A 100,153-nucleotide genomic window follows, 5' to 3' on the forward strand; every position below is an offset into this window, starting at 1 on the left:
GTTCAACGAGGCCGGGGTGCTCGGCGCCTCCGACGTCCACATCGCGCTGCGGCTCGCCCAGATGGCAGGGGAGGGGTCGGAGCACGCGGTGCTGGCGACGGCGCTGGCGGTGCGGGCCGTCCGGTCCGGGTCGGTGTGCCTGGAGGTCGACGGCCTTCGCGACATCGGTCTGGATGCCGTGGTCGCCGCCGACGGCTCCGAGATCGATCTCGACGCGTTGCCCTGGCCCGACCCGTCGATGCTGGTCGCGGCGCTACGCGCCAGCCCCCTCGTCGTCGGTGGTGCGGCAGGACCGCTGCGGCCGTTGCGGCTCGTCGACACCGCCGACGGTCCGCTGCTGTACCTGGAGAAGTACCACCGGCAGGAGGAAACGGTTCGCCGCATCCTCGACTCCCGCGCAGGAGACCACCCCGACGTCGACGAGGACCGCCTCCGGGCGGTGCTCGCCGAGTTGTTCCCGGCCCGCGAGCCGGACCGGCAACGCGTGGCGGTCGCGGTCGCGGCGACGCATCGGACGGCGGTGATCGCCGGTGGGCCGGGCACCGGCAAGACACACACCGTCGCCAGGGTTCTCGCCGCGCTCCGCCGCCTCCACGGCGACGGCCTGCGTATCGGGCTCGCGGCTCCGACGGGGAAAGCGGCTGCGCGGCTGCAGGAATCGGTGCGGGATCAGGATGCGTCGCTCGGTCTGCCGCAGACCCTCGCCGCGTCGACGGTGCATCGGCTCCTCGGGTGGGGACACAACGGACCGCGCTACAACGCCACCAACCACCTGCCGTACGACGTCGTGGTCGTCGACGAGACGTCGATGGTGTCGCTGACCCTGATGTGTCAGCTGCTCGAAGCGTTGCGCCCGCAGGCCCGTCTCATCCTGGTCGGCGACCCGAACCAGCTGGCGTCGGTCGATGCGGGCGCCGTGCTCGCCGACGTCGTCGACAGGCCGGTGACGGTCGCGGCGAATCCGGTGCTCGACCGGGTTGCCGGATCGGACCTCGACGGGTGGAGCGCGGAGGAGCGGGACCGGTTGCGGGGCGGCATCGTTCGCCTCACCCGCGGCTGGCGTTTCGACCGGGACATCGGAGCGCTCGCCGACGCCGTCCGCGACGCCGACGAGGACCGCGTCGTCGACCTGCTGCGTGCCGGCGGCGACCAGATCGAGTTCCTGGCACCCGCGGACCTCGACGGGCTGCGCCGCCAGATCGTGGAGACGGCCGTGGCGGTGGCTGCCGCCGCCGAGGCAGGCGACGTGGCCGCGGCGTTGGAGCTGTCGGAGCGGCACCGGTTGCTGTGCGCTCACCGCGACGGACCGTACGGCGTCTCGTGGTGGGAGCGGGCATCGCTGGAATGGATCGGTGAGGCCGTCGGGCACCGTCTCGATCCGGACGCCGTCACCGCGGGTCGCCCGCTGCTCGTCACCGCCAACGACTACGACGCGAAGATCTACAACGGCGACACCGGCGTCGTCGTGCGCCGCGGCGACGGCGAACTCGTCGCGGCGTTCGCGCGGGGCGCGGAACCGTTGCTGCTGCATCCGAGCAGGCTGTCGTCCACGCAGTCCGTGTACGCGATGACGATCCATCGCAGTCAGGGCAGCCAGTACGGCACCGTGTCCGTCGTCCTGCCGGACGAGCGCTCGTCGCTGCTGACCCGCGAACTCCTGTACACGGCGATCACCCGCGCCAAGGACAAGGTGCGGATCATCGGCACGGAGAACGCGGTCCGGGAAGGGGTGCGCCGGAAGGTGCGGCGAGCGAGCGGTCTACGGCGAGGCTGAGATGCGGCGAGGCCCCGGCGGACAGTTCGTCCGCCGGGGCCTCGTGCAGGTCTCCGACCCTCTTACCGGCGCCCCTGACGTTCCATTGCCGGGTGCATCCGAGACTGGTGTGTGTCAGTCCTGCGGGATCCCGACGGGGATGGTCTCGCCGAGGTCACCCGCGTCGCCGTGTCCGCAGGTGCAGTCGTCGCCGCAGCCCCCGCCACCGCACACGCCGGCGTAGGTGACGTCGTCGGCGTCGCAGTCGAGGGTGCCGCCGAACCGGGCGGCGAAGTCGTCGTCGAGGGTGTGCGTGAGGTCGTGGAACTCGTCGACCACGTTCAGCAGGTGCTGCGGTGCGAACGGGTCCGCATCCAGGAACGTCGAGGCCAGCAGGTGCTCGCCGTCGAGGACGAAGCGCAGCAGCGGCCACTCGTGAGCCAGCTCGACGAGCTGCTCGGCCGCCTTCGCGCGATCGGTGAGACCGTCGAGGAGCGACGCCCACACGTGCAGCTGCGGCGCGTCCTCCGCGACCGTGACGAACAGGCCGAACCCGTGGACAGGAACGACCACGTCGCCGTCCTCGTCGGTCTCCGGGGCGTCGCCGAGGAACTCTGTGAGGGCCCGAACCGTCAGCGCGAGCAGCTGGTCGTGGTCCTCGGTGGCGATCGCGAAAGCGCCGTCGAGCTGCAGCGGCTGGTCGTTCAGGTCGGTCATCGTTCCTCTTTTGCTGGTCAAACGTGTGTGGTGAACCCGGTCGGGGCGCCGTCCACCGTAGCGCGAACCGGTGAACAGGCGGTTGCCGAGTGACGGACGGAACGGGCAGTTCGCCGGCGGCGGGTCGGCGTGGTGGGCGGTGCCCGCGGCGGAGTGCCCCTCCGCCTGGATCGTCTCGGCCTTGCCGATGTGATCAGCCGTCGCAGTTCTGAAGGTTCAGCTGCGGTGTCACGCGGTCGAGTTCGCGTTCATCGCCGTTGCGCCGGCAGCCGGCGAGCGGCTGGAACTCACAGCAGCGTCCGACAGGCTTCATCCACGATGATCCGGCTGCTCGATCTGGTTGCCGAAGAGGTCGAGTTGGTTCGGACGACGTTGCGCACCGAGCGTGACGACACGCAGTGCCGCGCGCAGCGATGTGACGGTGCGTTCCCAGCCCGTCGACTCATGTGCGCACGCATCCGCCTCGTCGAAGTCACCCGCGTCGTGAGCCTCGTCGGCCCGCGTCTGCCAGGCAACGACCTGCTCCTCGCTGATGTGTAGGTACTCGAGGATGGTGTCGCGGTCGAAGTCGCACACCGTCGCGACCTCCTCGCCGTCGAGGGCATGCGCGCCGTCGGGATCGAGGTGGAGAAGCGTGAGGAGTCCCGCGGGCAGCTCGGCGTCCTGGTCGTCGGAATCGGGCTCGTCCAGACCGGCCCGTTGCGCGCCGAATCGTTCGACGAATTCGTCGTCGACCGTTTCGAGGAATGCGGCCATGCAGTTGAGCTGGTCACTGAGCTGCATCGCCGAGAACGGCGCGGTCGGCAGATCGATCGCGGCATTGACCTGATCGCCGATCAGGATCAGGCGAACGAACGCATAGTCGGAATTCAGCTCGGTGAGCAGTTCCGCGGCTCGAGTGCGCCCGGTGACCGCGGTCAGCAGCGGAACCAGAATGCGCAGCTGCGGCCTCTCCGGATGGGGAAGCACGAAGCCGAGCTGTCCGCCGATCGTGATGACGAAGTCCCCGGCCTCGTCCATGACGGCAGGAGTCCCGTGCTTCCATTCCAGCGCGGCGGAAATCGCGTCCTGAAGTTCGCGATGATCGGCGGGATACTCGACAGGCGGCGGCACGGAGTCCGCGTCGGTGGCAATGCTGTCCGAATGACGTACGAATTCCACCGGGCCCGCTGAATCGCGAGCCTGAATGAAACAGGGATGGTGAATACTGCCGACTTCGCGCAGGAACGACACAGCCAGGAAGGCTGCGCGATCCGCGAAGCGCATCGGAACGTCGATTCGGACGCCGTTCGCCCTGTCGGACGGCCCCCATCCTTGCGCGCTCAACAGATCGAGAAGAGCGGCGTCGGAGGAAAGACCAAGAGATCGAGCGACGCACACGAGGTAACCATCCGAAACTTGGAACTCCACCGTCACCGACAGAGCCGTGAAGTTCGCCGATGCAGCTCCGATGATCAGGTAGTCGGGGCCGCTCATCGCCGCCAACAGGTTGGCGAGGGTGCCGCGAAACTCCCGCCACGAACCCTCGACCGCCGCGTCGAAGGTGCCGGACTGAACCATGATTCCCCCGTTCCTCGTGTGCGGCCAACGGTACGGGGAGGCACCGACAAGCCCCGGTCTGTCGGGATCGGACAGGGGCATCACTCAGTTGAGGCGGCCCGTCACTCTGAAGCAGGGGACAGCCGGCACGCTCGACGGCGTCCGCCTGTGCAGAGGGAACGTCGTGAGCTGCGGGCAGTCGACGTCCTGCAATTCCGATGGAACCGGCGGGGGGCGGCGTGCGTCCAACCGGATGTGGCAGTTCGTGGTGGAGACAGGATGAGGTGGGTGGCGGGCATCGCGTGTGCGGTCGCGCTTGTCGCCGGGTGCGGCACGGGGACGGTCGACGGCGAGGCGCTCACTGACTCGGGGAACGGAGAACCGACGTTCTCACCGTGTGACGACATTCCCGACGAGGCGGTGGCCGGGTTGGGGATGGATCCGGCCAGCGAGTCGAGGGACATCCTCGGTGTCAAAACCCCCGGGTGGAATGGATGTGTTTGGACGACCGACGGTAATAGCTACTTCTTGAGGGTCGAGGCGACGGTCCACCCGATGTCGGAGGTTCGGGGCAGTTCTCTGTTCGAGGAGTTCGAAGATATCGACGTGGGCGGCCGTCCGGGTGTTCAGTTTCGAAGGGCGGCCGACAAGCGTCGAACGGACTGCTATGTCGCTGTGGAGTCGGATGGGGGCGTGGTCTTGACTTCGGTGAAAGAGGGGCGAATCGTCCCCGAGGACCCATGTGCGACCGCACGGGACGCAACACTGGGATTGTCGTCGTGGATTCCGGAGTAGTGGGAGTGCCGGACGAAGTAGTCCAGGACGCGGGCAATTCCGTGTTGCAGTGGGGCAGTCTCGGGCAGGCCGCGGCTGCCGGTCAGCTCCAACTCGGGGATGGCGTAGCGGAGCGGTGCGCGCAGCACTGCTCCCAATTCATCGACAAGTTGGTTCAACTGAAGGAACAAGCGACGACGCTGTCCGTTCGTGGCAGCCTCGGCACTCTTCCAAGTGGTATTGCCGTCGCCGAGAAGTTGAGTTTGCTGGCGGAGGGCGGCGAGTACTCACTCGTTCAGGCCCTGACCGATCACATTGCCGTGGTTACGGAGATGCAGGCGATGTTCCAGCAGATCGGTGCGAACTACGTCGCGACGGAAGAAGCCACTACCGCGGCCGTGGGAAACATCGATCCGCAGGTCTGACCGGCGCGGTTCCGTATCCGCGGCCGTCGGGGGCGCGGATACGGGACCCTTCGACCCACCAATGTTGGTCATGAGAGGTGCGGCCGGCGGCACCGATATGCTGACTCGGCTTCGGTGGGGGAGAGCATCGATCCAGGGGGACAGTGGTGGTGACGAGTACTGACGGCTGCGCGATGTTGCGTGCCGAGATCGACGCGTTTCGTCAGGGGTTCGGGCATCCGGCCGCGCTGACCGCCGCACTACGGGACGCGCTCCTGTTGCTTCCGGTCACCGACGACGACCGGATTCTCACCAGCACTGTCCGCGGCATCGACTGGCTGTGCGTGTTCACCGACGAGGAGCAGTACGCCACGTACCTCGCTGCGCGGGGCGAGACGGTGCCCGCGCGATTCCGGACGTTGTTCGGCCACCGCATCCTCGACGAGATCCTCCCTGGGTTGGCACGACCTACCGGCGTCGTGGTCGACCCCGCCGGCGAGGCACCGATGGCATTTCCGCCGGACGTCGAGCAGGTGGAGGCGTGAGTGACCTCGAGGTCGATCCGCAGGTCCTCGTCCAGGCCGCGGCCGGAATCAACGCGATCACCGACTCCTTGGCCGAACTCGGCATCGGTGAAACCGCCTCGATGGGACGTGGGTTCTCGTTGCTGTCACTGTCGCCACTGGAAGCCGGCGGACACGACGTGCAGGCGTCGTTCGAGGAGTTCGTCGAACGCTGGTCCTGGGGTGTCCGTCACCTGGTGCAGGCGGCGAACTCGATCGCCCGCACTCTCGACCTGAACGCCGGTCGGTACCACGACATGGAGCAGACGGCCGAGACGATGTTCAAGACGGCGTGGACCGACATCTTCGGCAACCCGCACCTGAGCAGCGAGGAGATCGCCGACCGGGACTGGGGCGAGACGTTGGCGGACAACCCGATCAACAACGTCGTGAACGCCGACTACAGCGCCGATTCGTTCGCTGACGCGTACCAGTCGATTCAGGGGAATGCGGCGACCGCGGCCGACGCCGTGACAGGCGATGGGGGAGAACCGCAGTGAGCTGGCTCAGTGACCGGTGGGAGGACGCCAAGGGAGTCGTCGACGAGGTCGGCGACTTCGTCACGGACACAGCTGAATCCGGTGCCGAAATGGTCGGGCAGGTGATCGATGCCGGAATCGACGGCGCGGCGCGGACCGCCCGCAACCTCGGCGCGGACACCATCGCGGACACACTGACCGATCTCGGTGACCGCGTCGCCGACATCACCGGTGGCGCGATCGACGAACTCGAACTCGGTCAGACCGGCGACCCGCGAGACCTCGTGCGCGGCGACGCGGCAGCGATCAACGAGGCCACCACTGTCCTCAACGAACTGGCGTCCAGCATCGCCGGGGTTGGTGATTCCCTCGCGACGATCGACGCTGCCGGCTGGACCGGCAGTGCCGCAGACGCTTTCAACGCTGTCTACGACCAGCAGCCGAGACTGTGGGGCGACGCAGCCGAGGCAATGACAGCGGCTGCGAACAGCCTCACGACGTGGGGCCATGCAGTCGAGGCGGCTCAACGGCGAGCCGCGGACGCGATCGCGTTGTGGAAGGAAGCCGAGCTGGCCGAGGCCGCGGCCGGTGACGACGCCACCGACACCTGGAGCGAAGCCAAGGTCGCGGCCACAGAGATCCTCCGCGGAGCCCGCGCCGAACGCGACGGCATCGCCGGCCAGATCGTGTCCCAGCTGTCTGGGGCCACCGAGATGGCACCGACCGAGCCGCCCTTCACCGACCGCATGTTCGCCAACGCGACCGACCTGTACGGGATGGAGGAGATGGCTCGCATCAACTTCACTTCAGGGCTGGTCACCTCGGTCACCGGGATCGTCGGGTTCGTCCGCCAGGTCAACCCCACCGATAGTTACAACCTGAGTCACCCGGCCGAGTACGCGGAGTCGATGTCGGAGCTGGCGAGCGGGCTGGTCATCGCCGCGTCAGATCCGGGAGCTGTCGTCGAGGCGATGCTGACGGACTTCCGAGAGAATCCGTTCGAGGCGATGGGAAGCCTCACCGGGGATGCACTCCTCACCCTGGCGACCGGTGGTGCCGGGAGTGCCGGATTCGTTGCTCGCACGACGGAGGACATCGTCGACGTCGCCGATGGGCTCGGCGACGCCGCGCGACTCGCCGACCGCCTGCCGGACGGGCATCACCCCGACGTTCCCGACTCGCCCGCTCCGACCACACACGATGCGCCCGTACCCGAGCCGGCTGACGTACCCAACTCGACCGCCGACCACGACACTTCCCCGACATCGGCCGACGCCGGGTCGCCGGACACCGACGTCCGGCACGATCCAGCGCCCACCCCAAGCCAACTCGCCGACGCGGACGGCGGCGCGCATCAGAGCGCGACGGACAGCGGAGTCGAGGCGGACCGCACCGGGCACCAGAACACCGAGGGCGGTGACCCAGTCGACGTTGCGACCGGCGAATTCCTGCTTCCGGAAACCGATCTCGCGTTGCCCGGCGTGCTGCCACTGAGGCTCGGTCGTCGACACAGATCCAACTACCGGTTCGGACGCTGGTTCGGCCCGAGCTGGTCGGCGACACTCGACCTGCGCGTCGTCGTCGAGGAAGCCGGTGTCACGTTCCTCGCCGAGGACGGCGTCATGCTCACCTACCCGCATCCGAAGGTTGACGCGGAGGTGGTGCCGACGTCCGGGCAGCGTTGGCCGCTCACCCGCACCGACACCGGTGGCTACCGCGTCCACGACCCGGACCGCCGGATCACCTGGCACTTCGCGCCGAAGGTCGAACTCGGCGGGGTGGATGTCGCGCTCGGCAACATGTCGATCAGTGCGATCACCGACCGCCATCGCAACCGCATCGTGTTCCACCACGACTCCAACGGTGCGCCGCGGGAGATCGTGCATTCCGGCGGCTACCGGGTGCTCGTGACGGCAGCTGAGGGACGGGTGACGTCGCTGTCCGTCGTCGACGGCGACGAAGCGGTGCAGGTACGCCGCTTCGGCTACACCCACGGTGACCTCACCTCGGTGACGACCGGCGAGGGTGGCGTCACCCGATTCGAGTACGACACCGACGGCCGGATGCTCGCGTGGGTCGACGACAACGGCACCCGCATGGACAACACCTACGACGCGGACGGTCGAGTCGTGCTCCAGCGGGGCACCGCGGGAATCATGAACTGCCGCTTCGACTACACCGACCTGCCCACCGGGCGTATCACCGTAGTCACCGATTCCTCCGGCTCGACCACCACCCACGGCTTCGACTCGGATCTGCGGTTGCGTGATCTGATCGACCCGGTCGGTGGCCACACTCACACCGACTACAACAGCCGACGCGAGCCGCTGCGGGTCCGCACCCCGGACGGCGCCGTCACCGGCTACTCGTACACGCCCGACGGGGACGTCGCCCGCATCACCCGGCCCGACGGCGCAACCGTCGCAGTCGACTACGCGGCACCGAAACAACCTGCCGCTGTGCATCACCCGGACGGCGCGGCGACCCGTCAGTATTGGGACGAGCGCGGCCGACTGGTCGCCGTCACGGACCCTATCGGTGCGCGGACGTCGTACGGGCATCACGACACCGGCGCGATCGCCCGCGTCACCGACCCTACCGGCGCGACCACCCTCGTCGACTGCGACGCGGCGGGGCTGCCGATCGCCGTGACCGATCCGTCCGGCGCCGTGACTCGGATCGACCGGGACGGATTCGGCCGGCCCGTCCGCGTCACTGACCCGACCGGCGCCGTCACCACCCGACGGTGGTCACCCAGCGGCCGGCTGATCGAGGCCACGGATGCCGACGGTGCGACCGAGACGTGGAGCCACGACGGCGAGGGGAATCTCCTCACCCACACGGATGCGGTCGGTGGCGTCACCGCGTACACGTACGGTTCCTTCGACCTGCTTTCGGCACGCACCGACCCGGACGGCACGACCACCACGTACACGTGGGACACCGAGCGGCGCCTCACCGCCGTGACCAACCCGCTCGGCGACACCTGGACCTACCGATACGACTCGGCCGGTCGACTGGTGTCCGAAACCGACTACACCGGAGCGACCACCACCTACACCCGCGACGCGATGGGCAGGCCCGCGACCGTGACGGCCGCGGCCGGCGTCACCCGCGCCCACAGCTACGACCTCCTCGGTCGACTGACCGAGGTGCGCGCCGATACGGGCGAGTTCCGCCGATTCGCCCACGACGTCGCCGGCCGAATCACCGTCGCCGAGTCGGGACTCCTCGATGACGTCGCGCACACAGTCGAACTGGACTACACCGCAGCAGGTCTCGCATCGAGCGAGACGGTGGACGGACGCCGATCGGGGTTCGAATATGACCTCGCCGGCCGACGCACTCGCCGGTCGAGCGCGTCGGGCGGCGACACGACGTGGCGGTGGGATCCGGCGGGACGGCTGTCGACACTCATCACCGACGGCCGCACGGTCGCGTTCACCCATGACCCGCGTGGCATGGCCTCGGGATGGCAGCTCGGCGAGATCGCGGTGGCGCAGTCCCGCACGCCGTCCGGGCGTCTGGCGGCGCGGACCGTGACCGCGCATCCCGTGAAGTCGCTGAACTTCGGGTTCGACTCCGGAGCGGGTGCCGTGACCAGCGTGCTCCGTGAGGACGCGTACGAGTACCGCGCGGACGGCTACCTCACCCGTCACTCCACGGTCGCGAACGACGGGCACCTGAACACCGAGTACGCGCTGGACCCGGCCGGACGGATCACGACCGTTACCCGAGGTGACGGGCAGGGCGAGCGCTACGGCTACGACGCGCTCGGCAACATCACCCAGGTCGATGACGGCCGCCGTGAGTACAGCGGAAACCTGATCACCAGCGACGGACGCACCCGCTACCACCACGACGCCGCAGGCAGGCTCGTGCGCAAGGTCGTGACCCGGATCTCCCGCAAACCCGATGTGTGGCACTACCGGTACGACGCGTTCGACCAGCTGGTCGAGGTAGTCACGCCCGACGGACAGCGCTGGGCATACACCTACGACGCTTACGGTCGCCGGACCACCAAGTCGAAGGTGGCGGACAACGGGCGCGTCACCGAACGGACCCGTTTCACGTGGGACGGCGCACGCCTCGTCGAACAGGACGCCGCGGGCGACGTCACGCGGTGGACGTACCAACCTGGTGGGTTCACCCCGTTGACGCAGTCGCGGGTCGACGCCGAGTTCTTCGCGATCGTCACCGACCTCGTCGGCTCACCGGTCGAACTGGTCGATCCCGACGCCGGCACCGTGAGGGGCTCGGCGTCCGCCGACCTGTGGGGCCGCGCCACCTGGCAGGGGGAGTCGACACCGCTCCGCTTCCCCGGCCAGTACTGCGACGACGAGACCGGCCTGCACTACAACCTGCACCGCTACTACGACCCCGCGCTCGGACGGTACACCTCGCAGGACCCGCTCGGGCTGGCACCGGCGGCGAATCCGAGTGCATACCCCCACAATCCGACGGAGTGGATCGACCCACTGGGGTTGACGCCGGAGGCGTGCGGGCTCCCGGCATCAAGCGCGTCGACACTTGACCGGTTGAACGAAGAACTGTTCGAGAAGCAACTGTATGGAACGGTTCTCGACGATGGGCGACTGCACCCCGACAAGCTGGAATCTCCGATATCAATCATCCCGGGACAAAGCATCAACAATCCGGAGTTCAAGCGCTTGGTGGAAATGAGGGGGGAGGATGTTCGTGAGTGGGCAAAGTATCGCACCGAATCGATACCATGGCAGCACGGTAAAGCCGAGGTTCATTTCTACATGAACGAGCGAACCAAGGAAGTAATGTACGAACTGGACTACAAGTCAAGGATTTCGTGGTCGAAATGATAGTCAGATTGAAGGACGTCGACGGCAGCTCAGGCATCGGTGTCGGTGCTGGATACCCATCGTTGAACAACGGGACATGTCCTGTTCTGCAGATCCTTCTTCTCTCGCAGTCTGAGGTGAAGTACCGGATAGTCGACAGATTTGGTCGAATTTCGTTCTGGCCCGCTGACATGTTCGACATCGTCGACAACACGATTCCGGAGAACTGGGGGGTGTCTCCGGATGGGGGGAACGGTGTGACGATCGGGTACGAACGTCTTGTACGCGTGGGGTTTTGGGAGGACTACTACGATGGGGTACCGGAGGCGGTGGAGATCGTCGACGAGTTGCTGAAGGACCCGAGCTTCCCTGATCCCGACTCGCTTCGGTGATCGTTCTCTGGCTCTTCCCGACTCAGAGTGCGTTGATCCGTTCCTGAAGCTGGCAGGAGTGGATCAGCGACCGCAAGATGTAGTGGTTGAGGTTGCGGAGCCCGAGGGCGATGCCGCGTAGGTGCTCGAGGCGGCCGTTGATCGCCTCCACCGGGCCGTTCGACACCCCGACATCGAAGTAGGCGAGGATCTCGCGGCGGCGTCGCCACAGACTCCGGCCGACGGATGCGGCGTGATGTCGACGGGCCGTTCGAGGAGCTTGCCCTTGTGGAACATGGCGCCGGCCCGCACCACCGCGACCAGGTAACGCATGAGGAGTTGAACTGATGCTGTCGAGCTATGACGATGCCGCGCGGGCGTTGAATGCGTCGCTTCCGGGTGAGGTCCTTCGGGTCGAAGCGTCTCCCGGATTCTTCACGCTGTTCAGTAGCGACTGGCACGTCATCGTCTTTTGTCGCTGGTGGTTGTCCTACCCTGATGCGCGCGTCGTCGACGGTGACTCCTCCGTCGAATCCTCTGCCGCCGAGGTGATCGGCTCGATGGCAGGGCGAATCGCAGCGACGTTCGGGTACGCACCAGACCACCCCGAGGTTGCGTTGCTCGCGTTCGCGGACGGAACTGTTCTCGCAATGGAGACCGATTCCGACTACGAGCCTTGGTCTCTGTACACCCCGCAGGGTTCGTTCACCGCAGCGCTGAGCGACTTCCGTTGAACGGCTTCGGATCCGACGGAGTAGATGGAGGCGTTCGAGGAGCAGGAGGCGGGACATCGTCACCTGTTCGGATGGTCAGGGGGATCGATCGGTGGATAGCGTGTGGGGATCAGGGTTCGGCGCCCTCGACCGGCGTGCGGCGCAGCTCGTCGCGGCCAGCGTCGCAGGCAATGTGGCCGAGTTGTCCGCGTTCAGCGAGTGGCTCGGTGAGCTGAGCGCCGACGACTTGGTGCGCTTCGACCAGCGGGCGCGACGCCGGTGGACCTCGCCGGACCAGCGGGTTCAGATGGAGCGCTGCTGGACCACGGACGTCCTCGCCGCGCACCCGACTGCTGCGATCGCCGCGAGCGTGCTTGCACACGGGCATGTTCGGGAGCGTGCGGTGATCGTCCTCGCGGCCCAGGAAGACGTGTCGGCTGCCCGGACGCTTGCCGTGCGCGCCTGTGACCACGTCGACCCGATCCGGCGTGCGGCGTCCGCCGCGGTGATGTGCCGGCTCGATCTCGATCTGATGCAGGTGATCGTGCCGGTGCTGTTCACGTTGCACAGGTGGAATCGGGGTTGGCGCACGCAGGTGTTCGCTGACTACCTGGCGGCGGTCGAGGAGGTCCACGGCATCGACACCGTGTGGACTCACCTGATGGCCAACAGCGATGTACGTCTGCGGCGCTACGCCCACGAGCACGCACTCGAACTCGGAGTGCTCGGCGTCGAACAGGGCGTTGCCAGGTATGCGAGCGAGCGCGACGTCCTTGTCCAGCGGACGCTCGGCAAGGTGGTCCTGCGGTCGGCCGATCCGGAGGTGGTCGCTCGTCTTCTCCTGCAGGGCAATTCGGCTGCCGACCGTGCTGCCGCCCTAGCCCGCTTCGACGCGGACGTTCTCGCTCGCGAGGACCTCCGCCGACTCCTCGTCGACCGCTCCGCCCTGGTCCGGTTGTGGGCGCGCCGCAGATGGTCGGAGGTCGGCGAGGATCCGGTTACGACATACCGGCAGATCGTCGCCGATGTGGCGCAACCGGCGCGGGCGCGGGCGCTCGCACATCTCGGTCTCTCCGAAGGTGGGCACACGCCGGACGTCGCCAAATGCCGCTCCCTCGCCCGTGATCGTGCGGCGTCGCTGCGGGCGATGGGACTTCGTCTGATGATCGGTCGCGCTGAGTCGGTCGACGTGTCTTGGCTGCTCGATCGCGTCAGTTCCGGCCCGCGTGGCGAGTCACGATGGGCACGTGCCGTTCTCGCTGCCCAGCCGGGACTCTGGACGGTGACCGATGCGGAGCCCATGTGGTCGGCGTACACCCCCGAGACCCGGTGCCGAGCGTGGAAGCTGTGCCGCGCGAGGGGAGGGTGGGAGGCCGTCATCGCAGATCTACGCGCATGCGGGGACACCGACCCACTGCTGCACGGTGCGGGTCGAGCGATCCGCGCCGCGATGGCTCACCATCGGCAGCCGACAGACGACCGACGTGCACGGGTAGCCGAGTTCCTGCCGCAGAGCGGCTTGCCGGATTCCCCGCAGCGGGATGTCGCCGCCCGTGCCGGGCTGTCGTTCGACTGGGCAGTACCGCGGGCGTCGTGATCGATGAGCGAAGGACGTTTGGGGATTCGGTCCGGCCGTGTCCGAGTCGCGGGGAGATGTTGTGACGTATCGGCAGTTCGTCCTGCCGGACCTCGACGAGCTGGCTACCTACGACAGATTGTGCGTCACACCTGTCGACGGTGAGACGGGTGTGGTCGCGATCCGGGCGAACGTGGAGAGTGGGGAGCAGCTCGAACTCGTTCTCGACTCGCTGGGGCGATCGGCCCGGCTCGTCGTGTGGCCCGACGGTGTTCGAGCAGTCGACGTCTATCGGGAGGCCGCGACCTCACTCGCACTCCGGGAGACTCCCGCGGATGTCGTCCTGACCGTCAACTTCGATGTGGGCGAGCAGGCTCGCTGGAGGTGTCGGTCGGCCGGCACGTTCGTGTCAAGGATGTGCTCCTGTTTCGTTGAACGATCTATTGACAGGGAGAAACGTGGGAGACGTGCTGTGCGACTTCGTCGAGGTCGAGCGCGATGGGTGCACGCGGCGGATGCTGCTCGACGGGGTGATCGAAGCCGCTGCATACAGGGTCGTGCGTCACGTGACCCTCGACGTCTTCAACGTGATGATCGACGGAGGATCCGGTGTGGTCGTGATTGGCGACGAACTCGATGTCTCTCGGTCCGAGCAGATCTCGGTCGAAACCTTCGAGACAGCGATCGGTGGGTGGTGACAATGCTGCAGTTCAACGCCGCAGGCCAGTTGTGTCATTGCGGGCGACCGTCGACGCCTGGGCGGAGGCGAACTCGGTGACGGCACACGTCGAGCAACTGTCCCTGTCGGTTTCGGAGTCGGGTGCCACTGATCCCAGGTCGGTGACAGTGGACCTGGACGGACGGACACTGCTCGGATCGTTGACGTTGTGGGAGTCCGGATCGGCGGAATTGCACATGGGGTCGGTTCGTGACGGTCGGGTGACCAGCGAGTCGCTTGGGTGGGCGGACCCCGCCGACGTCGGCCGCCTGTGTGATCGACTGCTCGCCACCGTTCGGCGGTCGGACCGGTGAGGGTGACCATCGCGTCGCCTGCGCTGCGGGCAGGTGACCGGGTCGTGGTCTCGTCGTCGACCAGGGTCGAGTGGCCCGCGGTCTGGCAGGGGGAGTCCGGTGTCGATGCCGGTGCGTCCGTCGACGTCGAGGTCGAGGTTCCTGATCCGGTCGTGGACTGGGATGTCGTAGAAGCCGGCCACGCCATGGCGGGAATCTCGACCGTCCGGGGCCGCGTGACCGTGCGCGGAGTCGTCGCGGCAACCTCGGACAACGGTGTCGTCGTTCTCGATCTGTCACCGGGTGTCACCATGGTCGAACTGGCGGACGAGAGTCGGACGCCTGAGGTAGGTGCGTTCATCGAATTTTCGCCGAGTGCGATTGCACTGTTTCCGACCGGAACATAGATGCCCGCGAACTCGACGGCTGTTGATCGCGAAATGGGGTTCGTGTGACGACACTCGAAAGCTGCTTCTACGAACCCGGACTCGGGTGTGACGGCGCGGGGCTCGAATGGAGTCCGTTCCGGCACGACGATGTACTTACTGCAGGAGTGCGTGGTTGTCGACGTTCGGTGCAATGTCATCGACTCGATAGTCGGAATCATCGTCGATCGACGCACGGGGTTGGACGAGATCGGTGGTGACACCGGACTGATGGTGCTCGAAGGGGTGAGCCGGCTCGACTGGACCGTATCCGCGCCGGTCGGCCGGCCGTACTCACGGTCGATCATGAGCCACCGGATGGTGGTCGACGGTGACCGGTTTGCCGTGAGGTTTCACGTGCAGAAGGCCGTCCTAGACATCGACTTCCGTCGCGGGTACTACCACGAAGGCGACGTCATCGACCTCGACCAGGCGCAACCAGACCTGACCGAGTGGCGCAGTCCGTATCCGAAGACGGAAGTCAAGAATGGGGATCGAGGTTCCGGATCGTGGGTACGGATGCGATCGGCGTCGCGTAACGGCAGGTCCCGAGGACATCGGCTGTTCGAAACACGTGGAGAGGGATCGAAGAGATGAAGTTCGCGGACACCTACGTGTCGCGGGAGCATCGGTTCTCCATCGGCGTCGAGGAGGACTCCGGGCGGAAGTTCGTCTCCATTCCCGTGAGCTCCCGTGCCGTCGACTACGAGTACTACGAGATCGGTGAGGTCGAGTACGGGAGGTTCGTGCGGAACCCGCTCGACGCCCTCGACTTCGTCACCGAGTGCAGGCGCCGTATCAACGACGACCGTCTCATCATCAAGCCCGGATGGAATCGGGGGACACCGGTGTGACGCCGCAGGAAGCCCACCCGCGACCGCTGATCACTGGGACTGACGACGTCGGTTCCCTGTCCGTCAACAGGGCTGCGTGTTCCGAAGTTCCACTGCTACAGCAGTCGTCGGCGAATCTGCGTGCGCTCGACGTGCTCGGTATCGAGACACGGGTGGGCAGCGGATCGCACGCGGCGGGGATGGCAGAAGTCGCCGCGGCCGCGTTGGCGGCGCTGTCGGCTGCGGGCTCGTTGCGCCTGTCCCTGGTCGCGGTGTCCTGGCCTGGTACGCCACCCAACCGACTGGCGGCCACGATGGCTCAGCGGAACCGGCTGTGGCGGCAGTGGGAGAGCGATGCCGTCGTACTTCCGCGCGGCCGTCGCCACGACTTCCCGATGGGGCGCGACGACGGCAAGGTGCAGTTTGCCGGCTGGATCGACTGCGAACTGGAAGAGCTGGGCGCGGCCGTCGAGGTGACGCGCACTCGTCCCGCGCTGTGCGTGCTGCATCCCGAATCCGATGCCTGGTGTGGACGTATCGGCGACGCGCTCCGCGGGCTGGAGGAGTGTGCGTCCGACCGGGGTGACCTGCTGCGCGCGTTCATTCCGGCCGCCGAGGACGGTGCGATTCTGCTGCGCGGCTTCGGGGAGTTCGACGACCACGTCGCCGGTATCGACCTGTATGCAGGCACTGGGACTATCGATGCGGTGGCAAGGTTGCTGATGTCGGCGTCGGTGGAGGAGTGAGGGGAAGTCGTGGAATCTGTTGACAGGACGGAACCCGCTGTGCCGGGAGTGGATGGGAAGATCCGATGGACCGATGTGCGTGTCGTCCAAGGGAAAGTCGGCGGACTGGCACTCGAACCGGCTGCTGCGCGTGTCGCGGGGCGAGTGGTGGCCGAGCACGCGGGTCCGCTCATCGAGTTCCGGCGCGGTTCGCGCGACGCGGTCACGACCATCTTCCGGCGCCGACTGCGGCACAGCGCTGAGCGTGGCCACCACGTACCCGGTCTGGTTGAGTTCGCCGCGCGCCTCGAAGTGGCCGGTGGCGATCGGGTATGGATGGCGTACTTGTCGAGTGGTGACAACACGGTCTCCATCTGGTTCGACGATGCCGAGGAAGTGCTCGGATGCCTGGTTCATGGGCCCTTGGCCACCGAGTAGCGCGAACCGCGCCGCGGCGCGCAGTTCAGGGGCGACCGTGTACCGTCGCGAGTCTTCATGAGTAAGGGGGCACGCGTTGAGCTGGGTGGATCTCCTCACCGACGCCAGGGGGCTGGGGCCGTGTTCGGTGGTATCGATCCGCCGCTCGGAACGGTCGAGCTGAGCGAGGTGCGACTGGACCGACGCGCGGCGTCCCTGCTTCTGCGGTTCGACCTTGCCAACTATCCGGAGAATCCGCCGGCGAAATGGGTTGCGCAGGAGTCGAACACCATTCAGCTCGAGCTCGAGTTCTCCACACTGCGCAGCGTGACGATCGACGGGTGGGGCACGGAGATGGAGGCCCATCTCGAGGTGGTCCGGAATGCCGAAGGGCTGATCGAGCTGACGTGCGGGGAGGCCCCCCGGATCAAGGCGACCGCCGAGTGGCTGCGGATCTCGAAGATGTCGGCCTATCACCGCCGGACCACGCCGTGGCCGTGCGGATGAGCGAAGCGGTGGGACACGGGCGTCATCACCAGCAATGGATGGACTGGGGGAGAACATGATCGTGAAGCTGAAGGATCTGGACCTGATTCCCACGAGCCGTGCCGGTGCGCGGTACCCGAAACTGAAGGATGACATCTGCCCGGTCCTGCAGATGCTCGTCCTGCCGCCTGGTTCAGTCGACTATCGGATCGTCGATCGGAACGGTGGGATATCCGTATGGCCCGCCGAGATCTTCGACATCGTCGACAACCGCACCCCCGACTCCTGGGGCGTCACCTCTGACGCAGGCAACTGCGTCACCATCGGATTCACGGCGGTCGCCCATGTCGGGTTCTGGGAGTATTACTACGACGGTGCTCCGGGAATCGAGGAGGTTGTCGATCAGGTGCTGAAGGGCTTGAGATGAGTGGCGGGCCGCAGCTCGTGACAGGGGACTCGGTGGTGTCCTCCGTCGGGCCTGGCTGCACGTGGGGGTCGACGTCGACGTGCCCGCCCTGGTCGATTTCGCCGAAGCGCGCGGAGGTCGGGTCGTCGTCCTCGACGGCTCTGCACTCGCGGCTGCCGAGGACGTATTCGATTGCTACGCTGCGACCTTCGAGTTCCCCGGGTACTTCGGTCGGAACTGGAACGCCTTCGACGAATGCCTCACAACCCCGTCCGGTCGCCCGACTGCGATCCATCTGACGGTGATCACCGGAGCCGAGGACCTTCTCGTCGACGCTCCCCACGAACTCGAGGTGTTCGTTCGCCTGCTCGACGAGGCCGGACGGTCCTGGTCGCGAATGCTTGGACTCGGTCCCGAGTGGGGCGCCGGCGTGGTCGCGTTCAACACCGTGCTCGTGTGCACGAGTAGCGACGGTGCCGAGCAACTGCTGAATGCGCGGTCGTCGGAGAACCCGGGACCCACCTCGTAGCCGGCTCGGTCGGTCATTGCCGTCAGCTTCCCGCGTGTAGTGGACGCCCACATCTCGAACGTACGCAAGGTGCGGCTTCGACCATCTCATCGCGAGCCGCCTCGGGTGGTTCTCGACCAGGCAGGATTTGGCTTCGTTCGATTCGGTGGAACCTGCGGGGTCCCTGGTGCGTCCAACCAATCGTGGCGGTACATCGTGTGAGCGGAATCAGATTGGCGGCGGGTGTCGTGTGTGCGGCGGCGCTGGTTGCGGGGTGCGGCAATGCGACGGTCGAGGGTGAGGCGCAGTCGGCGCCTGAAGCCACCGATCCGGTGTTCTCGCCGTGTGACGACATACCCGACGAGGCCGTGGCGGCTCTGGGGATGGATCCGGCGAGCGAGTCGCGGGACATTCTCGGCGTCAGCACCCCGGGATGGAAGGGATGTGTCTGGAGGCACGACAGTCGCAGTCACTTCCTGAGGATCGAGGCGACGGTCCACCCGCTATCGGAGGTACGGGAAAATCCCGTGTTCGGGGAATTCGAGGATGTCGAGGTCGGCGACCGCGAGGGGGTTCAGTTTCGGATGGTCGCGGACAAGGGTCGAACGGGTTGCTATGTCGCTGTGGAGTCGGACGGGGGTGCGGTGTTGATTGCTGTGAGAGAGGGCCGGACGGTACCCGATGATCCGTGCGGGATTGCCCGTGCCGCGACGCTCGGGCTGTTGTCATGGATTCCGGAGTAGTGGGAATGTCGGACGAAGTAATTCCCAACCCGAGCGATTCGGTCTTGCGGTGGGCAAGTCTCGGTCAGGCTGCTGCGGCGGGTGAGCTGCAACTCGCGGATGGTGTGGCGGAGCGGTGTGCGCAGCACTGTGACCGCTTCATCGAGAAGCTCGAGATCCTCAAGGAGCAAGCAATGACGCTGACGGTTCGGGGTAGTTTCGGCACGCTTCCGAGTGGGATCGCGGTCGCGGAGAAGCTGAGTTTGTTGGCGGTCGGTGGCGAGTACTCGATGGTTCAGGCGCTGAGCGATCACATCGCCGTCGTCACGGAGATGAAGGCAATGTTCATGCAGATCGGTGCGAGCTATGCGGCGACGGAGGACGCGAATGCGGCGTCCTTCGGCAGTATCGAATCCGAACTCTGACCACAGCTGATTGCCCGAGTGGAACCCCAGTGGTGGTCGGCGCGTCCAATCAGCGTCAATCGACCCCGCGCTCGACCTCAAGTCACTCGTTCTAAGGTCGTCGTCGAACATGCCCGCAATATGTCGGACCTCCCCTTCGACATAAACCTCTGGTATCATCTCGCCGCCACCGAGACGAAAGTCGCGGTCGAAATCAACAGGCTCGAGGCGTTCGTAGACGCCAAGTCGCCACGAATAACCATGATGCGTGAAGTGCGCGGATCGCTGTCGCGGCTGATGACGTTCGTCATTGCGAATGGGCTCGCGCCGCGTGAGATTGCCGCAGGGGACGAAAAGCGCGCGGGCGTGGCCAATGCGGAAACGGTATCGGCCGCGCCGAACTGAGCCAGTGGATTGTTCCCGATCTGTAGCGGGGCTGGTTGCTCGGCGGAGGGCAGCGACACGGCTGCCCTCCGATTGCACTCGGCGGCGCACGGTGAGCTGACACGGGACGAAGCCGCCATACCGGGCTCCCATCCACGCGAAAGAGTCCGAATCGCGATGGGTACCTGAATCCCGTGACGCTGATTCTTCGAATGGAGACACCCGCCGTCGGACCGCCAGGGAGAGGCGGATGTCATCAACTGATCATGGCGTGATTGCAGCCTGTACCGCGATTCTCCGGTACGCGGCCTCCAACTGATTGACTCGGGCACGCCCTGCCGCCGTGTCGAGTGCGCCGCGTCGCTTCTCGTCGTTAATCCTGGCGCGCAGCTTGGCGAGTTTGTGCGTGACCGTTGGGGTACGGGTGTTTCTGATTTTGCTGTGGTTGGCGTTCGCCGCCTCCTTGGGTGAAGTGCGCTGTGAGGAAGCTCCCTTGGTCTTCTTGCCCGCGGACTTCGGCTCTGGTCTTGGCCGCTTGGCTTTGGTTGGTCGCTTCCAGGCCGCGTTCAGTTCCCGCCGAGCAGCAGCCGCCGACTCGCGATGGTGTGCCTCGTCGGTCGACTCGGAGTCGAGTGAAGCTCCCAGTGGACGCAATCCGTGTGCCCCCAGGAAGCGCGCAGCGTCCGCAATCTTGTCCTCCAGTCGCTTGCAGCGGCCACATCGCGCAGGCGCGCCATTCTGAGGCTTCTTGGCTGATCCGCCACACCATCCGCACGCAGTCCCGGCCTTCTTTCCTTTTGCCCTCTGCACGAGACTTTTTCCGGTCTTGGGGTTAGCTTTGGGGCCGGATTCCTTATTGCCCTCTGGGTCCCACACGCCCGCGCTCTTGACGTCGCGTCCGCCAGTGCGGGGCGTGCGCGCCTTCGACTCTGGGTTGCCGCTGTGCAGGTAGACACCGGTGCGCCTCAATTGGGCCACGGTCTGTTCTCCAGTCCTATTCCGACGGGCTCCCCAACAGTTCGGACTTCTTCCCACTCCACGTCACCACGAGCGCATCCCGTGCCCGGCTCGCGGCGACGTACAACAGCGACCGCTCTCGCAACATCGCCTCGTCCCGCTCCTCTTCGGGGACGGAACGGAGGGTGGCGGCGGACGGGACGTGGGCGTGGTCGACGCCGGCGAGAATGACGCGGGAGAACTCCATGCCCTTAGACCGGTGCATGGTGAGCACCTGCACGTGGCCGGGGGCGGCGGGGTTGCTGTCGAGTGCGCGTGCGTCGATGCCGCGTTCGCCGAGTGCCCGCACGAACTGGCTGCGATCGGCCTGGCCTCGGGTGAGGACGGCGACCGTGGACGGGTCGACGGCGGGCTCGTCGGAGCCCTCCTCCGGCGTGATCCACGACCGCACGAGGTCGGCAACCTTGTCGAGTTCGTCAGCGGCATCAGTGCATTCGACCAGCTGCGGGTTGGGGCCCAACCGAACGGACCGGTACTCGGCTGTCGATTCTTCGCCCTGTTCCAGGTCCTTGTACTCGGCGCCGGACAGGATGCTGACCGCGAAGTGCAGGTTCTGGGCTGTGGTGCGGTAGTTGAGGGTCAGGCGTCGTGCCCGTCCGACGATCTTGATCCCGAACCGCGACAGCACCACCGGCTGACCGTAGATCCGCTGATGCGAGTCCTCCGCGATGAAGAGGTCGTTCGCGCCCTCCGCGACGAGGTTCCGCAACAGCGCCCAGTGGGTGGCGTGCAGATCCTGCGCTTCGTCGACGAGCACGTGATCCGCGAAGTGGCCCTTGCTCTTCTCGGCCCGCAGTCTCAGCTGCTCGGCGGCGAGGGCAAGCACCTCGGGGAAGCTGAGGCTGCCGTCCATTCGGGCCTGTCGGCGGTATGCCTCCACCAGCTTCCACACGGCGATCCGCTGAGGCCGGCTGAGCCGTACACCCCGACCGGGGCGGGCGACCTTCGCGTACTGCTCGAGCGTGGTCACCTTGTTCGCGAGAACGACGGCGACGTATTCGTTTTCCAGGAAACCCGGCGTGGCGAGCTTGGCGTCGAGGCCGCTGCTCACCGACTGGGCCACGTCGCGCCACGTCTTGTCGATGTTGGTCCGGAGGTGGGTGAGTTCCGCGCCGCGGTACCCGAGCACGTTCTCGGCGGCGTCGGCGATGTCCCCGGACTGGTTCAGGACGGCGTTACCGAGGGCGTCGATCCCTCCGACGTAGATGCCCGGCTCGCCGAGTCGGTCCGCGATAGCCACATTGGGGTCGAGCGTCAGCAGCGCGGCCTTGAGGTCGGTGGCGAGGGTCTTGTTGTACGTGGTGAGCACGATCCGTGCAGTCGGGTCGGCCTGGGCGAGACGACGTGCTCGATGGATCGCGACGACGGTCTTGCCCGTGCCGGCGCCACCCGACAGCCGGAACGCTCCATTGTGGTTCTGCTCGACGTACTTCCGCTGCTCGGGGTGCAGGAAGGTGCGCCATGCGGCGAAGTCGCCGCCTTCGATGACGCGGCGCAGCTCCTCGTTGTCTTCGACGAACGTGAACTGCATCTTCGATGCCGGCTGCTCGAGCGCCTTGAGGATCTGCTCGTCCTCGTCGAGTGCGTCGTCGACGGGGATGTCGGAGAAGCCGTGCTTCTCCCGGATCGTGTCGATGTGCAGGCCGGTCGCAAGGTCGAGGAGGGCACTGCCCTGCCAGCCGACGGCGTTGGCCGCGATGTCGAGGAGCGTGTCCTCGTCGGTGGCGTTGTAGGCACGCTCCGCGAGGTCAGGATCGAGACCGAGCCGGCCGGTGAGGTCGGCGAGGCTGAAACGCTCCGCGAGGTACGACTTCGTCTGCGCCTTGATCGCACGATCGAGTTCTCCCCGCGGGTCGGGGACGACAGTGCGCTTCTTGCGGTCGTTCTCGCCGTCGAGCTCTCCGATGATGCCCTCGAGGACACCGTTGATCGGGTTCACCCGCAACCGGGAACGTTCGGCGAGCTTGTTGGCCTCGTCGTGCGGCCAGGTGCCCATGTAGATGAAGGTCGGGTCGTCGCCGAGCTTGTCGTCGATCTTGAACAGAATCGCTCGGAAGTGAAGGTCCACCCTTCCCGTGCGGACGCGGGGGTCGACGGCAGCGTTGAGCGGCTCGATATGGAGGCCAGGGGAGGTGTGGTCGGCGGAGAGCTTCTCGATGAACGCCCACACCTTGTTCTTGATCGAGCCGTCGAGCTTCGGCATCGCCTTGCTGTTCGACGCGATGACCAGATTCGCCACCTAGATCACTCCGTTCTTCATCGCTGCCGCGATCCGTGCTGCATCGGGCGGGCAGAGCGTCCAGCCCGCTTCGGACATCATGGTTGCCGTGCTGTCGTCGGGGTTGAGAATCACTCCGACCCGGGCGTCGACCCACGCGAAGTCGACGACCTCGCCGTCGTTGAATTCGTGGCCGGCGGTCGGCACAGGCATGTCGGTTGCGGCGAGGGCGATCACCAGCTGCTTCTCGACGTCGGAGACGGTGGCGTCGAACAGTTCCTGCCACCGTGGGGCGAGCGTAGTTGCGGCAGCGGTGCCGGACTGATCGGCGCTGCCTGTGCTGACTACAGGGTCCGACGTCAGTGCGTTCAGCCACCGCACGACAGTGCCTGAGGCGATCAGTCGATGGAACTGGGGCATCATGCCCTCGACCTGGAACATCATGCTCAGGGCGGCGAGAACGTCATCGGCCGTCGCCTTCTCGATGAAGGAATCGGTCTCCAGGTCGGGCAGGTTCTTGCCCGGAAGTGCCGCCTGCGGATTCGCGACAGTGAACTTCGCGAACGCGGTGGTGAACTCGGCGCGGAGATCACGGGTGTCATCGGCCGTGACGGCAGAGGATGAGAATTCCTCCATGCTGGGCATGAACTTCGTCAGCTCCGCATACGGGCCGGGTTCGTCGATGGGGACCTCGGGCTCGAGGGAGTCGGTGTTGCGGAGCGTGAAGACCAAGTCTTCGGTGTCCACGTCGAGGTGGTTGAACAGCTTCCGGAGGACCGCCAGCTTCGATCTGGTGGAGGTCGAGGTCACGACCGTCAGGCCCGGAACCGCAAGGGATTCACCGGCGGAGACTTCGTGCGAATCCTCAACCACGGAGAAGTCGTTCGATTCTCCGGCGTAGGCGAAGACCTCCTCGCGTCGTTCGTCGACGAGTAGACGGATCACGTCTACGAAGGCGTCCTTCCAGCTTGCGACCGTCTTGCGTGTGTCGCCGTACTCGAACGATACGATCACGCGGTTGGTGAAGGACTCGTCGTCGCCCATCGGTACCGCCGGCAGCGGCGGCGCATACGGCTCGAAATCCGTGGCCGGCAACGGCCAGTACTTCAGTGCCACGGCGGTCAGTTCCCGGGTTCGCTCCTCGAGCTGCGACACCGTCCACACCTCGGATGCCTTCAGCAGGGCGTTGAGTCGATAGGGCGAGGCGTCGAACCCGTTGTCGCGCTTCTTCTTGTCCGCGAACGCGGAGTTGGAATAGCTGGAGTTGTAGCCGGTCACGGTCAGATTGCCGATGCGGTTGCACCAGGTGGCGTGGATCTCTTCGGCGTCGGGGCCCAGGTCCTTCCGCCATGCCGCCGTCAGCGTCTGCGGCATGATGTGCTCGATGCTGATCGACTGGGTTTCCAGCGCCTTGGCGATATCGTGGGTGTCGTTGGACCAGTTGTTTTCTAGGCATTCGAACAGGTAGCTGCGGTTCTCGCCCTTGACGTTGTACAGGTTGCGGGTCGCGAAAGACTCCTTGAACTCATCGTCGTTCGGGAACCGACCGGTCGCGGCCCGTCGTCGCAGCGAATACCCCAGCACGTCTGAGAACCGGTCTCCTGCGCCACGGAGACGGTGAATTTCGGAGTACAGGGTGGCGAAGATCTTGTTGAGTCCGTGAGTCGGAATACCGCTGATGAAACGCCGGAACATGTAGGTATCGAGAATCTCGACGACTTTGGTGAAGTCCTGGGCTGTGACCGTGCCGGACTTCACCTCGCCGAGCAGGGGCATCGTAAGCGGCAGCGTCACATCGTGCTTCACCATGTTGAAGCGACGCAGTCGCTTGTCCGCAGCGGCGATGCCGGTGCTGGCGCTGTTGAGCTCGTGGCTGTACTCGGCGTAGTCGCGCATCTCGGAGAGGATTTCGCGGGTGCTGGCCTTGGCGTTCTTCTGATAGTCGCGGAACGCCTCGTACACCGCGTCCTGCCGGGGCGTCTTGCCGGTCTTGGAGACCAGGTAGAAGCGGATGAACCAGTCGGTGCGGTACTCAACGGCCTTCTCGATGCGGTTCCAGTAATTCTCGTACAGGTCCTCTTGCTCGTGGCTCGGCTGGTGCATCAGCACCACGTTGCGGATCTTGTCGGCTTCGCTGAGCTCCAAGCCGGTCGAGTTGATGCTCTCGAAGATCCGCTGGGGATCGTCCTGCTGCTCCAGGTCCAGCGCCATCACCTGCAGGCGGAAGATGGCGTCCCAGATTTGGTCACCGTCGAGTTCGCCGCCGCCGATCCGCTCGCGGAAGTACCGGTAGTTGGCAGTGATGGTGGACGCCTCGATCGGAGTGTCTCCGCGCAGGAGGCGGCTGTAGGCGTCATTGTCGTTCTTGACCGGTTTGAGCTTGAATTTGATCGCGTCGTTCCTGGACTTGAGGACGAGATAGCTGTCGCGGATATCGGACGCCAGGTTCGGATCTTGGGAGGAAACGGTGCCGTCGTCGAGTGCGTGGACGAGCGCCAGCATCAGCAGGCTGGTGGTGGTCAGCCGCTGTTGGCCGTCGATCACGACGTAGGTGAAGGATGTCTCCGGGTTTCCCACGATCGCGCCAAAGAAGTGCGTTTTGCGGTCCTCGCGGATGATGTCGACCAGATCGTCGAAAAGCCTGGCGCAGTGCTTGAGCTTCCAGTCGTAGTTGCGCTGGTACACGGGGATCAGCAGGTGCTTGCTGTTTCCGTCGAAGAGTTCGGTGATCCGACTGATGCTGCCCTTCACTGCCTACCTCTTCTCCGAGACCCGTAATGCTTACCTGTAGTCACTGTGGCCGGGTGCTGCATCTATGCTGTTCCGTTCTGCAGCGCTGCCGCGATCTGTTCGGCGTCCGGTGGGCACAGTGTCCACCCGGCCTCCGACATCGTATTTGCTGCGTCGTCGTCCGGGTCGAGAAGCACTCCGATGAGAACGTCGCCCCACGCGAAGTCCACGACCTCGCCGCCATCGGTCTCGTAGCCCACAGTCGGGACGGGAAGGTCGGCTGCGGCGAGCGCGATCACCAGCTGCTTCTCCGCGTCGGACACCGTGGAGTCGAACACCGCCTGCCACTCCGGCGCGAGCTCGGCGTCCGGCTTTGCGGTCGGGCCTCCGACGCCGGCTTCGATCAGGCTTCGCGTTGTCACCAGATGGTTGCTGCTGAGCCCGAGCCAGTTGGACAGCCGCAGCCAGTCCTTCCACGCGCGTCCGTCGTGGATCTCCAACGTTTCGTCGCGGTCGTCGACGACGAGTACGGCGTTGATGGTGCGCGTGCTGTCGGCACGCATCGCGGCGGTGACGGCGAGCGGTCCGTCGGTGTGGAACCAGCACATGTCGGTGCCCTGACCGAACGAGGCAGCGGTTCCGTCGAGCAGCCGGACGGTGTTGTCCGCGATCGACGAACCGTCACCCTTGCTGCGATTGTCGCCGCGCACCAACGCCATCGGCAGCCATTTGCCGACCGCTTCCCATGCCTCGCGGTCCGGGTCGGTGATGAACGCGAGCAGTATGGTGACCGGGTCGGCAGCGAGCTGCTTCACGATCGCCGGACGGAGATTTCCGGCCTTCATGGTGTTCGACGCGGCCTGCTCGGTGAGCCAGGCAGGCTGCGCCGATTCACCGTCCTTGAACCGCTGTAGGTCCTCGTGCCCGAACGACCACACCATGTGCCCGCTGTCGCGGAGGATCGCGCGCTTGGACGCGTCGTCGGCGACGCGGTTGCAGCCGGGGACTGCGTGGTACTTCCGACCGTCGGCGAAGATCGCGATCCGCGGGACCTCGGAGTCGTTGGTGGCAAGTTCGAAGTCCGGCTTCGAGTTCGCCATGTGCACCTGCGGGGTGAGCTTCCAGGTGCGGATCTTCCTACCGGGCAGGGTGATCGTCGCGGACGGTCCGTAGGTGCCGGGTGTCTCCTTCACCGTCGCGCCCATCGCGCGGAGCCGTTCCACGAACGCGACGTAGAACTCCTTCTCCAGCGGCGACTCGTCGCCGCCGATCGGCCCAATCGGAGCGTCCTCGGTGACCTCATCCAGCCACCAGTCCCGATCAGGTTCGGCATCCCCGTCCACACCGAGTAAATGGTCGAGCACCCGAGCAGCGGTCTTGCGGGACACCTTGTCCAGCTCGTGCGGCGGTGCGAACGGCAGCAGGCACTTGTGGCACGCGAGCCGATCGTGTTCGGCGCAGTCGCAGTCGCGCACCACGGCGCGGGCGGCGTCGAGCACTGCCCACACTTTCGCCGGGTCGGCGAACTCGGCGAGGTAGCCGGTGCCGCCGGGGACGGTGTCGTGGATCAGCAGCGCCCGCTGGGTGGGGGCGTGCAGGGCGTCGGTGATGGTGGCGACGTCGAGGTGTTCGGGGGAGCCGCCGATCACCTGCCGCAGCCCCAAAAGGATCGCGGCGGACAGGCTGGGGTGCGCGAACTGGTCGTACTCCAGCGCGCGCGGCAGGTGCAGTAGCACGCCCTGGGTGCGGAGCGTGCGTGCGAGTGCGATCTCGCGGACGTTCTCCGTCGCCGAGTTGCGGTGCCGGCACCAGCTGCGGTGCTCGTACCGGGTGTTGCGGCCCGCGGACTTGTCGAGCTGCCCGCACGACGAGCACACCCGGAACAGCCCTGTGGTGGATTCCTGCCCGGCGATGGTGCGGCTGCGTCCCTGGGAGGTGCGGCGGCCCATGTTCAGCCAGCGAACGTCCAAGCGGCGCAGGTACTCCGCACCGAACTCGAGGTCCCCGACGAACCACAACCGATCGACGTTGACCGGGTCGATGTCGGCGGCGGTGAGGACGGTGAACGATTCCTTGTGCCGTTCGTCGCGGGAGTCGTTGATGGACGCCTCGTCGCGGCGCACCTCCGCGGACACCCGCGCCATCTCCACCACCTGTAGCTGCTGGCTGACATCGGCGATGGCGCCGGTCCCGCAGCGCGGGCATGACGTCACGGTGGGAGCTTCCTCGCCGGCGAGGGTGATGCCCGCCCATCCGCACTGCGGGCACAGCCGCCAGGTGTGGATGTTGGATTCGCCGGCGCCGAGGTCGACGGCGTCGATCCGCGCGGCGAGGCCCTGCGCGTAGAAGGTGGCGCCGGGCGCGAGTTCGGTGAGCGCGACGCGGGAGCCGCGCTGGTAGCTGGTGGCCTCGCCCATGTACTGGTTGGTGTCGGGGTCGATCCAGGTGATGCCGACGTCCAGGGTGACGGAGTCGTCGAGCAGCGTGTAGTTGGGCAGCACGCCGTAGCGTTCGAGGACGCTGATCCAGTACGCGTCGGTGAGGTCGTAAATCTGTCCGCTGAGCAGCCGCATCGAGCCCTGCGCGGACCGCAGGTCGCGTCGGTCGTCGTCGGTGGCGGCGGGCGCGAACGCGCGGCGTTCGAACTCCGGCATCTCCGCTTCGACGGCGGCGCGGCGGGCGGTGAGTTCGGTGAGGTCGCGGTTCCAGCGGTGCACGGCCTCCTGTAGGTCGGTCACGAGCGGGCTGGGCTCGTCGCCGTCGGGGGTTGCCCAGGTACGCAACGAGTCCCGGGTGTGCTCGTCGAGAACCTCGTCGAACTGCGCGAGGAAGCCGTCGACCAGCGCATCGGCATCGCTGTTGACGGCGGTGAGGAGGTCGGCCATCCAGCTGCCCTCATCGAAGCTGCCGAGCACGGCGCGGGCGCCGCGGGGCGCGACGGTGCCCGGGTCGCGGGCGAGGCGGTCGATCACGTGCGCTACGTACTGGCGCTGCAGGATCTCCTCGGCGGTGAGGAAGGTGGCGGGCGGGCGGACGTCGCCCTGGATCACCGACGTCGGGTCGTACAGCTTGGGCAGGTGCTCGCCGCGACCGCGGACGAACGCGAGGACGAGGGAGTTGCCGGTGAGGCGTCCGGCGCGGCCGACGCGCTGCAAGTACGACGAGACGGTGCGCGGCAGCGACCCGAGCATGACGGTGGACAGGTCACCGATGTCGATACCCATCTCGAGGGTGGGGGTGGCGACGAGGACGTTGGGGGCCTGCGGGTCGGCACCGCCGCGCTTGAACGCGGTCTCGTAGCCCAGCCGGGTCGCGGTGGGCAGCAGCGACGTGTGTTCGCGGGCGACGACGCGCTTCATCTCGGCGGTGTCGTAGAGGCGGCGGTAGAAGTTCTGCGCCTTCGGTGCGCGGGCGAGTGTGCCGGGGCATCGGACGAGCAGGCAGGGGGCGCCGTCGAGTTCGTCGACGACGGTGGCGGAGCCGGGGGTCGGGGTCTGGCAGACGCTGCACACCAGTAGGTGCCGGCCCGCGGCGAGGTCGTCGTCGGTGGGAGCGGAGACGAGAACCGCGGCGGAGGGAAGACCATAGGCGGTGAGCCCGGCCCCGGTGAGATCCGCGGTGAGCACTCGCTGCTCTGCGAGTACCCCGAACAATGACTTGGCCAGGAAGCCGCCGTCGACGGGGGAGACATTCAGGCACTGTGACGCCCAGCGGGCGTACCACGACGAGGGTGCGGTGATCGCGTCGAATCCCTCGGGGACGGTGCGTGATCCGACGGCGGGGAACGCGGGGGCTGGGCGGCCCTTGGGGAAGGCGGGCATGCCCTCGCCCTTGGGGCGCGCGCCCCATACCCAGCGTCGGTTGGCGTCCTTCTCGATGTAGTTGCGCAGCCACGGGTGGCGGATCGCGCCGCGGGTGCGGACGCGTTCGACGGTGCCGCGGACCCAGCGGGTGATCGCCGCGGCGTCCGGCGCCTCGAACGTCAGCTGGTGCTCGGTGGCGTTGAGTGCGGCCCGCCCGAGCCGGACGGGACGCTCCGCGCCGCCGAGGTCCACTTCGGCGACGGCGCTGCCGGTGAGTTCGAGGGTGCGGCCGAGCCGCGACTGCAGCCCGAACTCCAGGTCGATGTCGAATTCGAGGCGGCGCAGCACCTTCGCGGCCGCCTTCTTGCGCGCCGCGGTGGACGCGTCGGGCTTCCAGAACGGAGTGAACTCGTCGTGCTCGACGATGTCAGGCGCGAGCAGGTGATAGCGACGGGCCGGGTCGTCGCCGGCGCGGGCGACGACGGCCTCGCACAGCTCCGGCAGCGTGAGCGTCCCGCCGTCGATGGCGCTGCGGAGAGTGGAGCGCAGGCTGAGGGTGTGGGAGCGGGCCTGCACGAAGCCGGCGCGGTGCGCGGCGTCCTGCACGCTGTCGGTGAACATCAACGCCTTCTTCTCGTCGGCGTCGAGGCGGGCGTCTCCGAAGAGATTCGACAGTGTCACCGAGAGTTGGGTGGCGACGGCGCTGCCGAGGAAGCGGATGCCGTCGGCGGCGCCGCAGGCCGGGCACATGTCGTTCTTGGAGTTCTCCTCGACGTTGTCTCCGGTGAGGGTGAGGACGGGGAGGACCTTGCATTCCAGTTCGTCGGTACTGTCGGGGTCGGGCGGCGTGTCGGAGATTTCGCGGTCGTCGATGCGGAACCAGCGCAGACCCTCGATCTGCTCGTCGGGGCGGGTGGCGGCGAGCAGCGCCTCGGCGGGCGCGGAGATGAGCGCCCGGAACCGGGACGCGCCGGAGGCGTGGTCGGCGCGGATGGACTCGTCGGTGACGTCGAGGGTGTGGCCGGTGGGGGCGAGGCGGGCACCCCACCCGGAGCGGCCGCAGTGCCGGCAGAACACCGCGGGCAGGTGCATGACGTCGCCGTCCTCGTGGACGCCGTCGTCGGACCAGCGGTAGGTGGTGTTCGTGGCGACGGCGCGGTCGATGCGGGAGAGCTCCCGAATCCACAGGTGCACATCGACGTTCAGAGCCTCGCGCCCCACCTCTGCGCGCAAGTGGGAGAGAGCGGCGAACAGGTAGTCGAGGAAGCGCTGCTGCGCGGCACGGACAAGGCGGATGTCACGCTCGGCGGCGGGGACGTCGAACAGGGCTTCCGTGAGGTCGGCGAGGGAGATCGCGTCGACGGCGTGGTCGAGGAGTCGGGCCAGCAGCGGGTGCGCCTTGAGCAGGTGCAGCTGCTCGACGGGTGTGAGGGAACGGAGGTCGGTGGGGGTGAGGCGGCGGTCGGTGTCGAGGTCGTCGGCGGCCGCGAATAGCTCGGTGCGCTCGAATACTTCGGCCCGCTCGAATAGCTCGGCGAGCACGGCGGTGGTCAGGGAGGCGTTGGTGGGCGAACCCGCAGCGAACTCGTCGAGGCGTACGGCGGCGTCGGCGACGGCCGGGGTAGTGGGCCGGTATAGCCGGTCGAGGATGGTGTCGCGGTCGGTGAGCCAGGCGGCGGCGGAGAGCCGGGTTTCGCCGATGACGGCGTCGGCGTCGAACTGTTCGCCGAAGACGGTGTGCGCGAAGCCGAGCATGGCGGTGGGTTCGGCCTTGGAGCCGAGGGTGGCGGAGGTGGCGACGGGGGTGATGCGGCCGAGGGGGCGGGCCCGGTCGTCGTCGGTGACGGGGGAGGCGTCGGTCCAGTGCGCTTTGACGGTGAGGCCGAGACGGCGAAGGAGCATCGCGACGTCGGTGCCCTGTGCGCCGTCGTAGGTGTGGAACTCGTCGAGGACGACGTATTGCAGCGAGTCGGCGGAGAGCCGCCAGATGTCGGCGCGGTCGGGGTGCAGCAGGAGATGGTCGAGCATCTTGTAGTTGGTGAGCAGGATGTCCGGCGGAGCGGCGTGCATGAGGGAGCGGTCGGTGATGAGGCCCTCGTCGGTGACCTTGGTGCGCCCGCCGGTGGATTGTTCGCCGGTGTAGAGGCCGGCGGAAACCCCGGAGAGTTCGGGGTGTTCGGCAATGAGCCGGGCGAGGCGTTCGGCCTGGTCGTTGGCGAGCGCGTTCATCGGGTAGAGGATGAGTGCCTTCATCCCGGTGACACCAGCGGTCTTGGCGCGCAGGACGTGATCGAGAATCGGGTACAGGAACGCCTCGGTCTTACCGGAGCCGGTTCCGGTGGTGACGAGTGTCGGCTGTGGGCGAGCGTGGAACTTGGTGGACAGCCGCTCGAATGCTGCGGCCTGGTGGCCATAGGGGGTGAATCCCGTTGGCCACCAGTCCAGGTGCATGCCCCAGTTGCCGCCCGCTGGTGCGAACGGCAGTCGAAGGCGCGCGTAGGGGCCTTTGAACATGCCGGTGTCGGGGTGGCCGACGAAATCCGACAGGGCGCCCTGAGCATCGGGGTCGGTGAGGGCGAACGTGGTCGCTAGGTAGTCGGTCAGGCCCTCGCGCAGGTGGTTGGCCTGGAGGGTGGGTAGCAGTGCTCCCATTGGTTCACTTCCTCCGAGTTGGTGCTAATTGATTCTTCTATGCGAGGTCGACCGTTCGTCCGAGGGCGGTTACACCGTGAAGTGAGCGCAGCTCATCGCTGTCGACTACGCGAAAATCGCGAAGATGCGCGCCCTCGATTTCTCCGCTATTTATCATCCGCAGAATAACCTGGAATAGAGAGCCTGCTTGGAGGTCGAATAGATCAGACTGGTCCTGCGCCCACGGGTACAAACGTCGTGTGAGCTTCTTCAACTCGTCTGCTGACTTCCCCTTCGGAGCATACGTGCTGACGAGCGAGTGCACGTTTTGTCCGAACCGAGACCAGCTCCCTGGTGCGAGGCTGCTCGATATATCGCCGGCTTCCACGAGTCGGCGGGCTTCCTGTATGAATTCGTCAATCGCGCTGGTTTCGGGGTCATATGATGGACTGATTGAATCTGCGTTGGATTGAAACCCATCGATTATCAGTTCAATCTGCTCGACGGAGGCTTTTAGGAGGGAAGCTATTCGGAGTGCTTTCCAGTCGTACGAGGAAGATTTATAGACGATATCGTGCGTTGCGACGGCCCATGCGTGTTCGAATGCTGTTGGAACCTGTACTTCAAACTTTAGATCTCTAGTTCCGGGAGCGAGGGTCGCCGTTGAGTCGGGTGGCACCTTTCCGATCCATCGTGTTGAATCGAAACGATAGACACTTGGGTGCTTTCGTGTACTCAATCGATCCTTCACAGAAAGGTTGTTGAACTTCGCGTTCAAGAACGCGGTAACGCTACCGATGTGCTCTCTCGTTGGAACCACGATCGTGCATGCGTACATATCATCGATATCGAGCCAGCTCTTGTACCTTCCGCCTTCTAGCTTCTCGGAAATTGACTCGACTGCCTTGATTCGCCCAAGGAATGGGTATGAGTGTCGCTCGCACCAGGGACGCAACGTGAACTCGACGTATTGCTTGAGGCTAAGAGCGGCGCTCTCTGTCGATGCGTATCGATTCTTTACGGCCGAAGGGACAGGCATCTATTCTGCCCGCCCTCGATCGATTACCGACTTGAGGATTGACGATCTCGACACTCGCTGTCGACGATCGTTTGAGGCTGACCGAGCTGCTTCGTAGTAACCAAGCGCGTCGGGATTCTTGGCGCGCTTAGATTCATCTACGACTTCATCGTAAAACTCGGTTAACGCCAAGGAGGTTGTGGATGTGTCGAGTTCTGTTCCATTCTTGTAAGTTGCGGTCACGACGTCGAACAATGTGTAAAAGTCCGCCTGATTCCGTAGGCGCCGCTTCAGTGCGGGACTTGAGATTGGTGACGAGACTATCGACGAAATTACGGAAATGGATTCTCTGAAAATTGACTCCGCATCGGGCGCGAAATCCCATTCAGAATCGCGGTCGCTGTACGCGTCGTCGAGGTCGTCTTGCGAGAACGACTGAACGCCCATTTCAATAAGCAGTAGAAGCTGTGCCGTTAGCTCTACGTCCTTCATCTGTCTTTTTGAGTTGGTAGCGATGTGGGGCACATCGGCGAGCACTTTGAACATATGATCATTTAGGCGTTCGGCAGTGGTCGCAAACACACCGTTAAACCGAGCATGTCTCAGTTCTTGCCTAGTGAGCCGGGCGACATTCCGGTTGATTCTATCGAATACATTGGTCAGAGTCTCGGCGTTTGTTGTCGGCAGATACTCCACCGAGAACTGATATCTCCAAAATGCGCGCTTAGTTTCATCATCGAGATCTGCAAAGTACTTGTTTTGGTCTGATTTTAGTGCGGAGTCTTCTGCCACGGGAAAGTCGTTGTCGGTGAAGTCGAAAAGTGTAGTCAGTCGCTGTTTTCCATCGACGACTCGGTAAAGCGCCGAACCGTCGCTGCTGATCTCCTCGTGAACAAAAATTGCGGGAGCTGGGTAGCCCAGCATCACCGTCTCGATGAAAAAATCTCGGTACTTCTGATTCCAGACGGAGCGTCGCTGGTAGGGTGGGTCGAGGTCGAGCAAATCTCGCTTATATAGATCGCGAAACCACGCAATGGTTTGAAAGCTTTGTCGGCGCTCTATTTTCTCTGCCACAGTAGGATCCTCTGGTTCGATCGAATTTTGGGTTAGTCAGCCAGCCGAGTGAAGTATTGATGCGCGGACTTCATATCGCGCTCACGGTCGACGGCGGTGAAGGGTTCCTGGTAGATGATGCCATCGATGGTGAGGTCGGCGGGCTTAAGGAAGCCCTTCTTGCGGTACTCGGACGCGAGCTTCGTTGGGAGCTGGCGGCCGGTCGCGTCGTACAGCGCTTCGCGCTCATACTTCTGCAGAACCGGGAACTGGGTTCGGTAGATCGTCAGCAGTTCTTCGGCAGTGATGCCGAGCATGATCGCGACGATCGCGTCAATCTCAACGAGCGCCTGACGGCGGTCGGCGGCGCGGCGCAGGGGGGTCGCCCACTCCCACTTCAGTCCGACTTTTCCGAGCGGTGCACGGTCTGCGTAGTCGACGCCGATACCCGGTACCCACGAATCCATCTGCCAAGCGTCGTCGTACAGCTCTCCCCACAGCAGTGCATACGGGTGGACAAGGCAGTTCAAACGGAGCGTGCGTAGCAGTAGTGCTGATTCGAGGGGCTGATTCCGAATATGGGGCACCTTGCCGATGGTCGACGTCTTCACATGGCCCACACCCATGACTTTGATGAGAAAGTCTGCGACTAGCGAGCTGGTGAAGGCGCTCATCACGGCTAGGTCAGTCAGATCGTCCGTAGTAAGCGAGAGGATTCCGCCGACATGTGCCGGGCCAGGTGGCAATAGCGCAGAGTGGAGCGTGCGCACCGTTGCAGAGTCACACATCTCACGCCAGCCGAGGCGGAAGAATGATGAACTTGGATCCTCATGCCACTTCGTGTAGGCGGAGATGTACTCGTCGTAGGGTTTGGCGACCTGATAGTTGGTGCGCGAGATTTGGTCCTCGTGAACGGCGTCGAGGTCAAGTTCCTCGTAGAGATGCTGCCGACCTTTAGCTGTTTCGGGTTGCTGGAACAGGGGCGTAGCAACAGTTAGGTGGGGTCCCTGCAGAATCGCGTGCTCCCACCGGTCGGGAGTTGCTTGGCGTGACTCGAAGAAGCCGAGTTTGCGGTCACGGTCTTCTTCCCAACCGCGGGTCCAGTCAAACTCGAGGTCGCCGAGTCTCGGGGCTGCCGCGATCTTCTCCAAAACGTCGGCGCTGGCACGGTTCACCGGATAGAGCATGAGAGCTTCCGTGGCGGGCGTTCCTGGCTCGTCAATTAGAGCTGCCCAACCAGCGAGGACCGTCTCGTCGACCTCCACGATCCGGTTTCGATGTGGTCGCAGATCCCAATCACCGTTTTCGTCGCGGAGCCCAGGCTCGGGGCCGGAGGCATCGTGCACAAGCGAACGCTCGACAACGCTAGGGGCGAAGATCCATCCGGCCTGTAGAAAGTGGACTTCGGAGGGCTGTGCATAGATGTGGATACCGAAGGTCTTCTTGTGGCCGATTTCGGGGAACTGATAGGTGTTGTTGTGGAACTTGTAGTGACGTCGGAGGCGTTCGTACGACTCACGGCGGAGCCGAGCGGCCCGCAGCTCCGTGAAGTGGCTCTCGGGATGGATCAATCCGACAATTCCGCGGGTCGAGATCGAGCGCCAAGTGCGTTCCATGAAGCAGCGATACAGGTCTGGCTGCAGACCAGTGAGGGCTGGACGATCAATCCCGGACCCCAGGCTGTCCTTCACCCCGGCCTGCCCCGCTCGTTCATCGAGATATGCCGCCCGAATCCAGGGCTGGTCGAGTGACTGTTCGCGTTTGGCGCGTTTGACCGGCTCGGCGGGCTTGTCTGTCAGCTGCCACCACGGGTCGAACTCCGCCAGTACCCCAGCCTCGTCCCAGTCCGGCCGCACCCACGGCGGGTTACCAACCTGCAGGTCGAAGCCGCCGCGCGCGAACACCGGTGCGAAGTCGAGCTCCCAGTGGAAGAAGCCCTGCTGCTCGGCGATCTCCTGCGCGACATCCAGCCACGGGAACTGGTGATACGCATGACCGACCGTCATCGCGCGCGACAACAGCAGGTCGTTCTCCTCGGCGAATCCGAGCTCCTGCCAGCTCGTATCGCGGCCGATGCTCATCTGTCCGCGGCGCTCGGCGGCAGTCTCCTTCACGGGCACGCCGAGCACGGCCTCGAGGCCACCAACCCACTGATCCCAGTCCGGTGGCTCGACGTCCGTCGTGAGCGGCCACGACCAGATTGCGCACCATGCGTCCATCACCCGACGCACGCGCTGGTACGCGCCGTTCGGGTTGCTCAGGACGTTCTCGATCTCCTCACGCGTCACCGCGGGGGTGTGCTCGACCGGATCCGAACCCCACAGGTGAATGTCGCGTCGGATCTCCGACTCCGCGATCGTCAACCGGCGGAGGGTGAACTCCCACAGCGTCTCCACCCGCTGCGCCAACGCCTGCAGACGCTTCACGATCGCCTTGCTCGGTGACTTGCGGATCTCGTTGCGCCACAGCCGCAACTCCTCGCGCTTCTCCGGCGCGTACGTCTTGGCCTCGGTGGTGTCGATCACCGCACCCCAGCCCTCGGACGGCAGCAGGAAGTGGTGGATTCCGGCGCCGATCTCCTCGCCGAGCGGAACGTCCTTCGCGGGCTCCTTGAGCCACTGCTTTTTCGCGAGCAGGCTTGGCGCATAGACCGACCGTCGCGCACCGATCAGCGAATTGCCGCGGCGCAGGTGCAGGCCGAACCACGGGGCCTGCAGGCCGGCAACCATCGTGTCCAGCCACAGCGAGATTTCCGCCAGCTCCACGGCGGTGGCGTTGAGGTCTACTCCGTACACCTGGTGGAGGGCGATGTGCGCCTTCACCTTCTGCAACTCCACCGGGTACTGATCGGCGTCGATCAGCTCGCCCAGATCCTCCTGTTTGCGCTTCAGATATTCGGCGGCGAGCTGGCGGACCGCCTCGATCGCGAACGCGCCCGACCCGAGGGCGGGCTCGCAGATCGTGAGTTCAAGGATCTGCTCGGGCGTGGTCCGCTCGTCGTTCTGATCCAGCAGCTCCTCCAGGGCCTGCGAGACCACGAACTTCGTCAACACCTCGGGGGTGTAATACGACGCGGACTGCTGGCGTTCGCGGCCGGCGAGGCGGAACACGAACGTGCCCTTGAAGTGCTTCACCGGCTCCTCTTCGCCGGTGACCGGGTTGAGCGCGCGGACGAAGTCCTTCTCGTCCAAGTGATCGGAGCGGTTCATGGGGACCACCCACGAACCCTTCTCCGGGTCACCGTTCTTCGCGACCTCGTACAGGTCCTCCTCGGCGAAGAACCCGGTGTAGCTCATCAGGCCCTCGTACACCGCGCCCAGCTGGTTGATGCCCAACTCCGCGTAGGAGATGAAGCCGCGGTCGGCGCCCCGGCGGCCCTTCGACTCCTTCGACAGCAGCAGGTGCTCGAGCACCCGCTGCGTCGCCTCGTTACCCAGGCCCACCTCGTCGATCAGGGCCGTCGACTCCGGTTTGAACAGGTCGGCGCGCAGCGGCTGGAACTCCAGGCCCGGTGCCGGATCGTCCGCGACGTCCTCGCGGACGGCTGGGGAGTGGCCGCGGTCCACGAGCCGGAACAGCGTGGCGAGCGACTCGTACAGGTGCGTGCCGGTGCGGGACTGCTCCGACACCAGCTCGGTGAGCGTCAGCTCCCGCAGCCGGTCCAGGCCGTAACCCTCCTCGTACTCCGCGGCACCGGTCGGCAGCACCCGCATCTCGGGGGACGCCTCCGCATACAGCAGGAACAGGATCCGGTACAGGAACCGCAGCGAGTGCTTCGCCAGATCCTGTCCGTCGATCCCGTCCAGCGTCAGACCCTGCGCGGCCCGCCGTTTCACCACCTCGTTGGCGATGATCTCGATGGACAGCCGGATGCCCTCGCGCAGGTCCTTCGACACTCCGACGGTGTGCTTGACCGAATCCTCCAGCACCCCCGTCCACCACACGTTGCCGTCCGCGGCCGGCAGCAGCGCCTGCTGGCCGAACATGGCGGCGACGCGGTCGATCTCGCCGCCCTTCGCCTCGTGCCGGCGCTCGGCGACCACCAGCAGGTCGACGGCCAGGTAGCGGCCCTCCGCCCACCGCTCGGCCTCGGCGAGCAGCAGCCACTGCCCGGCCTGCACCACCACGAACGCCGGCGGAGCATCGGACCGGAACGCCGCCGACACCGCTTTCGACGCCGACTCGATCGGCTTGCCGTCCTCGACGGCCGGGGCGATCAGCAGCCCCGTCTCGGGGTCGAGGAGATCCTCGATCGATGCCACTGGAACCGCCTGCAGGAACAGCACACTCGTGACGCCGTCGAGCTTCGCGTCGGGGATCTCCAGCTCGGAGCCGGCCCGCTCGGCGGTGAACGTGGACAGCGCGGCCGGGTAGCCGAAGGTGGTTCGGGTCAGGGCATGCGCCTCGGGTGCGGCGTCCGGGTTCTCCGCCAGCCCGGCCAGCGCCGTCTGCAGGTCCGTGGTCGTGGCGAGCAGATGGTCGCGGACCGTCGTCCGGTCTTCCTTCTTCTCTGCATCCCACAGCTTGCGCAGTTCCAGCACCTTGCCGTGGAAGGACTCCTTCGCCGAGTCGGTGGTGAAATAGTGCTCGCTGATCCAGTCCTCGCCGATGACGATGGAATCGAAAGACGCCACGACCTACTGGTCCTTTCCGGAGGCGTTGGGAACGATGAGCAGCAGCGGGCGCACCAACTGCTGGGTGGGGGCGAGGGATTCGGCGAGGCGCTGCTCGTCCGCGATGCGGCGGGAGAGGGTGTCCACCTTCTTGCGCTGTCCGGCGACGAGCTCGAGTTGCTCGGCGCCGTCGTGCCAGCGGTCGGCGCGCCGTCGCCACCGGTCGAGGCGTTCGGTGGCGGCGGACTCCTGTGCGTCGAGAACCATCTGCATGGCCGTCGTTGCCTCGTCCACGGCGATCGGGACCAGAGCGCGATACCGGTCGGCGTCCGCGACCGGCCCGGGATTCGCGGAACCCGGCCGCAGTCCGGTGTCGGTGGTGAGGAAGTCGAGGCTCGCGCGGGTTTCGACTACACAGAACGACGGATTGTTCGGATTGGGGAATTCGGCTGTCGAGAACACGCGCGAGATCAGCTGCCCGCGCCGGTTCATCAGCGTGCCCATCAGCAGCACCGTCGGGGCGTCCACGTCGCCGCGGATCACGAAGATCTGGTTGCGGCCCAACGCGCTCAACGCGCGGTCACTCGCCCAGTCCAGCACCGGGTGCAGCGGTCCCAGGAAGTGCGCCTCCGGCCACGTCGTGTTCGCGACGCCCTTGCCTTCCTTGGCGGCGGCGAGCTGCGCGTTGCCGACCTCCGGGGAGGTGGCGAGGGTGAGGCGTTCGAGCACCCTGCCGTGTTGCAGGTAGTTCTGCGGCAACTGCCCGAGCCGCTGCCGCAGGTCCCGCGGCGGCGTCAGCTCCGCGACCGCGTGATTGGCGTGCACCGTCCACCCGACGCCGCCGGCCTCCGGCTTCGCGTGCGGCACATCGTGGAACGCGGCCTTGAGCGCCTCGTCGAGGAAGGTGAGGTCGTCGGCATACAGGCTCTGCCGCGGTGCCTGCGGCAGAGCGTTCGCCGGGGCGTCGTCCTCGGTCTCGTCGAGGTCGAACTGCGCGAAGAACGCGTCTAGGTCGTCGCCGGCGGCCACGTCGTCGACGTCGCGGATCTGCTCGTCGAGGGTGGACTTGCCGACCAGGACGTCGCGGATCGCGTTCTCCTCGTCCGTCACCGAATGCTTGCCCATCAGCGACGCGACGTCGCCGAGGGTGCCGTGTGCCTGGTTCTCCCGCTCCAACAGCCGGGAGAGCACCCGCAGGTCGCCGGAGAAGTCCGGGTCCGACGGTTCGAGGATCAGCGACGAGATCACCGGCGGATGCTTCTGCCCGTACCGGTCGACGCGGCCGTTGCGCTGCTCGATCCGGATCAGCGACCACGGGATGTCGAAGTGGATCAGGTGGTGGCATTGCGCGTGCAGGTTCACGCCCTCCGACGCGACGTCGCCCGTCACCAGCACCCGGATCGGGGAGGTTTCCAGCTTGAAGCTGTCCACGATTTCCTGCTGCTCCACGTCCGACAGGCCGCCGTGCAGCATCGCCACGTTCTCGGGCTTGAGTCCCAACGCCTTCGGCAGGTGCTCGGTGAGCCAGCGCAACGTCGCGACGCGTTCGGCGAACACCACCGCACGGGTGCTCGACTTCGCGCCGACCCCGATCTCTTTGAGCCGCTGCACCAGCGCGGCCTGCTTGCCGGCCGACTCGTTGAGGGCCTGCGCGTTCAGCTCGTCGAGGGTCGTGAGCGCCGCGAGCTCGGTGGCCTGGGCCGGGGTGTGGGGGTCGAGCTTGCCGCGGCGCTGCTTGATCGACTCGGCGAGCGCGGCGGGGGAGGACAGGAACGCCTTCGCGAGGGTCCACGGGAACAGCGCCTTCGTCTCACCCGAGTACGGGGAACGACCCGACTCCGGATGGAGCCAGGTCTGCGAGAGCTCCTGCGCGACGGCGTCTTCCGCCGCGGACGGCGTGACAAGCTTGTGCACGGGCTCGGCGCGCTCGGCCCAGTCGCTGCCGACCTCCGCAGCGACCTCCGGGTGGTGCCGGTGTCGGCGGATCAGCAGCGACGCGACGTCGTCCTTGGTGAACGTGCCGTCCGCGGCGACCGCCGTCGGATCCAGCAGCCGCAGCAGTTCTGCGAACGACTCCTCTTTACCGTTGTGCGGCGTCGCCGACGCCAGGATCAGCGCCTCGGTGTTCGGGGCAAGGACGCGCGCCAGCTCGTTGTTCTGGGTGCCGACATTGGTGAGGTTGTGCGATTCGTCGATCACCACCGCATCCCAGTGCTGCCGCTGCAGATGCGCCTTGTAGCGGGGGCTCTTGAGGGTGTCGATCGAGATGATCGCCCGCTTGAAGTAGGTGAACGGATTGCGGGTGGCCGGCAGCTTCTGGCGCACCTTCTGGATGCCCGCCGAATCGAGCCGCACGAACGGCAACGCGAACCGGCACCACAGCTCGTGCTGCATCTGCTCGAGCACGTGCTTCGGGGTGACGATCAGGATCCGCTCACCACGACCGCGGCGAACCAGCTCCGACAGGATCATGCCGATCTCGAGGGTCTTGCCCAGACCCACCGCGTCCGCGATCAGAATGCGCGGACGGATGTGCTGCGGATCGAGCGCCTTCGCGACCGCCGCCCGCTGATACCCGAGGGAATCGGCGAGCATCTGCGTCGACACCGTCAACGTCTGGTCGCCGTATGGGAACGGTGTCTTGCGCAGTAGCGCCTCCAGCCACAGCCGGGAATCGCGGTAGCCGGACGACGCGTCGGCGACCACCTCCGCGTCCCGCGGATCCTGCACCTCGATCCGGTCGAGGCTGGAGTAGAACGTCGCCGTCGTGTCCTTCACCAACTCCGTCAGACCACGCGCCTTCACCAGCCATCCGTCCGAACCCTGCTCGGCGGAGGTGACCAGCCACTCCTCGTCCCGGACCACCACGATCGAGCCGGGGGCGACATTCAGTTCAGCGGTCGGTGCGGAAATCGTGCGGCCCTCCGGTGGATGTGGTGTTTCGCCTGCAACGTTATCGCCCCGTTCGGGCGATATGTGAGCAAGCCTCATTGTGCTGTGCATCGTGTCATTCGGGTGGACGACAGACGGCGAATCGGCATATCCACGTGTCCGACAGCTGTGGCACAGTCGAGGGCGCTGACCAGCGGGAGGAGTGAAGTGGGATCGTTCCTGAAGGACCAGGCGGGTGACGAGGAGTTCCGCATCCGTCGGGGCCTCGAAAAGGTGGGCCTGTTCTTCGAGATCAACCTCGACGAGGACGAGTTGCGGCGCTGCCAGGAGCTGTTCGGGCGCATCGCGGTGTACGACCTGCGTACCGAGAAGTCCTCCCTGCTCATCAAGCGATATCCCGCGCTGACGCTCGCCACCCTCGTCGGGCATGCCGGCCTCGCCTACGAGCAGGGCAGGTACTGGGAGAGTTTCTGGGACGAGCTCGGACTCGACCGGGACCCCGATTTCGAGACCACGCTGCGTCACTCGCTCGCCGATCTGTTCCACAAGTTGGGGCTCCGCGACTTCCCCGAGTTCCGCGGACCCAACTATGTGATGGCAATGGCCATGCACGCGGGCATCCCGGTGCATTGTCTGAGCGACCTCGTCGAGACGATCGAAGGTCACGTCCGCCAAGGGCGTGACGCGACCGGTGCCGCGCTGCTCGAATGGCTGACTGCGCCCGGCATGGACTACCGCCTGGGCCGCCTCGATGCGCCGGTCCGCAACTTCCTCAAGCACGGCGGCGAGATCGCCGTCGACATCCTCGACCGGATCATCGAGTTCCTCGCCTTCACGCTCGACAACCCCGAGGTCTGGAACAACCTCGAACTCGACACCTCCACCACCGGGCTCCCCACGGTGCTGCTGAACGGACTGATCGATCAGCTTCACAAGAGGCCCTTTCTCTCCACCGAGGACGGGGCCGCGACGACTCGTGGAATCCGCCAGCGGCGCAACCCGGTCATCAGGTTCTCGGTGCAGGACGACGAGGTATTGGTCGCGGTGCCGTACCCGGAGTCGGACGCCGACGCGCCCTGGAAGCTCTCCGTGGCCGGGAGTACCCGCGAGGTGTATGCGGAGAGCGGGTGGGGAGTCGAGGACGGTGAACACCCGCCCACGCTCGTCGCGGTGACCGCCCCGGCCCGTGAGGTACTCCTCGTCCACGAGGCGTCCGGTGCCAGCCACACCGTCCCGGTTTTCGACTCCGGTGACCCGCTGCTCCTGTTCAGCGTCGACGGCAAGCTGCTGCGACGCAGTGCGACGCTCCCGCGAGGTCTCGTGCTCGCGATGCGCCCCAAGGATGCCCACGTCGTCGACGCGACGACCGACACCCCGATTAGCGCTGCAGACGACCCACGGGTTCCCTCAGGATGGACCGGGTGGCGGGTCGAGACACTCGACCTCGCCGGACACGATTCGATCCTTCTGCGCCGCCACGGCCGCGACGACGGGCCGGTGCGGGGTGTCCGCTCGCTCGGAGCGCCGAGCATCGTGCCCGCCGACCCGGTTCCCGGCCTGCACACGCCGAACGGCCTCAGTGTGTACGCCGAGCGGCCCTGCGTGGACCTGCCGCCGTACGTCGGGTCCGAGCCGGTGATGTGGCGGGTCCGAGCCCGCCGATCCGGAGATCGAAAGTGGCTCGTCGACTGCGAGTGGGAATCCGGGACCGAGGAGACCACCCTCGACCCCTTCGACGGAGTCGACGAGGGCCTGCTCGGCTTGTACGAGGTCCAGGTGACCTGCGAGGGTGGCGGCGACCAGCGCGCCACCGTGTTCATGGTCGAGGGAATCGGTGTCGAGCACAGCAGCGGGTTCCGAAGCCCGGTCGCCGGTGGGCTCGGGGCCAGCGTCAGTGTCATCACCTCGGAACACGGGCTCACCGTCGACGCGACCCGGGTGCGCTTCGGCGTCAGTGACCGGGAACGCGAGATCCGCGTCGGGTCCGGCAACCGCGCCCAGAAGCTGGTGCTGCGTCCCCCGTACGCCGAGGCCCGCATCGACAAGGTGGGCACCCCCACGCAGTGGCGCACCTCGCCGCAGGCGGTAAGTCCGAGCGACCTCGAGGAGCACGCGGTCATCGCGGTCCGGGTCCCGGGCGCGGCCCGCGTCACCTTCGCGCTGATCGACGAGCGTGACCAGCCAGTGCAGCAAGAGACGCCGGAACGCCCGTCGGACAACGTCTTCCAGACCTCCACCCGACGGTTCGTCGACACCGCCCGCCGCGTCGGCGTGTGCAGCATCGTGGCAGTCGTCGAGGACGAAGCCGGAGACACCCACCGGATCACCGTTGCCGACGTGCGTCCCGCGCGGTTGTGCGAACACGTCCGGATCGACGGCACCGACCTGGTGTTCGAACAGCTAGCCGACATCGAGGATCCCGCCGTGTGGGTGTGGGCCGCGACGGCGCCGTGGCGGCCGGTGACCCGATTGTCGATCACCGGTGAGCGGGCCGTGCTGCCCGCGGAGCTGCGCGATTCCGGCGACCTCTTCGCCGCCGTGTTCGCCGACGACCCCTTCACGATCGTCACCCGACCCGCCCGCCCCGACCGGGACGCACTGCGCGTGACACAGTCCGGGTGGGTGCGGGACGACAACCCCGAACTCGACAATCTGGCGCGATTCCTGTCCGGGATCGGCGAGCCGCCACTCGTTTCGGAAGCAGCGGAGGGTGCCTGGGCTGCCCTTGCGCTGCTGCCCTGGGATGCGTCGGACCCTGCTTCCGAACGCATCCGTGGTGGGCTCGTCCGGATCGTCGGTCGCCATCCACGTGCTGCACTCGAGGCATTGGGCAGCAGCACCATTCCGCAGGACGAGATGATGGCGCTCCTGATCCGCACGCAGCTCGTCGACCTGCCGTACTCGGCGAGCTTCACCCTCAACGACCTGCACCCGAACTCGTGGGTCGGGTGCATGGTCGAGATATCGGACCTGCCATCGCTGCGGGACCGCGGCCGCGCGGTGGCGGGCGAGCGGGCCGAAACTGTCGCCTACCTCGAGACCCAAGGCGGCAGAGTACTGATGGACCTGCTCCGCGCAGGAAAGATGGGCGACCCCCGATCCGGAGTGTTCGACCCGAACGTACTGATGGTGCACGGAATGGCTCCGGAACAGGTCGAGGAACTGTTCGAGCAGTTCCGGCTCGTCCCCGGTGCGTTGCTCGACATCGACACCCGCACCAGCGCCACCGTCGACGCCTTCCACCGCCGAAACGACTGGGTGCTCGAACCCGCGTGCCGCGACCTGGCCGGCCACGTGACCCGGGTCCTCCGATCGGTCAAGAAGGCATCGCCGGCGCTGTACGACCTGGTCGTCGCCCGCAACGAGGCACTGCACGGTGTCGACACCGCCGCACATCCCTGGATGCTGCTGTCGATGCAGTCGTTGGCCCTCGCCGCAGTCGCACGCCTGGAGGCGCGCGGTGAATTCGAATACTCGCCGATGACCGCCGACATGCGGAACGCGTGGGCCGTGATGGCCGAGTACTTCCCGGCGATGGTCGCCGGTGACCTGTTGATCGCGGAGGCGCTCGCTGCGCACCTCACGCACGGTGACCTGATCGGAGAAACCGCATGACCGACCGCCTCGACCCCATTGCTGCGGGCGCCGGAATCGAAGCGGGGTACAAGCGGTATCTCAAAACGCTTCTCGCGCCGCGTGACCCGGCGCTCGCGGCCGCTTTCGACGGGGCGATCGACGAGTCGACGCTGCTGACAAAAGGCCCACTCCTCGAGCTGACGCCGCCGTATGCTCCTGGTGCCTCCCTCTCCGATCTCGTCGCAGACGGAACCCTGCACCGCGACTTTCCGCTGCTGGCCAGTGACGCCCTTCCGATGGACCGTCCGCTGTACCGGCATCAGGAAGCTGCGGTCCGAAAGGTTGTCGCAGGCCGAAACCTCGTCGTCAGCACCGGAACCGGCTCCGGCAAGACTGAGAGCTTCCTGCTGCCGATCCTGAACTCCCTCATCGAGGAACGCGCCAACGGAACGCTCGGTCCGGGGGTGCGGGCGCTGCTGCTGTACCCGATGAACGCGCTCGCCAACGACCAGCTCAAGCGCCTGCGTGGCCTGCTCGCCGGAATGCCCGACATCACGTTCGGCCGCTACACCGGCGAAACGCTGGCCAGCACCCGAGACGCCGAATCGGTGTTCCGGGCGTCGAACCCCGGCGAGAAGCCGCTGCCCAACGAACTGCTCAGCCGTGACCAGATGCGGGCCGAACCCCCACACATCCTGCTCACCAACTACGCGATGCTCGAGTACCTGCTCCTGCGGCCCGCCGACCTCGAGCTGTTCGACGGCGAGCATTCCGGTACCTGGAAATTCATCGCCCTCGACGAAGCGCACGTCTACGACGGGGCACAGGGCGCCGAGGTGGCGCTGCTGCTGCGGCGGCTGCGTGAGCGCGTCGCTCAGGACCGTCCGCTGCAGTGCATCGCCACCTCCGCCTCCCTCACCGGCCGAACCCCGGAAACGCAAGGGGTCGAGGCAACCACATTCGCGCACAACCTGTTCGACGTCCCCCTCGAGTACATCGACGACGAACCGAGTCGTCAGGACCTCGTCACCCCGACCCGGCAGAGGCGTCGCGAGACACCCGACTGGACCATCGACGACCAACTGCTCCTCGATCTCGTCGACCCGGACGCACCTCTGGACGGGATCACTGCACATGCCTCGGACGGCGACCCGGCCGCCGCACTGCACGCAGAACGGCGCACCGCCGATCTCCAGTCGACGCTGGCACGCGGCCCAGTCGCGATCCGAGACCTCGAAAACCGGTTGTGGCCGGACGATCCCGATGCCGGTCCGAAGCTGGAGGCGCTGGTGGCGCTCGGGTCACGTGTCCGCGATCGCAGCGGTAACCCCGTGCTGTCCGCGCGCTACCACATGTTCGTGCGTGCCACCGAGGGTGCGTACGTGGTGTTCACCGACGACGGACCTTCCGTGGTCCTCGGGCGACATGAGGTCGATCCCGTCACCGGTCGCGCCGTGTTCGAGTTCGGAACCTGCCAGCGATGCGGCGCCGTGCACCTGGCTGGCGATCGTGAAATCTTCGAGGGCCGTGAGTATTTCCGTCCGGTCAAGCGTGAAAGTCACGTTCGGTGGCTCGTTCTGACGAACACCGCGGAGGGTCTCATCGACGAGGACGAGGCAACCCTCGCCGACGGAGGTTCGGAGGAAGCGCAGACCACCATCCGGACTTTGTGTGCAGGATGTGGAGCACTCGGCACCGGGGACTGCACGAACCCGAAGTGCGTGGGCGGGCCGGCGCTCGGTGTGCGCGAGCACAAGCAGACGTCCGCGGTGATGAGCAAGTGCACCGAGTGCGGTGCCCGCTCCCGGCAGGTGATCCGACGGCTCCGCACCGACACCAATGCGGCACCGGCGGTCATCACCACCGCGCTGTACCAGCACATTCCGCGCGCCGCAGACAAGACCGTGGAGGAGGTAGGGGAGGGACGCAAGCTCCTGATGTTCTCCGACTCCCGTCAGGCCGCGGCATTCGCGGCACCGTATCTCGGCAAGACCTATGGTCGGATGCTGGAACGCCGGTACCTGACGATGGTCCTCACGGACCCCAAGTACCGGGACGAGGAACTTTCGGCCGACGACCTCGCCGACTACGCAGCGAAGAAGGCCCGCGACGCCTACCACTTCGAGGAGTCCGCAACCCGAGCCACCATCAAGCGCACGGTCAATCCGTGGGTGATGGCCGAGCTGATGGCGCTGGACACGCGCCAGTCCCTCGAGGGTCTCGGCCTGATGGGGGTGCGGATGTTCCGCTCTCGAAAGACGGACCTGCCGCCCGCGTTCGAGAAACTCGGGATGAGCAGCGACGAGGCATGGGGTCTCCTCGACGAACTGCTCAAGGCGGTCCGCCTGCAGGGCGCGATGACCCTGCTCGACGACGTCGACATCAAGCAGGAGATATTCGAACCCCGCAACACCCAGATCCGAATCCGGTCGATGAACTCCGACCCGGCCAAACGCATCATCAGCTGGTTGCCGGCGGGCAGGCCCGGTACCACCAACAACCGCATCCTGCTCGTGCGCAAGGTCCTCGCCGCGCTCGACGCCTCGATGCCTGCAGACAAGTTCCTGGACGGCTGCTGGCGCTTCCTCCTCGAACACGGCTACGTCCGCCTGGTCGCGGACAAGACTGCCGGCGACGTCTACCAGGTCAACCACGAGAAGCTTCGCATCGTGTCCGGGGCCGACTGCGAGTGGTTCCAGTGTTCGGCGTGCCGGCGCCTCACGATCCACGACATCCGCGGTGTCTGCCCCTTCGGCGCATGCGACGGCGCCCTCCAGCCCTTCGTCGTGCCCGCAGTGGACGACGACATCAACCACTACCGCAGCATGTACCGGACGCTTCGCCCCGCTCCCCTGTCCGCGATGGAACACACCGCCCAGTGGGAATCGAAGAAGGCCGCAGAGATCCAGAAGAACTTCATCGACGGCAAGGTGAACGTGCTGTCGTGCTCGACCACCTTCGAACTCGGCGTCGACGTCGGTGACCTCCAGTCGGTGGTGCTGCGGAACATGCCGCCGAAGACGGCGAACTACGTGCAGCGAGCCGGTCGCGCCGGACGTCGAGCGGCGTCGGCGGCCCTCGTGCTGACATATGCCAAGCGCAGCTCGCACGACCTGTCGAAGTATCAGAACCCCGAATCCATGATCGCCGGAGAGATGCGGATTCCCTGGATTCCCATCGAGAACGAGCGCATTGCGCGGCGGCATGCGCATTCGATCGCGCTCGCCGCCTACTTCCGGGATCGCTACGAGAACGACGACGTCGCCTGGCGGTACGCGGGCGAGTTCTTCTCGCCAGCGAGTGACGGCCAGGACTCTCCGGGCGCACAGGTGCGTTCCTTCCTGACGCCCGTGCCGGACAGGGTGGATGCTGCGATCCGCAAGGTGATCCCCAAATCGATCGCGTCCGCTGTCGGTATCGACGACGGGAGCTGGGTCGAACGGCTCTGCGACCTGTTGGGGATCGCCGAGCAGGAGATGCGCACCGACCTCGACACCTATCGAGAGCTGATCGAACAGGCGAAGGAGGCGAACAACCTCGGCCTCGGTGCGCGGCTCCAGCGCACGCTGAAAACGATCGAGAGTCGCCAGCTCCTCGGCTATCTCGCGAACAAGAACATCCTCCCGAAGTACGGATTCCCCGTCGACACGGTCGAACTCCGCACCACCCACTGCGAGGGTGACGTCGGCGCGTCCCTGGAGCTGTCACGCGACCTCAGCCAGGCCATCTACGATTACGCCCCGGGCAACCAGGTGGTGGCGGGCGGCAAACTGTGGACGTCCCGGGGACTGCAGAAGCTTCCCAAGCGGGAACTGGTCGAGCTCAAGTACCGCACATGCAGTGCCTGCCAGCAATTCCAGTGCGGAACCGAACTCGACGTCGACGAGATCTGCCCGAGCTGCCAACAGCCGTTCGGGAAGATTCGGCGATTCGTCGTCCCCGAGTTCGGCTTCGTCGCCGACCGCAAGGTCGAGGACGTCAAACCAGAACCACCGGAACGGCATTGGGGCGGTAGTAGCTACGTCGAGAGTCTCGGCGACATCAGCGACCCGTTCCCATGGGAATCCACCGGCGGTGTCGAGGTTCAGGCCAGGGCAGGCACCCGCGCAAGGATGGTGGTGATCTCCGACGGTGGCGGTGTCGGGTTCCAGCTCTGCGGGCGATGTGGGTGGGCTGCCGCAGTTGTCGGAAAGGCGGGCAAGAGCGCGCACAAACACCCCGTGACCGACAAGCCATGTGAGGGAACTACACGGATCGTCTCCCTCGCCCACCGTTACGAGACCGACATCGCCGAGTTCTCCTTCGGCGCCATCGCATACGACAACGACTCCGCCGGCCGGTGGCTGTCGGTGCTGTACGCACTTCTCGAAGGAGCGTCGGAGGCGCTGGAGATCAGCCGCGACGACATCGATGGCACCCTGTCCTGGACGCCGGACGGTCGCCGCAGTCTCGTTCTATTCGATACCGTGCCCGCTGGCGCCGGCGCGGCCAAGAAGATCGCCGAGAACCTGGGAAAGGTCATCCAGTTCGCGGTCGACCGCGTCACGCGCTGCGACTGCGGTGAGGAAACCTCCTGCTACGGGTGCCTGCGCTCGTTCCGCAACGAGCGCTACCACGACCAGCTGTCGCGCGAGGGCGCGCTGTCGATCTTCGCCGAGCTGAAGGTCGAAGCGACACCCGAGGCCGTTGACGGACCGTGGGGGGAGACTCTCGCGTTCACCTCACAGTCGGTTGTCGAGCTGCTGCTCGAGCTGTCGCTGCGGGGCGTCGCGAAGCCCGAGCTCGGCGTCGAGCTGGGGGAGCACTACTGGCCGGTGGAGGCGCTGTGGCCGGATATGCGGATCGTCCTGGTCGAGGGCGACGACGTCGAGCGGGACCGCGCCCTGACGGATGACGGGTACATCGTCGTCAGGGTCGACGAGACCGACGCCGACCAGCTCACACAGCGCCTGCCGGCCGCCTGAGCTACTCGTCGGCTCCGAGCTGCTTGGCCAACTGGCTGTAGATCGGCGAGTCGCCGCCCGTTCCCGAATCGGAGCCTCCGCCATTCGGGAACGGGTCCGTGGACTTCGGCGCGAGCGACGGAAACGCCTCGTAGATCACCTCGAGGAGTTGCGCCGCCATGGTGACATCGATCTGCAGAGACTGGCTGCTCTTCGGAGCTGACTTGCGGTAGTCGGAGCCGAACGTCGACAGATGCAGCAGGGTGTCGCCGTTGGAGTCGATGATCGTGTTGTGAAAGCAGTCGACCAGGCTGTCGTGAGGGCGAATGGACTGGGTGCCCTTGTCGAAGGAACGAATTCGTGCCATACGGGCACAGTAGTGGTCTGGTGTGACACCGCTTGCTCGGCATCGCTGTGCTTGGCTCGCGGCGCGGCCGAGCACAGCGATGCCTGACGGCTACACCAACTTGACGTTGCCGAAGTACTCCGAGTGCCCCGCAACCTTCGCCGTGACGTCGCGGTCCTTGATGTTCGGGTACTTGCATTCGAAGCCCTTGAGGCCCACCGCAACACTTCCCGCCTGCGCCGTCGCGTACATGTACTTCAGCACACCGTCCTTGGTCGAGTAGTAGTTGTTGACGGTCCCGGTGACGGCTTCGCTTAGTGGACGCCAGTCGGCCTTCTTGCCTTCCGCGGCACCGAGGAGGTGCATCGCCTCGATTCGTGGGGCGTCCTTGCTGGTCCCCAGCGTCTCGGCGGCCGTGATCATGGCGCGGGCACCGAGGCTGTGCCCGACGAGGATGTAGCTCTCGACCTTGGTACGAGCGAGGATGCCGGCGAGCGCGACGCCGGTTCGGTCGGCGCGGACCACGGCGGTGTGCCAGGGGTTCTTCGCCAGGTCCGCGACCAGGAACGCGGGTGCGATCGGTGCGAGCTTCTTCGCGGCCATCTTGCCTGCCTTCATTGCCGCACCCTCGGCGACGACCATGGCCTGCTTCGCTCCGATGTTCTTCACGACCAGCGCTGCGAGCTTGCTGAGTTCCTTGCTCCCCCAGTGCAGGCGGTAGATGGGGGAATCGGGGTACCGCTTCTCCACCATCTGCATTGCAGAACTCCAGTTCGGGTCCTTCTCGGTCGTGAAGCCCCGAGCTACGATCACCGGGGTTCCGGTTCCGTCCCGGAACTTCTCGATGGCGAACGAGCTGTCCTCGCTGACATAGGCATTCGTGATGCTGGCGCCCAGCGCGGTACCCAGAGCCGCTCCCGCAGCCGCGACGACGTAGGTACCGCCAACCATTCCGAGACCGCCGGCCGCTACGGCGCCACCGCCCAGCATCGCCAGGCCGTAGCTGGTTGCGGCTGCGCCGGCGTAGCCGCCGACGAGGGTGCCGATCGCGCCGCCGACGGCCGGTGCCGCCAACAGTCCGCCAGTGCCGACGACGCCGGCCGCGAAAGCGCCGGCCATCGCGTACTTCGAACCGCGGCTCAAGTTGCTCTTGTCGAACACGCGGAGCTGCTCGTAGTCGTCGACCGTCGGAATCTTGTCGGCGGCGCGTTCGAAGCTGGGAAGCTCGTGGCGGTGCTCGGCGCAGAACCGCGGGATTCGGACCGACCCGGATCCGCGGGTAGCCATGCTGTCGCACTGTGGCGCGGCACATTTGAGGGTCGGGCCACCGCATGTCTCGCACAGATACGCGGGGAGGCTGAGCTTGCCGGTCTTCACCTTCCGGTGAGCGGTGTGGGCGTAGCACGCCGAGCACCAGCCGGACCGGGTGTCGTCGCCGAGTCCGTCGATCAGCTTCGCGATCTCCGCCGCGACGTCCGCGTAGGCATCGGCCTGCTTGCGGTGGCTTTCCTTCTTCTTTTCGTCCTTGAAGCGGCGAAAGAGCTTCTCGTTCTTCGTGTACGCCCACGCGTTGTGGATGAGGGCGGGGTTTCCCGTCATCGCAGGGTCACCCTCGACTGCCGGTTCGACCGCGGTGATGGTCCCCTCCAGGCGCAGCAGAAGTCCGTACGGTGACCGGACCTCACAGATCATGCCGTCGTGCGAGACCGGCTTGAAGAGCACGGCATCTGTGGTCACTTGTAGTCCCCCGATCAGTGTGGATGTATGGGTTGTTGGATTGGCCTCGTACCTACCGGATTAGGCACGAAACAGGCCGAAGTCCGGTGCGCTCGAACGACGTCGGCGGATTGACGTACCCGATGCCTCGGGACCGGCGTGACTCGTGACCGTCAAGTCGACGACGCCGGACCCGAAACTTGTTGGTGACGTGCACCGTCGACAGCAGCGGCACCCGATTGTGAACGATCGCGAGGTTGATCGCCGGCTGTGCCAGCAGCTCGACCTCGATGCTGGAGTCGGTTCGATGTGGTGACGGAAACAACGGTTCAGTTGTCACGTCTTCCTCCACAGTTCTCGTGGACTGCCCAGCCGTTTGTGCAGGCCAGTCCACCTCGTCGGTGCCAGCTCCTGGAGATCTATGGAGCCCTGCAGCGTATCGGATGGAGCAGGGAGAATGTGACAGGACGATGGTGGGGCCCACTGTTTGTCCTGCATTCGAACGACACCGCAACGCGTCCAGCTCGCGGGCACGGCTGCGTCGCGCATCGCCCACCGACGCCCGATGTCCACTGCCGTCCCTTTCATCCTTTTGCGTGCCTCGCGAGAGATACTGGCAGGCCGCCGCACGTTGCTGTTCTGGGGGCGGCTGCCTTACGCGGAGGTGTCGTCCGTTCGACCGACAACCGCGCGTGGTAACGGGAACGGCTGTTCCCGGTCGCAGTTCCGGTGCTGATCGATCGGGGCCCCGCCAGCCCAGCCCGCTGGTGGGTCAGATTGTGCCGTGAACATCGCCGTCATTAGTGCGGGCACGAACTCGAGGGTGTCGGGAGTGCGAAGTTCGAGCGTGTACGGCGGCCCGTTTCATCCGGGTCAACGGACCGCCTTGGCATGTCATTCGGAGAGAGGACATGCTGCCGGATTGTCTCCACGCACCGCGACGAATGTCCGACTTGGGTCGCACAATCTCCGCGACTAAGGAGGGTCCATGGTTCTTCCCCTGATCCCGGTAGCGTTGATCGCGGTCGGTGCACTGACCGGCGGCAGCGGCGTCGCGTTGGGCGGCAAAGGCGCGTACGACATCAAGAAGGCCGCCGGCCAGATCAAGGACGCGCGCGACAGGTACGACCGCCGCTATGCCGCGATCGAAGAGTGCGTCGAAGCCACCAACACCCGCATGGTGGAACTGGGCGACCAGCAGAAGCAGGTGCTGACCGACGTCGTTCTGAGGTTTGTCGAGTTCCTCAAGCGGAACGAGAAGAAGATCCGTGAGTCCGAGAAGTTGATTGCGGACGGCGTCGACTTCAATCAGACGCAGGTCTCCGAAGAGCACAAACTCGAGTTCGACGTGTTCTCGTGGGTCGGCGGCGCTGTCGGTTCGGCCGCGCTCGCCTCCGGGACGTCTGTGGCGCTTGTCGCCACGGCAGGATCGGTTGGAGTTGCCAGCACGGGAACCGCGATCTCCGGGCTCTCGGGTGCAGCGGCCACGAACGCGACGATGGCCTGGCTCGGGGGCGGCGCGTTGTCTGCCGGGGGCGGCGGCATGGCGATGGGCGCTGCGGCGTTGAACTTCGTCACGATCGGCCCCGCCCTCCTCGTCGGGGGCACGGTGGTCAACGGGCAGGGGAAGAAGGCCCTCACACAGGCGAAGCAGGCCGAAGCCGAAATCGCAGTCGCGATCGCCGAACTGGATGTCACGGAAACACGGCTCATGGCGGTGCGAACTCGCGCCGACGAACTGAGCTCGGTTCTCACCCGACTGACGGCCGAGGCGATCGAGGCGCTCGACATTCTCGAATCGGAGCCATTCGATCCCCGCGCACACGCATCCCGGTTTCAGAAGGCATTTCAGCTCGTGAAGGCAGTCGCTGACGTCGCCGCTGTTCCGGTCCTCGACGACGAAGGCGAACTCACGGAACAGAGCGAGACAGTAACGGTGAAATACCGGTCCATGTTCGAGGAGAAGGTCAATGGCTGATCCGATGAAGGTTCATGTCGGGCAAGTCTTGCCGCCCAAGATACTGACCCCGCTCGACGGATTCGCGGCACTGAATCAGATCGTTGATGCCGTGCACGACTGCATCAACGTCCACGCGGTTGAGAAGACCAAGCAGACCAGAATCGCGGCGTACGAGACTGTCGAAGTCGGGAGGATCAAGGCCGCGGAGTCCATACTCCGGCAGTACTTCGAGCAGTCGTTCGCCGAACGGCGCGCGGTGTTCAACGAGATGTTCGACAGGCTCGATGCCGCGCTCGACAAGGGTGACTCGCAGGCCGTGAGCAGTGTTCTGACAGGAATCGTCGATATCGCGAAGTCGTCGCCGATCGCGAACGCAGGCGACCTCAGCCAGATCAGGGCAGCGCTGGACGACCCCGATCACGAGTGGGAGCTGTAGGCGAGTCGGTACGTGACACCGTGCCCGAACTGCTGTCGGGTGTATAGCTGCGCTGATCGGGCACGGTCTCACCGCCATCCGGAGGCCGTGGCCCGACAGGCTCATTCGTCTGCCGGTGTGCACAGCACCTCTACTGAATGCCGATCCAGTACATCGAGAACGTGGCCAATGCAATGGCGACGGATGTCGAGACGGCACCAACGCAGAGAATCCTCGTGCCGATCTGTCGGTTCGCGGCGCGTGACTGTCCTGCGGGGCTTGCAATCTCGGACTCCCATGCCAGCATCAGGCTGCTGTAGCCCGATAGCGCCAACTGGAACTCGACGTCAAGCCTCGCCTGCTCCGCAACCCGGTCCGACTCTGCCGCAGCTTTCAGCTTCTCCCACTCGTCGTACGCGGGATTCGGCTGGGTGGCGTATCTGGGGCCGTACTTCTTGATGCACGTCGTACCCACTCGTGCGCGCATGCTTTGAGGATTTGTCAGCGGGCGGCCGCAGATCACGCAGTTGCTGGCAAGCAGAGGTAGGACTCGTGCTGGGCGGCTCGGCAGTCGGGCCAGGCGCGCCGTCTTGGCACGTGGTTTCCGAGGCCGACGTGGATTTCTGTAGCGGTACCAGAGGGTCGCTCCCCGGACAGTGACTGCCATCGCCGCTGCGAAAACGGGGAGGAACAGCACGAGAAATGCGGGGTGAAGCATGACGGCTGCAACTGCAGCCAGGATTGCGACCGCATTGAGCGCCAATGAAGTCGAGTTTCTGCCGAGAACCTCGGCGTCGCGGGTTTGGACTGCTGTCGACACGGTGCTGTCTTCCTGTAGCTACGCATGGGATTCTTGTGCTGCACCTTCTGGAAGGGGCAGCGTTGAGGTGGAAACCGGAGTGTTCGGCGGTTCGGGTGTTCAGCTTCCTGCCCGAAAGAGGTCGCCGACGCGAATGAGTCGCCCATTCCGCAAACCCAGATCCAGGCACGCTTCCCACCGATCCCGGCTGGGTCCTGCGAGCCGCTTCTGGTTGAGGACCGCCATCGTCTCGCGCAGCACTGTCTCGGTGTCGAGCTCGCGTCCGGTGCAGACCGCATTCATCGCGTTCACGATCTCCTGCCTCACGAGAGAGATATTGGCAGGCCACCGCGCGTTGCTGTCCCGGGGGTCGCTCCATAGCGCAGCGATGTCATGTGTTTGACCGACAGCTGCGCATCGGTATCGGATCGGCTGGTCGCGGTCGCAGTTCGGGTGGCGCTCGCCCGTCAGTTCCTCCGTCTCGAACCGGGCCGTTGCGGGTTTGCTTGGTGTTCGCTGAATCGCGAGTTGATGACAGGGTTGTCCGATGTAGGCGGACGCGGAGCTAGAGTGCCCGCCATGGCCACGCCTGTACAGCTCGAGTTAATCGACCGCCCATCAGTTCTGCGCTCGATCGCCGAATACGATCAGCTCGGACAGTCCGAGTTCCTTCTCCGGCGAGGCTTCGGGGAGGCTCGCAACTTCCGGCTCGTGTACGGGGGCCGTTTCTACGACTCCAAGGCCATCGTCGGCGTTGCGCACGGGTACGCGACCGGGCGATTCCTCGACAACACCGAGTTCTCCGGCGGGCTGGCGACCGTCGCCGACAGGCTGCGCGAACTCGGGTTCGTCGTCGATCACGGCGGCAAGCACGCACACGGCGGACTGCTGTGGGACCTCGAGAACACTAAGGTGTTCAGCCGTGGCGGCAAGGGCGCCGCGTACAAGTTCGTCGTGCTGCGGTGGGCGGTCGATGGCCCGGATCCCCAGCGGGAGGCGGTGCCGTTGTCGAAGGTGCGCGACGAGCTCGCCGCTCTGCTCGCCCCATACGCCGTCGCGGACTCGGCACCGCGGCCGGCGGATCCGTGGGTCGCGCTACGAAGCAGCGGATGGTGGACGCTCCACCTCCCCGCCGGTATCGAAGAGGCCGGGCTCACCCACCAAGAGCTGCACAAGCTTGCGGTGAAGGACGACCTGGCGGCCGGTCTGAGCGAGGCGGTCCGAGAGAAACTCGGTGATCCGCTGTGGAGGGACGAGGCCGTCGCGGTCCTCACCCGACGCATCGCGGAAGTATCGGCCGGACTGCCCGGCTGATCGAGCCGAGCGCGGGTGCCGCGGATATGTGCGGCGGCAATTCGTGTACCTCGGCATGTACCGCATCGACGACGTGTGGGTGGCGGTCGACGGCATCCTCGGCCCCGGCACCGGCGGTTTGGATCAGGCGTGCTCTATGATCGGCGTTCCGGTCGGGGGCCGGAACGGACACTGGGGGGCGCACTATGCGTTTGTGGTCATTCGGAGTCGGGCAACCGGCGGCGGTTCTGTGACTCTGTATGTGGATCCGGTGGCACTGGAGTCGATTTCATCGTTGTTGTCTGAGTCGAGTGCGGCGCTGGATGGTCTCGGAAGCTCAGCGCCAGGTGCGATCTCCGCCGGAGATGCAACGCCCGCACTGATGGGGATCATCGCTCGACTGGCCGCGAATGCTGGAAACCTTGTGGTCGATCTCGCTGCTGCGGGCGATGCGGTGCGCGAGACCAACCAGAGTTATCGCGAGCAGGACGCCGAATCTGCGGATGCACTCGACTCGGCGTGGACGGATTAGGCATGTCAATCGACACCAGTATTGATGGTGACCCGGCGAGTATCCGTGCGGCGGCGGACTGGCTCCGCGCACTGGCGACTGAAGTCGGCGCTGCAGCGGACGGACTGTACCGGGCTCGAAATCTCGCTGAAGCCGGCTGGGACGGTGATGCGTCAGATGGGTTCTGCTCCCGGGTTTCATCGACTGCCTCCAAGGCGGATGAGCTCGTGTCGGCGATCGGCGCTCAGGCGCAGGCATTCGACGACGTCGCAGCTGGCATTGAGCGGGCACAGGAGGACATGCGCGCAACACGTGAGGCGGCTTCCGCGGCAGGATTGGCCGTCGCGGATTACGTGATTGCGGAGCCTGAGGCCGACGACGAGGACTCGGTCCGGGCGCTGGCATACAGCGCTGCCGTCAAGACCGCGACGGCAGCGCATGAGACGTATGAGCTGGCCGTGAAGGTCGGCGTGAACATGTGGGCCGATGTGACGAGTAAGTGGTTCCTTGTGGTCGGTGACCTCGTGAACGGTGCGGTCGGGGCGCTCGGCGCCAAGCACGTCTCACTTCTGTTGAAGCAATCGGACTTTCTGACCGGTGAGTCCGCGAGGTATCTCGACCTCGTTCGAACTGCGCCGGCGGGTACGCCGGCGGAGGCGATCTACCGTGACGTCGACACCGCACGTGCTCTCGGTCGGAGTGCCGACGATGCGGTCGAGGCAGCCGCGAGGGCGAAGTCGGCTGTGGACGGTGGGGGATTCAAGGTTGGCGGTGCGCTCGCCGTCGCCGGCGTTGCGTACGACATCTACAACGGCAAGCCGCCGGTTCAAGCGGTTGTGTCCGGCTCGGCCGGATTTCTGGCGTCTGCAGCTGCAGGCGCTGGAGCTGGCGCGTTGGTCGGTTCCGCAGTTCCTGGCGTCGGTACCGCGGTCGGCGCAGGTGTGGGAATCGTCGTGGGACTCGCGACGTCGGGCGCCGTGGATGCACTCTTCCAGGGCGGGGTGGACGATGTCGGCGACCTCGTGTCTGCCGGAGGCGGGGCAGTGGTGGACGCTGGGAAAGCAGTTGGAGGGATCGCGAAGGATGGGTGGGATGCAGTCTTCTGACTTGTCGGCGACACCGAACGACTGGCGAGTCCCCCGCTACAGCGCAGCGGTGATCGCCACTGTGGCATTCATGTTCGTGCAGGGGGTCGTCGCGATCGTTGTGGGCGCGGCAGGATGGCTCGCCGGTGAGCCGGCCGTGGCGAGGTACGGACTCGGCTATGCGTTGCTCGTCGTGCTGGTCGGAGTGTTCGGGATCGTCAGTCGCCGCAATATCGACAGGGTTTCGGACGTGCGAACCGCGGGCGGCGCGACGGAAATCCGTCAATCGAGTGCGGTCTGGGTCCTAATAGTGTCGATGATGACGTGCCTCGCCGCCCTTGCGCTCGGTGCGGCCATGGAGATCGCCCTCCACCAGTCCGGGTTTCCGGGAGCATCCGTGGTTCTCGGCGTGTTCGGAATCGCGGTGGCGACGATGCCGATGCTCGTCGTGGCCCGACGACTGAGACGAGGGTGGGTGCGTCTGACTCCAAGTGGAATCACCCACCGAGGCTGGGCATTCGAATCGAGCCTCGGGTGGGAAGGAGTCGCCGGCGCGAAGCCCGCCTTCAACGGCTACCGCATGTTGCTCGTCATCGGATATGCGAACGCGGACTGGCCACACCGCTACACCGCACCGTTCTGGCGGATCGACAAGCTGCCACCCGTCCCGATGATCGAACTGGACTGTCGGAAGTTCGACGTCGACGAAGTCGCGCTCGCGCAACTGGTCGACTTCTACGCCAGCTACCCCGACACGCGCGGCGAGTTGGGCACGGAGGCGGCAATCGCGCGGTTCAGAGACCGCGCCTATGGCTGAGGGGCGCTTCTGGTCGTGCTGGGCTGACGAGACTTCTGGCCGTACGCCGCTTCCGTCGACGCGAGGATCGGCCGCGCACGAGAATTCGTCCTCGTGCTGAGTTCGCCGCGCCGTGTCGGACTGGGAAGTCGCCGCAGCCCGATCCCAGCTGTTCCTCGCGGCACTCGATCTGCACCGCGAGTTCCTCTCTCACGTGCCGAAGGAGGTGCGGCAGAGCCTGCACGGCGCCAAGGACGTGGTCTCCGGCGACGCGCCGCGGACCCTGGACCCCGCGGCGGTCGCGGATGCGTGGCGGGCACTGTTCTTCCTTGTGCCGGTGGTGTCGACCACCTTCGCCTCCTTCGCCACCATGTTCCGCGGATTCGGCGCGGAAGCAGCGCGGACGATCTCGCTGAGGCTGCTGTGCAGTCGGAGGCCAAGGCTGGCCGTATCGGATTCAGGCTGGGTGGTGGACTCGCCGTAGCCTCGATTGCGTACGACATCATCAACGACAAGCCGGTTGAACAGGCGGTTGTCTAGGGTGCGGTGGGCTTCGGCGCGTCAGTCGCAGCGGGCGCACTGGTAGGGACCGCGATCCCCGCACCGGTGGTTGGGGCTGCACTCGGGGCGGTGGGCGGAGCAGCTGCGGGACTGGTCACGTCCGGATTCGTCGACTCCATTTATCAGAAGGATGTTGACGATCTAGTGAATCCGTGGGCGACGCCACGGACGCGGTCGTGGACACCGGCAAAGTCTTGGGAGGGCTGGTTGAGGATGGCTGGGATGCGGTCTTCTGAGGAACGTCTGGCTCGCCCTTTGGAATGGCCGGCACATGCGCGCGATCCAAAGTTTGTCACGAGCGTCATCGGCCTATCGGTAATTGTTGTCGTATCGGGATTCATGACGGCTGGCTCCGCGCTGACCGAGGGTTTCAGTGCGGCAACGCGCTACACCGCCTTGTTCTGCGTCCTTATGGTTCTGACGGTCGTGTTCGGGTTCGTACATCGCAGACAATCCCGAGGCGATGTCGATGTGCAGACCGTGTCGCACGGTGGGTCAGCGGTCACTCGAATTCGATACTCTGCACAGGTCCTCGGGTTGATATCTGCACTGATGGTGGCACTCGCCCTCTTCTGCGGTGGCGGGGCGGTCGAGATCTACCTGAACACGGACGGATTCCCGGGTGCCAGCATCATCTTCGGAGCGATCGGGGCCTTCTGCGCGGCCTTCCTGATTGCCCTGGTGGCCGGGCGGGTTCAGCGCGGTGCGTTGCTTCTCTCGCCGGAGGGAATTCGTCAGCGCGGCTGGAGTTTCGAATCCTACCTTCCGTGGAGTTCGGTGGCCGGTGTGGTGGCGGTCCACCACGGATTTCCTCAGACCCTGGTGATCGGCTATTCGAATGCGGAATGGGATCGCCGATACACGACGCGGCTCTTCAGGATCGACCGGCTGCCGAACTCTCCCTTGATAGAGATCGACACCAGGCAGTTCGCCTGCGATCCAGTGCTCCTGCATCACCTGGTGGCGTTCTACGTGGACAACCCTGCCGCACGTTGCGAACTCGGCACCGAGGTGGCGCTCGCCCGAATCCGAGCACGTGACTACCAACCGACGAAGCAATCTGGCTGAGGGGTGATCGAGTCAGCGTCGCTCGGCTGGCAGGAAATCCGGTTGGTGAACCCACCGGTCGAATCTTGACCTCGCGTGGCCGGCATCCGGCCGACACAGAAGGTCTTCAGGAATTCGGTCAACTCTGGGGAACTGCGTCGTGGGAACAGCGCAATCAGAGGTGCGAACAACGTCGCGATATAGTCACCGCACGTTCGATGGGGAGGGCGAATGAGGAAGTCTGTTGGGCTGTTGGCATGTGCAGCGGCCCTGGTTGCGGGGTGTGGGACGGTCAGTGGCCAGGCGGAGCCGGTCGGTTCGGCGGTCGGGGAATCGCCGTTCGAACCGTGCGACGACATTCCTGACGGCGTCATTCGTGAACTGGGGTTCGACCCGGCGACCGAGGCCCGGGACATCATGGGTGTGAAACAGCCTGGCCGGAACATCTGCTTCTGGAATGGCGGTGCCGGGTACCTGTCCGTGGAGTCGAATCTGGACGGATTGGCCGCCATCCGGCAAGACCCGAGCTTCCTCGACATCCGGGAGATCGACATCAGTGGGCAGTCGGGTCTCGCGTTCTCGCATGAGGGCTATCGCGAGGGAAGAAACTGCTACGCGGCAACAGAAACCGATGCAGGTCTGCTGATGGTGTCCGTGACGGTCGACCCGGTCAGCAGCAACGCGTGTCAGGCCGCGCATTCGGCGGCAGTCGCGTTCCTGACGTACACGTCCGAGTAGGGGATCCACGCCCATGGCAAACGGAATTGGATGGCGACAAGTCGTTGAGGCTGCCGGTGCGGGCGCCGTTGCACTCGACAGCGGCGTAGGGGCACGGTGCGCACAGCATTGTGACGCACTCATTGCGAAGCTGATGCAACTCCAGGAGCAAGCGCGACAACTCGGCAATTTCGATGGACTCGGTACGCTCCCGAGCGCTGTCGCGGTCGCTGACAAGTTCTCCCGATTGGCAGTCGGAGGCGAGTACTCGATGGTGCAGGCACTTGAGGATCACATCGTTGAAGTGCAGGCGATGAAGGACGTGTTCCTGCGGATCGAGGCTCAGTACGAGGCGGCGGATCAGGCGACCGCGGACAACATCGGGGCGATCGAATCGGGTATGTGACCCCGCCGGCTGGCTTGTCACGCCCCGAATATCGACAGCGGGACGTTGCCGATGGCAGCGAGCCCCCAAGCCAGTTGGCGAAGTGTCGCGGCACCCGAGTGCAACTGGTCGGCGAGGTCGTACCCGAGTGATATGAATTCACCCAGTTTGGCGTGAAACTGTTGGGATGCAGCGCCTTCCCACCGGCCAGCGTGCGTGCTGCCCTCGATGCCGGCAGTGTGAATCGCATCGGAAATGCGTGCTGCAAGTGAGTCCACATCCGCACTCACACCGAACAGCGTGTCGTGGTTCGACGTGACGATCATGCTCGCCATTCCCGATTCTCCCTGATTCCGCTATTCAGAAAAGCGTTGGCTCGGCCCGAGTCCCGTTACGCGCCTCCATGACGCGCGCGTTCCACCTTTCTACAAGCCACCGTTCGACGAGTTCGGGGGTGGTCTCGCCGACCGCCGCCCAGTGCTGCAGCAGTTCGAGGTAGCGGTCGTAGCGGCGTCGGGTGAACCCACTGACCGCCGGATCCTCCAGCCACCCCTGGTGAACGAGCGTCGACACGCCGTGCTGGTCGAGCAGTTGGGCACGACCGCCTGCGGACCGGATGTCGAGGGCCCACGCCAGCACCGTCGTCAGTGCGACCCCGACATTCGGCAGTGCCGGCCACCCCGAACTGCTCGTGTGGTCGTAGTCCGGCAACCGCTTGAGGCGGATCAGCTCGTCGATGGCCCCCATTGCCCCCGCGTACGGCTGCACGCCGTCGGCGACGAAACGGTTGGACAGGTCGGGGAAGCGGCGCGCACCACGTCGCCTGGTATGGCCGCTACGCCACGCCGCGCACAGGAACAGCAGCCCCAGTCCGTTGTGGCGGGCCTCGACCAGGTCGCTGCCCAGACGCAGATCGTTCCGGAGCACCGTCGCCTGTCCGTACTCGACGACCTTGCCGTCGTAGTTGCGGCCCCGAAGCCGGACGTCGTGCTCGGCCTCGCGCAGGTGCCGATTCCACCAGTCCAGGTCGACGAGGGCGTCGTCATCGAGCACGTGGATGTCGTACGTCCTGTTCCGGCACCACAGAACGCAGTCCTCGGGTGGCTCGAATCCCTCGTCGAACTGATGCATGCGACCGATGATGGCAGCGGGCACAGACAGGATCGAGAACGTGCGCCGTGCGTGTCGCGCCTCGCCATGGGCGGCATCGGGGTCGACGTATCCTCCGAGCGTGACGACCTCAACGCACACTGGGCGACGAATAGGTGTCTCCGGCCCGCACGGAACCGGCAAGACCACCCTGGTCGAGGAACTGTGTGCCCGACTGGACGGCTACACCCCGATCGACGAGCCGTACGTGCTGCTCGAAGAGGAGGGGTACGAGTTCGAGTATCCGCCGTCCGTCGCCGATTACCGCGCGCAGTTGCGGCGGTCACTGCGCTCCCTGCATGACTCCGGGAGCGGTGTCGTGTTCGACCGAACCCCGCTGGACTTCCTGGCTTACCTCACCGCCTGTGGCGTTGACCCGGAGGACACGGTTGACGTGGACCTGGTGAGGTCGGCGATGGCCACACTCGATCTCCTTATCGTGGTACCGATCACCGACGACACGGAGCTGCCGCCGGCCGAGTTTCCCCAGCTCGGGGCGGCCGTGAACCACGCACTCTTGGAGTTGGTGTACGACGATCCGCTACAGCTGTTCGAGGGCCTGCCCGTGGTCGAGTTGACCGGGCCGGTGGACCGGCGCGTCGAGACGGTGCTCGCCGCACTCCGACCTGACGTGGGCCCTCGATCTCCGAGCGCAGGACAGACGGACCTGTCGTAATCGCGCTGCGCGCGTGTTGCGCTCACGGCCCGCAACGCGAGAACGCTTGGTCAGTTCGGGGTGAGAACGATACGGCCGAACACTGTGCCGTCGTCCATCTGACGGTGCGCTTCGGCTGCCTTCTCCAGGGGGAGGACATCGTGCACGACGGCGTGCAGGTCGCCGCGGGCCGTGGCGGCGAACTGCGCAGCCCGCACGCGGTCTCGCTCCGCGACGGTGACGCTGTCGAGGCTGAACACGGAGAACGAGCGGGACTGCTGAAACGAGTTCATAAGCCTGATGCCGAAGTCTGCGGGCGGCGGACCTGCGACGAGTCCGACGAGGATCAGTCTGCCGTTCGGTGCGAGCCGGTCGATGAAGACCGGCAGGTCGTCGCCGGCGACGATGTCGATGATCACGTCGAAGGACTCCGGTGCGGACGGGTCGCCGGCGCCGGAGCGGTCGAGGACGTGGGTCGCGCCGAGGTCGAGGAGTCGCCGGCCGCGTTCGGATGAGGAGGTGGTGACGGCGATGGTGCTTGCGCCGCCGCGTGCGGCGAGTTCGACGGTGGCGATGCCGATGCTGCCCGCCGCGCCGCGCACGAGTACGGACTCGCCGGGCGCGAAGCGTGCATGTGCCAGCGCGAAATGCGCGACAGTGGCGGAACTTCCGGCGGTGACCGCATTGATCGACGTCAGGTCGTCGGGCAGCGCGACGATGTCCTCGACCCGGGCGACAGCCTGCTCGACGTACCCGCCACCGGTGCCCGTGAACGCCCACACCCGGCGCCCGACCCAGGAGGCGTCGACGCCGTCTCCGACCGCCGTCACCACGCCGGCGACCTCGCTGCCGGGGATCAGGCCCTCGGTGAATCCGTAGCCCGCGAGGGTGCCCCGGCGGATGACGGCGTCCACGCCGCCGACCCCGATCGCCTCGGTGTCCAGGACGACCTGTCCGGGTTCGGGTGCCGGCGCGGGGAGGTCGATCACCTCCATGCCGTCCGGGTCGCCGAATCGCCTGATCGCTATCGCTCGCATGGGTGGCTCCATTTCTGTTGCGCCGGTAAGGTTCTCTCGCGAACGTAGTGGACGGTCCCGTCCACTTAGGGGAAGTGAGAGTCATGACCGACCAACTGCCTCACATGCTGCGGGCCGATGCCCAGGACAACCGCGACCGCGTGATGGACGCCGCGAAGGCACTGTTCTCCGAGCACGGGCTGGCGGTCACGATGCGCGAGATCGCGCGCCGCGCCGGGGTCGGGCCCGCGACCCTGTATCGCCGGTTTCCGACCAAGCAGGCCCTCGTCGAGGAGGCCTTCGCGCAGGAACTGAGGTCCTGCCGCGACATCGTCGACGACGGTGCCGCGGACCCGGACCCGTGGCTGGGCTTCTGTTCGGTCATCGAACGGACCGTCGTCCTCAACGTCCGCAATCACGGTTTCGTCGAGGCGTTCATGTCCGAGGACCGGGAGGCCGGCGGCTTCGCTGTGCACCGCGCGACGTTGTTCCGCAAGGTCGCCGCACTGGCCCGGCGGGCTCAGGCGGCAGGGGGGCTGCGCAGGGACTTCGTCATCGACGACGTCGTCCTCGTACTGGTCGCCGCCCGCGGCCTGGCGTCGCTACCGCTCGACACTCGGCCGACGGCGGCCCGCCGGTACGCCGCGCTCGCGATCGACGGTTTCCGGGCATCGACCGCCCACGGGAGGCTCCCGCGCGCCCCGAAACTCGGCGCCGCGGTCACGACCGGACGGGCGAAGAAGCCGTCGTAGTCGCGGTGTGTCAAGACGCCTCGAACCGGGCCTCGACGTCGGCGACAATGGTGATCCGGTCGGGTTCGAGCATCAGCTCGGGTCCGCCGGCGGCGCCGTCCAGAGGTGCCGCGACGGCCCGCATCATCGGCGCCCCGAGCGGGCGGGCGGGGGCGGGCGGAGCCACGCCGAGCATGCCGGGATCGGCGATCGCGACCGCCTGGAACGCACCGAACCCGAGGCTCTCGGTGTAGCCCTGTGCCTTGGTGATCGCGTCCAGCACCGCGAGGTGCCGCACCTTCGCGAGCCGTCGCGCCTCGGCCTTGCGACTCACCCACCACCGCAGGTGCTCGACGTTGACGGCGTCGCTCTCTGCGGCGCGCTCGACGAACCCGCCGATGCCGCGGAAGTCGGTGAATGTCACCGTGATCGATGCCGACGACTGGTACACCCACGGCTTCGACTTGCCGCTCTGGCTGTACGGGCGGTGCCGGGTGTGCCGGATCTCGTCGAGAGTCCACCGCTTGATCGGGCTGTCGTCCTGCTCGCGCAGCGCGATCACCTGCTCGGTGACGGAGGCGATCGCCGCGGCCGCCGGTTCGGACGCGGCCTCCCGCGTCGCGCCGTCCGCGTGCACCCGCAGGACCACGGTGCAGCGGTTCGGGGCGAACTCGCGTTCGGCATGGCCGGTGACGGTGATCGCGATCGACTGCTGGCTCATGTGGCCAGTGTGCCAGCGTCGGCGAACGCGGCGAGCAGCATCCGGGCCGTCGTCGCGATCAGCGCGTCACGGTCCGACCCGGGTGGGCGCAGCAGCGCGATCCGCGAGCAGAGGCTGGCGGTGGCGCCCATCGTGATGAAGACGAGGTCGTCGAGGGCCCGGTCGTCGAGGTCGGGGCGCAACCTGGCGGGGATGATCCGTGCGAGCGGCAGCAGTGGTCCTTCGACTTCTGCCCACGCGTCGCCGAACGCGCTCTCCGCGGACGAGTACGACGCGCGCATCACGGCGGCGTGCGCCTCGAACGCCGACGTCAGTGCCTCGACGACCGTCACCATCGCGTCGAACGGCGACTGGTCCATCGCGCGGCCGATGCTGCTCGACAGTCGGGTGGTGATGTCGTGGACGGCGGCCAGGCGCAGTTCCTCGACGATGGCGTCCATGTCCGCGAAGTACCGATAGACGGTGCCGATGCTGACGTGGGCGTGGTCGGCCAACGCGGTGGTGCTGGGCCTGGTGCCGGGGTTGCGCTCAAGAAGCGTGAGTGCAGAGGTGAGGATCCGGCCACGCATCTCCCGTCCGCGTTGCTGGATAGGTGAGCGTCGTGCGGTCCTACTTGCCATTTCATCCCCTTGGGCGCGACCTTCTGAAAGTGAATAGTAAGTGAGGATTCCTCGTGTTTACATGAATCGCATGGACCGACCGATACCCCACGACCTCGTCAACGCCGACCTCGCGCTGCGCCGCCACGGCGACGCCGGCCGCGTGTGGCTCGACGGGATGTGGGAGGCCGATCCACTGGCCGATGCGGTGGTCGAGGATGTGTTCGGGGGATCGTCGGCCACCGCAGCGGTGCGCGCCGCCCTGACCGGTGGGATCGACTCCGTCCCCGATGCCCCGCAGTCGCTGCGGGACCTGTTCGCGTTCCTCGACGACGAACCAGACTGGCTCGACCACGACAGCCTCGACCGCGCCGCCGACGCGCTCATCCGCAACAGCGCCGTGATGGGCATGGTCCTCGGGGCCGCCTCCCTGGTCCGTGGCGCTGGGAACACCATCGCCGGGAAGCCGCTCGCGCTCACCGGTCGCTACGCCAGCGAGCCCGCCATCCGGTCCGTGGAGGTGGGGGAGTGGCTGCGGCACGTCATCTCCCGCGGAGGAATGCGAAGGGGCGGAGCCGGTTTCGAGTACACCGTGCGCGTCCGCATCATCCACGCGCACGTCCGTCGCGGTATCCGGCTCAGTGGGCAGTGGGACGAGGCGGCGTGGGGTGTGCCGATCCCGCAGCCGTACATGGCGTTCACCATCGCCGAGTTCGGGCACATCGCCAACGAAGCCATGCACGGGCTCGGGGTCCGCTTCACCGACCGCGAACTCGCCGACATCTACCACCTGTGGCGGTACGTCGGGCACGTCGTCGGCATGAGTGAGGCGCTGAACCCGCACACCGAGGCCGACCACGTCCGCGTCGAGGAGCTGTACCGGCTCACCTCGCCGGGCCCCGGCGACGACGACCGTGAGTTCGTCGTCGCGCTCACCGAGGACTACCTCGCGCCCGAGCTGGCGAACCTCCTGCCGGGCAACGAGAAAATGCGGAAAGCGTTGGCCGTCAAGCTGATGTACGGGTTGCAGCGCGTGTTCATCGGCGACAAGGATGCCGACGCCCTGCGAATCCCCGACAGTCCGATCAAGCACGTGCTCCGCCGCGTCGGACCTGTGCTCGCATTGGTCGGACGCGCCCAACAGTTCCGTGTCTCCGATCAGGAAGCGGCCACGGCGGAGGCCTACCGGGTGCGCGACTCGGAGATGGCGCGGATGCGAGCGTCGTACCGCGTCGAGCACGACCTCGTGGACGCCGCTCCCCACTGATCCCCCTGTGCGGCTGAACGTCACGTTCATGCCTGTAGATCGTGTGAAGGGGACGTTCAGCCATTCGCGGAGGATGCTGCGCCGTGTCTGGCTGAACGTGGCGTTCAGCGGATGTGGGGTGTGTGCCGCGTCGGGGTGAAGGTGGCGTTCGTTCGGGTGAGTGAGATGAACGTGGCGTTCAGCCTTGTTGCGAGTTAGCGCAAATATGCGCTAATGTTCCGAACAGTTGAAAGGGGGCCACGATGCTCACATTCCTGAACTCGACGGCGTTCACCGCGTTCGGTGCGCCGACCACCTGGGCCGAGGTCATCGGCTTCGTCACCGGCGCCTGGTGCGTCTACCTCGTCGGGCGGCAGTCGCTGTGGAACTGGCCGATCGGCATCGCGAACAACCTCGTCTGGATCCTGCTGTTCGCGACCGCCGGTCTCTACGCGGACTCCGGACTGCAGGTTGTCTACATCGCACTCGCCCTGTGGGGGTGGAGCAACTGGACCCGCGGACGTGACGGCGGTGCGCTGCACGTCACCGGCACCAGCGGCGGCCAGTGGGCGATGCTCGCCGCGGTCGGCATCGCAGGCACCGCCGCGCTGACAATCCTGCTCGACACGGCGACAAGCTCGACGGTGCCGTTCTGGGACGCCGTCACCACCGTGCTGTCGTTGCTCGCGACGTGGGGGCAGGCGAAGAAGAAGTGGGAATCGTGGCTGCTGTGGATCGCCGCCGACCTGATCTACATCCCCCTGTACTTCCACAAGGGGCTCACGTTGACGGCCCTGCTGTACATCGGGTTCCTGCTGCTGTGCATCCGCGGACTCGTCGCCTGGCGTCGTAGCCGTGTCGCCGCCACCGACTACGCCGCGGTGGCGTGATGTACCGGCACGCGCTCGTCATCGGCAAGTTCTACCCACCCCACGCCGGGCACCACCACCTCGTGCGGTCCGCCGAGGAGGTCGCAGAGCAGGTGACGGTGCTGGTGATGGCGTCGGCAGCGGAGTCGATACCGTTGGCGGACAGGGTGTCCTGGATGCAGGCAGCGCATTCGGCGGTCACCGTCACCGGGGTCGTGTGCGACGCGCCGATGGACCTCGGCTCCGACACGGTGTGGGCGGCGCAGGTGGCGTGCATGCGGGCCGCGGTCCGCCGCGTCACCGGTGTCCCCGTCGACGCGATCGTCTCCAGCGAGAAGTACGGAGACGAACTGGCGCACCGGTTCTCGGCCGTCCACGTCAGCATCGACCCGGAACGGGTCGCGTACCCGGTGTCTGGGACGGCGTGTCGCGCCGACCTCGTCGCCCGCTGGGACGACCTCGCCGACGCCACCCGTGCCGGCCTCGCCACCCGCATCGTCGTCGTCGGTGCCGAATCCACCGGCACCACCACCGTCAGCCGCGCCGTCGCCGAGCACTACCGGGCCCGGGGCGGGGTGTGGACGCGGACGCAGTGGGTGCCCGAGTACGGGCGGCAGGCCACCGTCGACAAGCTCGACGACGCGCAGCGCAGCAACCCGGACGTGACGATGGACGACCTGGTGTGGACCGGCGACGACTTCGCCCGGATCGCCGCCGAACAGAGCAGGCTCGAGGACGACGCGGCGCGTCGCGGTTCGCCGGTGCTGATCTGCGACACCGACGCGTTCGCCACCACCGTGTGGGAACGCCGCTATCTCGGCGAGTGCGGGGGACACGCCGTCGCGCCGGATCGTAGGGCGCTGTACCTGCTCACCGACCACGTCGGAGTTCCGTTCGTGCAGGACGGGATTCGCGACGGCGAGCACATCCGCGCCGACATGACCGGCTGGTTCGAGGACGCGCTCACGGACGCGGGACGGTCGTGGGTGCTCCTGCCGGGCAGCCTCGAAGAGCGTGTCGAGTTGGCGGTGCGGGTGATCGATCAGGCGCTGCGGCTGAACCTGGCGTTCGGCGACCCGCTGTAGCTGGGTCGGTTCTCGTGTGGCGCATTCGATCCGCCCGGCCACCGACGTGCTTTGCCTCCTGGTCTTCCGGTCTACAGGACGTTCTGCACACATATGCACAACCGGGTAGGGGTGGGTGTGCGCCGGTGTCGGAAGGGTGCAGTACCCTCCGGCCAGGGAATCAACACCTGGGGGGCGTTGTGTCGGTGAAGGTTGACCCGGACAAGCTGCGATCGTTCGCGGATTCGGTGTCGGGGGTGTCGAGGTCGCTGGCGTCGGTCGACGTGAGTTCGCCGTTCGCCGAGGCGCAGGGTGCGCTGCCCGGTACCACGTTCGGCGATGCGTGTACGGCCGGATTCGATGCAGGCGCTCTAGGGCTACGCAATGTGTGCCGCAGACTGAGCGAGGTTGCGCGGATCGCACGCGGCAACGCAGACGGCTACGACGTAACCGAGGCCACCTTCACCGGTGCGCTTCACGCGATGGATGTGCCCGCGTGACTCTGACGGTCTCGCAGGTCAGTTCGTGGGATCCTGCGGCGCTGGTTGCGGCGGCTGACGGTTTGGTTGCGGTCGCGGAGACAACCCGACGCAGTATGCACAGTCTGACGGCTGAGCAGGATGCACTGGCCGACACGTGGCGTGGCAGCGCTGCAACGGCCGCGGCAGAACGTGTCGTGCAGGAGGACCGACTGGGTCGCGGAGTTGCGGAAGGCATCGATTCTGTCTCCGATGCGCTGCGCCGTAGCTCAGGTGCGGTCGAGGCTGCGCGTGATCATCTCATCCGGACAGTGACGGCGGCCCGAACAGCGGGGTTCACCGTTGCAGACGACGGCACTGTCGACGCCAGTGGACTGCTCGTGGTTGTTGCCGGTGCCGCTGTGTCCGACGCGGGTGAGCGGCTACGGCAGGAGGCACTGGATCTCACTTACGCGACGACCGATGCGCTGCGCCAGGCTGGAGATGCAGCTGCTGACGCGGAGCGGTCACTGCGGGTAGCGATCGCGGCGCTTGAAGATGCCGGTTCTGCCGCGAAGCCGGGGACCGTGTCGAAGGGCAAGCAGGACGAGTTCACGTGGATGCCGGACGTCCCGGCCACCGCTGCCGCATCCTCGATCGGACTTGTGACCGATGCGACTAGTGCGGGATTGGCGAGCGCGGCGACGGCTACTGGCGATGACCTTGCACGGACGATCGGGCGCGGGCTCGGACCGTTCGGCGCCGCGCTCGGGACGGTCCCGGCCGTTGTCAATGACATCGAGGGTGGAATGGACCCGACGGAGGCGATCGTCACTGAGGGTGCGGGTGCCGCAGCGGGCCTGATCGCGAGCATCGGGGCCGGTGCCGCCGTTGGTTCGATCTTTCCGGGTGCTGGGACGGGGGTGGGCGTAGTGGTTGGAGTCGTTGCTGGAGGCGGTGTCGGCTGGGCCGTATCCAAAGTGGGTCAGTTGATATGGGAGTGAGATTTGACCGGGCGATGGGCAATTGGCCTCCGGCGTTTGAAGTCTTCTGGATCAAGAGGAGGAAGCGGGCATGAAGGCGCAGCAAGGCGATTCACGTGACAGCCTCCCACTGCCCTCGTGGCCGCAGCGATTGCACTACGGATGGCTGACGTGCGCGCTGGTGCTATCTGCCCCAGCCGCGGCTGGGGCGCTGGCCGTGGTCGATTTCGTGCGTTCGGGAGACAACCTCGCGAGTTTGGGCATGGCAGGCATGGTGCTTGCCTTGGTCGGGTTCGTCGTTCTCAACTGCCGATTCGGCGGAATCCGTTTTGTGGGACTTTCCCGGCGGATCACAACGCGTCCGGAGACGGCCGGAGAACGGGGAATCGTGGTTCCGGCCGTTCGGGGACTTGCCGTCACCTTTGGCGCGACTATGGCTGCGCTGGCAACGTATGGATTGCTTTCTGCCGTAACTTATTACCTTGGCAATCCCAGCGCACTGCTGCCTGAGGGTCGACAGACGGAGGGTGCCGCGAACTTCATGGCGGTCATCGGTGTTGCCTCGGCGGCAATCGCTGTGCTGATCTTGGTTGGGCGCTCACGAACGCAGTTGGTCATCTCGCCGGGGGGACTCCACCGACAGACACGGGAATGGCGGAAATTGACTTTTGTCCGAGCCGATTGGTTCGTCGCGTGGGACGACATCGTCGACATTGAAGCCAGTGTCAACGTCGTCCACACGGCAATGATCGACTTGGAGGTTCCGAGAATCATCGTTCGGCCGCGAGACGCCGTTCCGGCCGATGTCCAACTCCAACTCGACTCGGCCGACTACGTCACGATTGTCACGTCACAGTTCGTCGCGGAACCGAACATGCTGATCGATCTTCTGCGGCACATGAAGGACAACCCAGACCAGCGAGAGATCGTCGCGGTGCCTGACGCGCGTGAGTTGCTGCGCCCCCCGCCGCTCCGTGAACGGCTCCGGGTGGCGCGCATCGGACAGACGAAGGTGCCACATGCTGGCCACTGACAACTCGGCGCTGACAATCGCCGAGTACCTTGCGTCCAATCATGTGACCGTCGAGTCGGTCGTCGACCGTATCGCATCGATACCGGTTCTGCCCGGATGGTCAGAGCTTCCTGCTGATCAGTTTCCGGGTGCTTCTCAGGTGCTTGTCTGCACAGGCGCGACCGCCTCCGGGTTCACGCCCAATGCAGTTCTGACACACGGCAGGTTGTCCGATGCGGTGAACCCCGAGGAACTCCTCGATTGTGCGTTCACCGACTCGAGGCGGCTACCCGACTGGTGCGACATCGAAACTTCGCGGGTACCGTACGGACACCTGCAGTCCGCGTTCATTCGCGGGACATTCGTCATCGATGACTGGATCCTCGATGCCACCACGCGTTACGTTCTCAGCGTGGCGATGGACGACATCCACCTAACCCAACTGACCGTTACGACTCTCGCCAGTCGTGACGAGGATCTGGAGATGGACGTCACGGTCATCAACTTGGGACTTACCGCGCTGTGTTCCAGGTAGGGGCAAGGGTGCGGAAGTCGTTGCGGCCACTGCCGCCGCCGGAGCGGTCCCATGCGGCACGACCGAAACAGAGGACACAGTGACCATGACCGGTGCCGGCGAGTCGATCGCCGAGTATCTCACCACCAGATCCGTTGTCGTGGAGCCGTACACGGGTGCGGTGTCGATCCCCGTCCTTCCGGGATGGTCGGAGGCTGCGCCCGATCAGTTCCCGGGTGCGGCGCAGGTCGTGGCGTGCCCGGCGTCGACGAGTGCCGGTTTCACGGCAAACGCCGTGCTGTCCCAAGCCCGACTGGACGGCCACTTCGACGTCTTCGACCTGCTGTCCTGCGCGTTCGTCGACTCGCGCAGGCTGCCGTTCTGGTGTGACATCGTGACGTCGCGGGCACCGTTCGGGCGGGCGCCGTCCGCGTTCATCCGCGGAACCTACGTCGCTGGCGACTGGAATCTCGACGTGACGACGCGCTACGTCATCACCGGCAACCCCGCTGACACGTGGCTCACGCAGCTCACCGTCACCACCCTCGCCGACCGGGGGGACGAGCTCGAAGCCGACGTGGCGGCGCTCAATCGGGGCCTGCGGTTCCGGGGACAGGCCCGCGTGTCAGCAGCTCGCGGTCTCGCCGATCTTGACCGCTGACAGCATGGCCTCGCCCTCGGTGACCGGTGCACCGGGCAGGGGTGTCTGACCGACGACAATCCAGTTGGAGTCGACGATCTGGCTGCGGCCGGCGCCCGTGGCATCGGTGCTCCGGGAGAAGAAGACACCCGCCTCCTGGATGAGGTTCTGCGCCGACTGAAGGTTCATGCACACGACACTCGGCATGACCGCCGCCACCACGGGTGCCGGGGCGGCCGCCGGTATTGGATCCGCCGTTGTCACGGGAGCCGGCGGCAATGCGACTGTCGTCAGCAGTGCGGGCGTCGTGCGCACGGCGCTCGTGGTGCTCGACGGGTCGCTCGCGGTGTCCGCGGTGTCGCTGCTGCCGCAGCCGGCGACGACCACCGCAGTGAGTGCCGCAGTCGAGACGATTCCCGCGACCCGCAGTGCCCGTGAGCGACTCGGCGACTCCGACGCTCGGCGGTTCGGGACGCGTGCGGGCAGGGCGGACGGATGGCGGCGCATGATGATCCTCGTGGTGAGTGGGCTGAAAGTGGCTACTCCCGAGGCCCTTACGCTCCGCATACGCGGAACCGGCGCTCGTAGCCGGAGACGGTGACGTCACCGTACATCGAGGTTCGGACAATGCTGTGCCACTGTGTCATTCGGGCGAATGACCGATCATTTCGGGTTGCGGCACGAATCGATCTCGTGCTTCCAGAGATTCGTGGCGAGTGAACTGATCACCACGTTCGCCACGAAGCTGGTTCCCGAATGGCCCATCCAGTCGGTCAGGCTGACCGGATGGGCCATTCGGGAAAGCAGGCGAGGGTTGTCAGCGGGCGCCGAGCGCCTTCACGGGAAGCGACTCGTCGCGGGTGAGGGAGAAGAAGTACGGCCGCTCGGAACCGCGTAGGTCCATCCACCCGATGACGGTGGTGTCGGAGATGCGGCGGAACACGTCGTTGATGGGGTGGGCGTCGTAGATCATGGTGGCGGTGTCGGTGCCGCGGAAGTGGGTGGTGCGCAGCCGCGCCTTCGGCTTCCGCGTCGCGACAGCCGGGCGGGTGAGGGTGACGAGCTTCGAGAGGTCCTTGCCTTCGAAGGACGGCACGATCGGGTGCATCAGCAGATTGAAGGGGATCCGCGCCGGGTCGAGCGCCCACAGTGAGCGTCCGTCGGCGGCGGGGAACAGCAGTGGATGCACCGTCTCGGCGTCCACGAACTGTTTGCCCCACCAGCCGCTCGCGTCGAGCATGCCGTCCATCTTGTTGCCGGTGCGCAGCTCGGCGCCGCGCCAGGTGCCGATCATGAAGTCCGGGTCGGCGGGTGGGGCGTCGTCGAACACCGCCTGCGCGTCCTCGACCGCCGCGCGCTGCTCGGCGATGATCTGCTCGGCTACCGACATCCTGACCTCCCGATCGTTGGCTGCCGCACATTCTGCCGATCCGGCCGGGAAGAGGGAATGACCGAGGCGAGCGGATCTCGGGACCACAACGTCGCGTGTCAGGCCACGTAGGATCCCGAACCACACCTGCGACCTCGAACACTCGACAGGACCGGAGCGCGCCCGGGCACACCGGATCCGACGCGGCGATTGATCGGACGTCTCAGGCGACGAGATCCTGGTACTCGGGATGCTTCACGACGTACGCGTCCACGTAGGAGCACGAGGTTCGGATGCGCAGCCCCTCGGCGCGCGTGGTGTCGAGCGCGGCCCGGACGAGTGCGCCCGCGAGGCCCTGGCCCCGGAATGCCGGCTCGGTGACCGTGTGGTCGAAGTCCCGTATGCCGCCGTGCTCGGTGTACTCGGCGTACGCGGCGACCTGGCCGTCGACGAGGATCTCGAAACGGTTGTTCTCGGGCCGGTGCTCGATGACGTGCGACACGGTCGTCCTTTCGTCGGGGTACCCACCACGCTACGGCGTGCGTCCACGTCAGTGACAACAGCCCGGACGGTGTGCCTGTTCCGTCGCTTCGGGTCGGAACACCGGTCACGGCGATGCAGCCGCCCGACGAGGCGCTGTCCGTCAGCCGACCCGAATCGTGTCGCCGTCGAGCCTCGATGCGAACGCCGCGAGATCGGTGACCTGATGCAGCCAGGTGGGCTTGTCTATCGAGGTGGACTCCAGCAGTCGCACCGCCTCGGCTGCGACGAGGGCGGTGGCGAGTGACTGGCCGTGGCCGGACGCCGACACCGTTCCCGACGCGCCGCGGGCGGCGACCACCCACATGTCACTGCCCGGCATCGCGCCCGCGGGTACCCAGCGCGCCGCCCACGGAACCCAGGTCAGGGCGGCCAACCCGGCGGTGGCGAACCTGGAGTCGAGGCGCAGGTGTGTGCGCACCGGAGTCCCGAGGTCCGTGGTCAGGCGGTGCTGGTCCGCGAAATCGGTTCGCAGGACGGGGAATCGGGAGTAGCCGGGCAGGGCGAACCGCGTGGGCTTCGTGTAGTTGCGAACGCGGAAACCGTCGGGATCGTCGAAATGGCGTCCGGCCAGACCGTAGGTCCACGCGGTCGCGGCGGCGCCGTGCGACTCGCCCGCGCCGAGACCGATCGCGATGTCGACCGGGCCGCCACCTCGCGCCGCCTCCACCGCGAGCAGGCTCGACAGGCCGGGCGCGATGCCGACACCGAGCAGGACCGGACCCGACACCGCTTCGAGGGCGGTCGCGTATGCGGAGGTCGCGGTGATGTCGACGAACGGGATGCCGCGCCCGGCGACTGCGGCGGCGAGCGCCGGGTCCTCGAGGCCGGCGCAGTTCACGACGACGTCGACCCCGTCGACGGCCGCGTCGACCGGTGCCGCGAGGTCGATCACTCGGTCTGCCCGCGCCGGGTCGCGACCGGCCGCGAGTGCCGTGACACCCGTCGACCGCAACGCCGACACCAGGTGTGTTCCGACGGCCCCGTAGCCGCCGAGGACGAGCACGGTCGTCATGGCCCCTCCAATCGCTAGAGTATAGCTCTAGTGCCTGACTCTAGAGCTAGACTCTCGGCATGGCAACGGCCTCGGACGACAGCACCCCCGCGCGCCGCAGAATCCTGGTCGCGGCGCGCACCCTCTTCACCACCACCGGATACGCGTCCACCACGATCAAGGCGATCGCCGTGGAAGCCGGAGTGGCGGTGCAGACCGTCTACTTCGTGTTCGGCAACAAGCGCAGCATTCTCTCGGCGCTGCTCGACGTGTCGATCGCCGGCGACGACGACCCGGTGCCCACCCTCGAGCGGCAGTGGGTGGCCGACGCGATCGCGGCCCCGGAACCTCTGGAGCAGTTGCGCATTCATGTGCACGCATCGCGGCAGGTGCTCGACCGGGTCGGTCCCGTGCTGCTTGCCGTGCGGGCTGCCGCGGGAGCCGACGCGGAGGTCGCGCAACTCTGGGCGGCCACCTGTGCGCACCACGAAACGGTGCTGCGTCACCTGATGGCCGCGCTCGCCGCGAAGGTGGACGCACTGGACGTGGAGCGGTGCGTCGACATCGGGCTGGTCCTTCTCGGCCCCGAGTCGCACGACCTGTTGCTCCACGAACGTGGCTGGGCCGCAGAGGACTATGAGCGGTGGGTGGTGGAGGCTCTCGCGGTCGCTGCCGGCGTTCCCGGCTGAGACCACCGGCTCGGCACACGCGACAAGGGCTCGACGCCTGGTTGCCCGAGCTCGGTCGATGTGGGACCCGACGACGAAGGTCCCTGCGGCACAGTGCCGCACGGACCTTCGCCGGTGACGAACCGGGTGTCAGCTGCCGAGGTAGCTGGCGAAGACGACGCCCCAGTTGATGTTGTTGATGACGGAGTCGATCACGCCGGCGGCGATGAGGTCGACGCTGCCCAGCGGTCCCATGTAGAGCGGTTCGAGGGAGCCCATGTGGTGCCTCCAGGGGTAGGGCGACGCCGCATGGCGTCGCGGGGGTGGGGACGACCCGGGGGAGGGTCGGGGGTGGCGCCGCTCAGGTTCTGGTCACCCGGGGCGCCCGATGTCGGTCGGGCTCAGCTCTGCGACAGGCCGGCAATGACGCCGAAGAGGTACTCGAGCTGGGTGAGAGCCTGGCTCTGCGACAGGAGGTCGGCAACCGATCCCATGGTGTTCTCCTCACATACTGCTGCCGCTCCACGCAAACACGTTGAGCGGCAGTCGTTTACAGAGTTCTTGAAAGGTGAATCAAGAACTTAGGTGATGCTAACACCTCGGCCGCTCGTGTGGGGACGCTACGTCTCCGCCCGCTATCCGAGCAGCTCGCGGATGTCCTCTGCCGACAGCGACGAGCTGAACGCGCCACCCTCGTCGACGACCGACGAGAACAGTTCGGACTTGCGTCCCTTGAGCGTCATCACCTTCTCCTCGATGGTGTCCTTCGCGATGAGCCGGTACACCATGACGTTGCGGGTCTGGCCGATGCGATGGGTGCGGTCCACGGCCTGCGCCTCGGTCGCGGGGTTCCACCAGGGATCGAGCAGGAAGCAGTAGTCGGCCTCGGTGAGGTTGAGTCCGAACCCGCCCGCCTTGAGACTGATCAGGAACACCGGCGCCGAGCCCGACTTGAACTCGTCGAGTACCTGGGCGCGCCCTCGGGTCCGCCCGTCGAGGTACGAGTACGTGACCTCCTCGGCGTCGAGGCGCTGACGCACTCGGTCGAGAAATCCCGTGAACTGGCTGAACACCAACGCGCGGTGCCCGCCCGCGACGACGTCCTCGAGCTGTTCGATCAGCGCGTCGATCTTCGCGGACCCCACCGACCGGTGCGATTCGTCGACCAGCGAGGGGTCGAGGCTGAGCTGCCGCAACACCGTCAGGGACTGCAGGATCGTGAACCGGTTGGAGTCGAGGTCGTCGACGAGTCCGAGGATCTTCTGCCGTTCCCGCTGCAGCCGGGTGTCGTACAGCTTGCGGTGCTGTGGCGACAGTTCCACCTCGAGCACCTGCTCCTGCTTCTCGGGCAGGTCGGCCGCGACCTGCTCCTTGGTGCGGCGCAGCATGAGCGGCCTGATCCGGCGGCGCAACTGCGCGAGCATCTCGCTGTCGCCGGACTTCTCGATGGGGGTGCGGTAGAACTCCTGGAACTTCGTCGGGTGCGGGAACAGTCCCGGCGCCGTGATCGACAGCAGCGACCACAGTTCCATCAGGGTGTTCTCCAACGGCGTGCCCGAGATCGCGATCTTCGTCGGCGCATCGATGCGGCGCATTGCCTGGTACGCCTTCGAGCGGTGGTTCTTGACGAACTGCGCCTCGTCGAGGAGCAGCATCGACCAGCGGTGCGCCTCGTACTCCTCGGAGTCCAGGCGGGCCAGGGTGTACGAGGTGACGACGATGTCCGCTCCCTCGACGGAGTCGCCCAGCGCGGCACCGCGTTTCGCGGCCGTCTCCGACATCGCGACGACCTTCAGGTGCGGCGCGAAGCGCGCCGCCTCCGACGCCCAGTTCGGCACCACGGACGTCGGTGCGACGATCAGCACGGGGGCGTCGTCGCGCACGCTCCCGTCCGGATCCTGCTGCCGCGCATGGCAGATCAACGCGAGTGACTGGACGGTCTTGCCGAGACCCATGTCGTCGGCGAGGATGCCGCCGAGTCGGTTCGTCCACAGGAATGCCAGCCACCGGAACCCCTCGACCTGATAGGGGCGCAGCGTCGCCAGCAGTGACGCGGGCGGCTCCAGATCGGACGTCTCGTGCAGGTCCAGCAGGCCCTGCACCTGCACCCGCCACTGCTCGGCCTGCCGCTCCACCACGCCGAGCGCGGCCAGTTCCTCCCACACGCCGGCCTGGAACCTGCTCAGCCGCAGCTGGTTCGGGTCCTGGTCGTGCATGTCCCTGGCCTCGGTGATGAGGGCCTTGAGGCGTTGCAGTTCCGGTTTGTCGAGGGAGAGGTAGGCGCCGTCGGGCAGCAGCAGGTGCGAATCGCCGGCGCTCAGGGCGGTGAAGACGTCCTTGAACGGCACCGGCCGACCCTCGACCCGGACGTTGATCTCCAGGTCGAACCAGTCGCCGTCGTCCGTCGCGTCGGTGCCGACCCCGATCTGCAGGGACTCGCCCGCGTCGCGATAGTCGGCGGGGCTGCCGCTCACCCGGACCTCGACGTCGTCGCGGCCCTCGAGCAGCGGCAGCAGTTCCCCGGCGAGCCGTGCCGTGTCGAGGCCGTGCAGCGTGACGTGCGGGTACGGGCGCTCGACGCCCTCGCGGCGCAGCCCGTACTGCTCCAGTGGGGCGTCGAGTCCGGCGAGGAGCGCGCGCTCGCCGTCCGGGTCGCGGAACGCCTCGTGCAGCGGGCCGTCGAGCGCCGTCAACCGTTCGGCGCCGTCGATGCGGTAGCCGTACCACCACGTGACGTCGGCGCGGTGATCGGTCGAGAACGAGACGTCGAGGATGAGGCCAGGACCCTCGACCGTCGGCGGGGTGAAGTCGTCGCTCGACGAGCGCACCGCCGCGACGCGCTGCAGTCGCGGAAAGTACTCGGTGGTGAAACGGGCGGTGTCCTCTGGCGGCACCGTGACGGACTGGTTTCCGATCACCAGGTCCTGCATGGTGCGGGGCGCGCGGCCGGTGAGCCGCGCGAGTCGGAACGGCCAGCGCTCGGGATCGGAGCCGCGGGCGTCGGCGGGACGCAGGTACACGACACCGTGCGGGTCGGGGCCGACGAAGCCGAGGACCACGACGGGAATGTCCGAGTCGTCCGTGCGGACCGCCGGCGTCACCTCGAGACCACGGTCGGATCGGGTGAGGTCGACGACCAGTTCGGCGCGGGCGGGCCGCGGCACCGTCCCCAGTTCCTTACGGGCGTGGACGAATTCGATTCCCGCGTCGTGCATCTCGTCGATCAGCGACCACAGGCGTTCCGGTGCGATCGAGGTGAGGTCGATGTCCTTCTCGTTGCCGTACCCGTAGTAGCCGCGCCTGCCCACCTGATAGGTCGACCACAGCTCGGCGAGCAGTAGGACCTGCCTCGGGTCGGACTCGGGCACGTGCCCCAGGCTCGACCACGTCATGTTGTTGTTGACCCAGCCTGTCTTGCCGGGCCGAACCAGCCTCGCCGCGACTCCCCACCGGTCCGAGCGGGGCCCCCGCAGCAGCGACAACTGCACACCCAGCGGTGTGGCGCCGCCCGCGACGTGCTCGCCCGGCAACGCCGAGTCGAGGATCGCCTCCCAGTCGGGGGCGGCATCGGGTTCCTCCAACGCGGATTCGACGAGCACGACCGTCAACGCCACCACGTGCTTGCAGTTCATCCGCACCGGGCACGAGCACTGCCCGTACGTGAACTCGTACTCGTCGCCGAACCGCTGGAAGTTCGCGATGGCCTGATACGACCCCGTGCCCTCGACCGTGCCGATCGCCCGCAGCTCGTCCGGATACCAGTCGATGCCCGCGACCGCTCCGGACCGGGCATACCTGACCCCGCGACCGTACGACGTCTGCCCGACCACCCGCGCCAGCGAGGCGAGGGTGAATTCGGCATGCGGGTCGGAGCTCATAACCTCCGACCGTACCGCGACCGGGATCCCTCCCCGTGCGTGTGGACGGCCCCGCGCGCCTGCGCCGACGGTCTCGCACTCACCCCAGGGTCACCGGATGGAAGTAGAGGGCCGTGTCCGTCTCCTCGATCCGCACGTCGACGGTGTCCCCGACGTGGAGGTGCCTGGCGACATTGATGCGAGTGTTGGAACCGAGCGCGGCCCGCACGGACCGCGCCGGAATCAGACCCTGCCGCCCGTCCGGGGCGATCGCCAGCGCATACCTCCTGCCCGTGCTGGTGATCCGCGCGAACACGGTCACCTCGTCGAGCTCCGGGCCGGCGTCGTTCTCCGGCGCGGTCTGCCGGTCGAGCTCCGCCGCAAGTAGATCCGCCATCGTGTCCACGTTGTCGAGGAGCTCCGCCATCCGGCGGGCCACCTCCTGGTGGAACTCGTTGGGTTTCAGGGCCTTGCCCGGTTTGTACATGTCCTCGTGGGTCAGTTCGCCCCACGCGTCCTGCAGTCGCGTCTTGACCTGCACCTCGACCTTCACCGGCAGGTCGCCCTCGTGCGTCGCGACCTTCACCAGCAGTACCGCGTGATACGCGCGGTAGCCGCTGTCCTTCGGCTCGGTGACGTAATCCCTCGGCGGGTGCGCGAACCGCACCGAACACTGCGGTGACGCGCACGCCTTCTCCAGCTTCTCGGTGAACGCGGTCAGGTCCCGCGGCGTCTTGCACAGCACCTTCACCCCGAGCAGGTCGTGCAGCGCCTCGGCGACCTCCTCCGGCGTCGTCGGCCGGGACATCTGCCCGTTCGCGACGCGGCGCATGATCTTGTCGACGGCGCGCTCCCGGTCCTTGATCCGGGCGGTGTCGGCGTTCAAGCGGTCGCGGTCCTCGTCCTCGAGCACCGAATCGGCGAGCGTGTCGAGGAACGTCTGCGTCGTCACCAGCGCCGCAGCCCACGCCCGTTCCCGCTGGTCGTACAGCTCGTCGACCAGCGTCGCCACCGCGTCCGCCTTCTTCGTCCTTCGCATGGCCCGCCCGGTCGTGCTCAGTTCGGCTCGTCGAACAGCGTCTGCTCACCCGGATCGGAGAACAGCTCACCCTGGCGACCCGGCTGCTTCGGGGCCTGCGGCGGCGTCATCTCGCCGCGCTGCACCTCGACGGCGTCCGGCTCGTCGTCGACGAGCGCGTCGAGCCGGCCACCGAACCGGGTCGCGAAGCGCGGATCCACCGTGCGGGCGAACGCGAACAACTGCTGCAGGGTGTCGATCAGGTGCTGCGGAACGTACGGCGTCGCCAGCACCGCCGCCCACACGTCCACCCGGTCCGCCGTCAGCGTGAACTTCAGGTGCGGCCACCGGCGATTCAGGTCCGCCAGCAGTTCGCTCGCCCGGGTGCGGTCGCTGACGTCGCGGACCAACGGCATCCGCACCTGCACCTCACCGCCGTCGAGGTGCGGGCCGACGAACCCGACGAGTGGTCCGATCGCCACCATGAAGTCGTCGTCCTCGTCCGGATCGTCGTCGCCCGCGGGCTCGTCGAACAGTTCGGACAGGGTCGACGCGACGAGGTCGTACAGGTGCGCGGAATCCCGCGGTGTCACCGCGCGGACCAGGTCCAGGGCGTAGGAGTCGTCATCCTCCGGTTCGAGTGCCTCGACCCACTCCGTGGCCTCGGGGGCGTCGATCCGCAGGAACGTCGGATGGGGAACCGACCACACCTCCCGGAACACGGTCACCGACATCGCCGCCAACTGGTCCGCCCAGTTCGCCGGCTTGTCCACGAAGAAGGCGGGCGAACCCGAATCCGGCTCGTCGTCGGGAGCTCGGGTGGGGCGCTGCCAGCCCAGGTCCACCAGGCGGGCCTCGTCGGCGGCGGTGAGGCGGTAGTGCGGATCGAGGTAGGCGTTGGACGGGACCTCGCAGCGGATCTGCCCGTCACCCCACGCCAGGAACTGCACGCACGGGACGAAGCCGTCGACGCTGGACTCCTCGCCGAGCTCGATCGCCAGCAGGTCGTCCTCGCGCATCACCGCGATCACGTCGGCCAGACGGTCCTGATGAGTGGACCAGGCGCGGTCGACGACGTCGTCGAAACTCTGTGATTCGGTCATGTTCCCCCTTGTCAGTGCTACCCGATCCACCGTGTGACCTCCACGCTAGCGCGCCCGACCGTCAGTGGCGGGGAGCCGAGCGCGTTGATCCCGGGCATGTCCGCCCCGGTGCCGCGGACCAGCCGCTGTGCGGGAAACCGCGCGCGAGAACTTCGCGGGACGACTCGGTGAATCGAACGAGACGGCTCGGTGATGTCGAACGAGCCGGCTCGGCCGTCGGCGGGAGCGACGTCGTCGGAAACCGGGATGGAACCGAACCGGTGGTCCGTGCGTCCAAGAAGGCAACGGCCCAGTGCTCGTGGGCCTCGGACTCGACCCGCGACGACGGGTTCGGGGCCGACGTCGGATCGAGGGGTTTCGCAGATGGGGGCGGAAGATGCCGGAATGGCTTGACGATCTTGGATCGATCCCGGGGAACGTGGTCGACGGGGTGACGAAATTCGTGACGACCAGTCCCACCGAGCTGGTCAAGGGGGCCGTGACCACGGGTGTGAAGGCTGCGATGTCGCTCGTCTCCGACGGGGATGCGGGAACCTTCGGAGGAGGAGGGTCCTCCGGCTTCGGCAGCGGTGGCTCGTTGGCTGCGGACCATTTCGACGGCATGTCACACGAAGCGATCGTCGCCGCGGTCGAGCAGATGGAACCGGGCGTGGTCGACGCGAGCGCGGCGGGTTGGAAGGCGATCAGCGCGACCCTGTCCGAGGGCCTGACGGACTTCAACAAGGCAGTCGAGGGCGAGATCCACGGTGACGGGACCTCCGGGTGGACAGGCAGTGCCGCGGATGCGGCGCTCGGAGCCGCCAAGGGCTATGTCACGGACTCGGAGAACCTGTCGACCGCGGGTCAGGCGATGGCGGGGACGGTGCAGGACGCAGCGGACTCGATCAACCGGGTGAAGGCGCTGATGCCCCCGGCCGTCGAGGTGAATCTCATGGGGACACTGATGAGCGCCGTCGGTATCAAGTCGGCGATGCACGAGCGCGACGAGGCGCGCCAGCAGGCCGTCCAGATCATGAAGGCCGTGTACAAACCCGCCATGCAGGATGCGTACGACGGCGTTCCCGACCTTCCGAAGCCGCCGAAGGTCGTCGCGCCCGAGTCGACGCCGGGCACCGGCGACGGCTCCGGGGGCGGAGGCGGAGGCGGCGGCACCGCGAACCGCCAGCCCGGTGGCACAGGCCAGACCGGTGAGGCGGAGCAGCCGCCGAACGCGGACACTCCCGGTGCCGCGGAACAGGGCGAGAACGCGGCGCCCCCCGACGTGAACGGGCAGCAGATCGGTGGTGCGCAGAACACCGCCGACTCGGGTGGATGGCCCGGTGGGCACCAGAGTGACGCCCAGGTGCGGGCGGCCGGGCTCGGCACCGACGGGACGAGCCCGGCGTACGCGGGCACCGGCTCGGGCGGATCCGGTGGCGGCTACGGAGCCGGGTCACCCGGCTACGGAGGCGGCGGGGCCGGGGGATCCGCCGGGCTCGGCGGTGGTTCCGGGGCCGGAGGGTACGGCGGGTCGGGTTTCGTCCCCGCACCCGGCGCGGTTCCGATCGCCGCGGGTGCTGCCGGCGCGGCCGGTGCCCCGGGTGCCTCGGTCGGTGCGGCGGGTCGACCGGGTACGCCCGGTGCCGGCATGCCGGGCGCCGGTGCGCGCGGCGGCGGGGACGACGACACCGAGCACAACACTCCCGGCTATCTGGTCAACATCGACAACGGCAACGAACTGGTCGGGTCGATCCCGTTGGTGGCGCCGCCCGTCCTCGGGGCGTGACGGCGGTCAGGAGAGGATCGCGCCGGGATTGAGGATCCCGTCCGGGTCGAGGGCGTTCTTGATCTGGCGGGTCAGCGCCATCACGTCCGGTCCGAGCTGATTCGGCAACCAGTCCCGCTTGAGTCGCCCCACACCGTGCTCGCCGGTGATGGTGCCGCCCAACCGGATCGCCAGGTCCATCACCTCACCGAACGCCCGCTGCGCGCGAGCCGTCTCGTCGGCGTCGTCGGGATCGAAGACGATGAGCGGGTGGGTGTTGCCGTCGCCGGCGTGCGCGACGACGCAGATCCGCACCGCGCAGTCCGCGGCGATGGCCTCGACACCGGCGATCAGGATGGGCAGTGCCTGCATCGGCACCCCGACGTCCTCGAGAAGTAGCGATCCGAGCGCCTGCACCGCGGGGAACACGGCGCGGCGGGCCGCGGTGAACGCCTCGCCCTCGTCGGGGTCGTCGGTGGCGAAGACCTCGGTGGCGGAACAGGATTCACATGCCGCGACCATGGCCGCGATCTCCTCCTGGGCGGCGCCGCCGGGCGCGTCGGACTGCGCCAGCAGCAATGCGCGGGCCGACCGGTCCAGGCCCATCCGGAGCGAGTCCTCGACGGCGCCGATCGACGCCTGGTCCATGAACTCGAGCATCGCCGGGCGGAGCGTCCGGGTGATGGCGAGGACCGCCTCCGCCGCCGCGTCGACCGTCGCGAACGAGGCGACCATCGTCGATCGCGGCGGCTGCGCGGGGATCAGCTTCAGCGTGAGTTCCGTGATCACCCCGAGTGTGCCCTCGCTGCCGACGAACAGCTTCGTCAGCGACAGTCCGGCGACGTCCTTGAGGCGTGGCCCACCGAGTCGGACGGCAGACCCGTCCGCGAGCACCACCTGCATGCCGAGCACGTAATCGGTGGTGACGCCGTACTTCACGCAGCAGAGGCCACCGGCGTTGGTGGCGGCGTTCCCGCCGATCGAGCAGATCTCGAACGACGACGGGTCCGGCGGGTACCAGAGGCCGTGCTCGGCGACGGCCTGCTTGACCTCGACGTTCAGCAGTCCCGGCTGGACGACCGCTGTCCGTGTCACCGGGTCGACGGTGATTGCCCGCATCCGCTCGGTGGACAGCACGAGGCCGCCGTCGACGGCCGACGAGCCACCCGAGAGGCCCGATCCGGCGCCGCGCGGCACCACCGGCACCCGGTGCGCCGCGGCCCAGCGCACCACAGCCTGCACGTCCTCGGTGCTCGTGGCGCGCACCACCGCGAGCGGGGTGCCCGCGTCGGGGTCCGCGGCCCAGTCCTGGCGGTAGCCGGCCACGATGTCAGGGTCGGTGACGAGGACGCCGCCGGGGAGTTCCGCGGCGAGGGCGGTGAGATCTGCGGTCATGCGCCCATCATTCGCCCGCGCGCGCCGCACGACCACCACATCGGGTGGATACGGTGAGTCATGCGAACGGTGGGCGTCGACCTCGCAGCGGAACCGGTGCGGACGGCGATCGCGGTCGTCGAGTGGGAGTCGGGGGCGGCGCGCCTGGTCGACGTTCGGCTCGGTGTCACCGACGCCGACATCGTCGGAGCCGTGACACCGGGAGACCGAGTGGGAATCGACGCACCCTTCGGATGGCCCGACGCCTTCGTCGACTTCGTGACCGGGCATCACCGGGGCGATCCGGTGCAGGCGGACCTCGAGACGAGGGCCGGGCGGCAGCCGCTCGTGCGTCGCCGCACCGACCTGTTCGTGCACCGGGAAACCGGCCTCGTCCCGCTCAGTGTGTCCGCCGACCTCCTCGCGCACGTCGCGCTGCGGTGCGCCGGCCTGCTGGGAAAGCTGGCCGCCGCGGGTGTCGACGTCGGGCGGGTGAGCGGCGCGGTCGTCGAAAGCTACCCGGCGGCGGCACTGAAAGGGTGGGGGCTGCCGTGTCGCGGCTACAAGGGCACGGCCAACCGAGCCGTCCTGGCCGAGGCGGTGAGCGCGTTCGAGGCCGCCGCACCGGGATTCCACCTCGGGCGCCATCGCGACCTGTGCGCGGAATCGGACCATGCCTTCGACGCCGTCGTCGCCGCGGTGATCGCCCGTGCCGCAGATCTCGGTCGGACCCGGCTTCCCGACGGTTACGATCTCGGCGCCGCGGAGCGGGAAGGCTGGATCCACCTTCCGACGGTCGGTCCCGCGGAACTCGTCACGGGGTGAGTCAGTTCTCCCGCTCGAGGACGAGGAAGGTGGCGATGCGGTCGATCAGGTCGTACGGGATCGGCTTGTTCAGCGGGAACTTCGCGGTGCCCGGTCCCGACCGGTAGGGGGCGAGGTCCGCGACGAACGCCTCGTCGCCCTCGGGGAGCGGGTACACGCTGACGTGTTTCGCCCAGCCCGCGAAGTGCACGACCGGCTTGCCGTCGACGGTGAGTGTCGGGATCTGGTAGCTGATCTTCTCCGTGGCGCCGGGCACCGCCTCGTGCAGTGTGCGGCGGATCCGGATCAGCACGTCACGGGTCTCGTCCGGGAAGGACGCGATGTACTCGTCCACCGAGTCGAACGTCTCTGCCATGACACCCCTTTCGAGTCTCACAGTGGCGCGAATGCGGTCACCTGCAGCTGGTCCACCCCGGGAAGAACGCAACCGGTCCCGGCGTAGGCGACGAACTTCGCCGCCGAATCGCCGGGTGCGTGGACACGAAGACCGGCCACCGGCGTCGGCCCGCATTCGTGCTCCGGGTAGTTCTCGACCTGTACCGCGCGGACGGTCGCGGTGGCGCGCCCGCCCGGGGCGAGGGTGAAAGGTTCGGCCGCCGAGCCCGTCGATCGTGTCGGGGTCGCGGCCGCACCGATCTCCGTACCGGCCTCGGTGGTGACGTACGAGACGCTGGGGTACGCATGCAGGACGCATGGGCGCGCACCGGTGTTCGTGAACACGAGGGGAAGTGTCACGGAGCCGGCCGAGCCGTCGATCCGGCCGAGGTTCAGCGACAGCTCCTCGCCTGTGCACTGGTCCTTCACGGGGACGGTGGCCGGCACGACCGCAGGCGTCGCCAGGGCGCCCGGTGCCTGATCGGCCGTGATCGTCGGAGGCGCCGGATCGTCGTTCGAGCCGCATCCCGCGAGCACCACGACGGCGGTCAACGCCGCGACCGCTCCGGCCATCGAGCGAACGGTCACCGCGGACCCCGGTGCAGGCACGCTTCGAACAGATCGCGTACCTCGGCGACGTGCTCGTCGAGGGTGGCGACGGTCCAGTCGGTGGTGGGGACCGGCTCGAGGACGTCGACGTGGACCGTGCCGGGATGGGCGACGAAGGAATTGCGCCACATCAGCTCGCCCGCGTCGTGGATGACCACCGGGATCACCGGCACCCCGGACTGCAGCGCAACGTGAAAACCACCCTTCTTGAACCGGCCGAGCCTGGGAGTGGGGGAGCGGGTGCCCTCGGGCGCGATCGCCAGCGAGATTCCCGACTTCAGCTTCTGCACGGCGGGAGCGAGCGCCGCCTTCGCCCGGGAGGTGTCGGCGCGGTCGACGTACGCGACGTCGAGCAGGGCGCCGACGAGCGCGAAGCGGGGGTCGTGGGCCGCCTCCTGCTTCGCGACGCCCGTGACGTTGCGTTTGATGACGGTGCCGAGCACGAGCACGTCGAGGGAGCTCTGGTGGTTGAACATGAACACCGCGGGCCGGTGGGTCCATGCGTTGTCCCGGCCCTGCACGTCGACGGTGATCCCGAGGACGGCGAGCGCGACGTCGGGGCCGACCGTCCCGACCAGGTTGGCGGCGTTCTGTCGGTTTCGGGTGAGCACACCGGCGCCGACCCCGACCGCACTGGCCGTCGCGAGGGCCCCGAGGGCGGTGGCGGTACGGGCGGTGGACAGCACCGTCGGTCCACGTTGCGGGGTGGCAAGGCGGATCAGGGGCCAGCCGGCGCGTTCGGCACGCCGGGTGAGCGCGCGATCCGGATTGAGCGCAACCGGATTGCCGACCGATTCCAGCATCGGCACGTCCTCGTTGCCGTTCGAGTACGCGAAGGCGTCGGCGAGGTCGGCGCCGCGGTCGGCGGCGTACTCGGCGAGGGCCTTCGCCTTCGCCTCCCCCCACAGGGGAGGTGCCGCGAGTCGTCCGGTGAGCATCCCGTCGACGACCTCGGGAGTCGAGCACAGCACGTCCGCGATGTCGAGGTCCTCGGCCACGTACTGCGCCTGGTACGGGGTCGCCGAGGTCGCCATGACCACAGTGTGCCCGGCCCGGCGGTGCGCGGCCACGACGGCACGCGCGTCGCGGTAGATCATGCCGGCGATCTCCTGCCGGAACAGCCGCAGACCCCACTCCCGCAGTTCGTCGTCCTGCCTGCCCGCGAGGGCCTGCACGGCGATGTCCATCAGCGCACCGACGTCGGCGCCCCGGAACTGGGTGTCGATCGCCGCGCCGGTCGTGCGCAGCAGCTCGCCGAGACTGATGTCGAAGCTGCGCAACCGATCCCGGTAGACGACGGACGCCGAATAGCCGGCGATGAGGGTGCCGTCGAGGTCGAAAGCGGCTATCGTCCCGGGGCCGGGTGGCGCATCCGCGATGGCCCGGTACAGATCGGCGAGGGGGGTCATGTGCGGGACCCGTCCGATGCGGCCTCGCCGGGCGGAGGAGGCGGCGCGCCCAACGCGGTGACCCTCTCGTGGGACAGTTCCCGGATGCGCTGGACCCGGGAGACGAGGACGCGCATCTCCTCGGCGAACTCCTCACGGCGGGTGACGACCTCCTCCGCGTGTGCGGAATCGCCGCTGTCGATGTCGATCTCGACGAGTCCACGGTTGCGGGCGAGCGCGAGCGCGGTCCCGAACAGTTCGCTCGAGATGGACTCGCTGCTGGCGATCTGCTGACGTAGACGCCGCTGCTTCGCGACGCCGAGGCACGTCGTCATGAACGCCTTCTCGTCGAAGGTGCGCGAGACGGGGACCTGGACGAGTTGGTCGGCTACAACGGCGTACGCCTCCAGGAACGGTTGCAGCACGCGGTGCGCCAGGTAGGGGCGCACCGACTCCAGCATCTTCTGGGCGTGGAGGGGATCGTCGAGGTCCTTCTCCCAGCCCGGCCGGATGAGCGCCAGTTCGTCGCGCATCTGCTTCTCGAACGTGGCCTTGTCGGGGAAGAAGAACTCGAACTTCAGCACGTCGCGGATGCGCTTGGCGTCCTCCCACCCGGATGTCACCAGGTCGTCGGGGGGATTGTCGACCGCACCCTGGATCACCAGCTCGGCGATCGCCCGGGCGACGAGGAAGTGAATGCTGTTGTTGCGGTAGAACGCTGCGATCAGGTGCTGGTCGGAACCCAGGTAGTAGACCGGCTCGTCACCCTGGTCGAAGGTCTTGAGCACACCCGAGTCGAGGTGCGTCTGGACGGCCTTGCGGATCACCCGCGGATTGGTCAGGTCGACGTCGCCTGCCATCGGGAGGTTGCGGGCGAGGATGTACTCGATCAGCGGGGTGAAGATCTCCTCCAGCTCGTGCACCGTCAGCGCGCGGTCCTCGACGCCGAGGAAGGCGAGCAGGGTCAGCGACGACGCCGTGATCGGAGTGACCTCGTTGATCCGATTGCACACCTCGAAGGCGGCCTTCTGGATGGCGAGGCGCTGATCGGGCTCCTGGGCGAGGGCTTGCGCCAGCGACAGCGGCCTGCCGATCGACACGTGCGCGACGCCGTTGCGTTCGCCCTGGGCCCGGACGTAGCCGACCATCCACCAGAAGCCCTCCTTCTTCTTCACCTCCCCGTGCGCCTCCGCGGCCATCGCCGACACCTCGTACAGCTGGTCGTACGTCAGGGAGACCGGGACGAGGTACACGTCGGAGGCGACCGACGCCTGGAACGCCTGCGCGAGGTAGGTGAGGATCCCGAAACGCGGTGGCCGCAGCTTGCCCGTGCGACCGCGGCCGCCCTCGATGTACCACTCGAGGTTGAACCGCTTGGTGATCAGGTAGCGCATGTACTCGCGCAGCGTCCACTTGTAGACCTCGTCGTCGCCGAACTTGCGGCGGATGAACACGGTGCCACTGCGCTTGCCGATCGGTCCGATCGGCCAGAAGTTGACGTTCAGTCCACCCATCACGTGATTGAGCGGAAGGTCGTTGGCCAGCAACGCCGGCCGCAGGACGAGCGGGTCCAGATAAGACCGATGGCTCGGCAGGAACACCAGCGAGTGCTTGCGGTTGAGCTCACGGAGCTCGTCGAACCTGGCGGCGTCGACGTCGAGGCGGTAGGCGCGGGAGAAGTACCGGCCCAACCGGCCCCACAGCGCGACGGCCCGCCTGCTCTGGGTCGCGACCAGCTCGTGGAGCGATGCGCGGGCATGGTCGTCGACCTCGGTCAGGCTGGTGTTGTGGTCTGCCGCCAGCCGGCGGATGCCCTCGCGGTAGCGGCGACTGTCGGTGATCTCGTCGACCACGAACCGCGACACCTTGTACTGGTCGCCGAGCAGACCCCGTTCGGCCCGCTCCAAAGCGAGCGCAGCCTGGCGACGGATGAACTCCGGTAGCGATCCGCCGCCGCTCTCGGCGAGACGACGCTCGAGATCGCTGAGCGGCGCGGGCTCGCCCTCGATCACGCGGCAGCGCGTCGGGTCGTTGCGGAGAAGTCGCCGCTGCGCGCCACGGCCGGGATGCAACGGGTCACGCGGCGACATCGCCTCGCGCAGTCGGATGGTGCCCGGCTCGTTCGGATTCCGCGGCAGCCACACCACACGCACGGGGGTGAGCAGAGGATCGTCCCGCCGCCGCGTCAGGTCGAGCAACGTCTGGTCGGTGATGGTGACCGCGGTCGCGGGGACGGCGGCATCGCTGAGCTGTTCGCCGAGCCAGGTGTGCAACACGCCCGACTCGGTCTCGGTCATCGCCTCGGTCAGGTACACCCGAGGTCGCGTCGAGTTCGTCATGCCACTCCCATCCTCACCGGCACTCACCGTGTCTCTCCGGACTCGCCGAGTGCCACCACTTCGTCGAGACCTTCCTGCAGGCAGTCCATGAAGAGCTTCGGCTCGGTCACAGCGGCGGTGTCGAGGTTGACTCCGATGCAGCAGACCCCGGCGTGCGAGACCAGGGTGGCCATCACGGCGCAGCCGGGCGCCGGGCCGAACGGGAACATCCGCTCGATGCGGGCGCCGGCGAGGTAGACGGGCACAGGAACGCCTGCGACGTTGCTGGCCTGCAGGTCGAGTGCGGTGGACTGCGACAGGTACCAGGTGGCGAGCAGCCAGGTCGGCAGCCGGGACAGGACCGGCGCCGCCAGGTCCAGCGCGTCGATCGCGGGTTCCTCCCGGAGCCCGAGGACGATCGACCGCACCTTGGCGATGCGCGTGACGGGATCGGTCTCGGTGGCAGGTCCGACGAACCGCACCGCGGCGAACCGGTTTCCGCCCGACGGGTCGGAGGCGGTGCGCAGGTTCACCGGCATGCCCATCGGCACGGGGGAGGGGGACTGTCCGAGCGCACGCTGGTAGCGGGCGAAGCCACCGAGCAGTGCCGCGACGTAGGCGTCGTTGACGGAGCCACCCGCCGCCCGTGCCGCCTGCTTGATCTCCGGCAAACCCACTTCGAGGACCCCGAACCAGCGACCCATGCCGCGGTTGCGGAGCAACGGAGAGCCGTCCTCGGGAGGCGGGGTGACGATGCGGCGCAGCGAGTTCGCGTAACCGAACACGTCGCCTGCCGTCCCCAGCGGATCGGTGACGGCGGCCGCGGCGGTGCGGACCGCACCCTCGACGAGTCCCTTGATCCGGCTGGGGGTGCGGCGAAGCTGCGTGGCCACCTCCTCGCCGAGGGCGGTGACGGTGTTCAGCTTCTCCGGTGGTGCAGGCAGGCGGTCGGGCTTGTCGGGGGTCGGCTCACGGCGCCTGCTGTGCAGAAGCGTCATCAGCCCGATGCCGCCCATGCCGTCGGTCATGCTGTGGTGGGTCTTGACCACGTACACGGCGCGGCCGTCGGGGAGCCCCTCGATCAGCATCGCGGTCCAGGGAGGTCGGGCCTTGTCGAACGGCTCACACGCGAGGTGCCGGCAGATCCGCAGGGCATGATCGAAGGTCGCCGGTTCGGGAAGGCGGATCCGCCGCAGGTGGTAGTCGAGGTCGAACTCGGGATCGACGGACCACACCGGGTTGCCCAGTCCGAAGACCGGTTCCACGGCCCGCATCCGGATCCGCGGGACGATGTGCGACGCCCACTCGTGCGCCCGCACCAGTCGCTCCCAGTCGGGGGATTCGTCGAGGAGGTCGACGGCGACGATCGGCGATCGGAGCCGCGGCTGCGCCTCCTCCATCCGCCACATTCCCGCTTCGAGGTCGGACATGGTGCGGTCCCATCCCGCTGCCACACCCGAGAGGTCGAAGTCCACCGCGCTCGGAGGGATCAGCGGTTGGCCGTCGCCCATGTCGTACTCCCAACGGTTGTCGACTCGCGGTTGCGCAGTGCGGCGTGCCCACCGGAATCCAGTCGACGGACACCACCCTCAGTCTGTACCCGTGAGGTGTCGTCCGGGGCGGATTCCGGGACCCCGGACGTGTCTGCGGTCGCGGATGGTGACAGGAGAATCGCGACTCGGCAGGTGTTCGACTGTATCCGGCATGTGTGGTGTAAAACACAGTCCGGTTAACCCGTTGTTTCTTTTGTAGCTATACAAACGACGCGCTGACCGCGCTAGATTGCCTCAATCGCTCGGCAGTGGCATGTCGTTACAGCCCGGGTGTGTTGCGTGCCGGCCGGTTGGCCGGGACTCGGTGTCACCGCGCTCGGTTGCGCGGAGTGTGTGAATGGAGTTACCCATGGCCGTATCGAGTGCAGTCGACGGGATCGTGCGAGCAATCTTCGCCTACGAGTTCGACGATCAGGACACAGTCGACACGAATGCCGTCGATGCGATCAGGATGGGCGAGATCGACGACTGGCTGCGGGCCGTCGCGGATTCGGGACTGCTCTCCAACGACGCGGTTCGCGATCTCGAGTCGGCCTGGCGGATCGACCCGGAACTCCTGGTCGAGGCGTTGCTGGACGGCGTGGACGAGGTCACCGCGCGGCGTGTCCGGGCGAACCGGGTGCCCGCCGCGATCGATGCCAACGCGGCATTCGTCGGCTGAGCTCGAACACCGTTCTCCCCACGGGTCACATCAGTCACATTGGCCCCTCTGTTACCAGATTGTGGCTGTTCGCCCTCGCCAGGGCAGGTGATTGCAGCTAGGTTTGGCTGCAATCGTTCGACGGCGCCGAAGCGTTACACCGGCCCCGAAAGTTCACCTGGCGAAGGGAACGGCCGCATGAGCAATCTGGCAAGTCCGACCAGAGAGTTGATCGGCGCGGTCCTGTCGTGCGAGTGGGACGGCGGTGAGGTCGACGTCTACGCCATCGACCAGGTGCGCGACGGCGAACTGAACACCTGGCGGGACGCGCTCTCGGACAGCGGACTCTTCACCGACGACGCGCTCACACGCATCGTCGACGCGTGGCGTGGCGACCCTGAGATTCTCGTGGACGCGCTGCTCGCGGGCGCCGACGAGATGTCACGCAGGCGGCTCAAGGCCCCTCGCCGTCTTTCCCTTCTTCCCGCGCTGACCAGTTCGTACACCGGTATCGGCCGCTGAGACCGGAGCCCGTTGTCACGACGGTTCGTCGATCACCACGACCTGGTCGTCGGCCAGAGTCCGGTGCGGGGTACCCGCCCGCCGGTAGCCCTCGGCGATCCGGTCGATGAGCTCGACTTCCTCCGGGGGATAACCCGGCGAGCGGTGGTGCGGCACGATCGCGAAGTCGATCAGGCCCAGGCCGTCCCAGATCGCCTCCCGCCCGCACACCGTCCGTACCTCGGCCGGGTCGTCGGCGAGTTCGAGTCCCCGCAGGCTCGGCGACAGTACACATGCGCCTGCGCTGTACCCGGCGTAGACGAGCGCGTCCGTCCGAAGCAGTTCCGTCAACACCGCGTCGCCGCCGCACGCGGCGAGCTGTGCGCGCAGCACGAACGTGTTCCCGCCGCGCACCCACACCGCCCCGAACTCCGACAGCCGCTCGCGCAGCCTGTCCGGCGCTCCCGCGTACTCGCGTAGATCCACCTCGGAGGCGTCGAAGCCGAGGCGCCGCAGCGGAACCAGATCCGACACGACCGCGGAGTCCCGGGCCGTCCCCCACGCATCGGCTGCGTTCGCGATCACCGCGATGCGCGCAGCGTCGCCGACGAGCCGCACGAAGCGATCGCGGTGCGCACCGAACCGGTACGACGCGAGAAACAGTCGCATGCCGTCAGATCGTGAACGCCAGGTTCGTGACGATCTGGATGCCGAGCTCCTCGTGGCCTGAGATCGTCACCTCGTCCATCCGGTCGACGGGCGAGACGCGTCCGCCGCACAGACGGGTGAACAGGCGGGAATCCATCGCCACCGTCGTCGTCGCGGGGCCGGGCAGCTCGTCGACCAGTGCGGCGCGTCCCTCGACCGCCACGTGGATCTCCCGAGCCAACGGGCCCGACAGAGCGAATGTCACCGACGTGCCCTGAGGTGCGCGGCCCTTCTTGCCGACCGCGAACGGAACGCCCCCGACGAGTTCCGCGAAGGCGTACTCGCCGCGGACACCACCCTCGTCGCCGGGGACCCCGATCGCGTCGCGGATGTCGTGCTCGTGGAACCAGCAGTCGAACAGTCGGGTGCGCATGAAGCGGCCGTAGCTGTCGGGGCCGACCGGTGTCATTGCCGGCGCGTCGAAATCGGTCTGTGTCATTGTCCGCAGCACGTCGGCGCGCTGCGTGGTGATTGCGAGGAAGTGGTCGCGGATCTGCTCGGGCGCATGATCGCGCAGCCCGTGGATCCAGCGCTCGTTGAACGCGCCGATGGGATTGTGGACGTGCGGGGAGTCGGGGACGTCGCCTTCCTCGACCGGCGGATCGATGCCCGCGAGCATCGACTCCGTTCCGATCAGGTGCGCCACCACGTCCTGCACGGACCATCCGGGAAGGGGAGACGGCGTCGACCACTGGTCCGGTGTCAGCTCGTCGAGCAGGAAGCCGATCGTCTGCCACTCGCCGATCAGGGCGTCGACGAGCGGTTCCTTCTCCAGCAGGGTCGGGGTCTTCGCGTCACTCACCCGGCCAACTCTAGGGGCGGCGTGGTCGCGGCGTCGGAAGTCGGGGGATACCGGCGTGGCTACAGACCGCAACGGGGGCAGGGGCGGTCCGGGCCGTCCGGAAGGAACGCGCCGCACTCCGGGCACACCCGATCGAGCCAGCACGCCGGGTCCCCGCCCGGAGCGTCGTCGCGGTCCGTCACAGGTTCTCGTCCAGGAACTCCGCGAGGACCTCCGCGTGACTGTGCGCGACGTCGCGGGTCGCCGTCAGCAGAACGAGCGCGTGCCCCTGCGACAGCTCGCGGACACGATCGACGGCCGCCCGGCCCGCGTCGGACTCGAGCTCGGCCCGGTACCGGGCCCGGAACTCGCGGAAGTGCGAGGTGTCGTGGCTGTACCAGCGGCGGAGTTCGGTGGACGGTGCGAGGTCCTTGACCCAGTCGTCGTAGTGGAAGGAGTCCTTGCGGACCCCACGCGGCCAGAGCCGGTCGACGAAGACGCGGACCGCGCCCGCCTCGGGCTCGGGGTGGTCGTACACGCGCTCGACCGTCACCCGCGCCGATGCGGAAATACGTCCGCCGCCCGGCGCCGGCCTGCCCACTGGGTGCCTTTCGGTCATCGTCGACCTCCCGCGTGCCGTGCCCGGATCGGGCACAGGCGAGTTGTGCCGCCCGGTGTCGGGCGGTGCCCGTGCAGCCAAGTGTAGGGAGTGTCGCCGGGTCGCGACGGCCACACAGCCGACTTGTGACAGTTCCCCAGCGCGGGTTGTGGGAGCTCGCGTCCCGGCAGGGTGGCCTGTGAGGTTCGGTCCCGTGTCGTTCAAAGGTCCAGGTCACGGCAGCAAGCCGAAAATCAGGTGTGATATGGCGCACATTCTTGTCGCTTTGTCCAGGGGATCCCTGTTTACGGATTCGATTCAGTTACCGAAAGACGGGACAGCTGATTCCTACGTCACCGTAAGTGTGGCTAGCATTTGGCCATCCTCATGCCGCCGAGCACACGCCGCTCGTCGCATCTGGGCCTTCCACCCCTCTCGGCCCGCCCTCCATCCATCGCAGGAAGCAGTCACATTGGATACATCGAAGAGCACGCCGCAAGCGCGCCCGACGGTCGGCGTCGTTCGAGAGACGAACGACGGCGAACGGCGTGTGGCGCTGGTACCGAAGGTCGTCACGACCCTTATCGGCAAGGGACTCGAAGTCATCGTCGAACCCGGAGCCGGACTCGGCGCGCTGATCCCGGACGAGTTGTACAAGGAAGCCGGTGCCACCATCGGCGACCCGTGGTCGGCTGATCTGGTCGTCAAGGTCGCGCCGCCGTCGGATGCGGAGATCGCGAAGCTGAAGTCGGGGTCGACGCTGATCGGGTTCCTCGCCCCCCGCAACGCCGACAACAAGATCGCCGCGCTGAAGGCCGCCGGTGTGCAGGCACTCGCCGTCGAGGCGATCCCGCGCATCTCCCGCGCCCAGGTGATGGACGCGCTGTCCTCGCAGGCCAACGTCGCCGGCTACAAGGCCGTCGTCGTCGCCGCGTCGGAGTCCACCCGCTACTTCCCGATGCTGACCACCGCGGCAGGCACCGTGAAGCCCGCGACCGTCCTGGTCCTCGGTGTCGGTGTCGCCGGCCTGCAGGCCCTCGCGACCGCGAAGCGTCTCGGTGGCCGCACCACCGGCTACGACGTGCGTCCGGAGGTCGCCGACCAGGTGCGTTCCGTCGGCGCGCAGTGGCTCGACCTCGGCATCGACGCCGCCGGTGAGGGTGGCTACGCGCGTGAGCTCACCGACGACGAGCGGGCGCAGCAGCAGCAGGCGCTCGAGAACGCCATCAAGGGCTTCGACGTCGTGATCACCACCGCGCTGGTTCCGGGTCGTCCCGCACCGCGTCTGGTGACCGCCGCCGCCGTCGAGGGCATGAAGCCCGGCAGCGTCGTCGTCGACCTCGCCGGCGAGACCGGAGGCAACTGCGAGCTGACCGAGCCGGGTCAGACCGTCGTCAAGCACGGCGTCACGATCTGCTCGCCGCTCAACCTGCCCGCGACCATGCCCGAGCACGCGTCCGAGCTGTACTCGAAGAACCTGCAGGCCGTCATCGAGCTGATGCTCGACGACAACGGCGCCCTCGCACCTGATTTCGGCGACGAGATCCTGGCCGCCGCCTGCGTCACCCGTGAGGAGGCGAGCGCCTGATGTACAACGAACTGCTCGCGAACATCGCGATCCTGGTCCTGGCCGGGTTCGTCGGATTCGCCGTCATCTCCAAGGTCCCGAACACGCTGCACACGCCGCTGATGTCGGGAACCAACGCCATCCACGGCATCGTCGTGCTCGGCGCGCTGGTCGTGCTCGGCCACCTGCCCGGCGACGCACCCTGGTCGATCAAGATCATCCTGTTCGTCGCCCTGGTCTTCGGCACCCTGAACGTCGTCGGCGGCTTCGTGGTCACCGACCGCATGCTGGCGATGTTCAAGCCCAAGAAGGATGTCCCTGCCGTGAAGAAGGAGGCTGACGCCTGATGGGGTACCTCGTCACCATCCTGTACATCGTCGCGTTCTCGATGTTCATCTACGGTCTCTCGGGTCTGACCGGCCCGAAGACCGCGGTGCGCGGCAACTACATCGCCGCGGTCGGCATGCTCGTCGCGGTCGTGGCGGTGCTGATCGACATCCGTGAGACCGACAACTGGATCCTCATCGCCGCCGGCCTGATCGTCGGTGTCGTGCTCGGTGTGCCGCCGGCGCTGCGCACCAAGATGACCGCGATGCCGCAGCTGGTCGCGCTGTTCAACGGCGTCGGCGGTGGCACCGTCGCGCTCATCGCGTGGGCCGAGTTCCTCAACTCCGACGGCTTCACTGCGGTCGAGGCGGTGCCCTCGGCACCGTTCATCATCGGTTCGCTGTTCGCGGCGATCATCGGCTCGGTCTCGTTCTGGGGCTCGCTGGTCGCGTTCGCGAAGCTGCAGGAACTGCTGAACAAGAACGTGGAGAAGGTCTTCGTCTCCAACGCCAAGGCGTTCCAGGTCGCGAACATGGCGTTGGCGCTGATCTCCATCGGTCTCGCCGTCTTCATCGGCATCAATGCCGACGGCGACCCGCAGTCGTCGCTGCTGATCGTCGGGCTGCTCGTGGCGGCCGGTGTGATGGGTCTGTTCGTGGTCCTGCCGATCGGCGGCGCCGACATGCCCGTCGTCATCTCGCTGCTCAACGCGCTGACCGGTCTATCCGCCGCGGCGGCGGGTCTGGCGCTGAACAACCAGGCGATGATCGTCGCCGGCATGATCGTCGGCGCGTCCGGCACCATCCTGACCAACCTCATGGCGAAGGCGATGAACCGGTCCATCCCGGCGATCATCTTCGGCTCGTTCGGTGGCGACGACGGTGCGGCCGGTGGCGGCGGCGCGGCCGGCGGCACGGTCAAGGCCACGTCCGCGTCCGACGCGGCGATCCAGATGGCGTACGCGAACCAGGTCATCGTCGTGCCCGGTTACGGTCTCGCTGTCGCGCAGGCGCAGCACGTCGTCAAGGAGATGGCGAACCTGCTCGAGGAGAAGGGCGTCGAGGTCAAGTACGCGATCCACCCGGTCGCCGGCCGTATGCCCGGGCACATGAACGTTCTGCTCGCCGAGGCCGACGTCGAGTACGACGCGATGAAGGAGATGGACGACATCAACGGTGAGTTCTCGCGCACCGACGTCACCATCGTCATCGGCGCCAACGACGTCACCAACCCGGCGGCGCGTCAGGACTCGAGCTCGCCGATCTACGGCATGCCGATCCTCAACGTCGACCAGTCGAAGTCCGTCATCGTGCTCAAGCGGTCCATGTCGTCCGGTTACGCCGGCATCGACAACCCGCTGTTCACCGCGGACCAGACGTCGATGCTGTTCGGCGACGCCAAGAAGATGGTCGGTGCGGTCACCGAGGAGCTCAAGGCTCTCTGACCCTCTCCACCACCATTGGCTGAAGGTGGCGTTCGTGCGGTCTGTC

Annotated in this window: 86 protein-coding genes and 1 pseudogene; 51 read left to right on the top strand and 36 right to left on the bottom strand. The window is 66.8% G+C overall.

The genetic code is table 11. The annotated features are described in order from the left end of the window. The coding region (recD, locus tag ACFSJG_RS05980; RefSeq protein WP_378484300.1) for an exodeoxyribonuclease V subunit alpha at positions 1 to 1,774 on the top strand (1,774 nt) is incomplete at its 5' end. Positions 1,775 to 1,888: 114 nt separating this feature from the next. Here the strand turns inward: recD and ACFSJG_RS05985 are convergent. Together ACFSJG_RS05985 and ACFSJG_RS05990 are read right to left on the bottom strand one after the other, a co-directional pair. After that, the gene (locus tag ACFSJG_RS05985; RefSeq protein ID WP_378484301.1) at positions 1,889 to 2,470 is read right to left on the bottom strand and encodes a T3SS (YopN, CesT) and YbjN peptide-binding chaperone 1; all 582 of its coding nucleotides are present in this window, start codon (positions 2,468 to 2,470) and stop codon (positions 1,889 to 1,891) included. A gap of 309 nt (positions 2,471 to 2,779) precedes the next feature. Further along, a complete protein-coding gene (locus ACFSJG_RS05990; RefSeq protein WP_378484302.1) occupies positions 2,780 to 4,111 on the bottom strand; it encodes a T3SS (YopN, CesT) and YbjN peptide-binding chaperone 1 in 1,332 nt (443 codons plus the stop codon). A gap of 186 nt (positions 4,112 to 4,297) precedes the next feature. On the opposite strand from ACFSJG_RS05990, the gene ACFSJG_RS05995 reads away from it, so the two are divergent. The 6 genes from ACFSJG_RS05995 (at position 4,298) to ACFSJG_RS06020 (ending at position 11,435) form a co-directional block, all read left to right on the top strand. Further along, on the top strand, positions 4,298 to 4,804 hold the full coding sequence (locus ACFSJG_RS05995) for a DUF3558 domain-containing protein (protein WP_378484303.1): 507 nt from the start codon (positions 4,298 to 4,300) through the stop codon (positions 4,802 to 4,804). Positions 4,805 to 4,809: 5 nt separating this feature from the next. Then, a complete protein-coding gene (locus tag ACFSJG_RS06000) occupies positions 4,810 to 5,208 on the top strand; it encodes a hypothetical protein (RefSeq protein WP_378484304.1) in 399 nt (132 codons plus the stop codon). Positions 5,209 to 5,357: 149 nt separating this feature from the next. Continuing rightward, positions 5,358 to 5,732 carry an SseB family protein gene (locus ACFSJG_RS06005; protein WP_378484305.1) on the top strand — a complete coding sequence of 125 codons (375 nt, stop codon included), beginning with the start codon at positions 5,358 to 5,360 and terminating at the stop codon, positions 5,730 to 5,732. Beyond that, positions 5,729 to 6,250 carry a hypothetical protein gene (locus ACFSJG_RS06010; protein WP_378484306.1) on the top strand — a complete coding sequence of 174 codons (522 nt, stop codon included), beginning with the start codon at positions 5,729 to 5,731 and terminating at the stop codon, positions 6,248 to 6,250. The genes ACFSJG_RS06005 and ACFSJG_RS06010 overlap by 4 nt, the downstream gene beginning before the upstream one ends. Next, a complete protein-coding gene (locus ACFSJG_RS06015) occupies positions 6,247 to 11,064 on the top strand; it encodes a putative T7SS-secreted protein (protein ID WP_378484307.1) in 4,818 nt (1,605 codons plus the stop codon). The genes ACFSJG_RS06010 and ACFSJG_RS06015 overlap by 4 nt, the downstream gene beginning before the upstream one ends. Further along, complete coding sequence (locus ACFSJG_RS06020; protein ID WP_378484308.1) at positions 11,052 to 11,435, top strand: DUF3696 domain-containing protein; 384 nt, start codon at positions 11,052 to 11,054, stop codon at positions 11,433 to 11,435. Before ACFSJG_RS06015 ends, ACFSJG_RS06020 begins: the two co-directional genes overlap by 13 nt. A gap of 22 nt (positions 11,436 to 11,457) precedes the next feature. On the opposite strand, the pseudogene ACFSJG_RS06025 reads toward ACFSJG_RS06020, so the two are convergent. Beyond that, positions 11,458 to 11,658, bottom strand: a pseudogene (locus ACFSJG_RS06025) (transposase); the annotation flags it as partial. 103 nt (positions 11,659 to 11,761) lie between these two features. On the opposite strand from ACFSJG_RS06025, the gene ACFSJG_RS06030 reads away from it, so the two are divergent. From ACFSJG_RS06030 to ACFSJG_RS06090, 13 genes are all read left to right on the top strand, one after another. Further along, positions 11,762 to 12,148 (top strand): hypothetical protein, encoded by a 387-nt coding sequence (locus ACFSJG_RS06030; protein ID WP_378484309.1) that lies wholly within the window; start codon positions 11,762 to 11,764, stop codon positions 12,146 to 12,148. 91 nt (positions 12,149 to 12,239) lie between these two features. Further along, on the top strand, positions 12,240 to 13,724 hold the full coding sequence (locus ACFSJG_RS06035) for a hypothetical protein (RefSeq protein ID WP_378484310.1): 1,485 nt from the start codon (positions 12,240 to 12,242) through the stop codon (positions 13,722 to 13,724). Positions 13,725 to 14,161: 437 nt separating this feature from the next. Beyond that, positions 14,162 to 14,401 carry a hypothetical protein gene (locus ACFSJG_RS06040; RefSeq protein ID WP_378484311.1) on the top strand — a complete coding sequence of 80 codons (240 nt, stop codon included), beginning with the start codon at positions 14,162 to 14,164 and terminating at the stop codon, positions 14,399 to 14,401. Positions 14,402 to 14,731: 330 nt separating this feature from the next. Next, complete coding sequence (locus ACFSJG_RS06045) at positions 14,732 to 15,121, top strand: hypothetical protein (RefSeq protein ID WP_378484312.1); 390 nt, start codon at positions 14,732 to 14,734, stop codon at positions 15,119 to 15,121. Between the two features lie 611 nt (positions 15,122 to 15,732). Beyond that, positions 15,733 to 15,993, top strand: a complete 261-nt coding sequence (locus ACFSJG_RS06050) for a hypothetical protein (RefSeq protein WP_378484313.1) — start codon at positions 15,733 to 15,735, stop codon at positions 15,991 to 15,993. 179 nt (positions 15,994 to 16,172) lie between these two features. Beyond that, on the top strand, positions 16,173 to 16,718 hold the full coding sequence (locus ACFSJG_RS06055; RefSeq protein WP_378484314.1) for a hypothetical protein: 546 nt from the start codon (positions 16,173 to 16,175) through the stop codon (positions 16,716 to 16,718). 147 nt (positions 16,719 to 16,865) lie between these two features. Beyond that, a complete protein-coding gene (locus ACFSJG_RS06060) occupies positions 16,866 to 17,135 on the top strand; it encodes a hypothetical protein (RefSeq protein ID WP_378484315.1) in 270 nt (89 codons plus the stop codon). Positions 17,136 to 17,255: 120 nt separating this feature from the next. Then, positions 17,256 to 17,621 (top strand): Imm50 family immunity protein, encoded by a 366-nt coding sequence (locus tag ACFSJG_RS06065; RefSeq protein WP_378484316.1) that lies wholly within the window; start codon positions 17,256 to 17,258, stop codon positions 17,619 to 17,621. 55 nt (positions 17,622 to 17,676) lie between these two features. Further along, complete coding sequence (locus ACFSJG_RS06070) at positions 17,677 to 18,027, top strand: hypothetical protein (protein WP_378484317.1); 351 nt, start codon at positions 17,677 to 17,679, stop codon at positions 18,025 to 18,027. A gap of 61 nt (positions 18,028 to 18,088) precedes the next feature. Beyond that, positions 18,089 to 18,535, top strand: a complete 447-nt coding sequence (locus ACFSJG_RS06075; protein ID WP_378484318.1) for a barstar family protein — start codon at positions 18,089 to 18,091, stop codon at positions 18,533 to 18,535. Between the two features lie 197 nt (positions 18,536 to 18,732). After that, on the top strand, positions 18,733 to 19,257 hold the full coding sequence (locus ACFSJG_RS06080; RefSeq protein ID WP_378484319.1) for a DUF3558 domain-containing protein: 525 nt from the start codon (positions 18,733 to 18,735) through the stop codon (positions 19,255 to 19,257). 5 nt (positions 19,258 to 19,262) lie between these two features. After that, positions 19,263 to 19,661 (top strand): hypothetical protein, encoded by a 399-nt coding sequence (locus ACFSJG_RS06085; RefSeq protein WP_378484320.1) that lies wholly within the window; start codon positions 19,263 to 19,265, stop codon positions 19,659 to 19,661. A 120-nt stretch (positions 19,662 to 19,781) separates the two neighbouring features. Then, complete coding sequence (locus ACFSJG_RS06090) at positions 19,782 to 20,045, top strand: hypothetical protein (protein WP_378484321.1); 264 nt, start codon at positions 19,782 to 19,784, stop codon at positions 20,043 to 20,045. A gap of 243 nt (positions 20,046 to 20,288) precedes the next feature. Here the strand turns inward: ACFSJG_RS06090 and ACFSJG_RS06095 are convergent, their stop codons facing one another. The 8 genes from ACFSJG_RS06095 to ACFSJG_RS06130 form a co-directional block, all read right to left on the bottom strand. Next, positions 20,289 to 21,002 (bottom strand): hypothetical protein, encoded by a 714-nt coding sequence (locus ACFSJG_RS06095; protein WP_378484322.1) that lies wholly within the window; start codon positions 21,000 to 21,002, stop codon positions 20,289 to 20,291. Positions 21,003 to 21,018: 16 nt separating this feature from the next. Continuing rightward, positions 21,019 to 23,280, bottom strand: coding sequence for a 3'-5' exonuclease (locus tag ACFSJG_RS06100; protein WP_378484323.1), 2,262 nt, complete (start codon positions 23,278 to 23,280; stop codon positions 21,019 to 21,021). Next, positions 23,281 to 26,010 carry a DUF262 domain-containing protein gene (locus ACFSJG_RS06105; RefSeq protein ID WP_378484324.1) on the bottom strand — a complete coding sequence of 910 codons (2,730 nt, stop codon included), beginning with the start codon at positions 26,008 to 26,010 and terminating at the stop codon, positions 23,281 to 23,283. A gap of 62 nt (positions 26,011 to 26,072) precedes the next feature. Then, the gene (locus ACFSJG_RS06110; RefSeq protein WP_378484325.1) at positions 26,073 to 32,444 is read right to left on the bottom strand and encodes a DEAD/DEAH box helicase; all 6,372 of its coding nucleotides are present in this window, start codon (positions 32,442 to 32,444) and stop codon (positions 26,073 to 26,075) included. Positions 32,445 to 32,481: 37 nt separating this feature from the next. Further along, entirely contained in the window at positions 32,482 to 33,462 is a 981-nt protein-coding gene (locus ACFSJG_RS06115) for a hypothetical protein (protein WP_378484326.1), read from the bottom strand. Then, a complete protein-coding gene (locus tag ACFSJG_RS06120) occupies positions 33,463 to 34,515 on the bottom strand; it encodes a DUF262 domain-containing protein (protein ID WP_378484327.1) in 1,053 nt (350 codons plus the stop codon). Positions 34,516 to 34,547: 32 nt separating this feature from the next. Beyond that, positions 34,548 to 39,128 (bottom strand): DNA methyltransferase, encoded by a 4,581-nt coding sequence (locus ACFSJG_RS06125; protein WP_378484328.1) that lies wholly within the window; start codon positions 39,126 to 39,128, stop codon positions 34,548 to 34,550. Positions 39,129 to 39,131: 3 nt separating this feature from the next. After that, complete coding sequence (locus tag ACFSJG_RS06130) at positions 39,132 to 41,972, bottom strand: helicase-related protein (protein WP_378484445.1); 2,841 nt, start codon at positions 41,970 to 41,972, stop codon at positions 39,132 to 39,134. 234 nt (positions 41,973 to 42,206) lie between these two features. Here ACFSJG_RS06130 and ACFSJG_RS06135 point away from each other — a divergent pair, with 234 nt between their 5' ends. Continuing rightward, positions 42,207 to 45,614, top strand: a complete 3,408-nt coding sequence (locus tag ACFSJG_RS06135; protein WP_378484329.1) for a hypothetical protein — start codon at positions 42,207 to 42,209, stop codon at positions 45,612 to 45,614. Next, on the top strand, positions 45,611 to 50,539 hold the full coding sequence (locus ACFSJG_RS06140) for a DEAD/DEAH box helicase (protein WP_378484330.1): 4,929 nt from the start codon (positions 45,611 to 45,613) through the stop codon (positions 50,537 to 50,539). Before ACFSJG_RS06135 ends, ACFSJG_RS06140 begins: the two co-directional genes overlap by 4 nt. 1 nt (position 50,540) lies before the next feature. Here the strand turns inward: ACFSJG_RS06140 and ACFSJG_RS06145 are convergent, their stop codons facing one another. Together ACFSJG_RS06145 and ACFSJG_RS06150 are read right to left on the bottom strand one after the other, a co-directional pair. After that, on the bottom strand, positions 50,541 to 50,885 hold the full coding sequence (locus ACFSJG_RS06145; RefSeq protein WP_378484331.1) for a hypothetical protein: 345 nt from the start codon (positions 50,883 to 50,885) through the stop codon (positions 50,541 to 50,543). 90 nt (positions 50,886 to 50,975) lie between these two features. After that, the gene (locus ACFSJG_RS06150; protein ID WP_378484332.1) at positions 50,976 to 52,601 is read right to left on the bottom strand and encodes a DUF726 domain-containing protein; all 1,626 of its coding nucleotides are present in this window, start codon (positions 52,599 to 52,601) and stop codon (positions 50,976 to 50,978) included. 967 nt (positions 52,602 to 53,568) lie between these two features. Here ACFSJG_RS06150 and ACFSJG_RS06155 point away from each other — a divergent pair. After that, on the top strand, positions 53,569 to 54,558 hold the full coding sequence (locus ACFSJG_RS06155) for a hypothetical protein (RefSeq protein WP_378484333.1): 990 nt from the start codon (positions 53,569 to 53,571) through the stop codon (positions 54,556 to 54,558). Further along, positions 54,551 to 54,976, top strand: coding sequence for a hypothetical protein (locus ACFSJG_RS06160; protein WP_378484334.1), 426 nt, complete (start codon positions 54,551 to 54,553; stop codon positions 54,974 to 54,976). Before ACFSJG_RS06155 ends, ACFSJG_RS06160 begins: the two co-directional genes overlap by 8 nt. Before the next feature lie 130 nt (positions 54,977 to 55,106). Here ACFSJG_RS06160 and ACFSJG_RS06165 read toward each other — a convergent pair whose 3' ends face one another. Then, positions 55,107 to 55,673: a DUF6011 domain-containing protein gene (locus ACFSJG_RS06165; protein WP_378484446.1), complete on the bottom strand. Its 567-nt coding sequence runs from the start codon at positions 55,671 to 55,673 to the stop codon at positions 55,107 to 55,109. A 660-nt stretch (positions 55,674 to 56,333) separates the two neighbouring features. Here ACFSJG_RS06165 and ACFSJG_RS06170 point away from each other — a divergent pair. The 8 genes from ACFSJG_RS06170 to ACFSJG_RS06205 all read left to right on the top strand — a co-directional run bounded on the left by ACFSJG_RS06170 (position 56,334) and on the right by ACFSJG_RS06205 (position 62,170). Further along, positions 56,334 to 57,068 (top strand): ScoMcrA-related endonuclease, encoded by a 735-nt coding sequence (locus tag ACFSJG_RS06170; protein WP_378484335.1) that lies wholly within the window; start codon positions 56,334 to 56,336, stop codon positions 57,066 to 57,068. 55 nt (positions 57,069 to 57,123) lie between these two features. Then, positions 57,124 to 57,579: a hypothetical protein gene (locus tag ACFSJG_RS06175; protein ID WP_378484336.1), complete on the top strand. Its 456-nt coding sequence runs from the start codon at positions 57,124 to 57,126 to the stop codon at positions 57,577 to 57,579. Between the two features lie 2 nt (positions 57,580 to 57,581). Next, entirely contained in the window at positions 57,582 to 58,664 is a 1,083-nt protein-coding gene (locus tag ACFSJG_RS06180) for a WXG100 family type VII secretion target (protein ID WP_378484337.1), read from the top strand. Next, the gene (locus ACFSJG_RS06185) at positions 58,651 to 59,460 is read left to right on the top strand and encodes a hypothetical protein (RefSeq protein ID WP_378484338.1); all 810 of its coding nucleotides are present in this window, start codon (positions 58,651 to 58,653) and stop codon (positions 59,458 to 59,460) included. The genes ACFSJG_RS06180 and ACFSJG_RS06185 overlap by 14 nt, the downstream gene beginning before the upstream one ends. A 112-nt stretch (positions 59,461 to 59,572) precedes the next feature. Then, positions 59,573 to 59,923: a hypothetical protein gene (locus ACFSJG_RS06190; protein ID WP_378484339.1), complete on the top strand. Its 351-nt coding sequence runs from the start codon at positions 59,573 to 59,575 to the stop codon at positions 59,921 to 59,923. 299 nt (positions 59,924 to 60,222) lie between these two features. Beyond that, a complete protein-coding gene (locus ACFSJG_RS06195; RefSeq protein ID WP_378484340.1) occupies positions 60,223 to 61,068 on the top strand; it encodes a hypothetical protein in 846 nt (281 codons plus the stop codon). Positions 61,069 to 61,278: 210 nt separating this feature from the next. Beyond that, the gene (locus ACFSJG_RS06200; protein WP_378484341.1) at positions 61,279 to 61,785 is read left to right on the top strand and encodes a DUF3558 family protein; all 507 of its coding nucleotides are present in this window, start codon (positions 61,279 to 61,281) and stop codon (positions 61,783 to 61,785) included. Between the two features lie 13 nt (positions 61,786 to 61,798). Beyond that, a complete protein-coding gene (locus ACFSJG_RS06205; RefSeq protein ID WP_378484342.1) occupies positions 61,799 to 62,170 on the top strand; it encodes a hypothetical protein in 372 nt (123 codons plus the stop codon). 17 nt (positions 62,171 to 62,187) lie between these two features. Here the strand turns inward: ACFSJG_RS06205 and ACFSJG_RS06210 are convergent, their stop codons facing one another. Both ACFSJG_RS06210 and ACFSJG_RS06215 read right to left on the bottom strand, forming a co-directional pair. Further along, positions 62,188 to 62,484: a WXG100 family type VII secretion target gene (locus ACFSJG_RS06210; RefSeq protein ID WP_378484343.1), complete on the bottom strand. Its 297-nt coding sequence runs from the start codon at positions 62,482 to 62,484 to the stop codon at positions 62,188 to 62,190. Positions 62,485 to 62,509: 25 nt separating this feature from the next. Next, complete coding sequence (locus ACFSJG_RS06215) at positions 62,510 to 63,280, bottom strand: 8-oxoguanine DNA glycosylase OGG fold protein (RefSeq protein WP_378484344.1); 771 nt, start codon at positions 63,278 to 63,280, stop codon at positions 62,510 to 62,512. 100 nt (positions 63,281 to 63,380) lie between these two features. Between ACFSJG_RS06215 and ACFSJG_RS06220 the strand changes: the two genes are divergently transcribed. Continuing rightward, a complete protein-coding gene (locus ACFSJG_RS06220) occupies positions 63,381 to 63,974 on the top strand; it encodes an AAA family ATPase (protein ID WP_378484345.1) in 594 nt (197 codons plus the stop codon). Positions 63,975 to 64,024: 50 nt separating this feature from the next. Here ACFSJG_RS06220 and ACFSJG_RS06225 read toward each other — a convergent pair whose 3' ends face one another. Next, positions 64,025 to 64,990, bottom strand: coding sequence for a zinc-dependent alcohol dehydrogenase family protein (locus tag ACFSJG_RS06225; RefSeq protein WP_378484346.1), 966 nt, complete (start codon positions 64,988 to 64,990; stop codon positions 64,025 to 64,027). Between the two features lie 83 nt (positions 64,991 to 65,073). Here ACFSJG_RS06225 and ACFSJG_RS06230 point away from each other — a divergent pair, with 83 nt between their 5' ends. After that, entirely contained in the window at positions 65,074 to 65,721 is a 648-nt protein-coding gene (locus ACFSJG_RS06230; RefSeq protein ID WP_378484347.1) for a TetR/AcrR family transcriptional regulator, read from the top strand. A 10-nt stretch (positions 65,722 to 65,731) separates the two neighbouring features. Here ACFSJG_RS06230 and ACFSJG_RS06235 read toward each other — a convergent pair whose 3' ends face one another. Beyond that, positions 65,732 to 66,421, bottom strand: a complete 690-nt coding sequence (locus ACFSJG_RS06235; protein ID WP_378484348.1) for an SIMPL domain-containing protein — start codon at positions 66,419 to 66,421, stop codon at positions 65,732 to 65,734. After that, positions 66,418 to 66,990, bottom strand: coding sequence for a TetR/AcrR family transcriptional regulator (locus ACFSJG_RS06240; RefSeq protein WP_378484447.1), 573 nt, complete (start codon positions 66,988 to 66,990; stop codon positions 66,418 to 66,420). Before ACFSJG_RS06240 ends, ACFSJG_RS06235 begins: the two co-directional genes overlap by 4 nt. Positions 66,991 to 67,111: 121 nt before the next feature. Here ACFSJG_RS06240 and ACFSJG_RS06245 point away from each other — a divergent pair, with 121 nt between their 5' ends. The 8 genes from ACFSJG_RS06245 (at position 67,112) to ACFSJG_RS06280 (ending at position 73,827) form a co-directional block, all read left to right on the top strand. After that, positions 67,112 to 68,287: an oxygenase MpaB family protein gene (locus ACFSJG_RS06245; protein ID WP_378484349.1), complete on the top strand. Its 1,176-nt coding sequence runs from the start codon at positions 67,112 to 67,114 to the stop codon at positions 68,285 to 68,287. 242 nt (positions 68,288 to 68,529) lie between these two features. After that, entirely contained in the window at positions 68,530 to 69,156 is a 627-nt protein-coding gene (pnuC, locus tag ACFSJG_RS06250; protein WP_378484350.1) for a nicotinamide riboside transporter PnuC, read from the top strand. Further along, complete coding sequence (locus ACFSJG_RS06255; protein WP_378484351.1) at positions 69,156 to 70,220, top strand: AAA family ATPase; 1,065 nt, start codon at positions 69,156 to 69,158, stop codon at positions 70,218 to 70,220. The genes pnuC and ACFSJG_RS06255 overlap by 1 nt, the downstream gene beginning before the upstream one ends. A 185-nt stretch (positions 70,221 to 70,405) precedes the next feature. Then, complete coding sequence (locus ACFSJG_RS06260) at positions 70,406 to 70,699, top strand: hypothetical protein (protein ID WP_378484352.1); 294 nt, start codon at positions 70,406 to 70,408, stop codon at positions 70,697 to 70,699. Next, a complete protein-coding gene (locus ACFSJG_RS06265; protein WP_378484353.1) occupies positions 70,696 to 71,661 on the top strand; it encodes a WXG100 family type VII secretion target in 966 nt (321 codons plus the stop codon). Before ACFSJG_RS06260 ends, ACFSJG_RS06265 begins: the two co-directional genes overlap by 4 nt. A 70-nt stretch (positions 71,662 to 71,731) precedes the next feature. After that, entirely contained in the window at positions 71,732 to 72,673 is a 942-nt protein-coding gene (locus ACFSJG_RS06270) for a hypothetical protein (protein ID WP_378484354.1), read from the top strand. Then, complete coding sequence (locus tag ACFSJG_RS06275; protein ID WP_378484355.1) at positions 72,660 to 73,187, top strand: LpqN/LpqT family lipoprotein; 528 nt, start codon at positions 72,660 to 72,662, stop codon at positions 73,185 to 73,187. The genes ACFSJG_RS06270 and ACFSJG_RS06275 overlap by 14 nt, the downstream gene beginning before the upstream one ends. Positions 73,188 to 73,272: 85 nt before the next feature. Next, the gene (locus tag ACFSJG_RS06280; RefSeq protein WP_378484356.1) at positions 73,273 to 73,827 is read left to right on the top strand and encodes an LpqN/LpqT family lipoprotein; all 555 of its coding nucleotides are present in this window, start codon (positions 73,273 to 73,275) and stop codon (positions 73,825 to 73,827) included. On the opposite strand, the gene ACFSJG_RS06285 is transcribed toward ACFSJG_RS06280, so the two are convergent. Beyond that, complete coding sequence (locus ACFSJG_RS06285) at positions 73,792 to 73,995, bottom strand: calcium-binding protein (protein ID WP_378484357.1); 204 nt, start codon at positions 73,993 to 73,995, stop codon at positions 73,792 to 73,794. The genes ACFSJG_RS06280 and ACFSJG_RS06285 overlap by 36 nt on opposite strands. On the opposite strand from ACFSJG_RS06285, the gene ACFSJG_RS06290 reads away from it, so the two are divergent. Further along, positions 73,994 to 74,407 carry a hypothetical protein gene (locus tag ACFSJG_RS06290; RefSeq protein ID WP_378484358.1) on the top strand — a complete coding sequence of 138 codons (414 nt, stop codon included), beginning with the start codon at positions 73,994 to 73,996 and terminating at the stop codon, positions 74,405 to 74,407. The two genes, ACFSJG_RS06285 and ACFSJG_RS06290, sit on opposite strands and share 2 nt — an antisense overlap. 216 nt (positions 74,408 to 74,623) lie before the next feature. Here the strand turns inward: ACFSJG_RS06290 and ACFSJG_RS06295 are convergent, their stop codons facing one another. From ACFSJG_RS06295 to ACFSJG_RS06305, 3 genes are all read right to left on the bottom strand, one after another. Continuing rightward, positions 74,624 to 75,196 carry a DUF4334 domain-containing protein gene (locus tag ACFSJG_RS06295; protein WP_378484359.1) on the bottom strand — a complete coding sequence of 191 codons (573 nt, stop codon included), beginning with the start codon at positions 75,194 to 75,196 and terminating at the stop codon, positions 74,624 to 74,626. A 202-nt stretch (positions 75,197 to 75,398) separates the two neighbouring features. Beyond that, positions 75,399 to 75,677, bottom strand: a complete 279-nt coding sequence (locus ACFSJG_RS06300) for a GNAT family N-acetyltransferase (protein ID WP_378484360.1) — start codon at positions 75,675 to 75,677, stop codon at positions 75,399 to 75,401. A gap of 141 nt (positions 75,678 to 75,818) precedes the next feature. Continuing rightward, positions 75,819 to 76,730: a hypothetical protein gene (locus tag ACFSJG_RS06305; RefSeq protein WP_378484361.1), complete on the bottom strand. Its 912-nt coding sequence runs from the start codon at positions 76,728 to 76,730 to the stop codon at positions 75,819 to 75,821. 59 nt (positions 76,731 to 76,789) lie between these two features. Between ACFSJG_RS06305 and ACFSJG_RS06310 the strand changes: the two genes are divergently transcribed. Beyond that, positions 76,790 to 77,398: a TetR/AcrR family transcriptional regulator gene (locus ACFSJG_RS06310; protein WP_378484362.1), complete on the top strand. Its 609-nt coding sequence runs from the start codon at positions 76,790 to 76,792 to the stop codon at positions 77,396 to 77,398. Positions 77,399 to 77,527: 129 nt separating this feature from the next. On the opposite strand, the gene ACFSJG_RS06315 is transcribed toward ACFSJG_RS06310, so the two are convergent. The 4 genes from ACFSJG_RS06315 to ACFSJG_RS06330 all read right to left on the bottom strand — a co-directional run bounded on the left by ACFSJG_RS06315 (position 77,528) and on the right by ACFSJG_RS06330 (position 83,355). After that, positions 77,528 to 77,656 (bottom strand): hypothetical protein, encoded by a 129-nt coding sequence (locus tag ACFSJG_RS06315; RefSeq protein WP_378484363.1) that lies wholly within the window; start codon positions 77,654 to 77,656, stop codon positions 77,528 to 77,530. Positions 77,657 to 78,012: 356 nt separating this feature from the next. Continuing rightward, positions 78,013 to 81,255 carry a DEAD/DEAH box helicase gene (locus tag ACFSJG_RS06320; RefSeq protein WP_378484364.1) on the bottom strand — a complete coding sequence of 1,081 codons (3,243 nt, stop codon included), beginning with the start codon at positions 81,253 to 81,255 and terminating at the stop codon, positions 78,013 to 78,015. 79 nt (positions 81,256 to 81,334) lie between these two features. Then, complete coding sequence (locus ACFSJG_RS06325; RefSeq protein ID WP_378484365.1) at positions 81,335 to 82,273, bottom strand: GTP pyrophosphokinase; 939 nt, start codon at positions 82,271 to 82,273, stop codon at positions 81,335 to 81,337. A gap of 17 nt (positions 82,274 to 82,290) precedes the next feature. Further along, complete coding sequence (locus ACFSJG_RS06330; protein WP_378484366.1) at positions 82,291 to 83,355, bottom strand: TY-Chap domain-containing protein; 1,065 nt, start codon at positions 83,353 to 83,355, stop codon at positions 82,291 to 82,293. Between the two features lie 442 nt (positions 83,356 to 83,797). Here ACFSJG_RS06330 and ACFSJG_RS06335 point away from each other — a divergent pair, with 442 nt between their 5' ends. Next, a complete protein-coding gene (locus ACFSJG_RS06335) occupies positions 83,798 to 85,120 on the top strand; it encodes a hypothetical protein (protein WP_378484367.1) in 1,323 nt (440 codons plus the stop codon). Positions 85,121 to 85,126: 6 nt separating this feature from the next. Here ACFSJG_RS06335 and ACFSJG_RS06340 read toward each other — a convergent pair whose 3' ends face one another. After that, entirely contained in the window at positions 85,127 to 86,494 is a 1,368-nt protein-coding gene (locus ACFSJG_RS06340; protein WP_378484368.1) for an FAD-binding oxidoreductase, read from the bottom strand. A 60-nt stretch (positions 86,495 to 86,554) separates the two neighbouring features. Here ACFSJG_RS06340 and ACFSJG_RS06345 point away from each other — a divergent pair, with 60 nt between their 5' ends. Beyond that, positions 86,555 to 87,298 (top strand): DUF429 domain-containing protein, encoded by a 744-nt coding sequence (locus ACFSJG_RS06345; protein WP_378484369.1) that lies wholly within the window; start codon positions 86,555 to 86,557, stop codon positions 87,296 to 87,298. Position 87,299: 1 nt separating this feature from the next. Here the strand turns inward: ACFSJG_RS06345 and ACFSJG_RS06350 are convergent, their stop codons facing one another. From ACFSJG_RS06350 to ACFSJG_RS06370, 5 genes are read right to left on the bottom strand one after another with little or no spacing between them, the layout of a single operon-like run. After that, on the bottom strand, positions 87,300 to 87,653 hold the full coding sequence (locus ACFSJG_RS06350; RefSeq protein WP_378484370.1) for an iron chaperone: 354 nt from the start codon (positions 87,651 to 87,653) through the stop codon (positions 87,300 to 87,302). A 17-nt stretch (positions 87,654 to 87,670) separates the two neighbouring features. Further along, positions 87,671 to 88,246, bottom strand: a complete 576-nt coding sequence (locus tag ACFSJG_RS06355) for a DUF4232 domain-containing protein (protein WP_378484371.1) — start codon at positions 88,244 to 88,246, stop codon at positions 87,671 to 87,673. 11 nt (positions 88,247 to 88,257) lie between these two features. Continuing rightward, positions 88,258 to 89,691, bottom strand: coding sequence for an HAD-IB family hydrolase (locus ACFSJG_RS06360; RefSeq protein ID WP_378484372.1), 1,434 nt, complete (start codon positions 89,689 to 89,691; stop codon positions 88,258 to 88,260). Further along, positions 89,688 to 92,009, bottom strand: coding sequence for a glycerol-3-phosphate 1-O-acyltransferase (locus ACFSJG_RS06365; protein WP_378484373.1), 2,322 nt, complete (start codon positions 92,007 to 92,009; stop codon positions 89,688 to 89,690). Before ACFSJG_RS06365 ends, ACFSJG_RS06360 begins: the two co-directional genes overlap by 4 nt. Positions 92,010 to 92,032: 23 nt before the next feature. Next, positions 92,033 to 93,499 (bottom strand): wax ester/triacylglycerol synthase domain-containing protein, encoded by a 1,467-nt coding sequence (locus ACFSJG_RS06370; protein WP_378484374.1) that lies wholly within the window; start codon positions 93,497 to 93,499, stop codon positions 92,033 to 92,035. Between the two features lie 391 nt (positions 93,500 to 93,890). On the opposite strand from ACFSJG_RS06370, the gene ACFSJG_RS06375 reads away from it, so the two are divergent. Both ACFSJG_RS06375 and ACFSJG_RS06380 read left to right on the top strand, forming a co-directional pair. Beyond that, positions 93,891 to 94,202 (top strand): hypothetical protein, encoded by a 312-nt coding sequence (locus tag ACFSJG_RS06375; protein ID WP_378484375.1) that lies wholly within the window; start codon positions 93,891 to 93,893, stop codon positions 94,200 to 94,202. Between the two features lie 177 nt (positions 94,203 to 94,379). Further along, positions 94,380 to 94,703 (top strand): hypothetical protein, encoded by a 324-nt coding sequence (locus ACFSJG_RS06380; protein WP_378484376.1) that lies wholly within the window; start codon positions 94,380 to 94,382, stop codon positions 94,701 to 94,703. Between the two features lie 15 nt (positions 94,704 to 94,718). On the opposite strand, the gene ACFSJG_RS06385 is transcribed toward ACFSJG_RS06380, so the two are convergent. The 3 genes from ACFSJG_RS06385 to ACFSJG_RS06395 form a co-directional block, all read right to left on the bottom strand. Further along, a complete protein-coding gene (locus ACFSJG_RS06385) occupies positions 94,719 to 95,351 on the bottom strand; it encodes a Type 1 glutamine amidotransferase-like domain-containing protein (protein ID WP_378484377.1) in 633 nt (210 codons plus the stop codon). A 4-nt stretch (positions 95,352 to 95,355) separates the two neighbouring features. Next, a complete protein-coding gene (locus ACFSJG_RS06390) occupies positions 95,356 to 96,192 on the bottom strand; it encodes a maleylpyruvate isomerase family mycothiol-dependent enzyme (protein WP_378484378.1) in 837 nt (278 codons plus the stop codon). Positions 96,193 to 96,370: 178 nt separating this feature from the next. After that, positions 96,371 to 96,790 carry a DUF488 domain-containing protein gene (locus ACFSJG_RS06395; protein ID WP_378484379.1) on the bottom strand — a complete coding sequence of 140 codons (420 nt, stop codon included), beginning with the start codon at positions 96,788 to 96,790 and terminating at the stop codon, positions 96,371 to 96,373. A 451-nt stretch (positions 96,791 to 97,241) separates the two neighbouring features. On the opposite strand from ACFSJG_RS06395, the gene ACFSJG_RS06400 reads away from it, so the two are divergent. From ACFSJG_RS06400 to ACFSJG_RS06410, 3 genes are read left to right on the top strand one after another with little or no spacing between them, the layout of a single operon-like run. Next, on the top strand, positions 97,242 to 98,357 hold the full coding sequence (locus ACFSJG_RS06400) for a Re/Si-specific NAD(P)(+) transhydrogenase subunit alpha (RefSeq protein WP_378484380.1): 1,116 nt from the start codon (positions 97,242 to 97,244) through the stop codon (positions 98,355 to 98,357). After that, a complete protein-coding gene (locus ACFSJG_RS06405; protein WP_007530291.1) occupies positions 98,357 to 98,683 on the top strand; it encodes an NAD(P) transhydrogenase subunit alpha part 2 in 327 nt (108 codons plus the stop codon). Before ACFSJG_RS06400 ends, ACFSJG_RS06405 begins: the two co-directional genes overlap by 1 nt. Continuing rightward, a complete protein-coding gene (locus tag ACFSJG_RS06410) occupies positions 98,683 to 100,107 on the top strand; it encodes an NAD(P)(+) transhydrogenase (Re/Si-specific) subunit beta (protein WP_007530289.1) in 1,425 nt (474 codons plus the stop codon). Before ACFSJG_RS06405 ends, ACFSJG_RS06410 begins: the two co-directional genes overlap by 1 nt. Positions 100,108 to 100,153: the final 46 nt, after the last annotated feature.

Origin of the sequence: Rhodococcus gannanensis (assembly GCF_042681175.1) — a bacterium.
Taxonomy (GTDB): Bacteria; Actinomycetota; Actinomycetes; order Mycobacteriales; family Mycobacteriaceae; genus Rhodococcus_G; species Rhodococcus_G gannanensis.

What these genes read in the sequence shown, in the direction of transcription:
- ACFSJG_RS05985 (WP_378484301.1), bottom strand. Translation starts at nt 2,470, where the DNA reads ATGACCGACCTGAACGACCAGCCGCTGCAGCTCGACGGCGCTTTCGCG.
- ACFSJG_RS05990 (WP_378484302.1), bottom strand. Translation starts at nt 4,111, where the DNA reads ATGCCCCTGTCCGATCCCGACAGACCGGGGCTTGTCGGTGCCTCCCCG.
- ACFSJG_RS06030 (WP_378484309.1), top strand. Translation starts at nt 11,762, where the DNA reads ATGCTGTCGAGCTATGACGATGCCGCGCGGGCGTTGAATGCGTCGCTT.
- ACFSJG_RS06050 (WP_378484313.1), top strand. Translation starts at nt 15,733, where the DNA reads ATGAAGTTCGCGGACACCTACGTGTCGCGGGAGCATCGGTTCTCCATC.
- ACFSJG_RS06055 (WP_378484314.1), top strand. Translation starts at nt 16,173, where the DNA reads ATGGCAGAAGTCGCCGCGGCCGCGTTGGCGGCGCTGTCGGCTGCGGGC.
- ACFSJG_RS06070 (WP_378484317.1), top strand. Translation starts at nt 17,677, where the DNA reads ATGATCGTGAAGCTGAAGGATCTGGACCTGATTCCCACGAGCCGTGCC.
- ACFSJG_RS06085 (WP_378484320.1), top strand. Translation starts at nt 19,263, where the DNA reads ATGTCGGACGAAGTAATTCCCAACCCGAGCGATTCGGTCTTGCGGTGG.
- ACFSJG_RS06090 (WP_378484321.1), top strand. Translation starts at nt 19,782, where the DNA reads ATGTCGGACCTCCCCTTCGACATAAACCTCTGGTATCATCTCGCCGCC.
- ACFSJG_RS06110 (WP_378484325.1), bottom strand. Translation starts at nt 32,444, where the DNA reads ATGGGAGCACTGCTACCCACCCTCCAGGCCAACCACCTGCGCGAGGGC.
- ACFSJG_RS06115 (WP_378484326.1), bottom strand. Translation starts at nt 33,462, where the DNA reads ATGCCTGTCCCTTCGGCCGTAAAGAATCGATACGCATCGACAGAGAGC.
- ACFSJG_RS06140 (WP_378484330.1), top strand. Translation starts at nt 45,611, where the DNA reads ATGACCGACCGCCTCGACCCCATTGCTGCGGGCGCCGGAATCGAAGCG.
- ACFSJG_RS06145 (WP_378484331.1), bottom strand. Translation starts at nt 50,885, where the DNA reads ATGGCACGAATTCGTTCCTTCGACAAGGGCACCCAGTCCATTCGCCCT.
- ACFSJG_RS06155 (WP_378484333.1), top strand. Translation starts at nt 53,569, where the DNA reads ATGGTTCTTCCCCTGATCCCGGTAGCGTTGATCGCGGTCGGTGCACTG.
- ACFSJG_RS06160 (WP_378484334.1), top strand. Translation starts at nt 54,551, where the DNA reads ATGGCTGATCCGATGAAGGTTCATGTCGGGCAAGTCTTGCCGCCCAAG.
- ACFSJG_RS06165 (WP_378484446.1), bottom strand. Translation starts at nt 55,673, where the DNA reads ATGCTTCACCCCGCATTTCTCGTGCTGTTCCTCCCCGTTTTCGCAGCG.
- ACFSJG_RS06170 (WP_378484335.1), top strand. Translation starts at nt 56,334, where the DNA reads ATGGCCACGCCTGTACAGCTCGAGTTAATCGACCGCCCATCAGTTCTG.
- ACFSJG_RS06175 (WP_378484336.1), top strand. Translation starts at nt 57,124, where the DNA reads ATGTACCGCATCGACGACGTGTGGGTGGCGGTCGACGGCATCCTCGGC.
- ACFSJG_RS06180 (WP_378484337.1), top strand. Translation starts at nt 57,582, where the DNA reads ATGTCAATCGACACCAGTATTGATGGTGACCCGGCGAGTATCCGTGCG.
- ACFSJG_RS06185 (WP_378484338.1), top strand. Translation starts at nt 58,651, where the DNA reads ATGCAGTCTTCTGACTTGTCGGCGACACCGAACGACTGGCGAGTCCCC.
- ACFSJG_RS06195 (WP_378484340.1), top strand. Translation starts at nt 60,223, where the DNA reads ATGCGGTCTTCTGAGGAACGTCTGGCTCGCCCTTTGGAATGGCCGGCA.
- ACFSJG_RS06200 (WP_378484341.1), top strand. Translation starts at nt 61,279, where the DNA reads ATGAGGAAGTCTGTTGGGCTGTTGGCATGTGCAGCGGCCCTGGTTGCG.
- ACFSJG_RS06205 (WP_378484342.1), top strand. Translation starts at nt 61,799, where the DNA reads ATGGCAAACGGAATTGGATGGCGACAAGTCGTTGAGGCTGCCGGTGCG.
- ACFSJG_RS06210 (WP_378484343.1), bottom strand. Translation starts at nt 62,484, where the DNA reads ATGGCGAGCATGATCGTCACGTCGAACCACGACACGCTGTTCGGTGTG.
- ACFSJG_RS06215 (WP_378484344.1), bottom strand. Translation starts at nt 63,280, where the DNA reads ATGCATCAGTTCGACGAGGGATTCGAGCCACCCGAGGACTGCGTTCTG.
- ACFSJG_RS06225 (WP_378484346.1), bottom strand. Translation starts at nt 64,990, where the DNA reads ATGCGAGCGATAGCGATCAGGCGATTCGGCGACCCGGACGGCATGGAG.
- ACFSJG_RS06230 (WP_378484347.1), top strand. Translation starts at nt 65,074, where the DNA reads ATGACCGACCAACTGCCTCACATGCTGCGGGCCGATGCCCAGGACAAC.
- ACFSJG_RS06235 (WP_378484348.1), bottom strand. Translation starts at nt 66,421, where the DNA reads ATGAGCCAGCAGTCGATCGCGATCACCGTCACCGGCCATGCCGAACGC.
- ACFSJG_RS06240 (WP_378484447.1), bottom strand. Translation starts at nt 66,990, where the DNA reads ATGCGTGGCCGGATCCTCACCTCTGCACTCACGCTTCTTGAGCGCAAC.
- ACFSJG_RS06245 (WP_378484349.1), top strand. Translation starts at nt 67,112, where the DNA reads ATGGACCGACCGATACCCCACGACCTCGTCAACGCCGACCTCGCGCTG.
- pnuC (WP_378484350.1), top strand. Translation starts at nt 68,530, where the DNA reads ATGCTCACATTCCTGAACTCGACGGCGTTCACCGCGTTCGGTGCGCCG.
- ACFSJG_RS06255 (WP_378484351.1), top strand. Translation starts at nt 69,156, where the DNA reads ATGTACCGGCACGCGCTCGTCATCGGCAAGTTCTACCCACCCCACGCC.
- ACFSJG_RS06270 (WP_378484354.1), top strand. Translation starts at nt 71,732, where the DNA reads ATGAAGGCGCAGCAAGGCGATTCACGTGACAGCCTCCCACTGCCCTCG.
- ACFSJG_RS06275 (WP_378484355.1), top strand. Translation starts at nt 72,660, where the DNA reads ATGCTGGCCACTGACAACTCGGCGCTGACAATCGCCGAGTACCTTGCG.
- ACFSJG_RS06280 (WP_378484356.1), top strand. Translation starts at nt 73,273, where the DNA reads ATGACCGGTGCCGGCGAGTCGATCGCCGAGTATCTCACCACCAGATCC.
- ACFSJG_RS06290 (WP_378484358.1), top strand. Translation starts at nt 73,994, where the DNA reads ATGCACACGACACTCGGCATGACCGCCGCCACCACGGGTGCCGGGGCG.
- ACFSJG_RS06285 (WP_378484357.1), bottom strand. Translation starts at nt 73,995, where the DNA reads ATGAACCTTCAGTCGGCGCAGAACCTCATCCAGGAGGCGGGTGTCTTC.
- ACFSJG_RS06295 (WP_378484359.1), bottom strand. Translation starts at nt 75,196, where the DNA reads ATGTCGGTAGCCGAGCAGATCATCGCCGAGCAGCGCGCGGCGGTCGAG.
- ACFSJG_RS06305 (WP_378484361.1), bottom strand. Translation starts at nt 76,730, where the DNA reads ATGACGACCGTGCTCGTCCTCGGCGGCTACGGGGCCGTCGGAACACAC.
- ACFSJG_RS06310 (WP_378484362.1), top strand. Translation starts at nt 76,790, where the DNA reads ATGGCAACGGCCTCGGACGACAGCACCCCCGCGCGCCGCAGAATCCTG.
- ACFSJG_RS06315 (WP_378484363.1), bottom strand. Translation starts at nt 77,656, where the DNA reads ATGGGCTCCCTCGAACCGCTCTACATGGGACCGCTGGGCAGCGTCGAC.
- ACFSJG_RS06320 (WP_378484364.1), bottom strand. Translation starts at nt 81,255, where the DNA reads ATGAGCTCCGACCCGCATGCCGAATTCACCCTCGCCTCGCTGGCGCGG.
- ACFSJG_RS06325 (WP_378484365.1), bottom strand. Translation starts at nt 82,273, where the DNA reads ATGCGAAGGACGAAGAAGGCGGACGCGGTGGCGACGCTGGTCGACGAG.
- ACFSJG_RS06330 (WP_378484366.1), bottom strand. Translation starts at nt 83,355, where the DNA reads ATGACCGAATCACAGAGTTTCGACGACGTCGTCGACCGCGCCTGGTCC.
- ACFSJG_RS06340 (WP_378484368.1), bottom strand. Translation starts at nt 86,494, where the DNA reads ATGACCGCAGATCTCACCGCCCTCGCCGCGGAACTCCCCGGCGGCGTC.
- ACFSJG_RS06345 (WP_378484369.1), top strand. Translation starts at nt 86,555, where the DNA reads ATGCGAACGGTGGGCGTCGACCTCGCAGCGGAACCGGTGCGGACGGCG.
- ACFSJG_RS06350 (WP_378484370.1), bottom strand. Translation starts at nt 87,653, where the DNA reads ATGGCAGAGACGTTCGACTCGGTGGACGAGTACATCGCGTCCTTCCCG.
- ACFSJG_RS06355 (WP_378484371.1), bottom strand. Translation starts at nt 88,246, where the DNA reads ATGGCCGGAGCGGTCGCGGCGTTGACCGCCGTCGTGGTGCTCGCGGGA.
- ACFSJG_RS06360 (WP_378484372.1), bottom strand. Translation starts at nt 89,691, where the DNA reads ATGACCCCCCTCGCCGATCTGTACCGGGCCATCGCGGATGCGCCACCC.
- ACFSJG_RS06365 (WP_378484373.1), bottom strand. Translation starts at nt 92,009, where the DNA reads ATGACGAACTCGACGCGACCTCGGGTGTACCTGACCGAGGCGATGACC.
- ACFSJG_RS06370 (WP_378484374.1), bottom strand. Translation starts at nt 93,499, where the DNA reads ATGGGCGACGGCCAACCGCTGATCCCTCCGAGCGCGGTGGACTTCGAC.
- ACFSJG_RS06375 (WP_378484375.1), top strand. Translation starts at nt 93,891, where the DNA reads ATGGCCGTATCGAGTGCAGTCGACGGGATCGTGCGAGCAATCTTCGCC.
- ACFSJG_RS06380 (WP_378484376.1), top strand. Translation starts at nt 94,380, where the DNA reads ATGAGCAATCTGGCAAGTCCGACCAGAGAGTTGATCGGCGCGGTCCTG.
- ACFSJG_RS06385 (WP_378484377.1), bottom strand. Translation starts at nt 95,351, where the DNA reads ATGCGACTGTTTCTCGCGTCGTACCGGTTCGGTGCGCACCGCGATCGC.
- ACFSJG_RS06395 (WP_378484379.1), bottom strand. Translation starts at nt 96,790, where the DNA reads ATGACCGAAAGGCACCCAGTGGGCAGGCCGGCGCCGGGCGGCGGACGT.
- ACFSJG_RS06405 (WP_007530291.1), top strand. Translation starts at nt 98,357, where the DNA reads ATGTACAACGAACTGCTCGCGAACATCGCGATCCTGGTCCTGGCCGGG.
- ACFSJG_RS06410 (WP_007530289.1), top strand. Translation starts at nt 98,683, where the DNA reads ATGGGGTACCTCGTCACCATCCTGTACATCGTCGCGTTCTCGATGTTC.